The 115,343-nt window shown below is 72.1% G+C and carries 96 protein-coding genes and 1 pseudogene (1 of these 97 running past the window's edge); 56 read left to right on the top strand and 41 right to left on the bottom strand.

Annotated elements, in window-relative coordinates; genetic code table 11:
- Positions 1-73: the end of a D-2-hydroxyacid dehydrogenase family protein gene (locus ACZ4FV_RS16125; RefSeq protein ID WP_402232617.1), read on the top strand. Its footprint begins 875 nt before the window's first position; only the last 73 of its 948 coding nucleotides appear in the window; its start codon lies off the left edge, out of view; the stop codon is at positions 71-73.
- A gap of 158 nt (positions 74-231) precedes the next feature.
- On the opposite strand, the gene ACZ4FV_RS16120 is transcribed toward ACZ4FV_RS16125, so the two are convergent.
- From ACZ4FV_RS16120 to ACZ4FV_RS16105, 4 genes are all read right to left on the bottom strand, one after another.
- Positions 232-1,023 carry a class I SAM-dependent methyltransferase gene (locus tag ACZ4FV_RS16120; protein ID WP_465322801.1) on the bottom strand — a complete coding sequence of 264 codons (792 nt, stop codon included), beginning with the start codon at positions 1,021-1,023 and terminating at the stop codon, positions 232-234.
- A gap of 47 nt (positions 1,024-1,070) precedes the next feature.
- Positions 1,071-2,306 (bottom strand): ABC transporter substrate-binding protein, encoded by a 1,236-nt coding sequence (locus ACZ4FV_RS16115; RefSeq protein WP_395871540.1) that lies wholly within the window; start codon positions 2,304-2,306, stop codon positions 1,071-1,073.
- Between the two features lie 219 nt (positions 2,307-2,525).
- Positions 2,526-3,038: a roadblock/LC7 domain-containing protein gene (locus ACZ4FV_RS16110; RefSeq protein WP_395871538.1), complete on the bottom strand. Its 513-nt coding sequence runs from the start codon at positions 3,036-3,038 to the stop codon at positions 2,526-2,528.
- Complete coding sequence (locus ACZ4FV_RS16105; RefSeq protein WP_402232622.1) at positions 3,035-5,449, bottom strand: nitrate- and nitrite sensing domain-containing protein; 2,415 nt, start codon at positions 5,447-5,449, stop codon at positions 3,035-3,037. Before ACZ4FV_RS16105 ends, ACZ4FV_RS16110 begins: the two co-directional genes overlap by 4 nt.
- Positions 5,450-6,514: 1,065 nt before the next feature.
- On the opposite strand from ACZ4FV_RS16105, the gene ACZ4FV_RS16100 reads away from it, so the two are divergent.
- Complete coding sequence (locus ACZ4FV_RS16100) at positions 6,515-6,982, top strand: DoxX family protein (RefSeq protein ID WP_395871534.1); 468 nt, start codon at positions 6,515-6,517, stop codon at positions 6,980-6,982.
- A 50-nt stretch (positions 6,983-7,032) separates the two neighbouring features.
- On the opposite strand, the gene ACZ4FV_RS16095 is transcribed toward ACZ4FV_RS16100, so the two are convergent.
- A complete protein-coding gene (locus tag ACZ4FV_RS16095; protein ID WP_402232625.1) occupies positions 7,033-8,655 on the bottom strand; it encodes a PucR family transcriptional regulator in 1,623 nt (540 codons plus the stop codon).
- 162 nt (positions 8,656-8,817) lie between these two features.
- Here ACZ4FV_RS16095 and ACZ4FV_RS16090 point away from each other — a divergent pair, with 162 nt between their 5' ends.
- The 4 genes from ACZ4FV_RS16090 to ACZ4FV_RS16075 all read left to right on the top strand — a co-directional run bounded on the left by ACZ4FV_RS16090 (position 8,818) and on the right by ACZ4FV_RS16075 (position 13,377).
- On the top strand, positions 8,818-10,347 hold the full coding sequence (locus ACZ4FV_RS16090) for a purine-cytosine permease family protein (RefSeq protein ID WP_402232628.1): 1,530 nt from the start codon (positions 8,818-8,820) through the stop codon (positions 10,345-10,347).
- Between the two features lie 2 nt (positions 10,348-10,349).
- Positions 10,350-11,237: a nitrilase-related carbon-nitrogen hydrolase gene (locus ACZ4FV_RS16085; protein ID WP_402232631.1), complete on the top strand. Its 888-nt coding sequence runs from the start codon at positions 10,350-10,352 to the stop codon at positions 11,235-11,237.
- Positions 11,234-12,196: an agmatinase gene (speB, locus tag ACZ4FV_RS16080; RefSeq protein ID WP_402232634.1), complete on the top strand. Its 963-nt coding sequence runs from the start codon at positions 11,234-11,236 to the stop codon at positions 12,194-12,196. Before ACZ4FV_RS16085 ends, speB begins: the two co-directional genes overlap by 4 nt.
- Positions 12,197-12,405: 209 nt before the next feature.
- A complete protein-coding gene (locus tag ACZ4FV_RS16075) occupies positions 12,406-13,377 on the top strand; it encodes an aldo/keto reductase (protein WP_465322800.1) in 972 nt (323 codons plus the stop codon).
- 169 nt (positions 13,378-13,546) lie between these two features.
- On the opposite strand, the gene ACZ4FV_RS16070 is transcribed toward ACZ4FV_RS16075, so the two are convergent.
- Complete coding sequence (locus tag ACZ4FV_RS16070; protein ID WP_465322799.1) at positions 13,547-15,853, bottom strand: glycosyl hydrolase family 18 protein; 2,307 nt, start codon at positions 15,851-15,853, stop codon at positions 13,547-13,549.
- Between the two features lie 358 nt (positions 15,854-16,211).
- On the opposite strand from ACZ4FV_RS16070, the gene ACZ4FV_RS16065 reads away from it, so the two are divergent.
- A complete protein-coding gene (locus ACZ4FV_RS16065) occupies positions 16,212-16,736 on the top strand; it encodes a hypothetical protein (RefSeq protein WP_395871520.1) in 525 nt (174 codons plus the stop codon).
- A gap of 41 nt (positions 16,737-16,777) precedes the next feature.
- Here the strand turns inward: ACZ4FV_RS16065 and ACZ4FV_RS16060 are convergent, their stop codons facing one another.
- Positions 16,778-17,956 (bottom strand): MalY/PatB family protein, encoded by a 1,179-nt coding sequence (locus ACZ4FV_RS16060; protein ID WP_465322798.1) that lies wholly within the window; start codon positions 17,954-17,956, stop codon positions 16,778-16,780.
- A 143-nt stretch (positions 17,957-18,099) separates the two neighbouring features.
- On the opposite strand from ACZ4FV_RS16060, the gene cas3g reads away from it, so the two are divergent.
- From cas3g to ACZ4FV_RS16045, 3 genes are all read left to right on the top strand, one after another.
- Positions 18,100-20,718: a type I-G CRISPR-associated helicase/endonuclease Cas3g gene (gene cas3g, locus ACZ4FV_RS16055; protein ID WP_465322797.1), complete on the top strand. Its 2,619-nt coding sequence runs from the start codon at positions 18,100-18,102 to the stop codon at positions 20,716-20,718.
- 113 nt (positions 20,719-20,831) lie between these two features.
- On the top strand, positions 20,832-21,311 hold the full coding sequence (locus tag ACZ4FV_RS16050; protein ID WP_402232644.1) for a DUF2867 domain-containing protein: 480 nt from the start codon (positions 20,832-20,834) through the stop codon (positions 21,309-21,311).
- A gap of 179 nt (positions 21,312-21,490) precedes the next feature.
- The gene (locus ACZ4FV_RS16045) at positions 21,491-22,723 is read left to right on the top strand and encodes a styrene monooxygenase/indole monooxygenase family protein (RefSeq protein ID WP_395871510.1); all 1,233 of its coding nucleotides are present in this window, start codon (positions 21,491-21,493) and stop codon (positions 22,721-22,723) included.
- Here the strand turns inward: ACZ4FV_RS16045 and ACZ4FV_RS16040 are convergent.
- Positions 22,693-24,300: a flavin-containing monooxygenase gene (locus tag ACZ4FV_RS16040; protein WP_465322796.1), complete on the bottom strand. Its 1,608-nt coding sequence runs from the start codon at positions 24,298-24,300 to the stop codon at positions 22,693-22,695. The two genes, ACZ4FV_RS16045 and ACZ4FV_RS16040, sit on opposite strands and share 31 nt — an antisense overlap.
- Positions 24,301-24,489: 189 nt before the next feature.
- Between ACZ4FV_RS16040 and ACZ4FV_RS16035 the strand changes: the two genes are divergently transcribed.
- From ACZ4FV_RS16035 to ACZ4FV_RS16020, 4 genes are all read left to right on the top strand, one after another.
- A complete protein-coding gene (locus tag ACZ4FV_RS16035; protein ID WP_395871505.1) occupies positions 24,490-25,149 on the top strand; it encodes a TetR/AcrR family transcriptional regulator in 660 nt (219 codons plus the stop codon).
- 260 nt (positions 25,150-25,409) lie between these two features.
- Positions 25,410-26,504 (top strand): chitinase, encoded by a 1,095-nt coding sequence (locus ACZ4FV_RS16030; RefSeq protein WP_395871600.1) that lies wholly within the window; start codon positions 25,410-25,412, stop codon positions 26,502-26,504.
- A 19-nt stretch (positions 26,505-26,523) separates the two neighbouring features.
- Complete coding sequence (locus ACZ4FV_RS16025; protein ID WP_395871502.1) at positions 26,524-26,727, top strand: DUF6196 family protein; 204 nt, start codon at positions 26,524-26,526, stop codon at positions 26,725-26,727.
- Between the two features lie 78 nt (positions 26,728-26,805).
- The gene (locus tag ACZ4FV_RS16020) at positions 26,806-27,264 is read left to right on the top strand and encodes a MarR family winged helix-turn-helix transcriptional regulator (protein ID WP_395871598.1); all 459 of its coding nucleotides are present in this window, start codon (positions 26,806-26,808) and stop codon (positions 27,262-27,264) included.
- 146 nt (positions 27,265-27,410) lie between these two features.
- On the opposite strand, the gene ACZ4FV_RS16015 is transcribed toward ACZ4FV_RS16020, so the two are convergent.
- Together ACZ4FV_RS16015 and ACZ4FV_RS16010 are read right to left on the bottom strand one after the other, a co-directional pair.
- Complete coding sequence (locus ACZ4FV_RS16015; RefSeq protein ID WP_395871499.1) at positions 27,411-28,190, bottom strand: SDR family NAD(P)-dependent oxidoreductase; 780 nt, start codon at positions 28,188-28,190, stop codon at positions 27,411-27,413.
- A 212-nt stretch (positions 28,191-28,402) separates the two neighbouring features.
- Positions 28,403-28,675: a hypothetical protein gene (locus ACZ4FV_RS16010; RefSeq protein ID WP_395871497.1), complete on the bottom strand. Its 273-nt coding sequence runs from the start codon at positions 28,673-28,675 to the stop codon at positions 28,403-28,405.
- 424 nt (positions 28,676-29,099) lie between these two features.
- Between ACZ4FV_RS16010 and ACZ4FV_RS16005 the strand changes: the two genes are divergently transcribed.
- The gene (locus ACZ4FV_RS16005; RefSeq protein ID WP_402232657.1) at positions 29,100-29,909 is read left to right on the top strand and encodes an alpha/beta hydrolase; all 810 of its coding nucleotides are present in this window, start codon (positions 29,100-29,102) and stop codon (positions 29,907-29,909) included.
- Between the two features lie 38 nt (positions 29,910-29,947).
- On the opposite strand, the gene ACZ4FV_RS16000 is transcribed toward ACZ4FV_RS16005, so the two are convergent.
- Positions 29,948-31,153 (bottom strand): methyltransferase domain-containing protein, encoded by a 1,206-nt coding sequence (locus ACZ4FV_RS16000; protein WP_402232659.1) that lies wholly within the window; start codon positions 31,151-31,153, stop codon positions 29,948-29,950.
- 179 nt (positions 31,154-31,332) lie between these two features.
- On the bottom strand, positions 31,333-31,647 hold the full coding sequence (locus ACZ4FV_RS15995) for a hypothetical protein (RefSeq protein WP_402232662.1): 315 nt from the start codon (positions 31,645-31,647) through the stop codon (positions 31,333-31,335).
- An 11-nt stretch (positions 31,648-31,658) separates the two neighbouring features.
- On the opposite strand from ACZ4FV_RS15995, the gene ACZ4FV_RS15990 reads away from it, so the two are divergent.
- Positions 31,659-32,336 carry a LysR substrate-binding domain-containing protein gene (locus ACZ4FV_RS15990; protein ID WP_465322795.1) on the top strand — a complete coding sequence of 226 codons (678 nt, stop codon included), beginning with the start codon at positions 31,659-31,661 and terminating at the stop codon, positions 32,334-32,336.
- Positions 32,337-32,352: 16 nt separating this feature from the next.
- Here ACZ4FV_RS15990 and nhaA read toward each other — a convergent pair whose 3' ends face one another.
- On the bottom strand, positions 32,353-34,239 hold the full coding sequence (nhaA, locus tag ACZ4FV_RS15985) for a Na+/H+ antiporter NhaA (RefSeq protein WP_395871486.1): 1,887 nt from the start codon (positions 34,237-34,239) through the stop codon (positions 32,353-32,355).
- 132 nt (positions 34,240-34,371) lie between these two features.
- Positions 34,372-34,935, bottom strand: a complete 564-nt coding sequence (locus ACZ4FV_RS15980; protein ID WP_465322794.1) for a cysteine hydrolase family protein — start codon at positions 34,933-34,935, stop codon at positions 34,372-34,374.
- A 341-nt stretch (positions 34,936-35,276) separates the two neighbouring features.
- On the opposite strand from ACZ4FV_RS15980, the gene ACZ4FV_RS15975 reads away from it, so the two are divergent.
- The 5 genes from ACZ4FV_RS15975 (at position 35,277) to ACZ4FV_RS15955 (ending at position 43,595) form a co-directional block, all read left to right on the top strand.
- The gene (locus ACZ4FV_RS15975; protein WP_395871482.1) at positions 35,277-35,480 is read left to right on the top strand and encodes a hypothetical protein; all 204 of its coding nucleotides are present in this window, start codon (positions 35,277-35,279) and stop codon (positions 35,478-35,480) included.
- Positions 35,481-35,788: 308 nt separating this feature from the next.
- Positions 35,789-36,319, top strand: a complete 531-nt coding sequence (locus ACZ4FV_RS15970) for a GNAT family N-acetyltransferase (protein ID WP_465322793.1) — start codon at positions 35,789-35,791, stop codon at positions 36,317-36,319.
- 521 nt (positions 36,320-36,840) lie between these two features.
- A complete protein-coding gene (locus tag ACZ4FV_RS15965; protein ID WP_465322792.1) occupies positions 36,841-40,212 on the top strand; it encodes a serine hydrolase in 3,372 nt (1,123 codons plus the stop codon).
- A gap of 401 nt (positions 40,213-40,613) precedes the next feature.
- Positions 40,614-41,963, top strand: coding sequence for a M20/M25/M40 family metallo-hydrolase (locus ACZ4FV_RS15960; protein ID WP_465322791.1), 1,350 nt, complete (start codon positions 40,614-40,616; stop codon positions 41,961-41,963).
- Positions 41,964-42,056: 93 nt separating this feature from the next.
- A complete protein-coding gene (locus ACZ4FV_RS15955; protein ID WP_465322790.1) occupies positions 42,057-43,595 on the top strand; it encodes a YfcC family protein in 1,539 nt (512 codons plus the stop codon).
- A gap of 50 nt (positions 43,596-43,645) precedes the next feature.
- Here the strand turns inward: ACZ4FV_RS15955 and ACZ4FV_RS15950 are convergent, their stop codons facing one another.
- Both ACZ4FV_RS15950 and ACZ4FV_RS15945 read right to left on the bottom strand, forming a co-directional pair.
- A complete protein-coding gene (locus ACZ4FV_RS15950; RefSeq protein ID WP_395871472.1) occupies positions 43,646-43,837 on the bottom strand; it encodes a DUF397 domain-containing protein in 192 nt (63 codons plus the stop codon).
- A complete protein-coding gene (locus ACZ4FV_RS15945; RefSeq protein ID WP_395871470.1) occupies positions 43,834-44,652 on the bottom strand; it encodes a helix-turn-helix domain-containing protein in 819 nt (272 codons plus the stop codon). Before ACZ4FV_RS15945 ends, ACZ4FV_RS15950 begins: the two co-directional genes overlap by 4 nt.
- A 114-nt stretch (positions 44,653-44,766) precedes the next feature.
- Here ACZ4FV_RS15945 and ACZ4FV_RS15940 point away from each other — a divergent pair, with 114 nt between their 5' ends.
- The 3 genes from ACZ4FV_RS15940 (at position 44,767) to ACZ4FV_RS15930 (ending at position 47,863) form a co-directional block, all read left to right on the top strand.
- A complete protein-coding gene (locus ACZ4FV_RS15940; RefSeq protein ID WP_395871468.1) occupies positions 44,767-45,009 on the top strand; it encodes a hypothetical protein in 243 nt (80 codons plus the stop codon).
- Positions 45,010-45,274: 265 nt separating this feature from the next.
- Entirely contained in the window at positions 45,275-45,568 is a 294-nt protein-coding gene (locus ACZ4FV_RS15935; RefSeq protein ID WP_395871466.1) for a hypothetical protein, read from the top strand.
- Between the two features lie 375 nt (positions 45,569-45,943).
- On the top strand, positions 45,944-47,863 hold the full coding sequence (locus tag ACZ4FV_RS15930) for a glycosyl hydrolase (protein WP_465322788.1): 1,920 nt from the start codon (positions 45,944-45,946) through the stop codon (positions 47,861-47,863).
- A gap of 126 nt (positions 47,864-47,989) precedes the next feature.
- Here the strand turns inward: ACZ4FV_RS15930 and ACZ4FV_RS15925 are convergent, their stop codons facing one another.
- Together ACZ4FV_RS15925 and ACZ4FV_RS15920 are read right to left on the bottom strand one after the other, a co-directional pair.
- Positions 47,990-50,482: a family 1 glycosylhydrolase gene (locus ACZ4FV_RS15925; protein ID WP_402232682.1), complete on the bottom strand. Its 2,493-nt coding sequence runs from the start codon at positions 50,480-50,482 to the stop codon at positions 47,990-47,992.
- Positions 50,479-51,171: a TetR/AcrR family transcriptional regulator gene (locus ACZ4FV_RS15920; RefSeq protein WP_395871460.1), complete on the bottom strand. Its 693-nt coding sequence runs from the start codon at positions 51,169-51,171 to the stop codon at positions 50,479-50,481. The genes ACZ4FV_RS15925 and ACZ4FV_RS15920 overlap by 4 nt, the downstream gene beginning before the upstream one ends.
- 84 nt (positions 51,172-51,255) lie before the next feature.
- Between ACZ4FV_RS15920 and ACZ4FV_RS15915 the strand changes: the two genes are divergently transcribed.
- The 5 genes from ACZ4FV_RS15915 (at position 51,256) to ACZ4FV_RS15895 (ending at position 58,206) form a co-directional block, all read left to right on the top strand.
- Positions 51,256-52,596: a DUF3089 domain-containing protein gene (locus ACZ4FV_RS15915; protein ID WP_402232685.1), complete on the top strand. Its 1,341-nt coding sequence runs from the start codon at positions 51,256-51,258 to the stop codon at positions 52,594-52,596.
- Between the two features lie 207 nt (positions 52,597-52,803).
- Complete coding sequence (locus ACZ4FV_RS15910) at positions 52,804-54,330, top strand: ABC transporter substrate-binding protein (RefSeq protein WP_402232688.1); 1,527 nt, start codon at positions 52,804-52,806, stop codon at positions 54,328-54,330.
- A gap of 8 nt (positions 54,331-54,338) precedes the next feature.
- Positions 54,339-55,277 (top strand): ABC transporter permease, encoded by a 939-nt coding sequence (locus tag ACZ4FV_RS15905; RefSeq protein WP_465322787.1) that lies wholly within the window; start codon positions 54,339-54,341, stop codon positions 55,275-55,277.
- Positions 55,274-57,322, top strand: a complete 2,049-nt coding sequence (locus ACZ4FV_RS15900; protein WP_465322786.1) for a dipeptide/oligopeptide/nickel ABC transporter permease/ATP-binding protein — start codon at positions 55,274-55,276, stop codon at positions 57,320-57,322. Before ACZ4FV_RS15905 ends, ACZ4FV_RS15900 begins: the two co-directional genes overlap by 4 nt.
- A complete protein-coding gene (locus tag ACZ4FV_RS15895) occupies positions 57,310-58,206 on the top strand; it encodes an ATP-binding cassette domain-containing protein (protein WP_465322785.1) in 897 nt (298 codons plus the stop codon). Before ACZ4FV_RS15900 ends, ACZ4FV_RS15895 begins: the two co-directional genes overlap by 13 nt.
- Positions 58,207-58,285: 79 nt before the next feature.
- Here the strand turns inward: ACZ4FV_RS15895 and ACZ4FV_RS15890 are convergent, their stop codons facing one another.
- Both ACZ4FV_RS15890 and corA read right to left on the bottom strand, forming a co-directional pair.
- Positions 58,286-58,729 (bottom strand): MarR family winged helix-turn-helix transcriptional regulator, encoded by a 444-nt coding sequence (locus tag ACZ4FV_RS15890; RefSeq protein WP_395871449.1) that lies wholly within the window; start codon positions 58,727-58,729, stop codon positions 58,286-58,288.
- A 106-nt stretch (positions 58,730-58,835) separates the two neighbouring features.
- Positions 58,836-59,912 (bottom strand): magnesium/cobalt transporter CorA, encoded by a 1,077-nt coding sequence (corA, locus tag ACZ4FV_RS15885; RefSeq protein WP_395871446.1) that lies wholly within the window; start codon positions 59,910-59,912, stop codon positions 58,836-58,838.
- A gap of 427 nt (positions 59,913-60,339) precedes the next feature.
- Between corA and ACZ4FV_RS15880 the strand changes: the two genes are divergently transcribed.
- From ACZ4FV_RS15880 to ACZ4FV_RS15870, 3 genes are all read left to right on the top strand, one after another.
- Complete coding sequence (locus ACZ4FV_RS15880; RefSeq protein WP_465322784.1) at positions 60,340-61,593, top strand: aspartate aminotransferase type Ic; 1,254 nt, start codon at positions 60,340-60,342, stop codon at positions 61,591-61,593.
- Positions 61,594-62,775: 1,182 nt separating this feature from the next.
- Positions 62,776-63,099, top strand: a complete 324-nt coding sequence (locus tag ACZ4FV_RS15875; RefSeq protein ID WP_395871442.1) for a hypothetical protein — start codon at positions 62,776-62,778, stop codon at positions 63,097-63,099.
- 138 nt (positions 63,100-63,237) lie between these two features.
- A complete protein-coding gene (locus ACZ4FV_RS15870) occupies positions 63,238-64,074 on the top strand; it encodes an alpha/beta fold hydrolase (RefSeq protein WP_395871440.1) in 837 nt (278 codons plus the stop codon).
- A 162-nt stretch (positions 64,075-64,236) separates the two neighbouring features.
- Here ACZ4FV_RS15870 and ACZ4FV_RS15865 read toward each other — a convergent pair whose 3' ends face one another.
- Together ACZ4FV_RS15865 and ACZ4FV_RS15860 are read right to left on the bottom strand one after the other, a co-directional pair.
- Positions 64,237-65,343: a glycosyl hydrolase family 18 protein gene (locus ACZ4FV_RS15865; protein WP_465322783.1), complete on the bottom strand. Its 1,107-nt coding sequence runs from the start codon at positions 65,341-65,343 to the stop codon at positions 64,237-64,239.
- Between the two features lie 224 nt (positions 65,344-65,567).
- Complete coding sequence (locus tag ACZ4FV_RS15860) at positions 65,568-67,031, bottom strand: FAD/NAD(P)-binding protein (protein WP_465322782.1); 1,464 nt, start codon at positions 67,029-67,031, stop codon at positions 65,568-65,570.
- 156 nt (positions 67,032-67,187) lie between these two features.
- On the opposite strand from ACZ4FV_RS15860, the gene ACZ4FV_RS15855 reads away from it, so the two are divergent.
- Together ACZ4FV_RS15855 and ACZ4FV_RS15850 are read left to right on the top strand one after the other, a co-directional pair.
- Positions 67,188-68,276, top strand: a complete 1,089-nt coding sequence (locus ACZ4FV_RS15855) for a LuxR C-terminal-related transcriptional regulator (RefSeq protein ID WP_395871433.1) — start codon at positions 67,188-67,190, stop codon at positions 68,274-68,276.
- A 157-nt stretch (positions 68,277-68,433) separates the two neighbouring features.
- Positions 68,434-69,745 (top strand): annotated as a pseudogene (locus ACZ4FV_RS15850) (ROK family protein).
- Here ACZ4FV_RS15850 and ACZ4FV_RS15845 read toward each other — a convergent pair.
- The 11 genes from ACZ4FV_RS15845 to ACZ4FV_RS15795 form a co-directional block, all read right to left on the bottom strand.
- The gene (locus ACZ4FV_RS15845) at positions 69,700-70,353 is read right to left on the bottom strand and encodes an RraA family protein (protein WP_395871427.1); all 654 of its coding nucleotides are present in this window, start codon (positions 70,351-70,353) and stop codon (positions 69,700-69,702) included. The pseudogene ACZ4FV_RS15850 and the gene ACZ4FV_RS15845 overlap by 46 nt on opposite strands.
- Complete coding sequence (locus ACZ4FV_RS15840) at positions 70,350-71,879, bottom strand: class I adenylate-forming enzyme family protein (RefSeq protein WP_465322781.1); 1,530 nt, start codon at positions 71,877-71,879, stop codon at positions 70,350-70,352. Before ACZ4FV_RS15840 ends, ACZ4FV_RS15845 begins: the two co-directional genes overlap by 4 nt.
- Positions 71,880-72,104: 225 nt before the next feature.
- On the bottom strand, positions 72,105-73,724 hold the full coding sequence (locus ACZ4FV_RS15835; RefSeq protein WP_465322780.1) for a hydantoinase B/oxoprolinase family protein: 1,620 nt from the start codon (positions 73,722-73,724) through the stop codon (positions 72,105-72,107).
- Positions 73,721-75,862: a hydantoinase/oxoprolinase family protein gene (locus tag ACZ4FV_RS15830; RefSeq protein WP_402232709.1), complete on the bottom strand. Its 2,142-nt coding sequence runs from the start codon at positions 75,860-75,862 to the stop codon at positions 73,721-73,723. The genes ACZ4FV_RS15835 and ACZ4FV_RS15830 overlap by 4 nt, the downstream gene beginning before the upstream one ends.
- Positions 75,863-75,982: 120 nt before the next feature.
- Positions 75,983-76,288, bottom strand: a complete 306-nt coding sequence (gene fdxA / locus ACZ4FV_RS15825) for a ferredoxin (RefSeq protein ID WP_395871419.1) — start codon at positions 76,286-76,288, stop codon at positions 75,983-75,985.
- On the bottom strand, positions 76,285-77,349 hold the full coding sequence (locus tag ACZ4FV_RS15820; RefSeq protein WP_465322779.1) for a 2-oxoacid:ferredoxin oxidoreductase subunit beta: 1,065 nt from the start codon (positions 77,347-77,349) through the stop codon (positions 76,285-76,287). Before ACZ4FV_RS15820 ends, fdxA begins: the two co-directional genes overlap by 4 nt.
- Complete coding sequence (locus ACZ4FV_RS15815) at positions 77,342-79,210, bottom strand: 2-oxoacid:acceptor oxidoreductase subunit alpha (protein ID WP_402232715.1); 1,869 nt, start codon at positions 79,208-79,210, stop codon at positions 77,342-77,344. The genes ACZ4FV_RS15820 and ACZ4FV_RS15815 overlap by 8 nt, the downstream gene beginning before the upstream one ends.
- Before the next feature lie 656 nt (positions 79,211-79,866).
- Complete coding sequence (locus tag ACZ4FV_RS15810) at positions 79,867-80,625, bottom strand: class I fructose-bisphosphate aldolase (RefSeq protein WP_465322778.1); 759 nt, start codon at positions 80,623-80,625, stop codon at positions 79,867-79,869.
- Positions 80,626-80,712: 87 nt separating this feature from the next.
- Positions 80,713-81,123: a nuclear transport factor 2 family protein gene (locus ACZ4FV_RS15805; protein WP_395871411.1), complete on the bottom strand. Its 411-nt coding sequence runs from the start codon at positions 81,121-81,123 to the stop codon at positions 80,713-80,715.
- Entirely contained in the window at positions 81,120-81,617 is a 498-nt protein-coding gene (locus ACZ4FV_RS15800) for a VOC family protein (protein WP_395871409.1), read from the bottom strand. Before ACZ4FV_RS15800 ends, ACZ4FV_RS15805 begins: the two co-directional genes overlap by 4 nt.
- A 212-nt stretch (positions 81,618-81,829) precedes the next feature.
- Complete coding sequence (locus ACZ4FV_RS15795; RefSeq protein WP_402232721.1) at positions 81,830-83,029, bottom strand: aromatic ring-hydroxylating oxygenase subunit alpha; 1,200 nt, start codon at positions 83,027-83,029, stop codon at positions 81,830-81,832.
- Between the two features lie 185 nt (positions 83,030-83,214).
- Here ACZ4FV_RS15795 and ACZ4FV_RS15790 point away from each other — a divergent pair, with 185 nt between their 5' ends.
- Entirely contained in the window at positions 83,215-84,228 is a 1,014-nt protein-coding gene (locus tag ACZ4FV_RS15790; RefSeq protein ID WP_395871405.1) for an aldo/keto reductase, read from the top strand.
- A gap of 75 nt (positions 84,229-84,303) precedes the next feature.
- Here ACZ4FV_RS15790 and ACZ4FV_RS15785 read toward each other — a convergent pair whose 3' ends face one another.
- From ACZ4FV_RS15785 to ACZ4FV_RS15760, 6 genes are all read right to left on the bottom strand, one after another.
- Positions 84,304-85,311, bottom strand: a complete 1,008-nt coding sequence (locus ACZ4FV_RS15785; protein ID WP_402232810.1) for a hypothetical protein — start codon at positions 85,309-85,311, stop codon at positions 84,304-84,306.
- A gap of 135 nt (positions 85,312-85,446) precedes the next feature.
- Positions 85,447-85,833, bottom strand: a complete 387-nt coding sequence (locus ACZ4FV_RS15780) for a VOC family protein (RefSeq protein WP_331771502.1) — start codon at positions 85,831-85,833, stop codon at positions 85,447-85,449.
- A 78-nt stretch (positions 85,834-85,911) separates the two neighbouring features.
- Positions 85,912-86,301, bottom strand: a complete 390-nt coding sequence (locus tag ACZ4FV_RS15775) for a VOC family protein (RefSeq protein ID WP_395871400.1) — start codon at positions 86,299-86,301, stop codon at positions 85,912-85,914.
- A complete protein-coding gene (locus tag ACZ4FV_RS15770; RefSeq protein WP_402232726.1) occupies positions 86,286-87,677 on the bottom strand; it encodes an FGGY-family carbohydrate kinase in 1,392 nt (463 codons plus the stop codon). The genes ACZ4FV_RS15775 and ACZ4FV_RS15770 overlap by 16 nt, the downstream gene beginning before the upstream one ends.
- A 2-nt stretch (positions 87,678-87,679) precedes the next feature.
- Positions 87,680-88,696, bottom strand: a complete 1,017-nt coding sequence (locus ACZ4FV_RS15765; protein WP_395871396.1) for a zinc-dependent alcohol dehydrogenase — start codon at positions 88,694-88,696, stop codon at positions 87,680-87,682.
- 146 nt (positions 88,697-88,842) lie between these two features.
- The gene (locus ACZ4FV_RS15760; RefSeq protein ID WP_395871394.1) at positions 88,843-90,240 is read right to left on the bottom strand and encodes an amidohydrolase family protein; all 1,398 of its coding nucleotides are present in this window, start codon (positions 90,238-90,240) and stop codon (positions 88,843-88,845) included.
- 279 nt (positions 90,241-90,519) lie between these two features.
- On the opposite strand from ACZ4FV_RS15760, the gene ACZ4FV_RS15755 reads away from it, so the two are divergent.
- The 11 genes from ACZ4FV_RS15755 (at position 90,520) to aroC (ending at position 102,551) form a co-directional block, all read left to right on the top strand.
- Positions 90,520-92,034, top strand: a complete 1,515-nt coding sequence (locus ACZ4FV_RS15755) for an aldehyde dehydrogenase family protein (RefSeq protein ID WP_395871392.1) — start codon at positions 90,520-90,522, stop codon at positions 92,032-92,034.
- A 103-nt stretch (positions 92,035-92,137) separates the two neighbouring features.
- On the top strand, positions 92,138-92,623 hold the full coding sequence (locus tag ACZ4FV_RS15750) for a VOC family protein (protein WP_331771508.1): 486 nt from the start codon (positions 92,138-92,140) through the stop codon (positions 92,621-92,623).
- A 5-nt stretch (positions 92,624-92,628) separates the two neighbouring features.
- Positions 92,629-93,354 carry a FadR/GntR family transcriptional regulator gene (locus ACZ4FV_RS15745; protein WP_331771509.1) on the top strand — a complete coding sequence of 242 codons (726 nt, stop codon included), beginning with the start codon at positions 92,629-92,631 and terminating at the stop codon, positions 93,352-93,354.
- An 83-nt stretch (positions 93,355-93,437) separates the two neighbouring features.
- Positions 93,438-93,803 carry a cupin domain-containing protein gene (locus ACZ4FV_RS15740; protein WP_331771510.1) on the top strand — a complete coding sequence of 122 codons (366 nt, stop codon included), beginning with the start codon at positions 93,438-93,440 and terminating at the stop codon, positions 93,801-93,803.
- 300 nt (positions 93,804-94,103) lie between these two features.
- Entirely contained in the window at positions 94,104-95,192 is a 1,089-nt protein-coding gene (locus tag ACZ4FV_RS15735) for a BMP family ABC transporter substrate-binding protein (protein ID WP_465322777.1), read from the top strand.
- A complete protein-coding gene (locus ACZ4FV_RS15730) occupies positions 95,167-96,864 on the top strand; it encodes an ABC transporter ATP-binding protein (protein WP_395871384.1) in 1,698 nt (565 codons plus the stop codon). The genes ACZ4FV_RS15735 and ACZ4FV_RS15730 overlap by 26 nt, the downstream gene beginning before the upstream one ends.
- Entirely contained in the window at positions 96,861-97,988 is a 1,128-nt protein-coding gene (locus ACZ4FV_RS15725; RefSeq protein WP_395871382.1) for an ABC transporter permease, read from the top strand. The genes ACZ4FV_RS15730 and ACZ4FV_RS15725 overlap by 4 nt, the downstream gene beginning before the upstream one ends.
- A 15-nt stretch (positions 97,989-98,003) precedes the next feature.
- Positions 98,004-98,912 (top strand): ABC transporter permease, encoded by a 909-nt coding sequence (locus ACZ4FV_RS15720; RefSeq protein WP_395871380.1) that lies wholly within the window; start codon positions 98,004-98,006, stop codon positions 98,910-98,912.
- Complete coding sequence (locus ACZ4FV_RS15715; RefSeq protein WP_395871378.1) at positions 98,909-99,952, top strand: zinc-binding dehydrogenase; 1,044 nt, start codon at positions 98,909-98,911, stop codon at positions 99,950-99,952. The genes ACZ4FV_RS15720 and ACZ4FV_RS15715 overlap by 4 nt, the downstream gene beginning before the upstream one ends.
- Positions 99,949-100,731 (top strand): sulfite exporter TauE/SafE family protein, encoded by a 783-nt coding sequence (locus tag ACZ4FV_RS15710; RefSeq protein WP_395871376.1) that lies wholly within the window; start codon positions 99,949-99,951, stop codon positions 100,729-100,731. Before ACZ4FV_RS15715 ends, ACZ4FV_RS15710 begins: the two co-directional genes overlap by 4 nt.
- A 587-nt stretch (positions 100,732-101,318) precedes the next feature.
- The gene (gene aroC, locus ACZ4FV_RS15705; RefSeq protein ID WP_395871374.1) at positions 101,319-102,551 is read left to right on the top strand and encodes a chorismate synthase; all 1,233 of its coding nucleotides are present in this window, start codon (positions 101,319-101,321) and stop codon (positions 102,549-102,551) included.
- Between the two features lie 66 nt (positions 102,552-102,617).
- On the opposite strand, the gene ACZ4FV_RS15700 is transcribed toward aroC, so the two are convergent.
- Positions 102,618-103,808, bottom strand: a complete 1,191-nt coding sequence (locus ACZ4FV_RS15700; protein WP_395871372.1) for a M20 family metallopeptidase — start codon at positions 103,806-103,808, stop codon at positions 102,618-102,620.
- 92 nt (positions 103,809-103,900) lie between these two features.
- Between ACZ4FV_RS15700 and ACZ4FV_RS15695 the strand changes: the two genes are divergently transcribed.
- The 4 genes from ACZ4FV_RS15695 to ACZ4FV_RS15680 all read left to right on the top strand — a co-directional run bounded on the left by ACZ4FV_RS15695 (position 103,901) and on the right by ACZ4FV_RS15680 (position 107,948).
- Positions 103,901-105,061, top strand: a complete 1,161-nt coding sequence (locus ACZ4FV_RS15695; RefSeq protein ID WP_331771519.1) for a PucR family transcriptional regulator — start codon at positions 103,901-103,903, stop codon at positions 105,059-105,061.
- Positions 105,062-105,380: 319 nt separating this feature from the next.
- The gene (locus tag ACZ4FV_RS15690; RefSeq protein ID WP_465322776.1) at positions 105,381-106,415 is read left to right on the top strand and encodes a methyltransferase; all 1,035 of its coding nucleotides are present in this window, start codon (positions 105,381-105,383) and stop codon (positions 106,413-106,415) included.
- A gap of 280 nt (positions 106,416-106,695) precedes the next feature.
- On the top strand, positions 106,696-107,121 hold the full coding sequence (locus ACZ4FV_RS15685; protein WP_395871368.1) for a hypothetical protein: 426 nt from the start codon (positions 106,696-106,698) through the stop codon (positions 107,119-107,121).
- A 143-nt stretch (positions 107,122-107,264) separates the two neighbouring features.
- Entirely contained in the window at positions 107,265-107,948 is a 684-nt protein-coding gene (locus ACZ4FV_RS15680; RefSeq protein WP_465322775.1) for a class F sortase, read from the top strand.
- Between the two features lie 204 nt (positions 107,949-108,152).
- On the opposite strand, the gene ACZ4FV_RS15675 is transcribed toward ACZ4FV_RS15680, so the two are convergent.
- Complete coding sequence (locus ACZ4FV_RS15675) at positions 108,153-109,841, bottom strand: FAD-dependent oxidoreductase (RefSeq protein ID WP_395871364.1); 1,689 nt, start codon at positions 109,839-109,841, stop codon at positions 108,153-108,155.
- A gap of 363 nt (positions 109,842-110,204) precedes the next feature.
- Between ACZ4FV_RS15675 and ACZ4FV_RS15670 the strand changes: the two genes are divergently transcribed.
- The 6 genes from ACZ4FV_RS15670 to ACZ4FV_RS15645 are packed head-to-tail and all read left to right on the top strand — an operon-like array spanning position 110,205 to position 115,195.
- The gene (locus ACZ4FV_RS15670) at positions 110,205-111,443 is read left to right on the top strand and encodes a SchA/CurD-like domain-containing protein (protein WP_395871362.1); all 1,239 of its coding nucleotides are present in this window, start codon (positions 110,205-110,207) and stop codon (positions 111,441-111,443) included.
- Positions 111,444-111,493: 50 nt separating this feature from the next.
- Positions 111,494-111,910, top strand: a complete 417-nt coding sequence (locus ACZ4FV_RS15665) for a cupin domain-containing protein (RefSeq protein WP_395871360.1) — start codon at positions 111,494-111,496, stop codon at positions 111,908-111,910.
- Entirely contained in the window at positions 111,907-113,175 is a 1,269-nt protein-coding gene (locus ACZ4FV_RS15660) for a beta-ketoacyl-[acyl-carrier-protein] synthase family protein (protein WP_395871358.1), read from the top strand. Before ACZ4FV_RS15665 ends, ACZ4FV_RS15660 begins: the two co-directional genes overlap by 4 nt.
- Entirely contained in the window at positions 113,172-114,428 is a 1,257-nt protein-coding gene (locus ACZ4FV_RS15655) for a beta-ketoacyl synthase N-terminal-like domain-containing protein (protein ID WP_465322774.1), read from the top strand. Before ACZ4FV_RS15660 ends, ACZ4FV_RS15655 begins: the two co-directional genes overlap by 4 nt.
- Before the next feature lie 25 nt (positions 114,429-114,453).
- A complete protein-coding gene (locus tag ACZ4FV_RS15650; RefSeq protein ID WP_331771528.1) occupies positions 114,454-114,708 on the top strand; it encodes an acyl carrier protein in 255 nt (84 codons plus the stop codon).
- Between the two features lies 1 nt (position 114,709).
- Positions 114,710-115,195, top strand: coding sequence for an SRPBCC family protein (locus ACZ4FV_RS15645; protein ID WP_395871354.1), 486 nt, complete (start codon positions 114,710-114,712; stop codon positions 115,193-115,195).
- The last annotated feature ends 148 nt before the right edge of the window (positions 115,196-115,343 follow it).

Below are 115,343 nucleotides of genomic sequence, written 5' to 3'. Positions count from 1 at the left end.
CACGCTGGCGTACACCGACGCGGTCGAGGACATCGCCGCGTTCCTGGCCGGCCGACCGGTGCGCGAGTTGTAGTCCCGGTCCCGGCGGAGCGCACGATCACCGTTCACCGATTGTCCTGTCGGCCGTACAGAGCGTCACCTCGGCTCGTTCGAGGGCAGGTGCCCGGGCGCAGACGACTTCGCCCCCTGTCGGAGCGTCGACAGGGGGCGAGGTCGGTGCGCCGTCCCGGGTCAGCCGGCCGCCGGTTTGGTGCCGATCGTGGAATACAGCCGCCAGCCGGTGGTGACCAGGCCCGGCCGGCCGGCGACCTCCTGGAAGCGGTCCAGGATGTCGTCGTCCAGGCCCGACTCGGCGAGCCGAGACCGGAGTTGCCGGGCGTTGCAGGCGTACAGGCGGTGCGCGAGGCCGGGTCCGGCGCAGTCCGCGTCGGAACGGGTCACCCGTACGTCGGTCAGCCCCGCCTCGACGAACGCGTCCTTGGTCGCCGCCGCCCATTCCAGGTCGGCGCCCCGGCTGCGCAGTTCGGCCAGGATGCCCGCCACGACCTCGGTGAACACCTTCTCGTCGGCGGGGTCGGCGCAGGCCAGGACGCGTGGTGGCTCGGGGCAGTACCAGTCCTCGACGACCAGGACACCGCCGGGTTCCAGCGCGTCGACCAGGCGCGACAGGATGGCCCGGCGCTCGGGTATGTGCAGCAGGACCAGTCGCCCGTGGATGCCCTGGTAGGGCCGGCGCGGCAGTTCGTCGGTGCGCAGGTCCAGCGGGAAGGTGCGGATCGGCGCGCCGTCGACGGGAGTGGCGAGCGGGCGCGCGTCCAGGTCGGTGGCGTGCACGACGCCGATCGGACCGATGCGGCGGGACAACTCCCGGGCGATGCTGCCCAGTCCGTAGCCGATCTCCAGCCATTCCTGGCCGGTCGGGTCGTTGAGGGAGTCCAGCACCATCCGGGTGCTGGGGTCGAGCAGGCTCTGCAAAGTCTCCAACTGGAAGGTGATGTCGTCGGCTTCGGCGAACGCGTACAAGAGCCCTCCTGGGGTGGGTGGAGCGGTGGGGAAGGGGACCGGCGGGATCAGCCGCCGAGGACGGCGAGCTGCTCGACCGCCACGTTGGCCCGCTTGGGGCCGTCGTTGCGCACCTCGAAGCGGTACCACTGCTGCACCGGCGAGTGCGTGGCCGGGTTGAGCTGCATCACGCCGCGGGGGCTGTCGATCTGCCCGACGTTGCCCAGCGCGGTGTTCACCGCCTCGGGGGTGAGCGTCTTCTTCTCGGCGCGGACGGCGGCGATGGCGGTGTCCAGCGACCGGGCGATGTCCCACGCGGCGACCGCGTAGATGGTCGGGCTGCGGTCCGGGTGGCGCTGCTGCCACGCGGCGACGAACGCCCGGTTCGCCGGGTTGTCCAGGTCCGCGCCGTAGGTGGCGAAGGTGGTGATCCCGGCGGCGGCGTCGGCCTGCGCGTCGAGTTGGCGGCCCTCGGTCAGCGGTCCGCTGCCGTACAGCGGGAGCTTGGCCGCCTCGGAGGCCTTGTACTGCTTGACGAAGTCGACCGCCGCGGTGCCCGCGTAGAACGCGTAGACGGCCTTGGCGCCGCTCTGCGCGATCTTGTTCAGGTAGGGCAGGAAGTTCTGGGTGGCCGGGAAGGGGGTGAAGGTGGTCTTCCCGTCCGGGTTGGCCAGCGTGCCGCCGGCTTTGGTGAACGACTCGGTGAAGCCCTTGAGTTGGTCCCAACCGCCCTGGTAGTCCGGGCCGATCGCGTAGACCGGGCCGTTGACGTGTTCCTTGACCCAGGGACCGGCGGCGGCGCCGGCCTCGTAGGACTGGGTGTTGAACGACCAGACGTGCGCGGTCAGTTTGGGATCGGGGAACTCGGGTCGGCCCGCGACGCCCATCAGTGCCGTGTTGTTGGCCGCCGCGATCGGCAGCACACCGGCCACGCTGCCGCCGCTGACGATGCCGGTGATCGCCAACACGTTCTGCTGCTTGACCAGTTCGGTCGCGGCCGGGACGGCGGTCGGCGGGCCCGCGCCCTCGTCGCGCACCACGATCTCCGCCTTGAGCCCGCCGAGCTTGCCGCCGTGCGTGTCGCGGTACAGCTCCAGCCCCGCCCGGGTGTCCTCGCCGACGGCGGCGTAGGGACCGCTCGCGGGGGTGAGCAGGCCGATCTTGGCGACGGCGTCGGATGCCTTGCCCTTGTCGTCACCGGCCGCACTGCCCGAGCACGCCGACAACACCAGGAGTAAACCGGTGGAGGCGATGGCCAGCGGGACGCGGGTGCTGCGGAACCGTCTACTGGTGCTGCTGCGCATGTCGGTCTCTCTCTCGGCAGGTTCGCGATACGGGGGTTCGAACTCTCCGGGTGTGGCTGCCGGTTCACTCACGCGACGAGGTGGAAGGCGGTCTCGGGGCGCGCGGGTGCCGGGCGGGGCGGACGCGCCGGATCGGCCGGTGGGCCGGGGCGCGCGAATACTCCGGACGACCCGGGCGGATGGCCGGGGCGCCCGGCGAGGGCAGCCGGGATCGTGGGGTCAGAAGACCCGGCTGGGAGCCGGCATGCGGGCGGGTTGCGGCTGGAGGCCGCGACCGCGCGCGAGCGGGGTCAGGGACGGGCCGACACGCTCCATCAGCGCGTGCATCGCCCGGATCAGGTTGCCGACGTCGGCGTTCCAGGTGGTCGCCACGATCAGCGCGGAGGGGTGCACCTGCCCGTCCGGTCCCGGACTGGTGTTGCCCATGGTGAGCAGCAGCCCGTGCTCGGCCTGCGACATCAGCACACTGACCGGGCCCAGCCCCATCAAGTCGGCGCTGTAGTCCTGCATGAGCAGGGCACCGGGCGCACTCGACGCGATCTTCTCCGCGTTCGCGATCCACGCCGCCTGCGCGGCGGCGTCGGTACGGATGCGACCGGGCAGCGCGGCCTGGGCCACCAGCAGCGAGTCGCCGCTGGCGGCGACCGCGTGCAGCACGTCGGGAGCGTGGTCGTGCACGAACTGGCGCATGAAGTCGTCGAGCACGCTCTGGTCGACGGCGGGCTCGGTCATGGGGATTCCTTGGGGGTCCGGGTGAAGGGCAGGTCGCGGGCGCCGCGCCCGAACGAGGCGGCGGCGGCGCTGGCCTGCGCGATGTCACGGGTGGGTGGGGCGGTACGACGGAACTGGGTCGCCTGTCCGGTGCGGCGTTCGCGGCGGGGCAGGCCCTGCGCGGTCAACTCGGGCGCGTAGTTCGCGGGGAGCGGGCCGCCGACGACCGGGGCGGACGCACTCGGATCCGCTCCGTGCGGGTGGCTGCCGTTGGCGGCGCCGCCGTTCGCGGCGTTGCCGTTCGGGCCGTGGCCGTTCACGCCGGCGCCGATGGCGATCGGGCGCGCGGGGCCGATCTGCGGGGTGCCCGGTCGGGTGACGTGCTCCACCCGGCGTCGATGGCGGCCCACCGAGGCGATGATCGCGTGCGGCAGCACGATCTCGACCACCGTGCCGCCGTCCGCGCCCGGTTGCAGCTCCACCGCGATCTCCAGCGGGCGGGCCTGGAGCGCGACCACGGTCAGGCCGGTCTGGCGCAGCGAGGGCAGTGCGTCCACGTCGGCGCGCAGCCGCCGGTTGAGCAGTTCCGGGTCGCGGTGGCCCACGCCCTGGTCCCGCACGCGCACCAGGACGCCCGCCTCGGTGCGCTCCGCGGTGACCTCTACCTCGTGCCGACCGGAGAAGCGGGCCGCGTTGTCGACGATCTCGCCGACGATCTGGGTCACCGCGCCGACCGTGTCGCCGGCGAGCGTGACGGACGTGGGGATGCCCTTGAACGCGATGTCCGGCAGGCGTTCGTAGTTGGTCACCCGCTGGGCGCCGGCCCGGACCACCTCGTACAGCGGGGTGTCGGGCCACAGCCGGTTCGGCGGTTGCCCACTGAGCACCGCGATCGAGTCGGCGAGCCGCTTGGTGCCCTCGTTGCCGTGGTCCACCTCGAAGACCGTGCCCAGTTGATCCACCGTCAGATTGGATTCCTGGAGCCGGTCCAGGGCGCTGCTGACCCGGCTGGTCTGCACCCGGATGCGTCGGGCGACGTCGCCGAGTGCGTCGTTGTACTCGCGCTGGGCCAGCACCAGCGACGCGCTGTGTTCGACCGTGCTGTAGGCGAGCCGGGTCAGCGCGCGGGCCAGGTCGGCGATCTCGTCGGCGCCGCGCTCGCGGTCCGGCTGCGGGCCGAGCATCTTGACCGCGTACGCCGCACCGCTCTCGTGCGGGCCCAACGCGTCGCGGCGGCGCAGGTCGGCCTCGACGGCGGGCAGCGTCTTCTGGGTCATCTCGGTGACCCGCTCGGCCAGGGTCCGCAGGCGCCGGTGCAGCAGGCGGCCGAGCCAGGCCGCGGCCGCGGCGGCGGCGAGTACCGCACCGATCAGCACCGCGCCCTGGACGCCGGCCAGCCACCACCGGTCGCCGGTGACGTCGGCCACCTCGCGCGCGATGTCGGCGTCGGCCCGCTGCTCCACCGACCACAGGCGGTCCGCGCGTTCGGCCAACGCGGCGCGCCAGACGTCCGGTTCGAGCGATTCGCGGCCGAGCGCGTCCTCGGTCTGCGCGACCCGGATCATCTCGAAACCGGCCAGTGCCCGGGCGAGGCGGTCGCGCCAGCCGGTCGGGGCGGTGACCGCGAACGCCTCCAGCGCCTGGTCGTGCGCGGCGCGTGCGGTGGAGGCCGCCTCGAGTACCGGCCCGCCCAGTGGTCCGGCGCCGAGCGAGCGCAGCACGGTGACCTGTTGCTGGCCCAGCGCGGCCCGGGCCTGGGTCAGCGAGGTGATCGCGCGCAGTCGGGCGGCGATGTCGGTGGATACGCCCGGGTCCAGCGCGACCCGGGCGCGCAGGTCCACGGTGGTGCCGATCCAGGCCCAGTAGCGCACGGCCGCCGCCGAGGTGGCCACGCCCCGCCGGTCGATCTGGGTGCGCAGGCCCGGCAGGCCGCGCAGCGCGGTGTCCACCGCGGTCAGTGCGGCGCGTTCGCCGGCGGAGGCGGGTTCGAGGTCGCGGCGCCGGTTCTCGTAGCGGCGGATGGCGGTCTCGCTCGCGTCGATCGCGGTCCGGTAGTCGGCGCTGGTGATCGGCCCGGGGCCGCGGGAGAGCAGGGTCACCGCCGCGGCGCTCTCCGCCTGGAGTCGGCGCCCCACCTCGCCGGCGTCGGCGGAGACCCGGACCAGGTCGTGCGCGTGGTCGGCGGCCTGGGCCTGTTCGACCATGGTCAGGATCGCGGATCCGGCGAAGAAGACCATGCCCGCCGAGGGCACGACGACCATGAGCGTGATCAGGCCGCGCACCCGGGGGCGAATCCGGGCGGCGATTCGGATCCGCAACGGGGGCCGCGCCGAGTCGACCGAAGGCCGCGCCGAGTCGACCGGGGGCCGCGCGGAGTCGGCGGGCTGCGCGGGCGAGTCGGCGGTCGCCGGGCGGGAGCGACGTATCTTCATCCGAGTTCGCCCCTTCGGCCGGGCCGGCCGGATCGTGCGTACCCGGACGGGCGCGGGTTCGCCGGGTGTGCGGGGGTGCTCGCCCGTCGGGCGGCGCGGGCCGGGGCGGGTCGTTGGGGTCGACCGGGCCGGGTCGCGTCGGCGACGTGAGGGGGACGGCGGAGTAATCGCAACACGGGCAGTGATCCCTGAAGGATGGTCGGTGGGAGGGAGTTCGCGACGATGGTGCTCGCGAGGGGCGGGCCGTCGGGGGCGGGCGCGACCGACCTGGCACGGTGCGGGTGATCGGAACGGGCCCCGATGCCCGGGCCCTTCGCGGTCGGGCGCGCCGGCGTCGGCGGGCTCGTGGGGTGCCGGTGCGATCGGGGCAGGCGGTACCGGCGCCTCCGCTTCCGGTTCGAACGCGGTTGGATCGCCGTACGGTGAACGCCGATTCGATCCGGCCCCGGCTTGCGATCAGCGGGCGTCCGCGCGCGTCATGGGCGGCCGGGGGACGCGCGCACGCGCTAGCCGGCGCGGCGCGGCCGGTTCACCCGAGCCGAACTCGCGGTCGGCAAACCGGCGTTCGGGTCCCGGAGCGGCGTCCTCGAACAGCTCGCCGACCGTTCCGGGATCGTTCGGTCGCGAGCATTCGACGCAAAAACGCCCATGAACGGATCACTCCTCGCAAGGGGGTGCGGGGTCGACCAGGAAGCGCCCGATTGCGGCTGGGGCAACTGTTCGCATCGGTGCGCACACACACTGTCCCTGCGAATCCACCGGACGTCAAACGAAACTTGGGTGTCGGCCCGCCTCTGTTGTCACTGTCACGGTCGGGATCGACGCCCTTTGCCCCGGCGGCAGTTCGCCGCCGAGGGCGGTTCGGCGCGCCGAGTGGGGGCGGATCGCGGCGGTCGACGGGGGAGGACGCGCGCGGTGCAGGGTCACCGGTTGGTGGGGTGCTGTCCACCCGGGCCACTTGCCATTTTGTGCCGATCGAGAAGCTCGGCATTGTCGCTGTCGGGACGGCCCGTCAAGACTGGTCTGGACCAATCTCCCGCACTCCGTCCCCCCAGGAGCCGTCCGATGTCACCCATTCCGCACGCCTTCGTCGAGTCCGCCAAACCCCATGTACTGGGCCTGTTCCGGATCGTCGTCGGGCTGCTGTTCACCTGCCACGGCACCGCCTCGCTGTTCGGCTTCCCGGACGGCGGGCGCGGCACCGTGCCCTCCGGCGAGTGGCCGGGCTGGTACGCGGCCGTGATTCAACTCGTGGGCGGCGGGCTGGTGTTGCTCGGGCTGGGCACCCGGGCCGCCGCGTTCGTCTCGTCCGGATCGATGGCGTACGCCTACTTCACCGAGCACCAGAAGCTGGATCTGTGGCCGATCCAAAACGGTGGCGAGGCGTCGGCGATGTTCTGCTGGGCCCTGTTGCTGATCGTGGTGTTCGGGTCGGGCAGCTTCGCGCTCGAGCGGCTGTTGGCGCGTGGCGGCGCCGACACCTCGAACGCGCCGGCCCCGTCGAAGGAGTCCGCACCGGCGGCGCTGCGATGAGCACGGCCCCCCGGTAGCGGCGGCCGGCGCCCCGGGGCGGTGCGCGAGGTTCAGCCCAGACTGTCGCGGCGGATGCGGGCCGCCAGCCACAGATCGAAGCGATCGTCACCGTCCTGCGGGCGCCGGCCCGTCAACCGCATCGCCTTGTCCACCCGATTGCGCACGGTGTGCCGATGCACGTCCAGGCGCCGACTCGTCTCGTCCCAGGAGCCGCCGGTCTCCAACCACACGGCCAGCGTCGCGGCCAGTTCGCCGCCGGGGTCGGCGGCGTCGATCGGCCCCAGCACCGCGTCCGCGTAGCCGGCCAGCGTGCGCGCGTCGGCCAGACCGAGCAGCAGCCTGCTCGCGGTGCCGTGCCGAGCCTCCACCGGATGCCCGGCGGCCCGGCTCACCGCGAGCAGGCTGCGCGCCTGCCGAATCGAGGACCCGGCCGCGTCCGGAGCGGCGGCCGGGCCGATGCCCGCCGCCCGACCCGGGGCGAAGCGGCCGAGGATGGCCCGTACGTCCAGCTCGGCGCCCAGCACCGCCTCCACCGCGCCGCCCGCCACCCGGACCAGGCCGCCGGGCAGGGCCAGCGCGAGGTCGGCCGCGAGCTCGGCCGCGTCGAGGTGCCCGGTGTCCGCGTCCGCCGGATCCGGATCCAGGCCCACCACCACACCGCGCACCTCCCGCGCCGCCAACCCGGCTGCGGCGAGCACGTCGCGCGCCTGCTCGGCGGTGGTGCCCGGGGCCAGCAACCGACCGAGCAGCGCGGCCCGACGCCGACGCACCGGTTCGTCGGCCAGGTGCCGGCGCTCCAGCTCCAGGGACAGCAGCGACACCAGGCCGGACACCAGCAGTCGGGCCGCCGACTCGACCGGACCGGCCAGCACCAGCAGCCCGCGCAGCCGCCGGGCGCCCAACGGCTGCACCTCCACCCGTACACCCTGTGCGTCGCTGCTGCTGCCGCTGCCGTGCAGGCCCCGCGCGGCCACCTTCCGGATCAGGTCGGTGCTCGCCGCCAGCAGCGCCACCGCGTCCGCCGAGCCGTCGGCGCCCGGCGCCTCGGGCGGACCGGCCAGGCTGTCCGCGACCAACCGGCCCACCGGGTCGGCGACGATCGCGTCCACACCGGTCGCGGCCCGCCAGGCGCGCAGCGTGGCCAGCACACCGTTGCCGGAGGCCGCCGCGATGGTCAGCCGGCGCTGCGCCTCGAACGCGTGCTCCAGGGCCAGCCGCTGACGGGCGGCGCGGGCCTCGAACACGGCCTTGGTGACCGCGATGAAGGGCACCTCGTCCGGGACCGTGAGCAGCGGCAGGCCGGCCGAGTGGGCGGCCCGGATCAACGGCTCGGGCGCGCTTTGGTGCGGCAGCTCCCGACCCAGGCCCAGCACCAGGGCGCACGCGCCCGCGCCCGCGACGTCGCGCACGTACGCGGCGCAGGCCGCGTCGGTCATCGGCAGCAGCAGGCCGATCGTCATCAGCAGCTCGCCGCCCTGGAGCCAGTGGCCGGGAGTGAGCAGCTCGGACACGTGCGCTGCCTCCACCCGCCGGTCCAGGTGCTCGGCGCCGGCGGCGACCGCCAGGCGCAGGTCGGGCAGGGCCACCAGATCAAAGATGCGCAGGGCGCCGGAGAAATCGGGCATGGCGGACCGGCCGGTGGGTGCGGAGGGCGGGATCGTCGACGAGGGCATGGACATAGTGTCCACCCGTCTCCATCAGATTCGACATGATATCGATCGTTTACGGTTGTTAACCGGGCGTACCTTCAAGCGTCATCCCATCGATCACGCTTCGTCCCCCGACCGTCGTCCCCGACGCGTCGACCGAACGGGACCAGGACCGCAGGAGAGCCCATGGACGCCACCAGGCCACCGCGCGCGGCCCCCGCCACCGCCCGCCACGCCGCCGTCCCGGCGGCCGGGCCGGTCGCGACCGGCCCCGGGGCGGACACCGCGCCGCGTCCCGGGGGTGTGGCCATCGAGACCCGCTCGATCGACTACGTCCCGGCCCGCGAGCGGCACGGCAAGGTGTGGCACCAGGGCCCGTTCTGGTTCACCGGCAACTTCGTGCTCACCACGATGGTCACCGGCTTCATCGGTCCGGCCCTGGGCCTGGGACTGGGCTGGTCGGTGCTGGCCGTGGTGCTCGGCGCGTGCTTCGGCACCTTCTTCATGGCCTTCCACGCCAATCAGGGTCCGCGGATGGGCCTGCCGCAGATGATCCAGTCCCGCGCCCAGTTCGGCATCCGCGGCGCGATCGTCCCGTTCGTCGCGGTCGTGTTCGTCTACGTCGGCTTCAACGTGTTCAACGTGGTGCTGGCCACCGAGGGTCTGCAGACCGTGCTGCCGGGCGGCTCGACACTGTGGTACGCGGTACTGATCTCGATCGCGATCGTGCTCGCCGTGGTCGGCCACGACCTGCTGCACCTGGTCCAGCGCTGGCTGACCTACGCGCTGATCGCGGTCTTCGGGGTGCTCAGCGTCGGCGCGATGGTCAACCTCGACGTGTCCACACCGGCCGGCGGCGGCGGGATGTCCTGGACCGCGTTCCTGGTGGTCTTCTCCGGCGCGGCCGGATACCAGATCAGCTACGCCGTCTATGTCTCGGACTACTCCCGCTACCTGCCCGCCGATGTGCCCGCGCGCAAGGTGATCTGGTGGACCTACGCGGGCGCGGCCGGCTCGGCGGCGTGGCTGATGTCGCTGGGCGCGCTGCTCGCCTCCGCGCTGCCGGACCCGGACGCGATCGGCGCGGTGCGCCGGGTGGGCAACGACATCGTGCCCGGCTTCGGTACGTTCGCCGTGCTGGTCTCCTCGCTCGCGCTGATCAGCATCATGGCGGTGAACGCCTACGGCGCGATGCTCACCACCACCAGCGCGATCGACGCCTTCCGGCCGGTGCGGCCGACGGTGCGGGTCCGGGTGGCCGGGATCGTGGCGATCGAGGCGATCGTCTTCGTGGTTGCGATCGTGCTCCCGGACGACTACCTGGGCAGCTTCAACGACTTCGTGCTGATGATGCTCTACTTCCTGATCCCCTGGACGGCCGTCAACCTGGTGGACTTCTACCTCGTCCGGCGCGGCCACTACGCGGTCACCGCGATCTTCGACCCGCGTGGCATCTACGGCCGGTGGTCCTGGCGCGGTCTGACCGCCTACACCGTCGGCTTCGCGGCGATGATCCCGTTCTTCAAGACCAGCTTCTTCACCGGACCGGTGGCGGACGCGCTCGACGGCGCGGACCTGTCCTTCGCGGTCGGCCTGCTGGTCGGCGGCGCGCTGTACGCGTGGCTGTGTCGCGATCTGGACCTGACCGCCGAACGGGCCGCCGAGCGCGCGAGCGAGGCCGAGCTCGAAGGCGCCGACGCGCCGCGGGGGGTGTGAACGTGACCGAGACCGTGGTGGCCTGCGCGCAACTCGCGCTGTCCGTCGGCGACGTGGCCGGCAATCGCCGCGCGGCGCTGGCCGCGATCGAGCGGGCCGCCGAGGCCGGCGCCGAGGTGTTGGTCCTGCCCGAACTGGTGAACAGCGGCTATGTGTTGCGCGACGCGGCCGAGGCCGCGGCGCTCGCCGAGCCGGTGGACGGGCCGACCGTGACCGGCTGGCGGGACGCGGCCCGGCGACACGACCTGATCGTGGTGGGCGGCTTCGCCGAGCGCGACGCCGACGGGGCGATCCGCAACTCGGCGGTCCTGGTCGACCCGAGCGGCGTACGGGCCCGCTACCGCAAGGCGCACCTGTGGGGTCGCGAGAGCGAACTGTTCGTCCCCGGAAGCGAGTTGCCGCCGGTGGTGGACACCAGGGTGGGGCGGATCGGGGTCCTGGTCTGCTACGACGTGGAGTTCCCCGAATGGGTGCGCACCGCGACACTGCGCGGCGCGGACCTGCTGTGCGCGCCGGTGAACTGGCCGTTCGCGCCCCGACCGGCCGGCGAGCGGCCGGCGGAGGACATCCGGGTGCAGGCGAACGCCGCGGTGAACCGGGTGTTCGTCGCCGCGTGCGACCGGGCCGGCCCCGAACGCGGCACCTCGTGGGTCGGCGGCTCGATCATCGTCGACCCGGACGGCTTCCCGCTCGCCGGTCCACCGGCCGAGGACGCCGAACACCTGCTGCTCGCCCGCTGTCGGCTCGCCGACGCCCGGGACAAGCGGATCGGCGCGCACAACGACGTGTTCGCCGACCGCCGACCGGAGTTGTACGCACCGATCGTGAACCCCGCCCCCGGCCCCTCCGCCTCCCTCGACGAGCACACCGATGAAAGGACCGAGCGATGACCGGCGCCCCCCGAGGACCCATCGACGCCACGCGTGTACCCCGCTTCGCCGGACCGGCCACGTTCGCGCGGCTGCCGCGAGCCGACGAGGTCGAGCACGTGGACGTCGCGGTGGTGGGCGTGCCGTTCGACAGCGGCGTCAGCTACCGCCCCGGCGCGCGGTTCGGCCCCGCGCACGTACGCGCCTCGTCCAAGCTGCTGCGGCCCTACAACCCGGCCCTGGACGTGTCGCCGTTCGCCGAGCAGCAGGTCGCCGACGCGGGCGACATCGCGGTCAACCCGTTCGACATCGGCGCCGCGATCGCCGACCTGGAGCAGGCCGCCCGCGCCTTCTCCGCGCGCGGCACCCGGCTGCTGACCATCGGCGGCGACCACACCATCGCGCTGCCCCTGCTGCGTGCGGTGGCCGCCGAGCACGGCCCGATCGCGGTGGTGCACTTCGACGCGCACCTGGATACGTGGGACACCTACTTCGGCGAGCCGTACACGCACGGCACGCCGTTCCGCCGCGCGTCGGAGGAGGGCCTGCTGGATCCGACCCGCTGCCTGCACGTGGGCATCCGCGGGCCGCTGTACGGGCCCGACGACCTGCGTGAGGACGGCGTGCTGGGCTTCCAGGTCGTGCACAGCGACGACTACCAGGACGCCACCGTCGCCTCGGTGGTGGAGCGCATGCGCCGCCGCCTGGGCACCGGTCCGGTCTACGTCTCGGTCGACATCGACGTGCTCGACCCCGCGCACGCGCCCGGCACCGGCACGCCCGAGGCGGGTGGGCTGACCAGCCGCGAACTGCTCAACACGCTGCGCGGTCTGGTCGGCCTGAATGTGGTCGGCGCCGACATCGTCGAGGTCGCGCCCGCCTACGACCACGCGGAACTGACCGGCATCGCCGCCGCGCACGTGGGCTACGAACTGCTCTCCGTCCTGGCCCGCAACCGCCGCGACGGCCTGTCCGGCTGACCGCGCGGACGCCCGCGTCGAGCCGACGCCGACGAACTCGACGCGCGGGCGCGGCGACCGCTCACGGGGGCGGTCGCCGCGCGGGATATCTTCGTGTTCGTCGCGGCCGGTGGGCGGGGTCTCGCCGGTGCCACGCGGCAGGCGCGCACGGCGCGTGGGCTGCGGCCCGCGGGGGGCGTACGAGAGCACGAGGAAGAGGACGGCACGGGATGAAGTACGTGAAGCTCGGCAGCACGGGGTTGGACGTCTCGCGGATCTGTCTCGGCTGCATGAGCTATGGCGTGCCGGAGCGGGGCACGCACCCCTGGACGCTGCCCGAGGAGGCCGCCCGCCCGCTGATCCGACAGGCCGTCGAGGCCGGGATCAACTTCTTCGACACCGCGAACGTCTACTCGGACGGTACCAGCGAGGAGATCGTCGGCCGGGCGCTGGGCGAGTTCGCCCGCCGCGACGAGATCGTGATCGCCACCAAGCTCAACGGCCGGATGCGGCCCGGACCCAACGCGGCGGGGTTGTCCCGCAAGGCCGTACTGACCGAGATCGACAACTCGTTGCGCCGGCTGGGCACGGGCTACGTGGACCTGTACCAGATCCACCGCTGGGACACCGCGACGCCGATCGAGGAGACCATGGAGGCGCTGCACGACGTGGTCAAGGCGGGCAAGGCCCGCTACATCGGCGCCTCGTCGATGTACGCGTGGCAGTTCGCCAAGGCCCAGTACACCGCCGAGCGACACGGTTGGACCAGGTTCGTGTCGATGCAGAACCACCTCAACCTGCTCTATCGCGAGGAGGAGCGGGAGATGTTGCCGCTGTGCGCCGACCAGGGCGTGGGGGTGATCCCGTGGAGCCCGCTGGCCCGGGGCCGGCTCACCCGCGACTGGGGCGCGGACAGCGCACGCAGCGAGACCGACGAGTTCGGCAAGACGCTGTACGGCGAGGCGGACCGGCCGATCGTCGAGGCGGTCGCCACGATCGCGGCCGAGCGCGGCGTCTCGCGTGCGCAAGTGGCGCTGGCCTGGATCGCGAGCCGGCCCGGGGTGACCGCGCCGATCGTCGGCGCGGGCAAGCCCGGCCACATCGAGGACGCGGTGGCGGCGCTGTCGCTGTCGCTGACCGAGGACGAGATCGACCGCCTGGAACGGCCGTACACACCGCGACCGGTCGCGGGTTTCGCCTGATCCGGACCCCCGGGCGGGCGGCTCGTTGCGCTCGTACCTCGCGTGCTTCGGGCGCGGGGCCGAACAGAGCCGTACCGCCGTCCGGAGGGGACCGGACGGCGGTACGGGGATCGGACGTCGAGACGACTGTCCCGGCGCCGGCCTTGCCTGTCGTGCCGACTGCCGCGCGCTACTTGAGTCCGTTGTCGAGCGCGGTGATCAGGGCTCCGTTCGCGGTGTCGCCGGACATCTCCCAGATCATCGCGCCGAGTAGGTTCTTGGATTTGAGGTAGGCCGTTTTTTTGGCGATCGACCACGCGTCGTCGAACGTCCACCACTGGCCGCCGGCCCCGGTATAGCCGTAGGTCGAGACGGATTGTTCGTCGTGGTAGACGGTCAGATTGGGCACACTGGCAAGGAGGTTCGAGTAGCCCCTGGTCCCGGCCTCCTCGGCGAACTGGCCGGGTGCCGCCCCGCCGGCCGCCTGCCATTCGCCGTGCGCGCCGCCGTCGGCGACGGCCTGCCAACCTCGGCCGTAGAACGGGAATCCGATGGTCAACTTGCGTGGGTTGACGCCGGCGTCGGTGTAGATCTTCACCGCGTCGTCGATGCTGAAGTGGGTCGGATACGGGTCCTGCGCGTCGGTGTACAGGTTGGCCTGGTCACCGGTGCGGTTGGGCTCCCAGGAGTTGTCGCTGCCCGCGCCGTGGAAGTCGTAGCCCTGGACGTTGGCGACGTCCAGGTAGTCGAAGATCTTCGAGACGTCCCAGCCCTGGTTCACCTTGACCGGATCGGCCGGGGTGAACGCGGTCAGCAGCTTGCGCGGACCGGCCGTCGCGTCGAGTTGCTTGCGGAACTCGGCGAGCAGCAGGGTCAGGTTCTGCTTGTCGTTGACGTTGTAGTGGTTGCCGGCGTGGCCGTCGGGCGAACCGGGCCACTCCCAGTCCACGTCGATGCCGTCGAAGACCCCGGCGCCGGTGCCCGGGCCGCCCGCGCCGTTGTAGACCGGCAGGTCGCCCTTGATCCAGATGTCGATGCAGGACTTGACCAGCTTCTGCCGGGACGCCTCGGTGGCCGCCGCGTCCGAGAAGAACTTGGAGTACGTCCAGCCGCCGAGCGAGACGACCACCTTCAAGTGCGGGTACTTCGCCTTGAGTTGCTTGAGCTGGTTGAAGTTGCCGCGCAACTTGGCCCAGCCGTCGTCGGCCACCCCGTTGACCGATTGCGCGGCCGACATCGGCCGGGCGTAGTCGGCGTCCGCGTCGCCCGCGCCGGTGCCCTGGTCGGGGTCCTGCGGGTTGGCGGTGGTGCCCTTGGTGACGCCGGCCATGCAGGTCAGGTTGACCGGATCGATGTTCTCGAACGCGTAGTTGATCACGTCGAGCTTGGCCGCCGAGCCGGAGGTGTCCAGGTTCTTCACGAAGTACTGGCGCCCGTAGATGCCCCACTGCACGAAGTAACCGACCCGCAGGTTCTTGCCCGCGCCGGCGATGTCGTCGGTGGTGACGTCGAGCGCGTTGGACGCGGGCGAGGCGTTGTCCGCCGCGTCCCGGGCCTTGACCGTGAAGGTGTACTTGGTCACCGGGGACAGCGCCTCGATCGTGGCCGCGGTGGTGCCGGCCGGGACGGTCTTGGCCAGGGTGCCGTCACGATAGACGTCGTACGCGGCCACGCCGACGTTGTCGGTCGACGCGGTCCAGGCCAGCGCGACGGTGGAGGAGGTCTTGCCGGTGCTGCGCAGGGTGCCCGGCGCGGTCGGCGGGGTCGGATCGCTCGCCGGGTCCACGGTGGTCACCGTCGTGGGCGGACCGAGCGGGCCGAGGTTGCCCCGGGTGTCCTTGGCCCGGACCGCGTAGGTGTACGCGGTGGCCGGCGTCAGGCCGGTGAGGGTGGCCGAGTTGGTCGGCACGGTCGCGACCGTCGTGCCGCCCGAGACCACCTCGTAGCCCGCCACCTGGTAGTCGCCGCCGGTCGCGGCGCTCCAGTCGAGCGCGATCGAGCGCGCGGTGACGGTGGTGGCCCGCGGGGCGCCCGGCGCGGAGGGCGGGACGTCGGGCGTTCCGTCGCACTTGTCGCCGTTGACGGTGCAGTGCAGGGGCGGCCCGGCCGGGCCGTTGCCGATGAACCAGTAGCTGAACGGGTCGGTGCTGCCGCCCGCCGCGATGGTCCCGTTGTAGTAGGCGTTCTTGACCGAGACGTGGCTGCCGGTGACCGTGGCGTCGCCGTAGTAGTTGCCGGTCACGGTGACGCCGGCGGGCAGGTCGAACTCCAACTGCCAGCCGGTCACGGCAGCGGTGCCACCGTTGTGTACGACGTAGGTGCCCTTCCACCACGAGCCGTTGTCCTGGATGGAGAACGTCGCGGTGAGTTTGCCGGCGGCCTGGGCGGAACCGGCGGACAGCCCGGCGAGCACGGCCAAGGGCAGGACGAGGACGGCGAGCAGGGCCAGGGCCCGGCTGCGGAATCGGCTGCGGAATCTGCGCTTGTGAGGGGACATGGCTCTCTCCCTGTGTGCGTGGTACAGGGCGGTACGGAACCGTGCACGCGCGCGCCTCACCGGGGTGATCACGATCGGCGATGTGGGACATCCACCGTGATCCGAAGCAGTCGCATGGCGGATTGGTCTGGACCAAAACGCCTCTTGGAAGGTAATTGGTCTGGACCAGGACGTCAACAGCCGAAGTCCGTTGCAAATGGCAGCCGTTGGGGGCCGCTGGACGCGCACGGGCCGGATGCGGGCAAGGAGGCGAGCCGCCGACGCAGGCGGGTGCGGTCGTGAGCCGGGTGGTTGGACTACCGTGGCGGTGTCGGGGCCGAACGTGTCGCGACAAACGCGCGAGAACGGGATCGGATCGTTGAGCGAGGAAGAGCCGAATCGACCGCGGGACGCCGACGAGACGTTCGCGCGGGTCCGGGCCGGACACGTGTTGCGTACCGAGCCGCACCCCGACGCGGCCGGGCCCTCGGGCGCCGACGCCGATCCGGACGTCGCCGAGGTGCTCGCTTGGTGTACGTGCCTGCTGTGGCGCTCGCGCCTGCCGTGGCCGGCGCACGAGCACCGGCGTGCGTTCGACGAGCACCTGGCCCAGGTCCGCCGGGCCGTCCGGGCCCTGCCCGCCGACCTCGTCGACGGCCGGTTCGCCTACCTGCCCTGCGTGGACGAAGGCGCCGCGCTCGCGGTCGCCGCGACCTGGATCGACCTGGGCAGCGCCCGCAGCCGCCTGTTCCTGGACGGCACGGGCGTGGTGATCGCGTTCGCCGACGTACAGTTCCCCACCGAGGTCGCGCTGTGGGCGCTGCGCAACGACCACGCCGACCCGTCCGCCGCCTACCTCCTGCACGCCTTGGAGTACGCCGCCCGGCAGCGCCCACCGCAGTAGTGAGCGTGCCGGTCCGGCGCCCCAGGGACCGAAGACACTCCCTAGGCTCGGATCGACGCCGCCATCCGGGCGACCGCCTCGGTGAGGATGTCGGGGTGGGTGGCCAGGTTGAATCGGGCATGCCCCGCGCCGCCGGTGCCGAAGTACGTGCCGCAGCTCAGGGCGACCCGACCGCGTTCCAGGAAGCGTGTCGCCGGGCTGTCGCCGAGGCCGAGTTCGCGGCAGTCCAGCCAGGCCAGGTAGGTGCCCTCGGCCGGGGTGTAGCGCACGCTCGGCAACCGGTCGGCGAGCAGTTCGGCCAACAGGCGCCGGTTCTCGTCGAGCCCGACCAGGAGTGCGTCCAGCCACCCGACGCCGTCGCGCAGCGCCGCGGTGTGCGCGATCACGCCGAGGTGGCTGCAACCGTCGGCCGCCTCCGCGGGCATCCGGGCCAGGTCCTCGGCGGCGGCCGGACCGGCCACCGCCAGCGCGGCCTTGAGCCCGGCCAGGTTCCAGCCCTTGGAGGCGGACATCAGCGACAGGCCGTTCTCCGCGCCGGGCACGCTCAGGTACGGCACGAAAACGTCCGGCGAGGCCAGCGGCGCGTGGATCTCGTCCACCACGACCCGCACCCCGTACTCGGCGGCCAGCGCCGCCACCGCGGTCAGCTCCGCCTCGGTGTGCACGGTGCCGGTCGGGTTGTGCGGGTTGCACAGCAGATAGGCGACCCGCTCGCCGGTCGCGCCGGCCGCGCGGAAGGCGGCTTCCAGGACATCGAGGTCGATCCGGTGATCCGCGCCGAGCGGGGCCTCGACGACCTGCCGGTCCATATGCGTGACAAACGCGTAGAACGGCGGGTACGCTGGCGAGTTGACGATCACCCGACCACCGGGGTCGGTGACCAGCCTGAGCATTTCGACCACACCGAGCATCACGTCCGGCACGATCGCGGTGCGTTCCACCGCGAGGGTGCGCCAGTCCCAGCGCTTGGCGGCGAAGTCGGACAAGGCCCGGGCGTACGCGGTACCCGTGGCATAGCCGGTGTCGCCGAGGCGGACCGCGTCGATGATCGCCTGCGCGACCGGCTCGGCCGGCAGGACGTCCATCTCGGCGACCCACACCGGCAACACGTCCTGCGGGTACACCCGCCACTTCTCGCTGGTGCGCTGCCGCAGCTCGGCGAGCGAAAGCGCGCGCAACGGGTTGGCGTGCTCGGGTATGTACCGCGGCAGGCTCTCCATGGATCCCACCATAGGCGAGGCGTCCGGCGGGGCCGCAGCCTGTGGCCGGGGCGCGTCGGGCGTGCGCCGGCCCAGCCGGTGCGTCGCCCGGCGCCGTCGGGGGATTCGCCCACCGAAGTCGGCACCGGCCGGCAGGATGCTCGGTGTCCGGCCTCAAGCCGGACGACGGGGCGGTGATGTACCGGATGACGGAATGCTCTTTCGTCGAGTTCGTGCGCACGGCGACGGGATCGGTGCCGTACGCGTATCAGGAGACCCTCGCGCGGGACGATCTGCCGCAGGTGTTGTGCGTGCCGACCGGGTGCGGGAAGACGGTCGCGGCCGTATTGCCGTGGTTGTGGCGGAGGTTGGCGCATCCCAGGTCCGCGGTGCGCCGGGCGACACCCGGCCGGCTGGTCTACGTGTTGCCGCTGCGCTCCTCGGTCGAGCAGACCCATCGGCTGATCGGCGCATGGATCGAGCGGCTCGGCCGCGCCGGGGACGTCGACGTGCACGTGTTGTCCGTCGGGGCCGAACCCGAGGCCGACGACTGGCAGGTGCGGCCGGCCCGGCCCACCGTCCTGATCGGGACCCAGGACCTGGTGTTGTCCCGCCTGTTGATGCGCGGCCAGGGCGAAGGGCGGGCGTCCTGGCCGCTGTCGTTCGGACTGCTGCACGCCGGCACCCGGTTCGTCTTCGACGAGCCCTACCTGATGGGGCCGGGGTTGGAGACGTCGGCGCAACTTCAGGGTTTGCGCGACGAGTTGGGCACGGTGGGCGGCTCGTCGACGATGTGGATGACGGCGATGCCCGATCCGTCCCGGCTGGGCACCCCGGACCACCCCACGGTGGCCCGCGTGGTGAACGCGCTGGACCTGCCCGTCGAGGCCGAGTTGGCCCGACGTCTGGAGGCGGTACGCACGATCGAGTTCGCCGCCATGCCCGCGATTCCCGAGTCCTACCCGACGGCCGTGGCCGAGGAACTGCTCCGCCGGCATCGGCCCGGGACACGAACGATGGCGGTCCTGAACACGGACGAACGGGCCGACGCGGTACGGGCGGCGCTGGACGTCCTGGCGACCGGACGGGCGCTCGCACCCGAGATGCTCGGCCTGCACGCGCGCTTCCGCCCACCCGAACGCGCTGCGCTGATCCAGCGGTTGGCCGAGGAGCCGGGGACGGCCGGGCAGATCGTGGTGACCACCCAGGTCGTCGAGGCCGGCGTGGATGTCACCGCGCGGGTGCTGCTGACCGAGGTGGCCCCGTGGCCGTCGATCGTGCAGCGGGCCGGGCGGTGCAATCGCGACGGCCGAGAGTCGGATGCGCGCCTGGTGTGGACGTGGCCGCCGATGGACCGGGCCGGCGGGGCCGGACACGTGCCCTACGCCGGTGCGGATCTGCGGTGCGCGGCACGGGCGTTGACCGATCTGGAGGGGCACGCGGTGACCACCGTCCGGTGGCCGCGGATCGCGGTGGCGACGGGCGCTCCGGTACGGCACGTGTTGCGACGCGCGGACCTGATGCGGCTGTTCGACACGCTGCCGGCGCCGGACGCCGACGAGGCGGGGGCCGACGAGGTGGCTCGCTGGATCCGGGACGACGCCGATCCGCATGTCGCGGTGGTGTGGCGGCACTGGCCGAACGGCCGTCCCGACGGGCGCGAGCCGTACCCCCGCCGGGTGGAGATGTGCCCGGTGCCGGTCGCCGAGGTGGCCGACGCGCTGGCCCGCCGGCCGAGCGGGTGGTGGGCCTTCGATCGGGCCGGCGGTTGCCGGCCGTTGACGGCGGCCGACCTGCGACCGGGCGCGGTGGTGTTGGCCGCCGCCGAAGTCGGCTGCTACCACGCGGCATCGGGCTGGGGGAGCCGGCACCCGGGGCCGGTCCCGGTCGTTCGCCTCGACAACGGCCTCCGCGACAACGGTCTCCGCGACAACGGTCTCCGCGACAACGGTCTCCGCGACAACGGTCTCCGCGACGACCGCCTCCGCGACGACGTCGCCCCGGCCGACGTCGAGCGGCCCGAGGAGCCGTGCGCGCAGCGCTGGGTGGACCTGCCGCAACATCTGGCCGACGTCGAGCGCGACGTGCGTACGGTGGCCGGCGAGCTGGCCGAGACGGGGTTCGTGATCCCCGGACACCTGGTCACGTCCGCGGCGCTCGCCGGGCGGTACCACGACCTGGGCAAGGCGCATGCCGCGTTCCAGGCGATGTTGTGCGACGACTGCCCGCCCGGAGCCGAACCACCGGGCCCGGGCCCATGGGCGAAGTCCGGCCACGACCGGGGCACGCACTCGCGCGCGCACTTCCGGCACGAACTGGTCTCCGTGCTGGCCCTGTTGCACCCCGAGGTCCACCTGCTCACCGGCGTGCCCGACGCGGACCTGATCACCTACCTGGTCGCCGCGCACCACGGGCAGGTCCGGGTGGCGATCCGGCCGATGCCGGACGAGGTGGAACGCGCGGTGCCGCGCGTGCTCGGCGTCGAGACCGGCGACCGGTTCGGCCCGGTCGAGGTGCCCGGCGACCGCCGGGTGCCCGCGATCGTGCTGGACCCGACCGTGCTCCTCGCGGGCGGCACGCACGTCGATCCCCGCGCGGGCGCCTGGGGAGCCCCGGACGCCTCGCGGGCCCCGGGCACGTCCGCGGCCTGGACCGCGCGCGTGCTCCGGCTGTGCGACGCCCCGGGACTGGGCCCCTTCCGCCTCGCCTTCCTGGAGGCCCTGGTCCGGGTGGCCGACCGTCGGGTCAGCCGCTCCTACTGCCGGCCCGCGCCGCCGCCCTGACCGCTCCCATCGCCCCCACCGGCCCCTCGCCGTCGACGGTGTGCCGATGGATTCCGCCCCGGATGCCCCGGCTGGGATCGAGGCCGCCGGATCGTCGTCGCAGGGAGGGCCGCGTGAGCACCGACCGCGCACGACGCGTCGAAGTACCGTCGGACCTCCCGTCCGACCCGGACCCGGCGGGTGCCCACTACACCTCGGCGTTCGAGCTGCCCACCTCGACGGCACGCTCGTGGACGCCCGAACAATGGGCCCGCGCCGTGTTCGAGGGTGCCCCGCTCGCCCTGCGTGGCGTGCTGCTCACCGGATGGACCGCGGTGCCGCGCCTGCGGTTGGGCCCGAGACCCTCGCCGAAGCACATCCTGGGCTGGCCGATCGCGGCGGCCGACGCCGACTCGATCACCGTGACCGCCCGCTCGCGCCTGATCACCGCGCACAACATCGTGCTCGTGCGCGACGCGAGCGTCGTGTGGACCACGGTGGTGCGCTTCGAGCGGCCCATCATGCGACCGATCCGGGGCGCCGCCGCGCCGATTCACCACCTGACGATCCCCTGGCTGCTCCACCGCGCCCGCCGCGACGCCCCGCCCGCCTAGGCCCTGCCCGGCGGATCCTGGTGGATCAGGCCGCGTTCGACCAAGCAGCGTCGGCATCAGCCGTGTTCGCCTCCCCCGCCGCAGGCGCGATCAGGTCCGGGATACCGAGGGCGCCCGTCCGGGCACAGGATGCGTGGTCATAACATGCATTCGACCGTGAACCGGAAGGAGCGTCATCCGTGCGCAGGATCCTCGTCGTCGGTGCCGGCCACTCCGGGCTTCAGCTCGCGTTGGGGCTCCAGGACCATGGCTACGACGTCACCGTGATGACCGAGCGCACCCCGGAGGAGATTCGGGCCGGCCGGGTCAGCTCGACGCAGATGATGTTCCCGTCGCAACTCGCCCTGGAGGCGGCGCAGAACCTGGACCTGTGGGACGACCAGGTGCCCAAGCTGCCGCACACCGGGTTCACCATCCCCGGCCCGGATGGTGTGCCGTTCGTCGACTGGCTCGGCGACATGGGCGGGTCCGAGTCGGTCGACCAGCGGTTGAAGATGTCCACCTGGCTGGAGCTGTTCGCCCAGCGAGGCGGCCACGTGGTGCTGCATCCGGTCTCGGTCGGCGACATCGATTGGTACAGCCGGAACTACGACCTGGTGATCGTCGCGGCGGGCAAGGGCGAACTGGTCACCATGTTCGACCGCGACCACGAGCGCTCGGTGCACACCGTTCCGCAGCGCCGGCTGGCCGTCTCCTACCTGCACGGCGTCACGCCGCGCCCGGAGGTCGGCCGCCAGGCGGTGCACCTGAACGTGATCCCGGGACTGGGCGAGTTGTACTACCTGCCCGGCCTCACGCTGACCGGGCCGTGCGAGATCGTGCTCGTCGAGGCGATCCCGGGCGGTCCGTTCGACCTGTTCACCGGCGTTCGCGACGCGCAGGAACACTGGGCGCTGACACTGGAGTTGATCCGCACGTACGCGCCGTGGGACTACGAGCGCACGCGCGCGGCCGAGTTGACCGACGCACTCGGCGTGCTCAGCGGCTCCTTCACCCCGGTGGTGCGCCGCCCGGTTGCGGAACTCCCCTCGGGCGGGCTCGCGTTGGGCATCGCGGACGTGGTGGTGGCGAACGACCCGATCAGCGGTCAGGGCGCGAACAGCGCGGCCCGCGCGGCGGCGGTGTACCTGGCCGCGATCGTCGAGCACGGCGACAAGCCGTTCGACCGGGACTGGATGCTGGACACCTTCGAGCGGTTCTGGGCGTACGCCCGCCACTCGGTGAAGTTCACCACCGCGCTGCTCGCGCCGCCGCCCGAGCATGTGGTGCGGCTGCTCGCGGCGGGCAACGACAACCGGCACGTGGCGGATCGGGTGGCTCGCGCCATCGACACCCCGGCCGACTTCGAGAACTTCCTGTACGAGCCGGACCGGACGGACGCCTATCTGCGCGAGGTCGGCGCGCCGGCCTGATCGACCGCCGGGCGCGGACGGGTGGCCGTACGGGCGAAGCGCATGCCGCGATCCCGGAGCGAGCCGTGCTTGAGCATCAGCACGTCGCGTGGGTAGTTCTGGTGCAGCCGCCACGGCGTGGTCGGCCCCTGCTTGGGCAACTTCGCGGTGGCGCGCAGCACATAGCCGGACTTCAGGTCGATCAGCGGCTCCAGCGGTGCGTCGGCCGAGGGGGCCTGTGGCAGGCAGACCCGATAGCCGTGCGCGTCCATGTGGTTCAGCAGCCGGCAGACGTACTGGCTGACCAGGTCGCATTTGAGCGTCCAGGAGGCGTTGGTGTAGCCCAGCGCGAGCGCGAAGTTGGGCACGCCGGAGAGCATCATGCCCTTGTAGGCCACCGTTTCGGACAACTCGACCGGGGTCCCGTCCACCCGCAGCGTCATCCCGCCGATGGCGAGCAGGTTCAGACCGGTCGCGGTCACCACGACGTCGGCGGCCAGTTCGGCGCCGGAGTTCAGGCGCAGGCCGGTCTCGGTGAAGCCGGCTATGGTGTCGGTGACGATCGAGGCGCGTTCGCCGTGCAGGGCGGTGAACAGGTCGCCGTCGGGGACGAAGCACATCCGCTGGTCCCACGGGTTGTAGCGCGGGGCGAAGTGGGTGTCCACGTCGTAGCCCTCGGGCAGTCGGCGGATCGCGTCCTTGCGCAGCAACGACCTCATCAACGCCGGTGCCCGGCGCGAGACGTGGAACGCGAGCATGGCCATGCCGACGTTCTTGGCCCGGATCAGCGGATAGGCGAACCGATCCGGCAGCGCCCGGCGCAACCGGGCGCCCAGTACGTCGCGCGAGGGCAGCGCCATCACGTAGCCGGGCGAGCGCTGGAGCATGGTCACGTGTGCGGCCGTGCGGGCCAGCGACGGGACCAGGGTGACGGCGGTCGCGCCGCTGCCGATCACCACCACCCGTTTGTCGGCGCAGTCCAGGTCCTCGGGCCACGCCTGCGGGTGCACGACCCGACCGGCGAAGTCGGCCAGGCCGGGGAAGTCCGGGGTGTAGCCCTGGTCGTAGCGGTAGTAGCCGGTGCATACGAACAGGAACGAGCAGGTCAACTCGACGCTTTCGGTCGCGGTCCCACCCGGCTCCCGGGTCGTGTTCGCACTCGCGTTCCGGGCCGCGGTCCCGTCCCGGTCGTGCTGCCGGTCCACGCCGGATTCGCCGCCGGTGGGCGTACGTTCGGCCCGGACCGTCCAGCGGGCCGTCTCGCCGGACCACTCGGCGTCGAGCACCCGGTGGCCGAAGCGCACCAGTTCGTCCACGCGGTGCTCGCGCGCGGTGTCGCGTATGTAGTCCCGGATCGCCGCGCCGCCGGCGATCGACTCGGCGGCGGTCCACGGGCGGAAGGAGTACCCGAGCGTGTGCATGTCCGAGTCGGAGCGGATCCCGGGGTAGCGGAACAAATCCCAGGTTCCGCCGATCGCGTCGCGACCCTCCAGGATCAGCACGGACTTGCCCGGCGAACGCTCACGCAGGTGGCACGCGGCCCCTATCCCGGAGAGACCGGCACCGACGATCAGGACGTCGACGTGTTCCGTGGCCATGCCAGTCCCCATTTCGCGACCGGGCGCCGCCGAGGGCACCCGGACCGGGCGGTGCGTACGACACCCCGGAACACACGCCACGAACGACACACGCGCCTGCCGGGTGATGGTGGCCCACCCACGTTATCGACGTGTTGTCGATCCGGTCAACACAGTGTCGAGTCCGTGGGTCGGCGGTAGGGTTCGGGGGTGAGCGACGCGTCCGCGCAGGACACCACCCGTCCGCGCCGGGGCCGGCGCGAGTCCCGCCCCTCGGGCGCCGACCGGGAGCAGGCGATCCTGGCCACCGCCGAGCGACTGCTCGGCGAGCGCGACCTGAGCGGCATCTCCGTCGACGACCTGGCTCGTGGGGCGGGCATCTCCCGACCCACCTTCTACTTCTACTTCGCCTCCAAGGAGGCGGTCCTGCTCGCGTTGATCGACCGGGTCGTCGCCGAGGCCGACGCGGCCTCGACGGCCGCGCCGGACGGGCCGCCCCGGGACCGGACCGCCCACTGGCGCACGGCGATCGACGCCTTCTTCGCCACCTTCCGGGCACATCGCGCGGTGACCCTCGCGGCCGGTCGGGCCTGCGGGACCAACGTCGAGGTGCGTGAGCTGTGGGCTCGGGTGATGGAGACGTGGGTCCGCCAGGCGACCCGCGCGATCGACGCCGAACGCGAGCGCGGCCTGGCCCCCGAGGGGCTGCCCGCGCGCGACCTGGCCATCGCGCTCACCTCGATGAACGAACGGGTGCTGCACGCGACGTTCGCCGCCGAACAACCCGCCCTGGCCGAGGCCGACGCGGTCGACACGCTGCTCGCGATCTGGATCGCCACCATCTACCGGGCCCCCGCCCCACCGCGCTGATCCCGAGGCGGGCCGCGTCCTGGTTCCGCGACGGCGGCGCCCCGCCGAGGTGCGGTCGAACGATCGGGCGCGCGGGGGCATTTGCCGGACTTTGCCAGTGGTCCAGACCTATTGACCGTAAGGTCTGGACCACTTTACCGTCGTGGCAACCGCACCACGTGAGTCTCCGGGCCCGTCCCCGCCCGGGAGGTAGGCGTGCCACGCAGGACGTTCCTTCCGTGCCCGGCCGCGCTCGAAGTGCCGAAAGGGAATCGAGCATGATGGGTCGGACGTCACGCCTGCTGGGAGCCGCCCTGGCGGTCGCCTTCACCGTCGCCGGATCGGTCGCCGCCGCACCGAACGAGGGTGACGCCAAGAACACTTCGCACCGGACGAGCACCGCGAGCGCATCGCTGGGCAGCGTCTGCGCGGTCAAGCCGAAGCCCGCGGGCAAGGTGCTCCAGGGCTACTGGGAGAACTGGGACGGCGCCGTGAACGGTGTGCATCCGCCGTTCGGATGGACCCCGATCACCAATCCGCAGATCGCCGCGCACGGCTACAACGTGCTCAACGCGGCGTTCCCGGTCATCCTCAACGACGGCACCGCTCTGTGGCAGGACGGGATGGACTCGACCGTCAAGGTCGCCACACCGACCGAGATGTGTCAGGCCAAGGACGCGGGCGCCACCATCCTGATGTCGATCGGCGGCGCGGCGGCCGGCATCGACCTCAACTCCCGTGCCGTCGCAGACCGATTCGTCGCGACCATCGTGCCGATCCTGAAGACCTACAACTTCGACGGCATCGACATCGACATCGAGACCGGCCTGGTCGGCGGCGGCAACATCAACACGCTGTCCACCTCGCAGGCCAACCTGGTGCGCATCATCGACGGCATCCTGGCCCAGATGCCGGCCGGCTTCGGCCTGACCATGGCACCCGAGACCGCCTACGTCACCGGCGGCAGCGTGACCTACGGCTCCATCTGGGGCGCGTACCTGCCGATCGTGAAGAAGTACGTGGACAACGGTCGACTGTGGTGGCTGAACATGCAGTATTACAACGGCAACATGTACGGCTGCTCCGGCGACTCGTACTCGGCCGGTACGGTCGCCGGCTTCACCGCGCAGACGGACTGCCTGAACCGGGGCCTGGTCATCCAGGGCACCACGATCAAGGTGCCGTTCGACAAGCAGGTTCCCGGCCTTCCCGCGCAACCGGGCGCCGGCGGCGGCTACATGACGCCCAGTCAGGTGGCCCAGGCGTGGAACCGCTACAGCGGCGGCCTCAAGGGTCTGATGACCTGGTCGCTGAACTGGGACGGATCCAGGAGCTGGAGCTTCGGCAACAACGTCAAGGCCCTCCAGGGCCGCTGACCCGGCACCGACCTGTGCCGTGACACACCGTCCGCCCCGGTCGATCCGGGGCGGACGGTGTGTCACGGCGTACTGCCGCGACCGCGAACCGGCAAAGGTTTTCGTGGTCTGCGGCAACAACCGCCGGCACGGCGGCATTCACGGCCATGGGGGCTGTCCGATGCGGTTGCTCCCGGACGCCGTTGCCGTGATCGAGTCGCTGTGCGCGACGTGTTGGCCATAACGCGCGGCCCGGCGTCGGCTCGGACCATGCCTTCCGAGGGTGCCGTATTCTGGACGAATGGGAAAGACCGTGGGTGAGATGGGGGTCGTCACCGCCTTGGTGCGTTCCGCATTCCTGGTGAATGCGGTGTATGCCGAATCGGGCCGGGAACACGGACTGACCCCACAGCAGGGACAACTGCTCTGCGTGCTGATGCCGCAGCCGTACGGCATGGGCGAACTGGGCGAGATGCTCGGGCTGGCGAAGTCGAGCCTGACCGGGTTGGTGGATCGCACGGTGCAGCGCGGGTTGGTGCGGCGCGAGTCCGACCCGCAGGACCGACGCGCGGTGCGCATCGGGCTCACCGAGGAAGGCGCCCACCTCGCCGAGGAGTTCTACGCCGAGACGTGCCGCCGGGTGGACACGCTGCCGGCCGGCCTCGCCGCCGCCGATCGGGCCAGGCTCGCCGAACTGCTGAGCCGACTGGTGCTGGACAACCAGGTGCCGGCGGTGTTCATGGAGTTGGACGAGGGCCGCTCCGTCGCGATCGGGCGCTGAGACGACGGCGCCCGCGCCGGTCTCGGGAGGTGCCGAACACGGTGAATCGGCCGATGGACAGATCCGCGCCCCTGTGTTCGGCGACCATCCGAGCCGGCAGCACGATGGGTCGTGGTGCGAATGGATAATGTAGGAGGCTCGACCGGTCAGGTCCGCAGGTGCGAGGCGCCGTTGAGGTCGAGGATGGTGCCGGAGGCCCACTCGGCGTCCGGGGAGGCCAACCACACGACGGATGCCGCGATTTCGGCGGGGTCGGCGACGCGACCGAATGGGCTCTGCGCGCGGATGGCGGCGCCTTCGGCCCCGGACAGGCGGTTCGCGACCCGGTCGGTGTCGATGAAGCCGGGGGCGATCGAGGCGACCGCGATGCGATGCGGGGCCAGTGCCACCGCCAGGGATTGGCCGAGCGCGTGCAGGCCGGCTTTGGTGGCGCCGTAGGCCGGATGGTCCGGCTCGCCGCGGAACGCGCCGCGCGAGCCGACGTTGACGATCCGCCCGCCGCTGCCGCGCCTGATCATCCCGCGGGCGGCGAGGTGGCTCAGCCCGGCGGCGCCGACCAGGTTCACCGCGACGTGCCGCTGCCAGGCCGCGACCCACTCGGCGTACCCGGTGTCGGCCGGCGGATGCGGGGTGTTCACGGCCGCGTTGTTGACCAGGACGTCGATCCCGCCCAGCGCGTCCTCCACCTCGGCCACCAGTCGCTCGACCTCGTCCGGCACCGCCAGATCCGCGCCGACCAGTACGTGACCTCCACCCGGCAGGTCCGCCAGGGTGGCCTCGGCCTCCTCCCGCCGCGACCCGTAGTGCACGGCCACCCGGTCGCCCTGGGCCGCGAACGCGTGCGCGATCGCCCGCCCCAGACCCCGTGCGGCACCACTGACCAACACCCGCCTGCCGGTTGCCGGAAAACCCTGTTCGTCGGACACGACGCCCTCCTCGGTTGTCTCGAAGGCAACCGAGCCTAAAGGGTGCCCGCAACCGAGCCGTTGTCCGGCCGGGCAATCGCGGCATACCCGCTCACACGAGGGTGTCGAGGCGATCCGCCATGATCGGGTCTCGTTGGTGATCGGTCCGGGACGGCGGCCCGGTCCCGGCGACTCGTGACGATGCTCCGGTTCCGTCGATCGGGTCCCGCCGCTCAGGTCCCGTCGATCTGCAATTCGACGAACACGTCCGGATCGAAGGGGACCCAGCGGGCCGGGCGGTCGCTGCCCACGATCCGCAGTCGGCACCAGTCCTCGCCGCGGCCGCCGTGCCATCGGGCGTTGATCCGCCCGAGTGCCCAACTGCCGTCGCGATTACGGATCTCCACCGGCTCGTACACCCGACGGATCTCCGCGTCCGGCGGAGTCTGTACCCACTCGGCCCCGGGGCCGTCGGCAGCGGGCCGCTCTCGATGATCATTCGGCACAGTTCCACCCCTGATCCGCAGGCGAAGGAGCGGCCCCGTTCGCGTCGAGGCCACCGAAACCAGGCTTCTACACATCTGTAGAAACCATACATGAAGCCCGCCCGGCTTTCGCCGTCCCCTCGCCCCGACCGGCGGCCCGGGTGCGCGGTCGCCACGGCCGCCGCAACGGGCCGCCACCACAAGCAGGTTCACTGTACGTCCATCCAACGAGTACGCGACGTGTCCGGTGTCGGCGCGCGCCGGCACCGCGTGAGTGCCACAGTGGCGGTAAAGGATCTTCGTGTGGCCCGGTCGCAGGCACGACCGGCGAAACGAGCGGCCTCGGATCCCGAGATCGCCCGCCATCGCGGGTCGTCCGGCACGCACTACGCAGCGCGCCGCCGCGACGGTGCACGGATCGAACCGTTCGCGAGCGAGGCGACGCATGGCAACCAAGCGCACACCCGTCGTGTTCATCCATGGCCTATGGCTGCATTCGACCAGTTGGCGAGGCTGGGCCGAGCGGTTCCGCGAGGCGGGCTACGAGCCGCTCACGCCGGAGTGGCCCGGGGTCCCCGAGACCGTGCTCGCGGCCCGCAGACAGCCCGAGGCGCAGGCCGGCGTCGGCCTCGCCGAGATCTCCGAGGCGCACGTGCGAATCATTAGGGAGTTGGAGACCCCGCCCATAGTGGTCGGCCACTCCGTCGGCGGATTCATCGCCCAGCACCTGCTCGGGCAGGGGTGGGCCGCTGCGGCGGTGGCGATCTGTCCCGGCCAGATCAAGGGCGTGAAGGCGATCGCACCCGCGCAGGCGAGATCGGCCTTCGCGTTCCTGCGCAACCCCGCCAACACCAAGCGCGCGGTGTCGCTGAATCAGGCGCAATTCCGGTACGGCTTCGCGAACGCCGTCTCCCTCAAGGAGTCCGACGACCTGTTCGCGGCGTGGACGATTCCCAGCCCGGCCCGACCGTTGTTCCAACTCGCGCTGGGCAATTTCACGCCGCACTCCGCCGCCAAGGTGGCCACCGACAACGAGACCCGCGGACCGCTCCTGCTCCTGTCCGGAAAACTGGACCACACCGTCCCCGACGCGCTGACCCGCTCGACGCTCAAGCAGTACCGCAAATCCGGTGCGAGCACCGACTATCAACGCTTCGACGACCGGGGCCACTCGCTGATCGTCGACCACGGCTGGCCCGAACTCGCCGAGACCTCCCTCACCTGGCTCACCAAGTCCGGTTTCCCGGAGACCTGACGCTCGGGCCCCGGGAGTCCGGGACGGGGGGAGCGGCGTCACCGCGACGCGGTCGGCGGCCAGTCGGTGGCCGGAGGGATCAGCGGGCGGGTGGGAGTCAGGTGCCAGGGCTGCTGGTCGACGGTGCGGTCGTCGGCCAGCGACACGGTCAGACCGAAGTCGTGGATGGTGGGGCGGCCTTGGGCATGCCACCAGTACCAGGTCGCCTCGACCTCGTCCCACAGTCGGCGCGGACCGGATTGCCGCACGGTGGGCGGATCGCCGATGGCGAAGTCGGCGGCGGCGATCGAGTGGCCGCGGCCGGTGTTCGCGCCGTAGAGCCACAACGTGCCGCCGAGCGCGCCGTGCAGGATCGGTCGGGCCAGGCAGTCGGGCACGCACAGGCCGAGCACCAGGGCCACCGGGTCGAACGGGCCGCCCACCACGTCGTCATAGCCGAGCGAGGTGGTGGTCGGCCGCGCGTAGGCGGCCCAGTCCTCGGGCAGCGCCGCGCCGCCGTAGCGTCCCCAGTGCGGACGGTGTGCGCGCAGCTTCATGAAGGCGGTCGCCAGCGTGAACGGCCCACTCGCGGCTTGCCGTTCCGCGTCCACGACCAGGCGCAGCGCGCAGTCGCCGCTGCCGTAGTCGGTACCCCACGGCAGCACGATCACCGCGCCTGGCGCGGCCTGTTCGATCCACGCGGGTGGCACGCGCCGGACACCGGCGGTGACCTGGATCCGCTCGTACGGGCCGCCCTCCGCGTAGCCGTGGGTGCCGTCGCCGGTGATCACCTCGACGAGGTCGCCGAATCCGGCCGCGTTCAGGTTCTCCCGTGCCCGGTAGGCGAGTTGCGGGTCCACCTCGATCGAGGTCACCCGGCAGCCGCGGGCCGCCAACAGGCCGGCGCTGTAGCCGGTCCCGGTGCCGACCTCCAATACCCGCATCCCGGGCGCCGCGTCCAGGTCGTACAACATCTCCGCGAGCGTGGACGGTGTCGAGGACGACGATGTGGCCAGCCGCCCGGCGGTGGCCCCGGTATGTCGGCCGTCGTCCCACTGGGTCACCAACGCCCGGTCGGAGTACACCGCTCGGCGCCACGCCTCCGGATCGCGGTCGCGGTCCAGCGGGGCGTCGCTGTCGTCGGGCCAGATCCGGGCCGGGACGAAATCCTCGCGGGCCACCATGCCGAACACCGACTCCCAGCCCGCCGGAAGTACGTCCTTGCCCTTCAGTAACGCCGTGAGCGTGTCGGGCCCCACCGTCATGACGCGGGCCGTCGATCGGATAAGACGGACTGACCAGCCATCGAAAGCCAACCTTTCCGGGAGCGATTACGCAACGTACCCTAGAAACCCCGAAGCGTAATCGTCAAGGCAATCAAGGAACTTGCCGTCCCAACGAGGCAGCCCCCGCCCGAGTGCCCGGAGTGGCGATTCCCGGCGGTTCAGATGCTGTCGGCAACACGGCGGTTGCCGCCGTTGAGTTCCTGCCACCGGCGGTAGACGTCGACGGCGGCGGCTTGCGGGTCGTGTCGCATCGGCAGTCGGCGCCGCTCCCAGGGCTTGGCGAACTCTCCGTAGAAGGTGTCGAGTTCGAAGTACTTGCGGTCGTCGACGTAGTGCGGCTCGTAGGCGTCGCGGGTGGTCAGGTACGCCGTCAAGGTCGGCGTCACCGCCAGCCGCAGGCTGCCGCGCGCGAGGTCGGCCACGTCGTGCACGGCACGCTCGGCGGCGGCCAGGTCGCGCAGCGCTCGGCCCACTGACCGAGGAGATGTACGCCCGGCATCCGGGCATCGCCCTGGACGTCGTGGAGACCACCCAGGACCGGATCGAAGCCGGGCTGCCCGCCGACGAGTTCGACCTGGGCATCGCATTCGCCGGCGCGCACCCACCCGGCGTCGGCGCGACTCCGCTGTGCGTCGAGCGACTGAGCCTGGTCGTCGGTACGGGAACCGGCGCGGATCCGGACACCACGACCGGTCGTCCCGCCGCTCCGCTCCGGGTGCGTGACCTGGCCGGGTACGAACTGGCGCTGCTCAGCCACGACTTCGTCACCCGAGGGCACGTGGACGCCTACCTCGCGCGGCACCGGGTGCGACCTCGGATCGCCGTGCAGGCGAACTCGATCCAGGCCCTGATCGAGATCGTCCGGCGCACCCCGTTGGCCACCGTGCTTCCCGACGCGATCACCCACGACCATCCCCACCTGCGCCCGGTCGCCGTCGACCCGCCGCTGCCGGTGCGCACGGTCACCGTGCTGCACCGCGAGGGCGCCTACCGCAGCGCCGCCGCGCGCGCCTTCGCGCGGGTGACCCGGGACGTGGTCCGGGCCCGGAAGTACACGCTTCCTGAGACCGAGACCGGGACCGGGACCGGGACCGGGACCGGGACCGGGACCGGGAGCAAGACCGAGACCGAGACCGGGAGCGAGACCCGGACCGGCGACTGAGCGGGGACCGCAGAACTCAGCGGTCCATGAAGGCGCGCTCCTTGGCCGCGTGGACCGCCGCCGTGAGCCCGGCGATGTCGTACGGGCCGTGGTGTCGACGGCCGTTGACGAAGAAGGTCGGCGTGCCGGAGACCCCGCTCAGGTCCGCCGATTCCTCGTCCTCCGCGATCCGGTCGGCGCCGCGATGGGTGCGCAGCGCGATCCGGAACTCCTCCACATTCAGGCCCAACGCCTCCGCGTGGGCGACCAGATCGCCGGGCCGGAGCGCGTCCTGGCTCTGGAGCAGGCGGTCGAGCATTTCCCAGAACGCACCCTGCTCGGCGGCGGCCTCGGCGGCGATCGCGGCCGGCCGGGCCCTGGGGTGCACGTCGGGCAGCGGGAGGTGGCGCCAGACGTAGCGCACGTCGCCGAAGTCGGCGAGCAATTCGCGGACCACCGGTTCGGCCAGGCCGCAGAACGGGCATTCGAAGTCGCCGTACTCCAGCAGCGTCACCGGGGCGTCGATCGGACCGCGGATGTGGTCGCGCTCGGGATCCACCGGTACGGCCAGGTCGACCAGGCTCTGCGCGGTGCCCAGCAGCGCCCGCGTGCGGGCCGGACGCGGCAGCGCGGCGATCACCAGCGAGACCAGCCAGGTCACCACGAACGAGCACACCACGGCGCTGAGTACGCCCACCTTGGCCTCTTCGAGCCGCTCGCCCTCGAAGGCCAGTGTCGCGATCAGCAGCGACACGGTGAAGCCGACCCCGGCGATCGCGCCGCCGCCCACCACGGCTCCCCAGCCGACCGGCGGGCGCAGCCGGCCGCCGCTGAGTCGGGTGGTCAGCGCGGACATACCGATGATGCCCACCGGTTTGCCCACCACGTAGCCGATCAGGATGCCCAGCGTCACCGGCGAGGTGAAGGCCCGCGAGATCAGCCCGGCGTCCAGCGTGATGCCGGCGTTGGCCAGCGCGAACAACGGGACGATCACATAGCTGGTCCACGGGTGGTACATGCGCTGGAGACGCTCGTTCGGCGACAGGGCCGCCGCCATGCCCAGCCGGGCGGTACGTTCCAGTTCCGGCGTGGGCTGTTCGCGGAACGAGCGGAACAGACCGGTGGCCCGCTCCAGTTCGGCCCGAGACGCCGGGTAGGCGAAGGTCAGCAGGCCCATCACCAGGCCGACCACCACCGGGTCCACGCCCGACTTGAGCACCGCCACCCAGGTGATCACGCCGAGCACGCCATACGCGCTGCCGCGCCGCACCTTCGCGGCGCGCACCAGCACGATCAGCACCAGCATGGCCAGCGCGATCATCAGCGCGGACATGTCGATGTCGTCGCTGTAGGCGACCGCGATCACCACGAGGGCGACGAAGTCGTCGACCACGGCGACGGTCAGGATGAAGGTGTGCAGACGCCGAGGGAAGCGGCTGCCGAGCAGTGCGAGCATGCCCAGCGCGAAGGCCGTGTCGGTGGACATCGCGGCGCCCCACCCGTGGGCCGAGGACTCGCCCGCGTTGATCGCCAGGTAGATCAGCACCGGTACCGCCATGCCGCTGAGGCCTGCCAGCAGCGGCAGGGTCAATCGGCGGCGTTCGCGCAGTTCGCCCATGTCGAACTCGCGCCGGGCCTCCAGGCCGACCACGAAGAAGAACAGGGTCATCAGGCCGCTGTTGACCCACTCGCGCAGATCCAGCGACACGCCGGAGTCGCCGAGTCGCACGGACAGGTGGGTGTGCCAGAGCGAGGCGTAGGAGTCGGCGTCGATGTTGGCCCAGGCCAGCGCGGCCAGGGTGGCGGCGAGCAGCACGGTGGCGCTGCCGCTCTCGGTCCGAATGAACGCCCAGCGCGCGGTGCGCGCTCCGCCCTCGTCGAGCGACTGGCCGGACAGGCCCTCGTCGCTGGTCGGCTGCGTCATCCGTGTGCCCCCTGTGTCCCTGTCGCGCTCCCCGGCTGAACCGGGTCAGAGGATATCGGCAGCGACGCACCAAATGATCTTTCCGCCGCGCCCCGCCGGTGTCCTGCCGCCGCCGCTTCCGGGGAGGAGCAGTCAGGGCCGGGCGATGGCCTTGACCCAGTCGTCTACGGTGACGGCGTTCACCCATTGGGGGAAGAGCGTTTCGGTGAGGAATCGGTGGACCTCGGGGTCGGTGTCGAGGCAGGCGTCGACCAGGACGGTGAGGCGGAAGTCCAGGTCGTTGGCCCGGCACACGGTGTGCAGCACCACGCCGCTGGTGGCGATGCCGGTGAGCACGAGGCTGTCGATGTCGCGGGCCCTGAGCACCAGGTCGAGATCGCTGCCGGAGAACGCGCTGCCACGCCTCTTGGCGACCACGACGTCGCCTGGTCGGGGTGCGATGTCCGGGTGGATCTCGGTGCCGGGGGCGCCCTCGGTGAACAGCCCGGCCTGCACGGCCGCGGACACCATCTTGTTGCGGGGGCTGACTTCCCCGGGGACCGGCCGTAGAGCGATGACCACGTAGATCACCGGGATGCCCTGCGTACGGGCACCGTCGATGGCCTTGCGCAGGCGGGACAGATATCCGGAGCCGTCGTCGGCGATGTCCACGATCTGCTGTTGTACGTCCATCACCAGGAGCGCACTGTTCGCCACGCTTGCCGTCCCTTCGTCGCCGGGAAAGAACCGCCAGTTTGAGGCATCGTCCGTATTGCGGCGGGGACTTCGCAGACTCCGCCGGTGTCGACGGGGGATCGCCAGGTCCCGAGGGCCGGCGACGGCGACGTGACGGCGACGGCGACCGCGTCGAGTCGCGTTGGGCCGGGCCGGGTCGGCGAAGTAGGCGCCTTGCACCAGTTTGGGAGAGTCGATCACCGGAACGTGCTGCACCGGAGCGCTTGTCTGGGGGACTGGGCGCTACCAATGTTATGGATATGTCGCATATTTGTGATCATTCAGCGGCCGTGCCCGGGGGTGTGGGCGGGCAGCCGCTCGGCATGACGCAGCACGATTCATCCCGGGAGTCAGGCGCCGACGAACTGGCCGCGCTGGTGCGGCAGGCTCGTCGGTGGAGCGAGTCGGCGCCGGATCCGGCATCCGGACAGCAGTCGCCCGACGCGTCCGGGGACTCGCTCCGGGCGCGGGTACGACGCCTGGTGGCCAACCGCCCCGACGCTGAACCACCCCGCACCGGTTCGTGACGACTCGGTCGAACCAGGGCGTACGTACGGACGTACGGACGGCCACCGTGCCACGGCCGCCGCCCCGACGACCGCTCATCGCGTACGAACGCCCCGCCGGCATGGTCGACCGGCGACGCGGCGGCCTGTTCGCCCGCGAAGCGCCACGCCCGGCGCTTCGCGGGCGACGGGTGCACGGCGGCTCGTCGGGCGCGCGCGTCGACTATGCTGCCCCGTTCGGCCCAGTCGGCGCCCGCGTCGACTCGGTCGGGCGCGGCGGGCCAGGGCCCGACGCTCGGACGGCGGCGATCGAAACGGGGTTCGGGATCATGGCCGGCGATCAGGTGACCTTGCGGCTGGTGGCCGAAGCGGACATATCCCTCCTGGAGCGGTTCTCGACCGACCCCGAGGCGGTCGGGTCGTTCGCCTGGTACGGCTGGTCGGACCCGGGACGGTGGCGGCGCAACTGGACGCAGAACGGCCTACTCGGCGACGAGGGTGGGCAGTTGCTGGTGGTCCTGGGCGACGAGGTGCTGGGCTTCGTGGCCTGGCGCAGCATCCTCACGTCGCGCGGCTCGCACTGCTGGAACGTCGGGATCAACCTGTTCCCCGAGGCGCGCGGCCACGGATACGGCACCCGCGCCCAACTCCTGCTGGTGCGCTACCTGTTCGCGCACACCCAGGTGGCCCGGATCGAGGCCGGCACCGAGGTGGGCAACCTCGCCGAGCAGCGCGCCCTGGAGAAGGTGGGCTTCACCCGCGAGGGAGTGGCCCGTTCCTACACCTACCGCGACGGCGAATGGCGCGACGTGGTCTTCTACAGCCTGCTGCGCGAGGAACTTCCGCCGCCGACGAGCTAGGCGCCTCAGCGCACGGCGCCTCCCGCCGACGGCCGCAACCCGCCGAAGGATACTTCCCGCCCGAAGCCGCTGCCCTCTGACGCCTGAGAGCGCGCCGTCGAGGCCGCAGCCGGCCCGGCGTCGACGACCGTCCGCATGCCTCGCCTCCCCGGGAAGCCCGCCGACCCGCCCGCGATACCCGGGAAGCCCGCCACTCCCGGAAGCCCCGTCCCGCTTCCATGTACCGGCTGCGCCCCACCCGCGCCTGGTGGTGTGGCACCGAAACGCGGCCCGACCTTGGTCCGAAGCCACGAAGTCCGTGACCTTCCGATCGCTCTAGCCTCGGGGAAGCGCCGCCGAGAGGCTCCGACGCGACCGTTGAGCTCCAGCCCCGAACCGGCACCCGCCTCACCTCAGGCGGGGGCCGGTTTCGGTGAGTCGACCGGATACCCGTTGCCCGGGTCCGCGACCCGGCGCTCGCGGAACCGGGTCGACCCAGGATCGGGGGCCGCCCGGACGGGCCGACCAGGATGGAGAAAGCCATGGCACGACGTCTGCGTCTGGACGACCTGACCGCGATCACGGTGCCGGCCGAGCCGGCCGTGTCGCCCGACGGCACCCGGGTGGTCTACACCCTGGTCGGCGTCGACGCGGCGAAGGACCGCAACGTGCGCTCGCTGTGGTGGGTCCCGACCTCGGGCGGCGAGCCCCAGCGGCTCACCGAAGGCCCCTCGGACAGCACCGCGGTGTGGTCGCCGGACGGGACCCGGGTGGCGTTCCTGCGCGCCGTCGACGGCCCGCCGCAATTGTGGGTGCTGCCGATCGAGGGTGGCGACGCGCGTCAGGTGACCCGCCTGCCGATGGGCGCCGGCCGCGCGCTGTGGAGCCCCGACGGCACCCGCGTGGCGTTCGGTGCCGTGATCGACACCTACGCGACGGCGGACGAGGACGAGTCCGCCCGGGCCGCCCGGGCGAAGGCGCCGCTGGTCATCGACCGCGTGGACTACCAGGTGGACGGCGCGGGCATGCTGGGCAGCCTGCGCCGGCACGTGCACGTGGTGGACGTGGCCACCGGCGAGGTCACCCGGGTGACCGAGGGCGCCTGGAACGCGAGCGACCCGGCCTGGTCGCCGGACGGCACGCGGCTGGCCTACGCCGCCGGCCCGGACGCGAACGCGGACCTGACCATGCGTTCGGCGGCGTACGTCGTCGACCTCGCCACCCCCGCCGCGCCCGCCGAACGGGTCGGGTCGGCGGAAGGCATGGTGGGTTGGGTCGACTTCACCCCGGACGGCGAGTCACTGCTCGTGCTGGGCGCCGAGCAGACCCGCACCGGGCACACCCGGATACTGCGGGTGCCGCTCGCCGGCGGCCCCACCGTCGACCTGACCGGAGCCCTGGACCGCAATGTGATGCCGGGCGGCTCCGGCTACCCGGGCGGCCTGCCGCAGCCGACGCCCGACGGCCGCGAACTCCTGTTCTGCCTCCGCGAGGCCGGCAACACCCACCTGTACGCGCTCGACCTCGAAAGCGGCGACGCGCGCCTGGTGGTCGGCGACACCGGAAGCTCCGTCTCGGGCCTGTCCGTGTCCCGCAGCCCCGGTGGCGTCGCGTTCGTGCTGTCCACCACCACCTCGTACGGCGAGATCGCCATGGTCGATCCGGCCGGCGGCACCGAGCGGGTGCTCACCGCGCACGGCACGCAGGCCCTGCCGGACGTGGAGCTGTTCACCCCGATCGACCGCCGGTTCACCACCTCCGACGGAACCGTGGTGCACGGCCGCCTGCTGCGCGACCCGCAGGTGACCGGCCCCACCCCGCTGCTGCTGGACATCCACGGCGGACCGCACAACGCGTGGACCGGTACGGCCGACTCGGTGCACCTCTACCACCAGGAACTGGTCGCCCGCGGCTGGACGATCCTGACCCTCAACCCCCGGGCCAGCGACGGTTACGGCGAGGACTTCTACGCCGCCACCGTCGGCAACTGGGGCACGATGGACGCCCCGGACTTCCTGGAGCCGCTGGACGAACTGGTCGCCGAGGGCATCGCCGACGCGCAGCGGCTGGCCGTCACCGGCTACAGCTACGGCGGCTACATGACCTGCTATCTCACCAGCCGCGACCAGCGCTTCGCGGCGGCCGTCGCGGGCGGCGTGGTCAGCGACCTGAACAGCATGGCCGGCACCTCCGACCTGGGCTCCTACATGGGCTGGGCCGAGTTCGGCGGCACCCCGTGGGACGACGTCGACCTGTACACGCGGTCGAACCCGTTCACCAAGGTCGGCGACGTGCGCACGCCCACGCTGATCCTGCAGGGCGCCGCCGACGTGCGGTGTCCGCTCGGCCAGGCCCAGCAGTGGTTCGGCGCGCTGCGCGAACGCGACGTGCCCGCCCGGATGGTGCTCTACCCCGACGGCTCGCACCTGTTCATCCTCGACGGTCCGCCCTCGCACCGGCTGGACTGGAACCGCCGGATCGTCGACTGGGTCGAGCGCTACGCCGGATCCGCCGGCCGCACCCGGCCCGCCCCGCTGGACGCCGCGCACTGGCAGCGCCGCCTGTCCACGCTGGCCGAGCGGCACCGGATTCCCGGCGCGACCCTGGGCATCCTGCGCTTGGACGAGCACGCGCCGGACGACCTGGTCGAGGCCGCCTACGGCGTGCTCAACCGGAACACCGGGGTCCCGGTGACCGCGGACAGCGTGTTCCAGATCGGCTCGATCACCAAGCTGTGGACCACGACACTGGCCATGCAACTGGTCGAGGACGGCCTGCTCGACCTGGACCAGCCGCTGATCGAGGTACTGCCCGAACTACGGCTGTCCCGAACTGAGTTGGCCAAGCAGATCACCATGCGGCACCTGCTCACGCACACCAGCGGCATCGAGGGCGACCGGTTCATCGACAGCGGGCGCGGCGACGACTGCCTGGCCCGGTACGTGGCCGGCCTAGAGGACGCGGCGCAGGTGTTCCCGCCCGGCGGCGCGTGGTCGTACTGCAACACCGGCTTCAATCTGGCCGGACGGGTGATCGAACACCTCACCGGAAAGACCTGGGACCAAGTGCTGCGCGAGCGGCTGAGCGGGCCGCTGGGCCTGGAGCGCACGATCACACTGCCCGAGGAGGCCCTGCTGCTGCGCGCGGCGGTCGGCCACGTCTCGCAGGACGGCGGCGACCCGCAGGTCGCGCCGGTGTGGATGTTGCCTCGCTCGGCCGGACCCGCCGGTCTGATCGGTTCCACCTCGGCGGAGCTGTTGCGGTTCGCCCGCCTGCACCTGGCCGACGGCGTCACCGCCGACGGCAAGCGACTCCTGGGCGCGGAGCATGTCGTCGCGATGCGCGAGAAGCACGTCGACATGCCCGACCTCGCGGCCATGGACGCGTCGTGGGGCCTGGGCTGGCACCGCTACGCGTGGGACGGCCACGAGGTGGTCGGCCACGACGGCGGCACCATCGGGCAGTACGCGTTCCTCCGGGTCCTGCCCGAACAGGGCCTGGCGGTGGCGCTGTTGACCAACGGCGGAGACGCGCCGGAGTTGTACGAGGACCTGTTCCGGGAGATCTTCGCCGAGGTCGCGCAGGTCGCGTTGCCCGCGCCGTTCGCCCCGCCCGCACAACCTCCGGCCGTCGACCCGGAACGCTACGTCGGCGTGTACGAACGCGCCATGCAGCGCTTCGAGGTGCGGGCCGGCGCCGAGGGCGAGGGCTTGGTGCTGCGGATCGAACTGACCGGGGAAATAGCGGAAAGCCTGCCGGACGCGGTGCGGGAATTGCCGCTGGTCGCGGTCGCCGAGGACCTGTTCGCGATGCGCGAGCCCGGATCGGTGATCTGGCGCCCGGTGACCTTCGGAACCTTCGAGGGGGGCGGGCGCTACCTGTTCAGCGGTCAGGTCACCCCGCGTCGGGACTGAGCCTCCGGCTCCGCGCGAGCCCACCCTCGGCGGGCCGCGATCGCTCCGCTCCGCTACCGCTCCACCCCGAGACCGCTCCACCCGATACCGCGTCTACCCCGGACGCGGTCCCGATCACCGCGTTCCCCCCGTGACGCGGTGTCGACCGGCCCGTCGCCCCGGCTCCCTGTGCCGAGGCGGCGGGCCGGTTCGCGTGCGGCCCGGGTCGCGGGTGACGGGGGCGGTCGGGAACGCACTCGCGGGAACGGGGACCACCCGATCGGCTCTCGGCCGGATGCGGCCGGCCGGGTGAGCCATGCGGGTACCGCGTGCCGGATCGGTCCGGATCGTCCGGTTCGGGCCAGCATGGGCCGGGAGACGCGATCAGTGGACCGTACCCGGCGCGGCCAAGGAGCACGACGATGGACGAGTTGACCACACGGGTCGACGGCATGCTCGACAACCTGTGCGACGACCTGCGGCGACTCACCCGGATTCCGTCGATCGCCTTCCCGGGGTATCCCTCGGAGCCGGTGACCGAGGCCCACGACCTACTGGTCGAGCTGCTGCGCGAGGCCGGCGTGCGGGATGTCGGCGCGTTGCGGCTGCCGGACACCGCGCCGGTGATCACCGGCCACATCCCGCCGCCGCACCCGGACGCGCCGACCGTGCTGCTGTACGGGCACTACGACGTACAGCCCGCCGGCGACGAGACGTTGTGGACGACGCGGCCGTTCGAGCCGACCGACGTCGACGGCGCGATCCACGGGCGCGGCGCGGCCGACGACAAGTCGAACCTGATCGTGCACCTGGGCGCGCTGCGCGCCTTCGACGGGCGTCCGCCGGTGGGCATCCGGATCGTGTTCGAGGGACAGGAGGAGTACGGCAGCGAGTTCGACGACTACCCGCAGGCCCACCCGGACGAGTTCGCCTGCGACGCGATGGTGATCGCCGACATGGGCAACATCCGCCCGGGCACCGGCACGCTGACCGTCGCGCTGCGCGGGGTGGTCGAGGTGATCGTCGAGGTGCGCACCCTCGAAGAGGCCAAGCACAGCGGCAACTTCGGCGGCGCGGCCCCCGACGCGCTGCTGGTGCTGCTGCACGCGCTGTCCGCGTTGCACGACGCGAAGGGCGACGTCACGGTGCCCGGTCTGCGCCGCGAGCAGTGGTCGGGCGGCGGCTGGAACGAGGACGAGTTCCGCCGGCTTGCCGGCATCCGCGACGGCATGCCGCTGATCGGCACCGGGAACCTCGGCTCGCGCCTGTGGTCGGGACCGGCGATCACGGTGACCGGCCTCGACGCGCCCTCGGTTGCGAAGGCCGCGTCCGCCGTGGTGCCGGCCGCCCGGGCGAAGCTCAACATGCGCTGCCACCCGGCCCAGGATCCGGCCCAGGCACAGCGTCTGCTGATCGAGTTCCTGGAGGGCCTGCGGCCGTTCGGGGTACCGCTGACGGTGACCCAGGCCGGGGCGCCCGGGTCCGGGTTCGCCGCGGCCACCGACGGGGTGGCCTACCAGGCGGCGCACGAGGCGCTGCGCACCGCGTGGGGCGCGGAGCCCGTACACGCGGCGGCGGGCGGGTCGATTCCGCTGGTCAACAGCCTGGCGGCGGCCCAACCCGGCGCGGAGATCCTGCTGTTCGGGGCGCAGGACAGCATGTGCAACCTGCACGGGCCCAACGAACGGGTGTTGGTGAGTGAACTGCGCGACGCGGTGGTGGCGGAGGCCGCGTTCTTCACCGCGTACGCCAAACGGTTCCGGCGCGGCTGAGCCGCGGAGCACGACTGCGGTTGTCGTTCGGGCCGTTCGTGCGGTGCCCGTTGACCCACCCCCGTAGCCACCAGCACTCGCAAGGAGCAGCGTGTGAGTACCGATCAAGCCCCGGCCGAGGCCGAGGACGAGGCACCCCCGCCCAAGGGCGGGTTCCGCTTTCCCAGCGCGCTGACGGTGCTGGCGATCGTGACGCTCGCGGTGTGGGCGCTGACGTTCGCGATCCCGGCCGGCGAGTACGAGCGCGGCGAGGACGGCAAGCCGGTCGCGGGCAGCTACCACCACATCAAGTCGCCGGAGGACTTCGTCCAGCGGCTCAACGACCTGTTCCTGTCGCCGGTCAACGGCTTGTACGGGATCAAGGACCCGCAGAGCGGTCAGGTCACGCCGGACAACTCGGGCGATCTGTACGGCAGTGCGGCGGTGTTCCTGTTCGTGCTGGCGATCGGCGCGTTCATCACCGTGGTGTTCGCGACCGGCGCGCTGGATCGAGGCATTGCCCGGCTGGCGCACCGACTGCGCACGCGCGGTGCGGTGTTGATCGCGGCAATCATGACGGTGTTCGCGATCCTCGGCTCGGTCGAGGGCTTCGCCGAGGAGACGCTCGGGTTCTACGGCCTGATCGTGCCGTTGATGCTGGCGCTGGGCTACGACCGGATGGTGGCTACCGGCACGATCATCCTGGGTGCGGGCGTGGGCGTGTTGTGCTCGACGGTCAATCCGTTCGCGACCGGCGTCGCGTCGTCGGCGGCGGGGATCTCGCTGGGCGACGGGATCGTGTTGCGGCTGGCGATGCTGATCGTGCTGACCGCGGTGACCATCCTGTACGTGGTGCGGTACGCCCATCGGGTCAAGGCCGATCCGTCCCGTTCGCTGGTCGGATTCCTGCCGGGGGACCGCGAGGCGGCGGAATCGGCGGCCACCGGCAGCGAGCCGCCGCCGCTGACCCGTACGCATCAGCTGGTCCTGGTCGCGGTGACCATCACCTTCGTGTTCATGATCTTCTCGATCATTCCGTGGGCGCAGGTGCTCACCGGCGAAGCGGACGCCACCCCGTACGGCTGGGAACTGGACTGGTCCTTTGCCCAGTTGGCCGCGCTGTTCATCGTGGCGGCGGTGATCGTCGGGGTGTTGGCCCGGCTCGGCGAGAAGAAGCTGGCGGAGACGATCATCCAGGGCGCGGCCGACTTCATCTCACCGGCGCTGATCATCATGTTGGCGCGCGGGGTCACCGTCATCATGAACAACGCGCAGGTCACCGACACGGTGCTGCACTCGATGGAGGGCGCGGTCTCGGACGCCTCCTCGGCGCTGTTCGGCGTCCTGATCTTCTTGGTGAACCTGCCGATGGCGTTCCTGATCCCGTCCACGTCGGGGCACGCGACCTTGGCGATGCCGATCCTGGCGCCGCTGGCCGACTTCGCGGATGTGCCGAGGGCGTTGGTGGTGACGGCGTGGCAGTCCGCGTCGGGGTGGATGAACCTGTGGGTGCCCACCACTGCGGTGATCATGGGCGGCGTGTCGCTGGCCAAGGTCGGCTATAACCAGTACCTACGGTTCGCGGCACCGTTGCTCGGGATCTTGTTCGTACTGATCTGCGGGTTCCTGGCGTTGGGTTCGGGGTTGTCCTGACCGGGAGGCGACGGGCCCGGCACGCACGGGCCCGTCGGCGACCGGTGACGTCAGGCACGCAGCGACGCGGTGAGGGCGGTCCACGAGGCTGCGCCGATTATGAGGTGGCCGATGCCCGGGGCTTTGCTGTCCCGGACGGGGACGAGCGTGGCGGCGACGCCGACCTCCACGCAGTTTCCGCCTGCTTGGTTGCTGTAGGAGGACCTGCGCCAGTCGACGGATTGGTATGCGGGCCTGGTCATATGTCCCCTGCCATATATTCGAGCATTTCCAGCGAGAGTACCGGCGGCAGGGCAAGCTGTTGAACGCGTCCGAAGGATGTTTCGTACCGTCGGACATCGGCCGGATCCTCGTACAGGCGACCGTAATCTGCGCCTTCCGTGTAGGCCGCCTCGGAGCCGTTGGGAAGCGTCAACATCGAGAGCGAGCCGCCCATCGAAGGATGCTCTCCCTCCGCGAAGCACAGTACGTGCACCGTGATCTCGGGCAGGTTTGCCATGGCCCGCAGGTGCCGAAGTTGGGTCACCATGATTTCGCGACTGCCGACCGGCCGCTGTAGGACCGACTCATCAAGGATCACCGACAGGCTCGGAGCGTCGGTGCTCTTCAGGCGCTTCTGCCTCGCCAATCTCAGGCGGACCTGCCTTTCAGTTTGCTCCGGATCCAACACGGTCCGCAGAAGGGCGCGCGCGTAGTCCTCCGTCTGGAGCAGTCCTGGCACGGCATGCGCTGCGTACTCCCTGATTTGGGTCGCCTTCTCCGCCAGTTCCATGAACCGCGCCACCCAGTTCGGGAAGCTCTCGCGATCCAGGTAGCCCCAGAGGTCGATCAACAACCCCTCCGCTCCCAGGACTTTGTCCAGGTCTGCCGCCTGTTTCTCCGTCGGAGGATGGCCCAAGGCGCGTTCGATCTGCCCGATGCGTGAGTAGTGCATTCGGTCGGCAGCGTGGCCCAGCTCTGTCTGTGTCATCCCCCGGGCCGTGCGCAGCAGGGCGACGCGTCGTCCGAACAGAGCAGCGAACGACGAGCCGGGGTTCATCTCGGCGACCAAGATCATCCGTTCTTAAGTCTCGAACCTTAAAAACTTGGGGCCTTTGCACCATAGTTCCGCGTGCCGATGCTTGTTCACAGAGTGGCCGAATCAGTACTGGCGGCAACCGAGAGGACAGGTATGCCCACTCCCCAGAGCTATCCCGAAGACCCCCGTGAGTGGACCACGGACGACGTGGCCCGTTTCTGGAAAGCCAACGCCAAGCGCGCCGTCCGTTGCGAACTCTCCGGCCGAATCGGCACGTTCGCCGCCGTCATCAGCCTCCAGGCGTTCGTGCGCCTGCCCGGCGGCACCGAGTTCCGCACCCATTGCGGCAACCTGCGGGTGCTGGAGGAGGCGGGGCGCGATGTATCGCGAGGGTGACTGGGTGGAACCGGCCAACGAGGCGGTGTGCCGGGTGCGTCACCCCGGACAGATCCTGATGGCGCAACCCCTCCCCGACGGGCACCAAAGGCTCACGGTCCAACCCCCGGGTGGCCGGATCGCCTGGGCGATGCCCTCAGACAGCGTGCGCCCGGTCCAACCCCCGGCCCGGCCCGCCCCCTGAACCGCCGCACCGCAGTCACTGGCCTGGCTGCGGTGCGGCCCCGCCTCCCACGCGCGGGAAGACCGAATCGGAGGTACGCCGATGAATGCGCACGACGCACTCGGCCGCATCGGCCACAAGGTCAAACACAAGGACGAGAGCCTGCGAACAACCCACCCGCCCGGCGAAATCGAGCACATCGACCCGCACACCGCCCAGGCTCACATCCAACCCTTCGACCCGACCCGCCCCCTATGGATCGCCCCCCTCGCCCACCTCGTCCCGGACGACGCCATCTGGTACCCGAGCGACGGCGCACCCCCCGCCAGATCCAAGCCCTTCCCCATTCCCCCCGGCACCCGAGCCCCACGCAGCTACGGCTGCTACCGCCTTTGACGCCCCCGCGACCATCAGCTCGCATCACGAGGAGCCGGCGGTATGCGCATCCCAGTCATTCGGCGATTGCACCTTCGTTCGCCCCTCGGAACAAGGTCCGGCCGCATCGGCGGTTGTGGTCGCCGGGGCCGGATCGGCTCCAGGTTCCTCGGTGCGGGAGCCGGCCATGCGGCGAAGCAGGGCGGTGACCGGCGCCGTCCGCCGACGCCGACGGCACCGGTGGACGGCCTGGCGCCCACTCCCACGCCGCCCACCGGGCTGCTCCCGTGGCAGGCGCGAGAGAGGGCTACTCTTCGTGCGATCGTGAAGATCACGAACCACGGGGGTGGCGAACGCATGGGATCACGATGGCGTGGCTGGACGGCCGTACTGGCCATGACATTCACCGCAGGCTTCGCGGGGGTGCCCGCCGCGCGCGCTCATTCGACGGATCCCAGTGATCCGCAGGCGAGTACGGCGACGCGCGACGTGCGGGACTGGTTGGCCCATCTGCCCAACCGGGCGCAGAACCGGGTGGTGTCCGGGCAGTTCGCCGGGTACAGCGGGAAGACCTTCTCGTTGGCCCAGGTGAATGAGCTGAAGGCGCAGACCGGCGCGAATCCGGGGCTGTTGGGCTGCGACTACGGGCACGACGGAAACACCATCGACCACACCTGCAACGCGACCTTGAAGGACTGGTCGGCCGCCGGCGGACTGGTCACGGTCAGCGCCCACTTGCCCAATCCCGATCAGCCGGACTGGAACGGGCTGTTCACCAAGTTGCCGACCTTCGACCGGCTCACCGACCGCGGCACCGGCACGGGACAGCGTTGGCACGCGGAGCTGGATCGGGTCGCCGAGGGTCTGCGCGAACTCGCCGCCGCGAACGTGCCGGTGCTGTTCCGGCCGCTGCACGAGATGAACGGCGACTCGTTCTGGTGGAGCGCGCAGGACCCGCAGACCTTCGCCGAGGTGTGGCGGGACATGTACACCTACCTGACCGACGTCAAGGGCCTGCACAACCTGCTGTGGGTGTACGCGCCGGACTGCAACTACGGCAAGCGCTCGTCCTACTACGCGGGCGGCGCGTACACCGACGTGGTCGGCCTCGACTGCTACGTCCGCGAGCCCGCGGCGGTCCAGGGATACGACGAACTGGTCTCGCTGGGCAAGCCGTTCGCGTTCGCCGAGATCGGTCCGCGCAGCGGTGCCGGTGGTTCGATCGACGCGCCGCTCGACTACGGGAAGTGGATCCAAGCGATCCGCACCCGATTCCCGGCCACCGCCTACTTCATGGCGTGGAACGACCAGTGGCGTCCGACCGCCAACACCGGCGCGGGCCGACTGATGACCGACCCGTGGACGATCGTGCGCGGCGAGATCGCGACCGCGGCGCGCACCGAGGGCGCACCCGCCCCGGTCGGCACACCTGTTCCGCTCGCCGACTTCGAAACCGACACCCAGGGCTGGGGCGGTTATCGCGTGCTCGCCGGACCGTGGTCGGTGGCCGAATGGGCCGCGCAGGGCAGCCGATCCCTCAAGGCGGACATCGACCTCGCCGCACCGGAGGCTTACCTGAACCGGGTCGCGCCACGCGACCTGTCCGCCTACCGGGCGCTGACCGCTACCGTGCGCACCGCCGAGTGGGGCGACCATGCAGCCGGTACCACCGCCAAGCTCTACGTGCGCACCGGCGCCGGGATGACCTGGTACGACGGGGGAGCGGTCCGGATCGGCCCGGACGGCGCCGTGTTGCGCCTGGACCTCGGTCGGGTCACCGACCTGCGGGACGTACGCGAGATCGGCGTGCTGTTCACCTCCGCACCGGGCGCGAGCGGACGAACAGCGGTGTACGTGGACGATGTTGCCGCGATCGCACCGCCGACCGTGGTGTCCGGCTTCGAGTCCGGGACGGACGGCTGGACCGGATACCTGACCGGCACCGCGCCGGCGAGCAGCGCCGAATGGGCGAGCGAGGGCACCCGCTCGCTGCGCGCCGAGATCGACCTGGCGGCACCCGAGTCCTACCTGAACCGCCGGGCCGTCCTGGACCTGACGGGACGTCGGGTACTCGCCGTCACGGTCCGTTCCGGCGCCTCGGGCGGCACCGCCAAGCTCTACGTGAAGACCAGCGCCTCGAACACCTGGTACGACGCGGGTGCCGTCCCGCTAAGTCCCGAACCCCGCACACTCACCCTCAACCTGGCCGCCGTGGGCTCCCTCCACGACGTCCGGGAGATCGGCGTGCAATTCGAGCGCCGGAACGGCGGGTCCGGCACGGCTCCGATCTTCGTCGACGAGGTCACGGTGCGCTGATCGGGCGCTGAACGGGCGGCGATCGGGGGTTGATCGGGCGCCGATCGGCCGCTTGCGGGCCGAACCCGGGACCGGCGCGCCGGTGCGTCGGTCCCGGGGGTGCGGGGGTGTGCCGACGGGGCGCGGTCAGGCGGGTTCGGTGGCGCGCTCCGGCTCCGGTGCCCCCGATGCCTCGGCCTCGCCCGTCGCCTCGGCGGCCTGCTTCGCCTCGACCGCCCGTTCCACCTCGGCCAACCGGTCGAGCAGGGCCGGCGGCAGCGGGCCGACCAGGGTGCCGGCGAAGGCGTGCCGCAGGGCGGCGGCGCGCATCTCGGCGACCAGGGTCTGGGTGACGGTGCCCGGGACGACCCAGCCGCCGTGCAGGTGGCCGAGTACCCGCATGCCGGCGGCGGGCACATCTGCCGCGCGCAGCCGGGCCAGGTACTCCTCGGCCTGGTCGCGCAGCGGGTCGTGTTCGGCAACGAAGATCAACGCCGGGGCCAGCCCCGACAGATCGGTGCCGTGCAGCGGCGAGACCAGCGGGTCGGTGGCGTCGGCGGAGTCGGCCAGGTAGTGCCGGGCGAATATGTTGAACTCGGTGGGCGTCAGGCCCGGTTTGCGCCGTGCGCCGGGCACGACCGGCTCCTCCGCCATCGGAGTCAGGTCGACGGCGGCGGCGTCGAGCACCTGGAGGCTGGGCTGCGGCAGACCCCGATCGCGCAGCGCCAGGCACATCGCGGCGGCGAGGTTGCCGCCCGCACTGGCGCCCCCGATGGCCACCTTGGTCGCGTCGATGCCCAATGCGGCGGCGTTCTCCAACAGCCACGCGTAGGCGGCGAGGCAGTCCTCCAGCGGGGTGGGGAAGGGATGTTCGGGGGCGAGCCGGTAGTCGACGTTGACCACGGCACACGGGACGAGCGAGGCGACCGGTCCGCACTCGGCCTCGGCGGTGTCCAGATTGCCCAGCACCCAGCCGCCGCCGTGCAGGAAGAAGTAGGCAGGCACCGGGGTTTCCGGCTGCTTGGGTCGCAACACCCTTACGGCGATGGTGCCGTCGGTGACCGGCACCCGGTGCTCGGTGACCTCGAGGTCGGGTCCGTACGGGAACTTGACCAGGGTCATCACGGCGGCCGACTGCGCGCGCCGCACGTTCAGGTCGGCGCTCTCGGGCTGGGCCCCGGCGGCGACACGCTCCAAGAGCCGGCGCACGGGCGGGTCGATGATCATGGGCTTCTCCTTCGCTGAACCGGCCGTCGAGCCGGGGTCGGTGGGGACACGGGCGGTGCTCTCGGTGCCGCGATCGATGCCGGTCGCGGCACCGCGCCCGGCGCCGTTCTCGACCTCGGGCGGCCCATCGGTCTGGGCATCCCGCTCGTGCAGGGCGTCGATCCGCCCGGTGGTGATCACCCGCCGATAGGCGCGTGCGCTGGGGCGGACGATCCGGCGCAGGTCGTCGTCGCGGTCGATGCCGACCAGCCCGAAGCGGGGCCGATAGCCGTGCGTCCACTCGAAGTTGTCGAACGCGGACCAGTGCAGATAGCCGCGTACGTCCACGCCGTCGGCGAGCGCGGCCCGTACCGCCCGCAGGTGGCTGTCCAGATAGGCGACGCGCTCGGTGTCGTCGGTCGTGGCGATGCCGTTCTCGGTGATGTAGATCGGCAGACCGGTGACCTTGCCGGCCTGGCGGAGCATCTCGGTCAGGCCCCCGGGGTAGACCTCCCAGCCCATCTGTGTCGTGGGCGCGCCCGGCGGCGCGTTGCCGAGGTCGGAGTGCTCGGCGGCGGCGTCCGCCCGGGCCCGCGTGTAGTACTGGACGCCGACCCAGTCGCCGGGGTCGGCGGTGTCGCGCAGGTGCTCCAGGTGCCGCTGGACCAGCACGTCCCGGAACCAGTCGGCGAGTTCGGCGTCCCGGGGGCTGTCCGGGTCGGCCGGTTGGATGAACGGGAGTTGCAGGCACACGCCGGACCGGGTGTCCGGCGAGGTCGCCCGCAGTGCGGCCACCGCGGCGTCGTGCGCACGCATCAGCGTGTGGTTGACCGCGACGGTCTCGCCCCGATCGCGGTGCCCGGGTGGGTGGTTGCCCTTGAGATAGCCGTTGAACGCGACGATCTGCGGCTCGTTGATCGTGCACGCGAACGGGATTCGATCGCCCAGGCGTCGCCCGACCTCCTCGGCGAAGGCGCCGAAGACCTCGGCGGCGTCGTCGGCGAGCCAGCCGCCGCGCGCGGCGAACCAGCGCGGCAGGGTGAAGTGGTGCAGCGTGACGAACGCGGTGATGTCGTGCCCGCGCAGCCCGTCCAGCACCCGGGCGTAGTGGTCGAAGGCGGCGAGGTCCCACACCCCGGGCCCGAGGGCCAGCCGGGACCACTCGATCGACAGGCGGTGCGCGTTGTGCCCGAGTTCGGCCAGCAGCGCGATGTCGGTGGGCCAGCGCTCCCACTGGGCGATCCCGGGACCGCTGACCTCGGCGGTATGTCCGGCGTTCTCCCAGTCGACCCAGTCGTTGGCGCCCTGACCGCCCTCGACCTGATGGGCCGCGGTGGACGCGCCCCACAGGAAGTCGGCCGGGAAGTCCCGAACCGGGAAGTCCGCTACCGGGCAGCCGTGTTCCGCGAGGTCCCGTGCGCCGGGTGTACTCATCCTTGTACCTCCTCCTCGGGTGTGCCGGCGGTGACCGGCTCGGTGTCGGCGGCCAGGTCCCGGATCAGGGTTCGCGAGTACTCCTCGATGCAGACGACGAGGTCGACCATCTCGGGGTCGAGCAGCCACTGCGAGGCGATGCCGTCCAACGTCGCGAGGATCTCGATCGCCTTGAGCTGCGGGTCGACGTCGGGGCGCATCTCCCCGCCGTGCTGGCCGTCGCGGATCATCCCGGCGACGACGGTGCGCATGTCGCGGTAGCGGCGTACGAAGAAGTCGTGTTCGGGGTCGCCCGGGTCCAGGTTCTCCGCGAGCAGCACCGCGAAAAGCTTGGCCAGGCCCGGCTGGTCACGGTTGCGGTGAGCGAACGCGGGCATCTCGCGCAACGCCTGGAGCCCGCCCACTTCGGCGATGTCCCGGGCGAACGCCTGGCTTTGCAGGTCCCGGTGCTCCACCACGGCACGGAGCAGGCCCTGCTTGCTGCCGAAGTGGTAGAGCAGGCCGGGTTCGGTGATGCCGACGCGTTGGGCCACTTCCGTCATGCCGGTGCCGCGGAAGCCGGCGCGGGCGAACAGCTCGGACGCGGCGGCGACGATCTCCCGCCGCCGTTCGGCGCCCTTCGCGGTGGCCGCCTTGGCCGCCCGGGCGCGGCCGACGGTGGGTTTACGTGCATCCGAATTCTCAGTCACATCGCCACTCTAGATTATTTACTTAGTTGTTAGTAAGTTCCTTGGAGTCGAAAGTCCACGACATCCTGGATCGGAGCTCACGCCATGAGCAGATCGAGACTCGTCCTCGCGTTGGCCGCGCTGACCCTGACCCTGACCGTCGCACCGACCGCCTCCGCCGGGGGTGGGCAATCGGACAAGAGCCTGACCAGCCCCCTGGCCGAGACGGTCTGGCTGTGTCGACCCGGCCTGCCCACCAACCCCTGCAACCAGGACCTCGCCGGCAATCCGCAGACCCCCGGACCCGGCGGCGCCTTCACAGCGCGTTACTTCAACGGGGCGACCACCACCCTCGACGCGACCGCCGTGCACCCCGACGGCTCGCGCACCCCCGAGCCCTTCGCCGGCCCCACCGACCCCCAGGTCGACTGCTTCTACGCGTACCCCACCATCGATCTGCTGCCCAACCCGCTGCTGCGCCTGGGTTCGCTGCCGCCCATCCCCTCGAACAGCGAACTCGCCGGCACCCTGATGCAACTCGGCCGATTCACCGACACGTGCCGCGTGTTCGCCCCCGTGTACCGACAGGCGTCGCTGACCGAACTCCTGGTCGGCGGCTTGGGCATCCCACCGGACGCCGAGACCGGGTCGATGGACGTACGCGACGCCTGGCGCGACTACTGGGCCAACCACAACACCGACCCGGTCACCCACAAGCGGCGTGGCGTGGTCATCCTCGGCCACTCGCAGGGCACCGGCGTGCTGACCCGGATGATGCAGCAGGAAATCGACGGCAACCCGGCCGTGCAGGACCGGTTGGTGTCGGCAGTGCTGCTCGGCGGCTACATCCAGGTGCCGATCGGCGGCACCCAGGGAGGCGGCAACGATTCCGCGTCCACCTTCCAACGCATCCCCACCTGCGTCCGGTCCGGACCCCAGGCGCCGATCCCGACGGGGTGCGTGGTCGCCTACAACGGCTACGCACTGCCCGACGGCGGACCGTTGCCCGCCGGATCCGCCTTCGGGCGCTCCACGGTGCCCGGTCACCGGATCGCCTGCGTCAACCCGGCCGCACTGCTGCGCGGCGCACCCGCCGACGGCGTGACGCCAGTGGACATGTACATGCCGACCAGACGGCTCGTGAGCGGCAACTGGCTCAACCCGCGCGGCCACCTGGGTCACCTGCTCAGCTCGTACGACCTGGCCGACGACCCGTCCGGCTACACCCGATATCCGAACAAGGTGAGCGCGCGCTGCGCCTTCACCCAGGACTCGACCGGCACCGCGAGCTGGCTCGATGTCACGGGTGGTGACGGCCTGTTCCCTCAGGCCGGCCTGTCCGCCGTGCTGGGCACCCACACGGTCGACTACAACCTCGCCATGGGCGACCTGTCCGCCCTGATCAGCGCGCAGGCGAGCACCTGGCGCGCGGCCCACCCCGGCTAGCCGCACCCGAGAAGAACACGCGGTCGACCGCCGAGCGCACCCGTACCCGGGAGCCGCTCGGACGGTGATTCGAGCATGCCGCAAAAGTCGGCCGAAATGCCCGGCAGCCATGGGGTCGGACCCGCAGCGGCCACCATTTCGGCCGACCCATCGGATCGAAGAATTCGATTTCCGAATTCGTCCCGCGAATTCGACTAAGGACCAGTCATGACCATCCTGGGACGCCGCCGCGTAGCGGCCCTCGCCACCGCCGCCCTCGTGGTGACCGCCGCCGCCGGTTGCGGTGGCTCGAACACCTCGAAGTCCACCCGCGGCAAGACCCTGACGCTGGCCGCTGCGGCCGACGCGACCAGCCTGGACCCGGCCAAGGGCGCCGGCGGCAACGGACTCGCCTACCTGCAACCGCTGTACGACTCGCTCACGACGGTCAATCCGGACCAGAGCGTGGGCCCCGGACTGGCCTCCTCGTGGGCCTACACCGACCCGGAGCGCCGACACCTGCGGATGACCCTGCGCGAGGGCGTCACCTTCTCCGACGGCACACCCTTCGACGCGACCGTGGTCAAGCAGAACCTGGAACGCACCGCCGCCGCCAACGGCCCGTCCTCGTTCGCCGTCGCCGCGATCGCCGGCATCACCGTGACCGGGCCCACCGTGGTCGAACTGGCCCTGAAGACCCCGGACCCGTCGCTGCTGTACAACTTCGGCCTGGTCGCCGGGATGATGCTCAGCCCGACGGCCTTCGGCGACGCGAACGCGCAACCGGTGGGCAGCGGCCCGTACATCCTGGACACCGCGCACACCACTCGCGGCGACCGCTACACCTATACCCGCAACCCGCGCCGCCAGGACCACGCCGCGTACCCGTTCGAGAAGATCGTGATCAAGGCGATCCCGGACACCAACGCCCGCACCACCGCGCTGCTCACCGGCCAGGCCGACGCCGGACTCGGTGCGCCCGCCCGGATGGACGCCGCCAAGCACGCCGGGCTCACCGTCACCCGCCAGCCCGGCCAGGTCACCGGCATGTGGCTGGTCGACCGCGAGGGCAAGGTCGCCCCGCAGCTCAAGGACGCCCGGGTGCGCCGGGCGATCAACCACGCGATCGACGGCCCCGGCATCCTCAAGGCGATCATGGCCGGCGTCGGCAGCCCCACCACGCAGATGTTCGCCGCCGGATCCCCGGCCTACGATCCGGAATTGGACCGCGCCTACCCTTACGATCCGGCCCGGGCCAAGCAGTTGCTCGCCGAGGCGGGTCTCGCCGACGGCTTCAAGCTCACCCTGCCCAGCGAGAACGCGTTCGTGCCCGCGCTGTACCCCGTGCTGGCCGAGCAGTTGAACCAGGTCGGGATCAAGGTCGAATACACGCCGGTCAGCACCAACCAGCTCTCCCAGCAGTACTTCAGCGGCCGTTTTCCGGCGTTCATGTACGTCTGGGGCACGTCACAGAACTGGATCGACGCGTTCGCGCTGTTGTCCCCGGCGATGCCCACCAACCCGTTCAAGGTGGCCGACCCGGTGATCACCGACCTGCTCGCGCGCATCGCGACCTCCCCCGACGACGCGCAGGGCCCGCTGTACCGGCAACTCAACACCCACGTCGTCGAACAGGCTTGGTTCGCACCGCTGTTCCGCGGTGACAACGTGCTCTTCTCGGCCAAGTCGGTCAGCCTGAGCAACCGACCCGGGCAGACGTTCATGTCCTTGACCGACTACAAGCCCGCCTCCTGAGCCGCGCGATGATCGGCTTCCTCGCCCGACGTGTGCTGTCGGCCGTCGTCCTCCTGCTGGTGGTCTCCGCGCTGACCTTCTTCCTGATGGACCTGCTGCCCGACCCCGGGCAGGGCATCCTCGGTGTCTCCGCGACGACCGAACAACTCGACGCCAAGAAAGCCGAGTTGGGCCTGGATCGGCCGGTCGTGGTGCGCTGGCTGGACTGGCTCGGCGCCGCCGTGCAGGGCGATCTGGGCACCTCGTGGACCACCGGCCTGGACGTGAGCGACTCGATCGGCACCAAGTTGCCGGTGACCCTGTCGCTCACCCTCACCGCGACGCTCGTGTGTGCGCTGCTGGGCATCGGCCTCGGGCTGTTCGCGGCGATCCGGCGCGGCGCCGTGGACCGTTCGGTGCACATCCTGGCGGTGGCCGGCTTCGCGGTGCCCGGCCTGTGGGTGGGCATCCTGCTGGTCACGCTGTTCGCGGTCCGCCTGGAGGTACTGCCCGCGACCGGCTACGTGCCGTTCGCCGATTCCCCCGGCGACTGGGCACGTTCGCTCGTACTCCCGGTGGCCACGATCGCGGTCGCGGGCGTCGCGGCGATCGCCCAACAGACCCGCAACGCGGTCGCCGAGGTACTCGAACGCGACTACATACGCACCCTGCGCAGCCGCGGACTGCCCGCCCGGCGGGTGCTGTTCGTGCACGTGCTGCGCAACGCCACCCCACCCGCGTTGACCGTGGTCGGCCTGCAGTTCATCGGGCTGCTCGGCGGCGCTCTCGTCATCGAACAGATCTTCGCGCTGCCCGGCCTGGGCTCGTTGGCGATCGGCGCGACCTCGCAATCGGATGTACCCACCGTGCAGGGGGTGGTCCTGGTCAGTGTCTGCGTCGTGGTCACCGTCAACCTGGTCGTCGACCTGGCGACCGGCGCGCTCGATCCGAAAGTCGGCATGCGATGAACGACAACCAGACCCCCTCGGTCGCCCCGACGACCGCCGTGCTCCCGGCGCCGGCCCCGGCGGCCGGCGTCGAACCGGCCCCCGGCGCACCCGCACCGCCCGCACCGCCCGCCGCGCCCCGCCGGCGCGGCCCCGCCGGGCGCTTCGTCCGGGACCCGGTCGCGGTCACCGCCGCGGCCGTCCTGCTGCTCGTCGTCGTCACCGGCGCGGGTGCCGGCCTGATCGCCGAACACGGTCCGAACAGCGCGGCGTTGGACGCGGTGTTGGCCGACCCGTCCGGGAAGCACCCGCTGGGCGGCGACGGTTCCGGGCGCGACGTGCTCAGCCGGCTGCTGTACGGCAGCCGGACCAGCCTGCTGGCCGGCTCGATCACCACGTGCGTCGCGCTGCTGATCGGCGTCCCCACCGGACTCGTCGCAGGCTACGTCGGCGGCTGGTGGGACGCGGTGTCGAGCTGGGTCGCCAACGTGTTCCTCGCGCTGCCCGGCATCGTGGTCCTGCTCGCCCTGGTCGCGGTGCACGGCCCCGGCCTGGCCGTGTCGATGATCGTGCTCGGCGTGCTCACCGCCGCGCCGGTCTTCCGCCTGGTCCGCGGCGAGGTGCGGCGCGTGCGCGGCGAACCGTACGTGGACGCCGCGCGTGTCGCGGGCCTGTCCGATCTGCGGATCATGCGGCGACACATCCTGCGCGTGGTGCGAGTCCCGATCATCACCCAGGCGTCGCTGATCTTCGGCCTGGCCATGATCATCGAATCCGGCATCGCCTTCCTCGGCCTCGGCGAGGCCGACCGGGCGAGTTGGGGTGCGATGCTGGGCGACGCCTCCACACACGTCTACGACACCGCCCTGCTGTCGGTGTGGCCCGGCGCGGCGATCACGCTGACCGTACTCGCGGTCACCCTGTCGGGCGCGGGCCTGCGCGACGCCTTCGGCGAGGTGCCCCGGCCGGTCCGGGCGCCGCGCCGGCGGGCGATCCGAGGGGCGGCGCGCGGACCGGGCCGCGCCGCCGGGGCGGCGTCGGCCGGGGTGGCGGCGCCGGCGGGCACGACGACGGTCGGCACCGACGTACTGCTCGCGGTCGAAGGACTGCGGGTGGCCTACCCCACCCCCGACGGCGAGGCCGCCGTCGTCGACACGGTCACGCTCACCGTGCACCGGGGCGAAATCCTGGGCGTGGTCGGTGAATCGGGATGCGGCAAGACCCAGACCGCGCTGGCCGTGCTGCGCCTGCTGCCCGCGGGCGGCGCGATCCGCGCCGGCCGGGTCGAGTTCGACGGGCAGGATCTCGCCACGCTGTCCGAACGCGGCGTCAACGCGCTGCGTGGGCGCCGGATCGGCTACATCCCGCAGGACCCGATGTCCAACCTCGACCCGAGCTTTCGGATCGGCAGCCAACTCACCGAGCCGCTGCGTGCCCACCTCGGCCTCTCCCGCGACGCCGCCCGCCGACGCGCGCTGGAACTGCTGGACCGGGTGGGCATCACCGACCCACCCCGGGTGTTCGACGCCTATCCGCACCAGATCTCCGGCGGCATGGCCCAGCGCGTGCTGATCGCGTGCGCCGTCGCGTGCGAGCCCGACCTGCTGATCGCCGACGAGCCCACCACCGCGCTCGACGTCACCGTCCAGGCCGAGATCCTCGACCTGCTGCGATCGCTCCAGCGCGAGCACGACATGGGCGTCGTACTGGTCACCCACGACCTCGGCGTGGTCGCCGACCTGTGCGATCGGGTCGCGGTGATGTACGCGGGCGAGATCGTCGAGACGGCGACCTCGGCGGATCTGTTCGCCCGACCGGCCCACCCGTACACGGCCGCGCTGTTGGCCGCGATCCCGCCCGCCGAGGGCGGCGCCGACCGGGGCCCGCTGCGCACCATCCCGGACCGGGTGCCCTCGGTCCGGGACCGGCCCACCGGTTGCCGATTCGCGCCGCGTTGCGCGTACGCCGCACCCGAGTGCGCCGTCCACCCGCAACCGAGCAACCACGGAACCGGCGCGGTGCGCTGCGCCCGGGTGCAGAACGAGGTGATCGCATGGACACGTTGAGGCGGGAATCCGATGCGGCGGCGTCGAACGGCACGAAGTCCGTCCCCGATCCGCTCCTGCGCATCGCGAACCTGGTGGTCGAATACCGCACCGCCGGCCGGCGCAAGCCGCCGCTGCGGGTGCTGCACGAGGTGAGCCTGGACGTGCGTCCGCACGAAACCGTGGGTCTCGTCGGCGAGTCCGGCTCGGGCAAGACCACCCTGGGCCGTGCGGTGCTCGGCCTGGTCCCGGTCGCGGCCGGCACGATCGCCTTCGACGGGAGCCGGATCGACGGCCTGACCCGGCGCGCCCGACGCGCGCTGAGCCGGGACATCCAGGTGATCTTCCAGGATCCGTACGGTTCGCTGAACCCGTCGATGACCATCGGCGACATCCTCACCGAACCGCTCACCGCCGGGCGCACGCACACCCGAGCCGCCGCCCGGGCCCGGATCGGTGAACTCCTGGACGCGGTGGGCCTGCCGACGGACACGGCGGACCGGCTCGCCCGCGAGTTGTCCGGCGGGCAGCGCCAACGGGTCGCCATCGCCCGCGCCCTCGCGCCCGGGCCGCGCCTGATCATCTGCGACGAGCCGGTCAGCGCGCTGGACCTGTCCACCCGGGCCCAGGTGCTCAACCTGCTCGTCGAACTCCAGCAACGCACGGGCGTGGCCTACCTGTTCATCGCGCACGACCTGTCGGTGGTGGGCCACGTCAGCGACCGCGTCGCGGTGATGTCGAAGGGCGCGATCGTCGAATGCGACGACGCGCGGCGGATCACCACCGAGCCCGCGCACCCCTACACCCGCAATCTGCTGCTCGCCGCACCGGTGCCCGATCCGGTCCGGCAGGCCGACCGCCGGGCCGCGCGACATCGGCTCGCACGGGAGGGCGCGGCGCGGTGATCCGCCGGGTGCGATCGAGGCGGCCGGCGCCCGGGTCGGCGCACGCGGGCATGCGGATCGCGCCCGGTGGTCGGCGGCGTCAGGCTCCTTGTTGGTGGTGCGTGAACAGTTGGGTGAGCAGGCGGGTCAAGGTCTGTCTGTCCTCGGCCGAGAGCGGTTGCAGCAGGTCGTCCTGCACCCGGTCGAGCGTGCGATTCATGCGCCGCAGTTGCCGGTGACCCGCGGTGGTGAGGGTGACCCGGTTGCGCCTTCGGTCGTCGGGGTCCGGTGTGCGCTCGACGTATCCCGCCTCGGCCAGTTCGTTGATCGCCGCCACGACGTCGCTGCGGTCCATGTTGCACCGGCGTCCGAGTTCGACCTGACTGGCCGTGCCGAACTCGTCCAGCGCGGCCAGGATCCGGTAGTGGTACCCGCGCGCGCCCACCTCCGCGAAGCCCTCGGACGCCAAGCGGTGGGCGTGCACCGCCACCTGGGTGAGCAGCCAACTCGGCTTCGCGACCATCTGCGCGGGAATCTGTTCCACGCCGGCCACGATACATCGTTGGCATAGCCAATGTTGGCCGCGCCAACGTAAGGGTCGCCATGTCCACGGCCGACGCCATGCGCGCGGGCGGGCGGCGGCGCCGGGCTCACAGCCAGTCGTTGCGGCGGAATGCCCGGAACATCACCGAACACGCGGTGACCATGACCGCCAGCACGGCGGGGTAGCCGTACGTCCACTTCAACTCGGGCATGTGCTCGAAGTTCATCCCGTAGATCCCGACGATCAGCGTCGGGACGGCCAGGATGGCCGCGATGGCCGCGATCTTGCGCATGTCGGTGTTCTGCCGGACGGTCACGCCGGCCAGGCTGGCCGAGAGTATGCCGTCCAGCAGTTCGTCGAACGCGGCCAGCCGCTCGCGGACCTGGGCCAGGTGGTCGGCGACGTCGCGCAGATAGGCGTCGAAGCCGGTGCCGACACCGGGCAGCGTGCCGCCGGAGAGCCGCTCCAGCGGCCGTGCCAGCGGCAACACCGCGCGCTTGAACTCGATCAGTTCGCGCTTGAGCTGGTAGATGCGCTCCGCGTCGTTGCTCGGCCGGGGCGCGAACACGTCGACCTCCAGCCGCTCGAAGTCGTCCTCGACCTTGTCCGCGACGCGCAGGTAGTCGTCGACGACCCGGTCGGTGATGGCGTGTACGACCGCGGCCGGTCCGTGCGCGAGCATCGCCGGGTCGGCCTCCAGCGACTGGCGCAGCTCGACCAGCGGCGGCGCGCTGCCGTGTCGGACCACGACGACGAACTTCTCGCCCGCGAAGACCATGATCTCGCCGGTGTCGACCACCTCGCTGGTCGCGGTGAGCGCGTCGTGCTCGACGTACACGATGGTCTTCAGGACCAGGAACAACGTGTCGTCGTAGTACTCCAGCTTGGGTCGCTGGTGGGCCTCGACCGCGTCCTCGACGGCCAGCGGGTGCAGGTCGAACGCGTCGGCGATGCCGGCCAGGTCCTCGGCGAGCGGGGCGTACAGCCCGATCCACACGAACGTGTCCTCGCCGGCCTCGGCCGCGTCCAGCGCGTCGCGCAGCGCCACCTTGCCCGGACGCCGCACACCCTTGTCGTAGAGCGCGCAGTCCACCACGACGGGCGCGCGCGAGGCCCCGGCGTCGGGCGCGGGGACCGCGCCGCCGCCTTGCCGGAATCGCCTGGGCGTGCGCCACGAGCTCATGGGTTCCTGCTCCCGGATCGAAAGTGTCCCCGCCGATGGTAGGCGCCGCCGACGCCTGCGGTGCGGGGAGCGGCGAATCGGTGCGGACGGATCGGTGCGAGCGAATCCTGCGGGTCCGGTGCGGGTGGGGCTTCCGGTGCGAGTGAGGTGTCCGGTGCGGACAAACACTGGCCGGAGGAACGCCCGGAGGACTGTCCGGAGCACTGGTCCCAGGAATGACCGGAGGAGCGCACAGCGGCGCCGACCGCGAAGCGGGCCGGCGGAGTGGGCAGCCGAGTCGACCTCGCGGTGAACGTGGAGTGAACGGCAAGCCCGGCCGGCAAAGGCCGCCGGCTCCGGTGCACCCCGGCGTGTTGCTAGATTGGCCCCGCCGCAAGTGACTGCGGCTTCCGCCTATTTTGGGGATCCCGTGCCGCACAGCACCACCGTGTCCATTCCGGAAATCGACCTCGCGGCCGCTCGGGCGGTGTACGCCGCCCTGGCGGCCGAGGGACTGCGCCTCGACCTCACCCGAGGCAAGCCCTCGCCGCAGCAGTTGGACCTGGTCAACGACCTGCTCACGCTGCCCGGCGGAGAGGACTTCAAGGCCGCCGACGGTACCGACTGCCGCAACTACGGCGGGCTCAACGGGCTGCCCGAGCTGCGCGCGATCTTCGCCGACCTGCTCCAGGTACCGGCCAAGCAACTGCTGGCCCTGGGCAACGCGAGCCTGACGCTGATGCACGACGTGATCGCCAACGCGCTGCTGTCCCGGGTGCCCGGGGCGGAGCGCCGCTGGGTGGACGAGCCCGAGGTGCTGTTCCTGTGCCCGGTGCCCGGCTACGACCGGCACTTCGGGGTGCTGGAGCGGTTCGGCATCGGCATGGTGCCGGTTCCGCTCACCGGCGCGGGTCCGGACATGGACCAGGTGGAGGCGCTGGTCGCCGCCGATCCGAGGATCAAGGGCATGTGGTGCGTGCCCAAGTACAGCAACCCCACCGGGGAGAGCTACAGCGACGAGACGGTGCGTCGGCTGGCCGCGATGCCGACGGCGGCCCCGGACTTCCGGCTCTTCTGGGACAACGCGTACGCCGTGCACCACCTGACCGACACCCCGGTCGAGCTGCTGTCGATCCTGGACGCGTGCGCCGAGGCCGGGAACCCGGACCGGGCGTTCGTCTTCGGCTCGACGTCGAAGATCAGCTACGCGGGCGCCGGCGTCGCGTTCGTCGGTGCGTCCGAGGCCAACGTCGCCTGGCTGACCGGGCTGCTGGCCAAGCAGACGATCGGCCCGGACAAGATCAACCAGCTCCGGCACGTGCGCTTCTTCGGCGACACCGAGGGCGTGGTGGCGCACATGCGGCTGCACCGCGACCTGCTCGCGCCGCGGTTCGAGGCGGTCTACGAGGAGCTGGAGCGCGAGCTCGGCCCGCTGGGCATCGCCACCTGGACGCGCCCCGAGGGCGGCTACTTCGTCAGCCTGGAGGTGCCGGACGGCTGCGCCGCCGAGGTGGTGCGGCTGGCCAAGGAGGTCGGCGTAGCGCTGACCCCGGCGGGTGCTGCCTTCCCCGGCGGGAACGACCCGCGCGACCACCAGATCCGGCTGGCGCCGAGCTACCCCACGGTCGACGAGGTCCGCCGCGCGATGCGAGCCGTCGCGATCTGCGTCAAGCTGGCCGCCGCCGAGGCCGCCGCAGCCTGACCCCACCCGCCCCGTCGCGCCACCCCACCGGAGTGGACCGGCGCGACGGGGCGGATGGTGCCGGTGCCTTCGGCCGGACCTGGGCTTGGGGATCGTGCTGTCGGAGCGCACCCGACCGACGGCCATCCTGATCTCGTGTCGGCGCGGCGGGAGCGCGGCCGACGCGTGCCCTCCGCTGCGACCGGGTGCCCGGCAACCTCTGCGCCGGATCGACCTCCGCCGATGGCGAGCACGACCTCGCGTCGGCACGGCAGACATACGGCCGCCGCGAGTCTCACCTGTTGCCTTCGGGAGGGCCGGGGGCTTGGTGATCGTGGCGTCGGTCGACTCCGTCGACGACGCGCGGATCTCGCGTTGACGCGGGCGTACGGCCGACGCGAACGCTGCCTTCGGCCTTCGGCTGAACCGCGCCTCGCGATCTCCGCCCCGCGTGCTCGCCTCGATGGACGCGGTAGCAGTCCCGCTGCCGGCACCACGATTTCGAACGCCGCGGTCCTGGTCGCCGCGGAGCGCGACCGGACGCCCCGAGTGAGCTTCGCCGGCCCGAGCGTCGGCTCCACCGGACCGCCGCCGCCCGGCACCGGCCTCGCTGCGACCGAGCCCGCGCCGCCGGTGTCGTCGGGTCCGGATACCCGATTTTGCTGGGCCCGGATACCCGAGCCGCATGCCCGCGCCCCGGCCGGCGAAGCCCGTTCGACCTCCCGGAGCGCGGCTGCCCGGGACCCGGCCCGACCGGGGCTGCCCGGGACCCGGCCCGACCGCGGCTGCCCGGGACCCGACCCGACCGGGGCTGCCCGGAGCCGGCCCGACCGCGGCCGAGCCCGCGCCGCCGGCGGTGTCCTTGGCCCGGGGTCGGACCGGAACGCTCGCGCCAGCGACGCCCATTCGGCTTGCGGGTCGTGGTTGGGCGGGATCCGCCCCGGCTGAGGTGCCGTTGAGGGTGCGTCGTGTCGGATGGCCCGGTTTCCGAGGGGGCGCCGATGGCGGCGATCGCAGGTCGGGTGCGAGATGGGCCGCTGAATGGGTGAACTTTTGTTGCCCGGCCGACCAGTTGGGGAGGGACCCATCGGAACGAGGTTCCACCGCGCCCCGGTTGTGTCGCCGACCGATCGGGGGCGGGGGTCCACTGATCTCGAACTCGCCTGCGCGGAGAGTTCGTTGCCCGGGAATCGGAGAGCATCGATGCGCTTACTCGAACACTTCGGCCGAATCACCCTGACCGTCGGTGTCGCCCTCGCGCTGGGCGTCACCTGCGTCACGAGTGCCCAGGCCGCCACCGGGACGCTGACCTATGTGTCGGTGACCGGGGACGACTTCACCCTGTCCGATCCGGAGAACGGGGAGTGCTACCTGCTGTTGCACGGGGCCACGTGGGTGGACAACGGCACGGACACCCACGCGCAGTTGTACGGCGATCGGGGTTGTGAGGAACCCATGGCATCGCTCCCGCCGGGCACGGCGGGGGGCTTCGATCCGACGGTGCCGCACAGCGTGCGGTTCGGGTGATCCGACCGGGTGTCGGGGAGGAGGTGTGCACGGACGCGTCCTTCCCGACACCTGGCGGGTGGTTGCTTGACAGAGCACTGGCTAACGGTGTTAGCTCTGCGGCGGAAGGCATCACCACACGGACGCATGGGGGAAGACATGACGGAGTTCCTGGAGGTCGACGGCGGCCGGCTCGCCTACGACGTGAGCGGGCAGGGTCGATTGATCGTGCTCGCACCCGGCATGGGCGACACCAGATCGGCCTACCGTGAGGTCGCCGAGCGACTGAAGGCGTCCGGATACCGGGTCGCCTGCGCGGACCTGCGCGGCCACGGCGAATCCACCGTCGGATGGGCCTCCTACACGCGTACCGACACCGCCGGCGACCTGCTCGCGCTGATCCGGCACCTGGGCGGCCCCGCCGTGATCGTCGGCCACTCCTTCTCCGGCGGCTCGGCCACCATCGCCGCCGCGCGGGAGCCGGAACTGGTCGACGCGATCGTGGAGATCGCCCCCTTCACCCGCGCCCAGAAGGTCGACGCCAAGGCCCTGCTGCGCAACGGCCGCTACCGCAAGGGCATGACCCTGCTCATGGGCGCCGCCGTACTGCGCAATGTCGGCCTGTGGAAGCGCTACCTCGACCACGCCTACCCGGATCCCAAGCCCGCCGGCTACGCCGCACACGTCGCCACCTTGGACACCGAACTGCGCCGGCCCGGCCGGATGGCCGTGGTTACCAAGATGGGCCAGTCCGCGCCCACCGATGCCGGCGCCGTGCTGGGCGACATCCGCTGCCCGGCCCTGGTGATCGAGGGCACGCTCGACCCCGACTGGCCCTCCGCCGAGGCCGAGGGCGCGGGCATCGTCGCGGCCATGCCCGAGGGCCTGGGCCGCCTCGAACTGGTCGAAGGCGCGGGCCACTACGCCCACGTGCACTTCCCCGACCGCGTCGCGGAAGCCATCCGAACCTTCCTCGCCGCCGAGGTCCACAGCTGACCGACCCCCCGACCGCGCGTGGTGACCAGGCGTCCCGATTCGGCGTCCGCGCCCGACCGCACCTCGAACCCGGCATCGCGGGGCCCCGCACCCGGACTCCGCGTCCCGCCCCCGAGCCCGTCCGCCCGTCCTGCTCTCCGCTTCCGCTCCCCGTCTCCCGAATCAGCGCTCCCAGCCTTCGGCGAGTACGCCCCACAGCGCGGGATCCTCGAAGCCCAGGGCCCACAGGCCGCTGCCCCGCACACCGTGTGTGCGCATGATCGCCAGATGGGCGGCGACACCCTTCGCGTCCTGGTACCAGACCTCGTGGGTGTGTCCCTGGTCGACGTAGGTGAAGTGCGGGGTGCCGGATTCGGGGTCGAGGCGGTAGGTCGCCTTCTTGTCCAGGCGCAGCGCCTCCGCCTCCAGGGTGGTCAGGTGTTTGGCGCGGTCGGTGGAACCGACGGTCCAGTCCCAGCCGTACGCCGGCAACGCGACCTCGATCCGGTCGACCGGGACGGCGTTCGTGGCGTGGCGGAGGAACTCGTCGTACCACGCGAGGGAGGACAGCGGTCCGGGTGCGCCCTCGGCGTGGTGCAGGTTGTAGCCCATGATCCGCAGGCGGTCGACGACGCCGCCCAGGTGCGCGTAGTCGTAGGCGTGCCCGGAATCGCGGGTGTAGGGCAGCACGGTGACCACGCACTGTTTGCCGATGGTGTGGAGGCGTCGACACAGCTCGCTGGCGAGGGTGTTGTAGCCGAGGCGGACTTGCCCGCGCAGGTCCTCGTCGTCGGTTTCGGCCATGCGTTCGTAGTCCAGGTCGACGCCGTCGTAGCCGGGGCTCTCGGCGAGGCGGACGAGGGTGTCCACGTGTGCCGTGCGGCGGGTCGGATCGTTCAGGAGGTCGGCCATGGCCCGGGCGTCGAGGGTTTCGGTCACGGTGGGCACGACCTTGATGCCCCGGCTGTGGAAGCCCTCGACGATGCGCTGGTCGCCCGCTCCGGGATGGGGAGCGATGGTGGTCTCGGACGTGGCCTGGTACCAGAACGGACTGACGGTGTGCAGTTGGGCGGCATGCGCGAGCGCGTCCTGGTAGGCGGCTTCGCCGCCCCAGTGGGGCAGCCAGGCCGAGGTGACGCGTGCGGGTGCCGGCGCCGGTGCGGTGGATGGCGCGGGTCGAGAGCCCGGTGCGGCGGCGTCGGTCCCGGCGCCCGCGATGCCGGTCGTCAGTACGAGGGTGGCGGCAAGGACGCCCGCGAAGCGCGTGCGGTTGGCCGAGGCTGTGCTCATGCCCCGACCCTGTTGCACACCGGCGGTGTCCGACACCCGGCCCGCCGACGAAGGCCGGAATCGGACCGATCGGCCCAACCGATCGGCCCGACCACCCGCCCGCCGCGCCGCGCGGCCGGGTGGTCCCGTACGGGACGAGTCGTGGATGCTCACCGGCCGCGTCTTCCCAGGCGGCCCGAGTCCCCACGACCGCGCCTCGGATGGCCGGCGACACGTCCGCGGCTTCAGGACCGCGCGGCCTCGCGGCCCTGTCCCCGCAGTGCCCGGGCGGTCCCGGACGCCTGGGCGGCGATCGCGGGGATGCTCGAGGTGATGAACGACCCACCGCCCGCCAAGTCCCCGACCACATGCAGGTGCGGGTCGACGGGGACCAGCCCGCCGGCCGGATGGCGCGTGGCCAGTCCGCTGTCCACCAGGGAGCGCACCAGTTGCCGGGCCGCGGCGGGGACGGAATGCGGTGCCGGGTTCACGGCGTTGACGACGGTCGTCGTGGTCCGCTCGCCGCTGCCGGTGCGCACCCGGAACCGCCCGCCTGCCGGCTCGATCGCGTCGACGCCGCGTGTGACGGCGAGTTGGCCGGAATCCAGCAGCCCCATCAGGATGGACGCGTTCACCGGAACCATGGGCGACACCACGCTGTTGACCGTGCGCACGTGGCGGCGCAGCCACGTGCGGTCGGCCTCGGGCAACAGCCGCCAGGCGTAGGGGCCGACGCTGTGCGCCGCCTCCTGTAGGACACGGCGGCCGACTCGCGGATCGTCGATGGACGCGATCTGGCGCCGGAGCCGCCGGACCGGATCCTCGGTTGCGGCGCTGCCCAACACGGCGGCGAACCCATCGAAGTCCTCGCCCACTTCCGCGAGTTCCTCGCGCATGAGGCCGATGAGGTCGTCGAGCGAAACGTGCCCCCGCGCCCGGCGCAGCTCGGTCACCCGGTCGGCGGTCACGTGCCGCGGGCGCCTGTCGGTCGGACGCTGCCAGACGTGCGGCAGCACTCCGCCGCGCGAGAGCATGGTGATCCGGCCCGTGTGGCCGCGTGCGGCCAGCGCCACGACGACGTCCACGGCGGTCAGGCCGCTCCCGATGACCGCCACTTCGTCCTCGGCCCGAACGCGGCCGAGTGTGTCGGCGAGCGGGTAGGGGTCGGCGGTGAAGCCGGGATTGCCGGCGAGACCGTAGAGGTCCGCGGGTGTTCCACCACCCACACACAGCGCCACGTCGGTGACTTCGTGTTCCTGCGCGTCGTGTGTACGCAGTACCAGGCGGGCGGCGGAACGCACAGCCCCGGTCACCCGGGCACGCACGAGGCGTACCTCCCAGCCGTGTTCGCCCAGGGCCGCCATGGCCTTCTCCGCGGTGTGCTCGAGGTACTCGCCGTAGAGCGCCCGGGGGACCAGCGGCCGGCCCAGGAGCTTGTCGTCGTAGTCCGCGCCGCGTTCGCCCAACCAGGCCGCGTAGTGGCCGAAATCGCCGTTGCGGATGGACATGATGGCCGGTGGAGCGTTCACCAGGACCGCGTCCAGGTCCGGGCCGTAGGGCCGTCCCCGCCACGGATGGGGTGACGGGTCGAAGACGGTGACCGTTCCCCTCGTGCCCGCGGCGGCGCCGCTTCGGGCGGCGGTCGGGGCTGCCAGGGCGTCCAGGAGGCCGACCGCTGCCGCGCCGCCTCCGATGATCGCGATGTCCATGTTCTCCCTCTCCGGTGGTCGTGTCATCGACCTTGGCGGGAGCGGTCCGCCGGTCCCATCCCGCACGGACGGGTGATCGGCCCGGAACAACCCCCTCGAACGGGGGGTTTACGCCGGGGAGGGCCGGCGGGCAGGCTGACCCGCGGAGGGATACCCATGAGCGAGCCACGCCGACCGGTGCCGTCGTTCGGCGAACGGGCGGTCGACGCTGTCGAGTTGTTCCGGATGACCTCGGCCGGGCTGCGGCGGCGGGTGCCGTTCGACTGTGCCGTGTGGACCGCCGCCGACCCCGAGACCGGTCTGATCACCGCGCCGATGCTGGTGGAAGACCTCGGTTCGGGTGAGGGCTGCGCCGCGTACTGGGAGAGCGAGCTCCTGGAGGAGAACGTCCTGCCGTTCCGCGACCTTGCCCGCGCGTCGGTACCGGCCGCCGCGTTGCGCGCGGCCACCGGAGACCTGCCCGGCCGTAGCACCCGTTTCCGACGGCTGTTGGCCAAGGGCGGTGTACACGACGAACTGCGCGCCGTACTGCGGATCGGGGATCGGCCGTGGGGCCTGGTGAGCCTGTTCCGCACCGCCGACGCCTTCCGCCCCGACGAGACGGCGGTGCTCGCCGAGTTGTCCCGCCCGATGGCCGAGCGGCTGCGCGGGTTCGCCAGGCCGGCCGCGTCCGTACGCGCCACCGACGCCCCCGGGCCCGGCCTGATCCTGTTCGACGAGTCGGGGGAGGCCACGTCGATCAACGACGCGGCCCGGCAGCACCTGGCCCTGCTGCCGGAGGGGCCGTCCTTCCCGTCACCGCTGGGTCTGCGGCTGCCCATCTGGGTGATCGGTACGGCCCTCCAGGCGCGGGCCGTCGCCGACGGCCGCGAGCACGGCGACGCGCGCATCCGCATCCGGACCGCGGAAGGCCGCTGGCTGACCTGCCATGCCTCGTGCCTGACCGGCGTCGGGGGCCGCCCCGGTCCGGTGGCGCTTGTCATCGAGACCGCCACGCTCGCCGACCTGTCGGTCCTGATCGCCGAGGCCTACGGCATGACCTCACGTGAACTCCAGATCACCCAGCTCGTCGCACGCGGGCTGACCACCGCCGAGATCGCCGCGACGCTGTTCATCTCCCCGCACACGGTTCGCGACCACCTCAAGACCGTCTTCACCAAGGCGGCCGTCTCCAGCCGAGGCGCGCTGGTGGCGCGCCTGTTCACCGAGCACTACTGGCCCGCCCTGCCGAAGCGAGGCGCCTGACGGGGCGACCCGACCCGTGCGACGCCCGGTCGTGGGCGGGCAAGAATGCCCCTGTGCCGCTTGTATCGTGACGGCGGGTCGCCGCGCGCCGGCGGCGACGGCCAGCGCCTGCGAGTGAGGGGTCGCGCAGATACGCGCATTCGACGGCAGTGATGTCGTGGTCGGGCTCGATTTCGGAGGCACCACCTTCAAGTCCGCGCTCATCGAGCGGGACGACACCCACGAGTTCGTCGGCCGACACCGGCCCGAGCGCGCGGGGGGCCGAAGAGGTCGTGGCCGGCATCCTCGACCACGCGGCGGAGTCCGTGGCCGAGGATGCCGGTGGGGCGCGGTGGTGCGTGCGGTCGGGGTCGCCTCGTGTGGAGTGGTGGACGAGGCGGCGGGGGTCGCGGCCTTCTCGGCGGCCTACAAGTGGCGCGACGTGCCGCTGCGCGAGCGGCTCGCGGAGCGGCTGGGGCTGCCGGTGGCGCTCGGGCACGACGTACGGGCCGGCGGCGTCGCGGAGGCGCGGTTGGGCGCGGGCGTCGGGCACGACGTGTTCCTGTCCGTGCGATCGGCACCGGTGTGGGGGCGGCCGTGATGATCGGCGGTCGCCCGTTCGTCGGAGCGAACTGGCAGGCGGGCGAGATGGGGCACATGGTCCTGCGCCCGGGCGGCAGGCGGTGCGGGTGCGGGCAGCGCGGGTGTGTCGGCACCGTGGCGGCGGGCCCGCCATGGAGCGGCGATACGGCGAGCTCACCGTCGACCCCACGCGCGGCGTCGACGCCGACGGCGTGGCCCGCCTCGCCGCCGCCGACGACCCGATCGCGGGTCGGGCATGGGCCGAGATGGTCGACGGGCTCGCGGAGACCTTGGCCGCGTCCGTGTCGATGCTCGATCCCTCCGCCGTGGTCCTCGGTGGCGGGATCGCCCGCTCGGGCGAGTTGTCGTCGCGCCCGCGGCGCGCGGAACTCGAACGGCGCCTGACGTTCCGGGTGATGCCGCTGCTGCCGGCGCGCTTCGCGAACGAGTCGGGTTCGCTGGGCGCGGGGTCGCTCGCCTGGGACCTGTCGGCCGCCCCGCCCGCGCCCGCCCCGCCGCGTCGGCCCCGAGGGCGAGCAGGCGCGAGTCGCGGTTGGCGGGGGCGCGTTCGGGGTGGGTGTGCACCGACAGCCGACGAGCGACGGCCATCGGAAACGGCCTCGCGCGGCGATGGCGGCTTGCCATTGGCCGCGTGGGCGCGCGGATCGGGGTCGCGGACACAGGGGGAGCGGGCGCGCGGATCGGGGTCGCGGACAAAGGGCGCGCGAGCGCGCGTGGATCGGGGTCGCCGGACAAAGGGCGAGCCGATTCGTCGTGTTCGAGAATTCACCCTCGGCACGAGCGCCCGGCCCGTGCCCGGCCCGAGTCGACCGTGCTGCCGGGTCGGGGAGCACCGCCCGGGTCAGCGGCTCCGGAGGCGGGTGATCGCCTCGGCCTTCGGGGTGTAGGCGCGGGGCAGGCGCAGGCCGGCCGTCAGGGCCGCCAGCACCTCCTCCTCCGCCCGGTGGTAGGCGAGCGCGTCGGCGAGCAACGTGTCCGCGTCGGCGGCCGGCAGCGCCACCGCGCCGCCGTCGTCCAGCAGGATCGGATCGCCGTCCGCGAGCGCGGTGTCGCCGATCTCGATCGGACCGCCGATCTCCGCGACGTGCACCGCGCCCCCCGGGCCGGCCGTCGCCTCCGCCAGCGCCCACAGCCGCAACCCCAGCCGGGCCACCGCCGGTATGTCCCGGACGCTGCCCTCGACCAGCGCGCCGACCGCCCCTCGGCCCAGCGCGGCGGCGGAGAGGATCTCGCCCCACACCGCACCGGGAGCCGCGTCCGCGCCCGCGATCACCACGACCCGCCCGGTCAGGTCCTCCGCGAGCAGCGCGTGCAGCGGTTTGAGGCCGTGCGCGCCGGCGCCGGCCGCGATCCGGACCGTGCGGGCCACACCCAGAACCGCCGCGTCGCCGCGATGGAACGGCCGCAGCGGCGGGGTCAACCAGCCCGTGCGGCCCCGGAGTTGGAGCAGGTCGGCGAGTGCTGCGGTGGCAGGCGGCGACGATGTGCCGGTCACGGTGTGGTCCTCTCGGTCAGCAGGAACTTGCGGATCTTGCCGACGGAGGTCCTCGGCAACTCGGCCACCCGCTCGAAGCGCACCGGGCGCTTTGCCTTGGCGAGCCGCTCGGCGCACCAGTCGGGGAGATCGTCGAGCGCGGCCGGGCCGGCCTCGGGCACCGCAACCACGAACGCGACCGGCACCTCGTCGCGCACCTCGTCCGGCGCGCCCACCACGGCCGCCTCCAACACCGCCGGATGCTCGGCGAGTACCGCCTCGATCTCCACGACCGAGACGTTCTCCCCGGCGACCTTGAGCACATCGCCGCGCCGCCCGGCGAAGTGGAAGTAGCCCTCCCGGTCCACCCGGGCGCGGTCGCCGGTGACGAACCAGCCGTCCCGGAAGGCGGCGGCCGTTGCGGCCGGGTCGTCGAGGTAGCCCGCGAACAGGTTCACCCCGGGCTCGCCGCCGACCACGATCTCGCCGTCCGCCACCGATGCCCCGGTGGCCGCGTCGTGCACGGCCACCACGCAGCCGGGGGTGGGCCGACCCATCGAGCCCGGGACCGGCGCGCCGGCGGGGTTGCTCAGCACCGCCGGGATCGTCTCGGTCATCCCGTACAACTGGCGCGGTCGACAGCCGCCGAGCAGCGCCGCGAACCGCTCGTACTGGTCGTCGGTGACGTTCTGCGCGTACCAGCAGTTCCGCACCCGCAGCCCGGGCGGCGCGTTCCGGGCGCCGGTGCGGGCCAGGATCATCCGGATCGGCGCGGCGAACAGGCTCACGTGGGTCACCTCGTGCCGCGCGGCCTGCGCCACGAACCGGCTCGCGGAGAACGCGGGCAGCAGTACGACGCTCGCGCCGACGGTGATCGCGGCGGCGAACGAGTAGTACTGCGCGTTCGCGTGGAACATCGGCAGTACGACGAACTGGCGGTCTGTGGGCTCGAGTTCGGCGGCCTCGGCCATCACGGTGCCGGTGAAGGCATAGTTGGCCTGGGTGACCATCACGCACTTGGGCTCGGCCGTGGTGCCGGAGGTGAACATCAACCCGGCCAGGTCGTACGGGCCGGGTGCGGGCGTACCCGCGCTCGGGGGCCGGCCCAGCAGGAGCGTCAGGTCGGTGTCGTCCTCCGTCACCTCGACCACCGTCGTGCCGGTCTCGGCAGCGGCCGCCCGGTAGTCGGCGGCCCGTTCGGGCGCGCAGAAGCCGAGCCGGGCCTCGGTCCGGCGCAGGTGCGCGGCCAGTTCCGGGGTTCGCGCGGAGGGGTCGGAGCACACCATCGCCGCGCCCAGGCGGACCAGCGCGAGCCACAGCGCGACGTACGCCGGGCAGTTGCGCAGCGCGATGCCGACCCGGTCGCCGGGCCGGACACCCCGGGCGATCAGCCCGCCGGCCACGCGCGCGACGAGGGCGTCGAACTCGGCGTAATCCCAGCGCGTCACCGCCCCGTCGGGCGCTTCCCAGATCAAAAAGGGCGCGTACGGGTGGGCCGCCACCGTGTCGGACCAACGCGCCGCGAAGGTGGGCGGAACGGACGCCATGGCGACCTCCAGAACATCGACCAAGCAAGCGAAAAACCGAAAACCAACACCAGCCAAGCCTCGCAGTCCACCCCCATACCCGCCCCGCCCACACTCACCCGGATCCACACCCGCCTGCCCCAACCAACGCCCGTCCCACGGACCCACACCCGACAACCACAGGCCGACCGGTCACCACGCGGCGCGCGACCCGAGCCGCGCGCCGCGATCACCCCGAGCCGGCGCCTACACCGCGCTCACACCCGCATTCGCACCCACACCCACACCCGCAGCACCCGTCTCCCCGACCGGGGTCCCGTAGCCGCCGCCGCCCGGCAGCTCCAGTCGCACCACGTCTCCCGGCTGGAGGGTGATCCGAGCCTGGGTGCGTACCGGTTCGCCGTTGACCAGGAACCGACCGGTGGCGCCCTCGCCGCCGCCGAAGATTCCGCGCGGGCCGCGGGCGAGTCGGCTGGCCACCGCGTTGAGGACCCACGGCGAGGGCGAGTCGACGGTGAACTCGATGGTCTGGCCCATCCCGCCCTCCTGCGCGCCCGCGCCGCCCGAGCCGCGGCGAAGCTCCTTGCGCAGGAAGCGGATCGGGGCGGACGCCTCGACCACCTCCAGCGGTACCGCGGAAACCCCGGTCGGATACGACGTGGTGGACAGGCCCGGCTTGCCCGTCCGCGCGCCGACGCCGCCCGCGTAGGTGAACATCGCGGTGATGAACGGCTTGCCCTCCGCGTCGTGCCCGCTCACCTGCATCGTCCACACGGCCGCCGAGCCCTCGGCCATCACCGCCTCGGGCAGCGCCTGCGACATCGCGTTGAGCAGCGGCATCGGCAGGAACATGCCGACCACGTGCCGCGCGGTGCACGGCGACGGGGACACCGCGTTGACGATGCTGCCCAGCGGCGCCTCCACCTTGATCGGCGCGAGCGACCCGGCGTTGTTGGGCACGTCCGGGTTGAGCAGGCTGCGCAGGGTGAACGTGGTGTAGGCGTGCGTGTAGTTCTTGACCACGTTGATCCCGAACGGGCTCGCGCCGGACGAACCCGCGTAGTCGACCAGGATCTCGCCGGCGTCGGGGTCGATGGTGACCGCGACCTTGATGGTGATCTCCGAACCGTCCGCGAGGTCCAGGATCGACGCGGCCTCGTACGTGCCGCCGGGCAGCGCTCGGATCGCCCGCCGGGTGGCCTCCTCGGAGCGGCGGATGACCTCGTCTCCCAGGTCCTCGATGTCATCCAGCGCGTACGCGTCCAGCAGCGTCTTCAGCCGTGCCGCGCCCACCTCGCCGGAGGCCATCTGGGCGTGCAGGTCACCGGCCATGTGAGTGGGCTGCCGGACGTTGGCGAGTACGAAGTCCCAGACCGGCTCGTTGCGTTCGCCGCCGACCATGAGCTTGCTGATCGGGATCCACAGGCCCTCCTCGAACACGTCCCGGGCACCCGCGCCGATGCCGTAGCCGCCGACGTCGGTGTGGTGGATGGTCGAGCCGAAGAACGCGATCACCCGCCCGCCGCGCCAGACCGGCACCAGGACGGTGACGTCGAGGAGTTGACCGGCGGTCTGGTACGGGTCGTTGGTCACCAGCACGTCGCCGCGGGTCAGCGAGTCGACCGGATGCCGGTCCAGGATGTTGCGACACGCGATCGCGAGCGAGTTGATGTGGCCCGGTGTACCGGTGACGGCCTGGGCGACCATCCGGCCGCGCCGGTCGAACAGCGCGTTCGCCAGGTCGCCGGCCTCACGCACGATCGGGCTGAACGCGGCCCGCTGGAGGGCCTTGGCCTGCTCGTTGACGGTGGCGACGAGGGAGCCCCACAGGACCTCCAGCTCGATCGCGTCGAAGGTACGGGTCACGCGGATCCCTCCTCGGTCGTGGCGGTCGTGGTGGCAGCGGATGTGGTGGCAGCGGATGTGATGGCGGTGGCGATGATCGAACCGTCCGGCGCGACCTCGCAGGACCAGCCGTCCGGGATGACCGATGTGGTCTCGCGTTCCTCGACCAGCGCCGGTCCGACGAAACGATCGCCCGCCCCCAGTTCGGCGCGCCGGTAGACCGGTACGTCCACAGCGGGCGTACCGAGCCGGAAGCGGGCCGCGCGACGCCGGTTCGGCGTGGGGCTGCCCGTCCCGACCGGCACCGTGGGCACCTCGAAGCCGGGTGCGTCCGACCACGCGGCGACCCGCCAGGTGACCACCTCGACCCCGACGTCGGGGATCCGCAGGCCGTAGATCTTCTGGTACTCGGTGTGGAACTGCTCGACGGTGTCCGCGAGCGAGGTGGGCCACGCGTCGCCCTCGCCGACCCACAGGGTGATCTCGTTGCCCTGGCCCTCGTAGCGGGCGTCCAGGCCGTAGCGGAAGCTCACGTCGCCCGCCTGCGCACCGGCGGCGGCGAGCACCCGGCGCGCCTCCTGCCGCATGTCCGCGAGCAGCGTGTCCCGGTCGGCGGACACGCTCTCGTCCAGGGTGCGGACCATGCTCCGGGCCAGGTCGATGCGGACCGGGCTGACCAGGGTGCCGAACGCGGACAACACGCTCGCGTTGACCGGGAAGATCACCCGAGGTGCCTCCAGGAGCGTGGCCACCCCGCACGCGTGCACCGGTCCGGCGCCGCCGAACGCGATCAGCGCGATGCCCCGCAGGTCGATGCCGCGCTCCACCGCGTGCATCCGCGCGGACGCGGCCATGTTCTGGTTGATCACCTCGTACACCCCGACCGCGACGTGATCCGCGTCCGAGCCCGCGCCGAGCCGCTCGGCCAACGGCGCGAACGCGGTACGGGCGGCGGGGAGATCGAGCGGCATCTCGCCGCCGAGGAAGTACTGCGGATCGAGCAGGCCGAGCACCAGGTCCGCGTCGGTGGTCGCCGGGATGGTGCCGCCCCGGGCGTAGCCGACCGGGCCCGGGTCGGCGCCGGCGGAGTCCGGGCCGACCTTGAGCAGACCCAGTTCGTCCACCCGGGCCAGGCTTCCGCCGCCCGCGCCGATCTCGACCAGGTCGACCGAGGGGATCGAGCAGGGGTAGCCCGAGCCCTTCTTGAACCGGTAGACCCGGGCCACCTCGAACGCGTTGGTCAACTCCGGCCGGTAGTCCTCGATCAGACAGGACTTGGCGGTGGTGCCGCCCATGTCGAAGCAGAACAGCCGCTCCTCGCCCAGCCGTCGGGCGTACCAGACGCCGGCCAGGGCACCTGCGGCCGGACCGGACTCGACCAGTCGGATCGGTACCCGGCGGGCGTCGTCGGCGGAGACCACGCCGCCGTTGGAGAGCATCATCAGCACCGACGCGCCGAAGCCCTCGGCGGTCAGCCACTCCTGAAGTTCGGCCAGGTAGGGGCCGATCACCGGCATGGTGGCCGCGTTGCACGCGGTGGTGACCATGCGCGGGTATTCGCGGATCTGCGGGGTCACCTCGTGCGACGCGCACACCGGCACCGACAGCCGCTTGGCCAATCCCTCGGCCACCGCGCGTTCGTTGGCCGCGTTGGCATACGAGTTGAGCAGGCACACCGCGACGGCCTCGACGTCGTCGGCGGCCAACCGCGCTGCCAACGCGTCGAGTTCGGCCTCGGCGGGTGCGGTACGGACCTCGCCGGTCGCGGTGGTGCGCTCGTCGATCTCGAAGACCAGTTCGCGCGGGATGGGCGGGGCCGGGAACTCGATCTGGAGGTCGTACATGTCGTAGCGGTGCTCGTTGCGGATCTCCAGCGTGTCGCCGAAGCCCGAGGTGGTCACCAGCGCGGCCCGGCCGGTCTTGCCCTCGATCAGGGCGTTGGTGATCAGCGTGGTCGCGTGCACGATGGGCCGGGTGATGTCGGCCGGGGTGATGCCGGCCTTGGTCAGTGCGGAGGTCACGCCCACGCGGACCCCGCCGAGCGGGGCGGACGGGGTGGTCAGCGTCTTCTCGACCACCACGCGGCCGGTGTCGGCATCCAGCAGGACCACGTCGGTGAAGGTGCCACCGATGTCTACGGCAAGGCGCCAGTCGGTCACGTCAGGCCTCCTCTTCTTCTCGGTGTGTCCGGAGTGTTGTTTCGGTGTGTCGGGGCGCGTCCACGCGTTCGGCGCCCGTGCGGCCGCCGCGCACGCGATCGGCGCCCGAGCCGGTGGCGTTCATCCGCTCGGCGCCCGGGCCGGCAGCGCGGTCACGGCCGGCGGGTCGGACACCGGTTCGGCGTCCTCGCGGCCCGCCGTGGCCTCCCCGGCGGCGTCCAGGTGCCACAACCAGTCGGCGGGCAGGTCGTCCACGTGGTAGATCGCCTCGACCGGGCAGACCGGCTCGCACGCGCCGCAGTCCACGCACTGCTCGGGATGGATGTAGAGCATGCGGTCGCCCTCGTAGATGCAGTCGACCGGGCATTCCGCCACGCACGTAAGGTCCTTGACGTCCACGCAGTTCGCGCCGATGACGTACGTCACGCGGGATCACCTCCGGCCGATCTCGGTTCGGGCACCGTCCAGGTGTCGCCGCCGCCGAGCAGGTCGGCGACACTGCCCGGCCCGCGCTCGGCGAGCGCGCGCCGGCCCTGTTCGAGCACCTGGCGGTCGTACGCGGGCCGCCGCACGCTGCGGAACACCCCGATCGGGGTGGGTCCACCCGCCTCCGGCAACCGGGACAGCGCGAACGCGGGCACCGGGTCGGCGGTGTGCGCGTCGTGCGTCACGGCGGTGTCCTCGGGACCGCCCGGCCGCAACCCGCCGCCCGGGTCGCGCACCACCGTGCGGGCGCCGTCCGGCCCGTAGCGCATCGGCTCGCCGTGTTCGAGCCGCAGCAGGAAGTCGTCCCGAATGCCGGGCGTTTTGAGCTGCTCGAACGCGCCGTCGTTGAAGATGTTGCAGTTCTGGTAGATCTCCACCAGTGCGGTGCCCTCGTGCGCCGCCGCCGCGCGCAGCACCGAGGTCAGGTGCTTGCGATCGGAGTCGATGGTGCGGGCGACGAAGCCCGCCTCGGCGCCGAGCGCGAGCGAGACCGGGTTGAAGGGGTGGTCGAGCGAGCCGGCGGGGGTGGACTTGGTGATCTTCCCGGCTTCCGAGGTCGGCGAGTACTGACCCTTGGTCAGGCCGTAGATCCGGTTGTTGAACAGCAGGATCTTCAGGTTGACGTTGCGCCGCAGCGCGTGGATCAGGTGATTGCCGCCGATCGAGAGCGCGTCGCCGTCACCGGTGACCACCCAGACACTCAAATCCGTTCGGGAGACGGCCAGTCCGGTGGCGATCGCCGGGGCACGGCCGTGGATCGAGTGCATGCCGTACGTGTCCAGGTAGTACGGGAAGCGGCTGGAGCAGCCGATACCCGAGACGAAGACGATGTTCTCCCGGCGCAACCCGAGTTCGGGGAGGAAGCCCTGTACGGCGGCCAGGATCGCGTAGTCCCCGCAGCCGGGACACCAGCGCACCTCCTGGTCGCTGCGGAAGTCGCGGGCGGACAACGGTTGTTCAGCCGTCGGCCCGGCGATGGTCAGGAGTGGTGACTCAGACATCGGCGGCGACCTTCTCGATCGCGGTGCGCAGTTCGGCCACCTTGAACGGCATGCCGCGCACCTGGGTGAGGGATTCGACGTCGACCGGGTACCGGGCACGCAGCAGGTGCGCGAGCTGACCCAGATTCATCTCCGGGACCAACACCCGCCGATACCGGGCGAGCAGGTCGCCGAGGTCGGCCGGCAGCGGGTCGAGATGGCGCAGGTGGGTCCGGGCCACCGAGCCGCCCGCCGCGCGAACCTCGGCGCACGCGGCGGCGATCGGCCCGGCCGTGGAGCCCCACCCGAGCACCAGTACCTCGGCGGTCCCGTCCGGGTCCTCCACGGTGAGCGGCGGCAGATCGCGGGTGATCCCGTCCACCTTGGCCCGCCGGGTGCGCACCATGTACTCGTGGTTGGCCGCGTCGTAGGAGATCTCGCCGGTGCGGTCAGCCTTCTCCAGGCCGCCGACCCGGTGCTCCAGACCGGGCGTCCCGGGTACCGCCCACGGCCGTGCCAGGGTGTGCGGATCGCGCAGATAGGGCTGGAAACACGGCCGGCCGGCCGCGTCGACCGCGTTCGGCCCGGTGGCGAACGCCGGGTCGATCGTCGGCAGTTCCTCCAAGTCCGGGACTGGCCACGGCTCGGATCCGTTGGCCAGGTAGCCGTCCGAGAGCAGCACGACCGGCGTACGGTAGGTGACCGCGATCCGGACCGCCTCGACCGCCGCGTGGAAGCAGTCGCCGGGCGAGGAGGCGGCCAGCACCGGGACCGGCGACTCGCCGTTGCGCCCGTACAACGCCTGGAACAGGTCGGCCTGTTCGGTCTTGGTGGGCAGCCCGGTCGAGGGGCCGCCGCGCTGGACGTCGACGATCACCAGCGGCAGTTCGAGCGAGACGGCCAGTCCGATCGTCTCCGCCTTGAGCGCGAGCCCGGGGCCGGACGTGGTGGTCACTCCCAGGGCGCCGCCGAAGGCCGCGCCGAGCGCCGCCCCGACACCGGCGATCTCGTCCTCGGCCTGGAACGTGGTCACCCCGAAGTGCCGGTGCCGACTCAGCTCGTGCAGGATGTCGGAGGCCGGAGTGATCGGGTACGAGCCCAGGAACAACGGAAGTTCGGCCCGGTCGGCGGCGGCGATCAGCCCGTAGGCGAGGGCGCGGTTGCCGGTGATCGTACGATGCCGACCGGGAGTTCGCGGAGCGGCCGAGACCTGATATCCGCCCGCGAACGACTCGGTGGTCTCACCGAAGTTCCAACCCGCCGTGAATGCCGCGACGTTGGCGTCGGCCAGTTTCGGTCGGGCGGCGAACTTCTGCCGCAGGAATGCCACCGTGGCCTCGGTCGGGCGGTGGTACAACCACGACACCAGGCCCAGAGCGAACATGTTCTTCGCCCGCTCGGCGTCCTTGCGTGGCAGTTCGAACGCGCGCAGCGCCTCGACGGTCAGGCCGGTCAACGGCACCGCGTGCAGCCGGTATCCGGCCAACGAGTCGTCGATGAGCGGGTTCGTGCCCGCCGGGTAACCCGCCTTGACCAGATTGCGCGGGGTGAACTCGTCGGCATCCGCGATGATCTGCGCACCACGCGGGAGATCGGGCAGGTTCACCCGCAGCGCGGCCGGATTCATCGCGACCAGCACGTCGGCCGCGTCGCCGGGGGTGGTGACCCGATGGTCGGCGAACTGCACCTGGAAGGCGGAGACGCCGTGCAAGGTGCCCGCCGGGGCACGGATCTCGGCCGGGAAGTCGGGAAAGGTGGACACGGCGTTGCCGAACAGCGCGGTCTGCGCGGTGAACCGATCCCCGGCAAGCTGCATGCCGTCGCCGGAGTCACCGGCGAACCGAACGACCACCCGGGATACGGATATGACCTGTTGAGACATGATCGCGACTCCTGATCACAGGCATGGCGAAGACAACACCTGGCACAAAAGAAAGAAAAAACCCGGGACGACCAACCAACCCAACCCGCCCCCCACCACCCAACAACCAAGCCGCCCTGCACCCATCAACCCGGTCCCGCACCATCCACCCGGTCCGGCACCTTCTCAGCCCGTCCGACATTTGAGGACAAGCAGGCCGCAGGCCGGCCATGCACGCGGCCCGGCCCGTTCACCGGGTCCGGCACCATCAACCTGGTCCGGCACCATCAACCCGGTCCGGCACCATCCACCCGGTCCGGTACCTTCTCAGCCCGTCCGGCGTTTGAGGACAAGCGGGCCGCAGGCCGGCCATGCATGCGGCCCGGCCCGTTCACCGGGTCCGGCACCATCCACCTGGTCCGGCACCATCCACCCGGTCCGGCACCTTCTCAGCCCGTCCGGCGTTTGAGGACAAGCGGGCCGCAGGCCGGCCATGCACGCGGCCCGGCCCGTTCACCGGGTCCGGCACCATCCACCCGGTCCGGCACCTTCTCAGCCCGTCCGACGTTTGAGGACAAGCAGGCCGCAGGCCGGCCATGCACCCGGCCCGGCATCCATCCAGCCCCCCGGCGCGTGAGGACACGCGTTCGAGGATCAAACCGGCCCGCAGCCCGAAATCAACCCCCCACCGCTTCGCGGTGAACGGCTTCGCGGTGAACCGCATCGCGCAACCGCTCCACCAGCAATTGCGGCTTGGCCGACCCCCACACGTTCCGGCCGAAGGCCACCCCCGCACCACCCGCCTCGACCACCCCGCGAGCCAGCGCGACGACCTCGTCCTCGCTGTCCGACTTCGGCCCGCCCAGTGCAACGACCGGCACCGGACACGCCGCGACCACGGCGGCGAACTCCTCGGGCCGGCCAGGGCACACCGTCTTGACGATGTCCGCGCCCAGTTCCGCGCCGATCCGCGCCGCGCGGGCCACGTTTTCCGTGGTCCACGGCACCGCCTTGCCCCACCCACCGGGGATCATCTCGGCCATCACCGGCAGGCCGAGCTGTTCGCACTCCGAGGTGAGCCGGGCCAGCCGTTGCAGCGACAGGTGTTCGTCGGGCGCACCGGGAAACGCCAGCACGACCACACAGTCCGCGCCCAGCTTCAGCGCCTGCTCGGGCAGGTGCATGATGTCGGTGACGTCACCGGGCGCGAAGTCGCCCAACTCCGAGGCGCCGCCGTCGATCCGCAACACCAGCCCGGAATCGGCGAACGTGTCCGCGTAGGCCCGGGCCAGATGCCAGGTCGCCAGCACCGCGTCCGGCCCGCCGGCCGCGATCTGCGCCATCGGCTCGCCCAGCGGCGGCCCCTCGCCCATGTAGGCGGCGTGGTCTATCGCGACGAACACGGCGCGGCCGTCCGCGCCGAACATCCGGCGCATCCGGCGGAGCTTGCCTGCCCCAGTGGCGGAAAAGGTGTGCACAATCGTTCCCTTCGATGGTCGATGGTCGATGGTTGGCGGCAGTGATCAGCGGTTCTCGGTGCCGGCGACCTGCCGCTCGAACTCGGCGCCGTCCCAGTAGTCCACGCGATGCGCGATCAGGTCGGCCACCACACGCAGTCGGAAAACCCCACGGATCCGCACCGGTTCACCGGTCGTCGAACCGCGCGGGCGAAAGGTCATGGTGTACGCGAGGGCGGCCCGATCACCGTCCACGAGCAGGTCCTCGACGGCGTACCGCAGACCCTCGAACTCGGCCAGGAACACCGGCAGTCGCTCGCGGTACGCGGCCCGCCCCCGCAGGCTCCGGCCCAGCGCCGAGGTGTGCTCGTTGTGGAAGTCCTCGCTCACACACGCCGCGATCTGCTCCGGATCACCGGAGTTGAGCGCCGCGACATACGCCTCGACGGCCTCCCGGGTCCGCGCCGGGTCGCTCACGCGTCGGCCCGGTCGCCCCGGCCCACCCGATCGTCCCGGTCCGCCCGGTCGCCCCACAACTCGCGGACCTCCGCGAACACCCGCTGGTTGTGCGAGATCTCGACGACATTGCCGTCCGGGTCCTTGAGCGCGCAGATATAGCCCACCGGCGGCGGCACGTCCATCGGCTCCCAGTGCAGGCATCCGGCCGCGCGGGCCCGGTCCGCGATGGCGTCCACGTCCTCGCGGGCGGCCACCTCCATGCCCAGGTGCGCGAACGGCGTCAGTTGCGGCTGCGGGTTGCCCCGGTCCTTGTCGAAGGCGACCAGGACCAGCACGAACGGGGTCTGGACCTGGTTGGGGTTGGACAACCACGCGTTCGAGCCGGCGGCATCGCTGTGCCGTGAGACCACCACCAGCGGGGTGAAGGAGGTGTAGAACTCGATCGCCGCCTCCAGGTCGGACGACGGCAGCGCGATATGGGTCCAGCGGGCCTCGGTCAGCGTCGGTTCCATCGCGGTGGCTCCTCTCACGTTCCGGTGTGTCGGGGTTGGTGCACTCTGCGGCGAGACGCACGCGAAGGGTCGGTCGATGTCATCGACCTCGGTCGATGGGCCAATCGTCCGTCGGCCGATCGGTCAAACCGACCGCGGCCGATCGGTCAAACCCACCGCGGTCGATCGGTGAACCGACCGTCGGCCGATCGGCCGGGCAGACCGTCGACCGCTCACTTGATCGGCCCGTCGAACTCGTCCGCCGCCAGCGGCGTGGCCACGTCCTGCCGGATCTGCCGCATCATGTGCTGGGCACGGCCCTCCCACGCGCTGGGCGGACCGACCCGATAGAACGGCGAACGCAGGTTCTCCATGAGCACGGTCACCATGTCCGTGTCCTCCTTGTTCGTCAGCTCCAGGTTGACCAGCTCGCGCTCCTGGAGCTCGATGTCGTCGGTCAGCCCGTAGATCCGGGAGAACAGCCGGGTCCGGTCCGGCGCGAGCGGGTCCGCGCGGACCATGATGAGCTGGGACGCGTAGGGCAGCGGCGTCAGATTGGGATAGACGAACTCCGCGTAGCTCCCGCGCAGGTCCTCCTCGCCCAGGTCGGTGCGCCCGAGCGACATGTCGTACGCGTCGCTGTGCGGCTTGTACCCGCTGGTGGTCCGGCCCTCGAAGCGCACGATGGTGTCCATCTGCTTGCGCACCTTGTTGAGCCGCCGGTGCACGAACCGCACGTGGTAGTCGTCGTTGGAGTTCTCCACGAACGCCTTCCAGTTGAACGGGTACTCCTCGTCCAACTCGCGGTGGTAGCGGTGGTACTCGCCGATCTTGTACGCCGTGTAGCGCGGCAGCAGCGGCGCGATCCACTCCTCGAACGTCGGCGCCTTGTGCGACAGGCACGCGAACACCAGCTTGTCGAAGGCCACGTGCACCCGGATCGGCACCAGGCCGTACTGCTGCACGGGGAAGTCCGGACCGTACATCCGGTTCATGTCCGGAATCGACAGCAGCTTGCCGTCGAGACCGTAGGTCCAGGCGTGGTACGGGCAAGCGAACGCCTTGCCGCAGTTGCCCGCCGCGCCGAACGCGACGCCCGAGGCACGGTGCCGGCAGTTGTTCAGGAAGCCCTTGATCGAGCCGTCCCGCTGCTTGACCACCAGGACCGACTGGCTGCCGATCCGTCCGGTGATGAAGTCGCCGGGCCGGCGCAGGTCCTCCGTGTCGCCCAGCCACACCCACGAGCGGGCGAACACCCGGATCATCTCCAGGTCGAACAGGTCCCGGTCCCAGACCTCCCACGGCTGCAACATCTCGCTCGGCAGGGGAGCGACCACGAGCCCGTCGCCCTCTCGCGCCGCCGCGGTCCGGCGAAGTTCCGCCACCCGCTCGTCCAGGGCAAGTTCCGCAGCCCCAAGCTGGTCAGTCGGCACAGCTTCCTCCCCGTCACCTGGGATGTTTGCGATACGACCGAAGGTAGGCGCCGGGAAACGGCCCCGATATGTGCTTGAGGCACGAACAAACGGCCCGTGCGCTGCGCCGGGACCACATCGGTGCACACGCGCCGCCGTGCCAGCCTCGGGGGAGGACGTCCGATGATCACCTTTGGAGGGCACCCGTGGAGTACACCTCGCTCGGTCGCACCGGCATGCGGGTCAGCCGACTGTGCCTGGGCACGATGATGTTCGGCGCGTGGGGCAACCCGGACCACGACGCGTGCGTCCGGATGGTGCATCGCGCGCTCGACGCCGGGATCAACCTGGTGGACACCGCCGACGTGTACGCGTTCGGCGAGAGCGAGGCGATCCTGGCCAAGGCGCTCAAGGGGCGGCGTGACGACGTCGTGTTGGCGACCAAGTTCGGCGAGGCGATGGACCCGGACGCGCCGCTGCACCGGGGCGCCTCCCGACGCTGGATCATCCGCGCGGTCGAGGACAGCCTGCGCCGCCTGGACACCGACTACCTCGACCTGTATCAAATGCACCGCCCCGACCCGAGCGCCGACCCGGACGAGACGCTCGGCGCGCTGAGCGACCTGATCCGCCAGGGCAAGGTGCGCGCGATCGGCTCCTCCGCACTGCCCGCGGAGGCCATCGTCGAGGCGCAGTGGGTGGCCGAGCGGCGCGGGCACGAGCGCTTCACGGTGGAGCAACTCGCGTACTCGGCGTTCGCCCGGCATGCGGAGACGGCCGCACTGCCCACGTGTGGGCGGTACGGCCTGGGCGTGCTGGTGTTCAGTCCGCTCAATGGCGGCTGGCTGACCGGCAAGTACCGTGCGGGGCAAGCCGTTTCGGCCGATTCGCGGGCCGTGCGCAACGCCGAGCACTTCGACCACGCGGACGCCGCGGTGCGGGCCGCGAAGACCGCGCTGGTCGAGGAGTTCGCCGCGATCGCCGAGGACGCCGGCTGCTCGCTGCCGGAACTGGCCCTCGCCTTCGCGTTGGCCCACCCGAACGTCACGTCGGCGATCATCGGCCCGCGCACCGAGGAGCAACTGGAGTCCCAACTCGGCGCCTGCGACGTGCGGTTGACCCCTCAGACGCTGACCCGCCTGGACGCCCTGGTGCCCCCCGGCACGGACGTCAACCCGGCGGATTCCCCCTACCCGCGCCCGATCCTGCACCGGGGCTGAGCTCCGGCCCGCCCGGGTGGGGGAACGCCTCCGCCGGTCCGGCGGCCTCCCACCGCCGACCGAACTGCCGACCGTCTACCGCCGGCCGCCCAGGCGGGCGCGCAGCAGGTTGGGGTCGGCGGCCGTGAAGAAGGCAGCGCTGAGCACATACACCTCGCGCCCGCGCATCGCGACGGACGTGGGGTTCTGCAGCCCGTCGCCGGCGACCAGGACGGTGCTCACGGCGCCGTCCGATCGCACCCGCACGACCCGGTTCGGGGCGTTGACCGCGGCGAGCAGCTCGTCGCCGGTCCCGGTGAACGCGATGTCGTCGATGCCGGCCAGGCCGGATGCCTTGACCTGCGGCGTTCCGGCGCGGTTGTCGGCGCGAATCGGAATGCGCAGCAGGGTGCCCCGGTCCAGATTGGTCACCCACAACGCGCCGTCGTGGACCTTCGCGCCGTTGGCCCCGAGGAATCCGGTCGAGGCGAGTTCGGGGGCGGTGGACCACGCGGTCGGCGTGCCGCCCGCGACCGGGACGGTCCAGATTGTGCCGAGCACCGAGTCGGCGATGTAGAGGCGCTTGGCCTGCGGATCCAGGGCCAGACCGTTGGGCACGCCGTCGGCGGGCAACGCGGCGATGCGCCGGGGGGCGCCGCCGGGGCGTATGCGCCACAACCCGGTCAGGTCGGCGGTGCCGGCCGCGTACAACACGTACACCGTGCCGTCGGAGGTGCGCACGATGCCGGTGGCCATCGGCGCGTCGAGAGCCGGCGGGTGCGCGCCGCCGTCGGCGGGCGCGGGCAGGGTCGCCAGGATGCGGGTCGTGCCGCGTGCGTCGACCCGGGCCACCTGGCGGCTGCGGGCGAAGGTGATGTACGCCGAGCCGTCGGGCGACAGGCTGATGTTCTCCGCCTGCTGCCCTGCGGCCAGGTCGAAGTGCGCGGCGATCCGGACATCGGTAAGCGGCCTGCCGGTCACCGGCGCCGCGCCGGCCGGAGCGGCCGTGACGAAGCGTAGGTCCGCAGCCCGACGTCCTCGGGTCGCAGGCCACCGCGGCGGGCGCGGAGGAAGTCGGCGAGATGCCCGTTGGTGTTCATGCAGTCGAGTATGCGAACCGTCGACGCCCGGCGCCGCACCCTGCGGGGGTACGGGTCCGCAGGGCGTGGATACGCCCGTACCCGCGATCAGGTGCGGATCGTGGGTACGGGCGTACGGCCGTCCGGGTGCGGCGTTACCTCACTTCTCCCACATCACGATCTGGTTCCCCCACGGGTCCAGGAACGAGGCGTGGTGCCCGCCGAACTCCTCCCAGAAGCACTGCTCCCACAGCGCGGTCGCGCCCAGCAGCACGGCCTTGTTCAGGTATTCGCTGGGTGCCGCGTCGACCAGGATGTAGACGCGGGCGTGCAGACCGGCGCGCGCCTGCTGGGGCAGCGGCGCCGGGTCGGGCACCTGGGCGACCTCGTCGTACAGGCCCAGGTGCAATCCCTCTCCGGGGACTATCTGGTGGAAGACGCCCTGCGGGCGCGGGTTGATGGTCCAGCCGAACAACTCGCGGTAGAACTCGGTGGTGGCGTCGACGTCGGGCGTGGGCATGTCGACGAAGACCAGGGTGTTGGTCATGCGGGGGTCCTTTCCGGGGGAACTCGGGTGTACCGAACGGGATGTGACGCGGCATCGGACTCGGGATCCGACGCGGGCTCAGACCTGGTGGGCGTGCCCGTGGGTGAAGTAGGTGCCCTTGTCGCGCCACAGCACGACCTCGTTGCCCCACGGGTCGCGGAACGCCGCGTAGCGGGCCTCGAACTCGGCCCACGGCTTCTCCTCCCACAACACGCTCGCACCGGCCGCGACCGCCTTGTCGAGGTAGACGGGCGGCTCGTCGACCATCACGTAGATGCGCGGCACCGGCCCCACCGCCGGGCGCGACTCGCGGCGGATCCCGAGGTTGGGCTTGACCCCCGGGAGCACCTCGCTGAACTCGCCGGCGGGTCGCCGCTTGAAGTCCCAGTCGAACAGCTCCGCGTAGAACGCCGAGGTGGCCTCCACGTCGGGGGTCGGCAGGTCCATGAAGATCACCGGATTGGGCACGTCGGCTCCTCGGAGGGGGTCGGAACGGGGGTGTCGGACGATGTGGGTGATGCGGCCAGGCGCGCCTGTGCGGCGTCGCCCAGTTCGAGGAAGCGGCGCAGACCGGCCGCGTACTCGGGGTGTGGGTGGGGATCGAGCACGGTCATCGCCGGTCGCGGCCAGTCGCCCGCCGACCCGGCACCGGGCGCGGGCCACCAGTGCGCCCCGGCGCCGGCCGCGAGCGCCGCGCCGTAGGCGGCGAGGTCGGTCTCCGCGGGCACCTCGACCGGCACACCCAGTACGGCGGCCTTGATCGAGCACCACAGCGGACTGCGCGCGGGCGAACCGGCGCAGACCAGCGTGTCCAGGCGGGCGCCCCGCGCGCCGAGTCCCGTCGCGATGTGCGCCAGGCCGTACGCGGTGCCCTCCAGCACGGCGCGGGCCAGCTCGCCGGGGCCCGCGCCCGCGCTCAGCCCGAAGACCTCGCCGCGCAGTTCGCGGTTCCATCGGGGCGCGCGTTCGCCCTCCAGATAGGGCAGTACCAGCACGCCGCGCGCGCCGGGCGGTACCGCGGCGGCCAGCGTGAGCAGGTCGCGCACGTCGCGCCCGGTCAGGTCGCGCAGCCACTCCAGGATCAGGCCGTGCGCGGCGACCGGGCCACCGACGATGTCGACGCCGGGCACCGCCGAGGGCAGCGCGTAGGCGTCCGCGGCGGGTGAGCCGGCGGCCACCGCGACGGCCAGGCCGCCGGTGCGCCCGCCGGGGTCCATCGCCCGGCCGGGCCGATCCAGGCCGCCCGCCCAGAACGCCAGGTACGCGTCCTGCGCGCCGGCCACCAGCGGGGTGCCCGCCGCGACGTCGTGCCCGGTGCCGACCGTGCCCACCACCGATCCGGTGGCCGCGATCGGTCCGTAGTCGGTCAGCGGCGGATCGCCGGGCCAGCGGGCCTGCGCGCGCTCCGCGCCGAACCGCGCGGCCAGCCAGTCGTAGAGCTGCCAGGCCCGCACGTCGGGTCCGTGCGCGGCGCGCAGCGCGGCGTGCTGCGCGTGGTGCTGTTCGACTGGTGAGCCGGTCGCGCCCGCCGGGTGCCGGCAGGTCAGCGCGGCATCGGAACCGGTGTGCGGCACGCCGTCGGGAACGGTGGTCGGACTCTGCCCGCCCAGGCACAGCGCGGCGGGACGGGCCGCGCCGGGCACGAGCGCGCGCAACTTCGCGAGCGCCTGCGCGGTGGCCGCGAACCACGCGTACGGATCGGCGTGTCCGGGCCGCCAGGTCGCCGCGCCGGGGTAGCCGGCGGTGGTCGCGCCCAGGACTGCGCCGGCCGGGTCGAGCGCGAGGGCGCGTACCGAATTGCTCCCGACGTCGACGCCGACGACGACCCCGGGGGTGCCGGCCACGCTCAGCCGCCCACGAGGACGCGATAGACCGGCGACTCGGCGGCCAGTCGGAAGGCCGCGTCGACGTCGGTGAGCGCGTACGTCGCGGTGACCAGCGCGTCCAGTTCGGCGGCGAGCCGGCCCGAGGCGATGATCGCGGCGGCCTCGGTCCAGTCCTGCGGCTCCTGGCTGTACACGCCGACGATGCTCAGTTCGTGGTGGTGCACGTGGTCCGGGCCGACCCCGGCCAGGACGTCCTTCGGGAAGGCGCCGAACAGCACCACGGTGCCGCCGTCGTCGCACAGGGACAGCGCGGTCTCCAGCGCGCCCGGGGCACCGGCGGTGACGAAGACGACGTCCTGCTTCCCGCCGGCGGCGGCCTCCTCCGGGGTGCTCGTCCAATCGGCGCCGGCCTCGCGGGCCTGGGTCAGGCGCTCCGGGCTGATGTCGATCAGCCCGACCGACGCGGCGCCCTTGAACCGGGCCAGGGCCAAGTGCAGGCGACCCATGTACCCGGCGCCGATCACCGCCACCCGGTCGCCCGCGCGCAGTCCGCCCAATCGGGCCGAGTGCGCGACGCACGCCAGCGGTTCGCCCATCGCGGCGTGCGCGATCGGCGCGTCGCCGGTACGGAACGCCTGGAGCGCCTTGACCTTGACGAACTCGGCGAAGCCGGCACCCATCGATATGGTGCCGTCGGCCAGCGCACCGCCCTGCGGTCGTTTGCACAGCGCGCTGCGCCCGCGCCGACACGACGTGCAGGTACCGCACCGGGTGAGCAGGTCGACGGTGACCGTGTCGCCGACGGCCGCGACTCCGGGCAGCCCGGCGACGGCGTCGCCGACCGCGACCACCTCGCCGGCGACCTCGTGGCCGGGGGCGACCGGGTAGATCGGCTTGGTGCCCAGGTAGAGCCGGCGCTCCATGGTGCACAGTCCGGTGCGCCCGACCCGCACGAGCACGTCCTCGGGCCCGACCTCGGGGACCGGCTCCTCGCGCAGATCGACCTGCTCGGGGGCGGTGACTACGGCAACTCGCATGTGGGGCTCCTCGGTTGGGGATTGGGTGGCGATCAACGGCGGGTGCGGAAATCGGGACGCGGGCGGCGGGCGAACTCGGTACGCGGGCGGCGTCGGAACCCGGGTCGCGGGCGGCTTCGGCACCCGGTACGCGGCCGCGTCGGCACTCAGGACGCGGGCAGCGTGGGCCACCGCGACCGCAGCGGTACGCCCGCCCGGGCGAGCAACGCTCGGGACGCGCGCGCCGCCTCGGTGCGCAGCGCGCCTTCGTCGACGGTGACGCACACGTGGTCGCGGACCACGGCCCGTCCGCCGATCAGCACGTCGCGGACCGAGCGGCCGTCGCCGGACCACACCAACTGCTGGGCGATGTCGCCACGCGGGGTCCACTGGGGACCGGTGGCGTCGTGCACGACCAGGTCGGCGTACTTGCCGGGTTCCAGCGAGCCGACCCGATCGGCCATGCCGACCGCCTCGGCGCCGCCGATGGTGGCCCATTCCAGGGCCTCGGCGGCGCCGGGGCCGGTGGGGTCGACGGCCATGTCCTTGGCCAGGCCGACCGCGAGCGCGGCGGTGCGCAGCAGGTCGGCCGAGTCGGCGGCGTTGCCCGCGTCCGTGCCCAGCGCGAGCCGGCCGCCGCGGCGCAGCAACTCGGCATGCCGCCCGGCCCGGGTGACGCCCTGGCCCAGCCGCAGGTACGCCCACGGGCAGTAGGCGACCGCGCTACGGCTCGCCAACAGCGCCTCGATCTCGGCGTCGTCGAGCCACACCGCGTGCGCGAGCAGCAGGTGCGGGCCCAGTACACCCAGGTCGGCCAGGTGCAGTACGGGCCGGCGCCCGGTGCGCCGCAGGTAGTCGTCGGGGTCGGCGCCGGACGGCGACAGGTGCATCGTCATCCGCGCGCCGGTGCCCCGGGCCAGGTCGGCCGCGCCGGCCAGCAGTTCGTCCGAGGCCAGGCCGTGCCCGACCAGGGTGACCCAGGCCTCGACTGGGCCGCCCGCCGGGTAGGCGTCGACCAGCGCGGCGAGCCGGTCCAGCACCTCGGCGGCGGGCGCGGCGAACGGGGCGCCGGGCACGTCCCAGCCCCACGCGCCGATCCCGCCGCGCACACCGACCTCGGTCATCGCGGCGGCCACCCGGTGGGGGTGGGCCACGGTGCCCGCCTCGATGATCGTGGTGACGCCGTTGCGCACGCTCTCCACGCCGGCCAGCAGCGCGGACAGCGTGTCGTCGGCGGGTCGGTGCGCCGCGTGCAGCGGCACCGCCCAGGTGTCGACGGAGGCGCCCGGCGGCAGGTCGTCCGGGATCCGGGCGCGCGCCAGCGGGTCGCCGGTCTGGTGCAGGTGCGCGTTGACCATGCCGGGCGTGACCACGCAGTCGCTCGCGTCCAGTTCGGGGGTGCCCGGCCAGCGCGCCCGCAGCTCGCCGGTGGCGCCGACGGCCAGGATGCGCTCGCCCGCGACGGCGACGGTGCCGCCCAGCAACACCTCGCGGCGCGCGTTCATGGTGACCACGTCACCGCCCACGACCAACAGGTCGGGCCGCGTCGGCCCGGCGCCGTTCACGTTGCTCTCACCTGCGAACTCACCATGTCTGGGGACACTAGGCCCGGTGCCGTCCGCAGGCATCGTGGCCGGGAGCACAATCAAGTGGGCCCAGTACATGCCGGGGACACAATGCGAGCACAGGGCGACGAGGGCAAACCTGGCCTGGTGCCGCGCCCGGCGCCGGGCGACCCTCGCCGGCGCGGCACCGGTGCCGTGTCGGGCGAGGCATACCAGGTTGCGGCGCCCGGAACGGCGTACGGCTCGAAGGTTCGTCCGCCGCGTCCAGGGAGTTGCCGCATGTCCGACACCACCACCAGCGAGCCGCGCATCCGCGCCGACTGGCTGCGCCCGGACCCGTATCCGCAGTTGATCGGCGGACACGAGTCGTTCGACGGTGCGGCGCGGCCGGTGTTCGACCCCTCGACCGGCGGGCAGGTCGCCTCCTGGCTGGCGGCGAGCGACGCCGAGGTCGAGGGCGCGATCGCCGCGGCCCGGGCCAGTTTCGACGCGAAGGTGTGGCAGCGCATGCCGGGCCCGCGCAAGGCCGAGGTATTGGAGGCGGCGGCCGCGGCGATCCGCGCGGACGCGCCTCGGCTGGCCGCGCTGGAGGCGATGGACACCGGGAAGGCGGTCTCGGGGGCGCTGACCAACGACGTGTACGAGGCGGCCAACGCGTTCTCGTACGCGGCGGCGATCTGTCGCACCACGCACGGTGACGTGCGCCGCTCGTCCTTCCCGCCGGACCTGCTGCCCGGCGGCGGCCCGGACCTGTTGACGTTGCGGCTGCGCGAGCCGGCCGGCGTGGTGGCCGAGTTGTTGCCGTGGAACGGGCCGCTGATGACGGGCAGCCAGCGGATCGCCTCGGCGCTCGCGGCCGGGTGCTCGATCGTGGCCAAGCCGCCGGTGGACGCGGTGGTGACGCTGGTCGAGCTGGGCCGGATCCTGACCGCCGCCGGGCTGCCGGCGGGGGTGTTGAACATCGTGCTGGGCCCGGGCTCGACGGTCGGCGAGCGGTTGATCACCGACCGGCGGATCGACCTGATCAGCCTGACCGGCGGCACCGAGACCGGCCGACACGTGCTGGCCGCCGCCGCGCGCAACCTCACCCCCGTACATCTGGAACTGGGCGGCAAGTCGCCGGTGGTGGTGTTCGCCGACGCCGACTTGGACCAGGCGGTGGGCTGGGCGATGATGGCCGCGTTCGTGAACATGGGCGAGGTGTGCGTCGCGGGCAGCCGGCTGCTGGTCGAGGAATCGGTCTACGACCAGGTGGTGGAGGCGGTCGCGGCGGCGGCGGCCACCCTGCCGGTGGGCGACGCGCTGCATCCGGACACCTTCATCGGACCCTTGATCAACGAGCGCCACGCGGACCGGGTGCGCGGTTTCGTGAGCCGGGCCCTGGACGCGGGCGACGCCTCGGTGGTGGGCAAACCCGCCCTTCCGGACGGCCTCCTGCCGACCTATGTCGCGCCGACCGTGCTGGGCCGAGTGCGCCATGGGTGCGAGGTGGAGCAGGAGGAGGTGTTCGGGCCGGTGCTGGCCGCGATGCCGTTCCGCGACGAGGCCGAGGCGATCGCGCTGGCGAACGGCACCCGGTACGGCCTCAACGGCACGGTGTTCACCCGCGACATCGAGCGCGCGTTCCGCTTCTCGGACGCGCTGGACTGCGGCGAGGTCAACGTGAACTGCCATTTCGCGCCGGACATGAACGGCGGACGCGGCGAGCCGCGCCGGGCCAGCGGGTTCGCCCGGACCGGCGTGGACGCGTACACCCGTACCAAGGCGGTGAACGTCCAGGTGCACAGCGGGTGAAGCGTGGGGTTGTGCTGGGAGACCAATGACCACACCTGACCGAGCTTCATACCTTCTGATTGTCAGACCAACAGCCTGACCCACACCCTGAGGAGGCCCGATCGTGGCCGTTACCGGGATGAACCACGCGGTGCTGTACGTGCGCGACGCACACCGGACCGCCCGGTTCTACAACGAGGTGCTGGACTTCATCACCGTCATCGACGGCCCGCCCGGCAGTTACGTCTTCATGCGGGCTCCCGCCTCCGAGAACCACCACGACATCGCGTTCTTCACGATCGGTGCCGAGGCGGGCGACTCGCAGGCGGGCCGGCGCACCGTGGGGATGTACCACGTGGCGTGGGAGGTGCCCTCGCTCGACGCGCTGGCCGAGGCCCGCGAACGCCTGGTGGCGGCGGGCGCGTTGATCGGCGCGAGCGACCACGGCGCGAACAAGAGCCTGTACGCCAAGGACCCCGACGGCCTCGAGTTCGAGGTCATGTGGCTGGTCCCGCCCGCGTATTGGGGCGACGAGGAGCACGAGGCGATCATCCGGCCGCTGGACCTGGACGCCGAGCGCGAGCGCTTCGCGGCCCTGGCGGGCGCGTAGTGCCCTTGCGGGCACCGGGGGACCGGATCCCGTTCGCCAAGGTCGCGCGCCGCACGATCTCCGAGGAGGTCCGTGACGCGCTCCTGGCGAGCGTGCGCGAGGGCGACCTGCGCCCCGGCGCCCAACTGCCCCCGGAACGAACCCTGTGCGAGCAGTTCGGGGTGGCCCGCACCTCGGTGCGGGAAGCGATCCAAGGACTCGTCTCGCTGGGTTGCCTGGTCAAGCGAGGCAACCGGTTCTACGTTGCCGAGCGACTGCCCGGGGTGTCCTTCGACGAGGACGACGGCCGCAAGCTGCGCGTGTCCGAACTGTTCGAGGTACGGCAGGTGACCGAGGTGGCCATCGCCCGCCTCGCCGCCATCCGGGCCGCACCCGACGAACGGGCCGAGATCAGCGAACTCGCGGCCGGCTTCGACGCACAGATGACCCTGGAGGCGTTCCGCCGCCAGGACCGCCGCTTCCACGCGGCGCTGGCCCGCGCGTGTGGCAACACCACACTGCGTGAGCTGTACGCGAAGGTGCTCGACGCGGTATTCGCGTCCGGCGACTTCGCCTCGCTCCTCGACGCCGAGGGCAACGCCGAGGCGGTGCGCCAGGTGATCGCCGAGTCCTGCCGCTCACACCGCGGCATCGCCGAGGCGGTCGCGGCCCGCGCCCCCGACGCCGCCGCACGCGCCGCCGCCGACCACCTCGGCGAGGTCGAGCGGCAGATGACCGCCCGGATGTTCTAGGACACGCCCTGGCGCGGTCGGCACGACGGCCGGCCCGTCCGAGGGAGCAATTGCGCGCATCTACCGGAGAGGACGGTCCTGACATGAGCGAGGTACAACGCGTCTGGGCCTTCGACGACAGCGAGTTCGTCGAGGTCAAGCCGGGATTCCGGCGCCGGGTCTACACCGGCGACGAGATGATGCTGACCCTGTGGCGGATCCGCGAGGGCTGCGGTCCCACCCCCTACGACGACCATCCCGAGCACGAGCAGTACGGCATGGTGCTCAAGGGCAAGCTGGACTTCCGGATCGACTCGGACGAGCGGCAGGTGCTCGGCCCGGGCGACGTCTACTGGGCGCCCAAGGGCTGCGATCACGGGGACAGCCTGTTCATCGGCGACCCCGAGCACGGCGAGACCTGGATCCTGGACATCTTCACCCCGCCGCGCGACGAATACCGCAACGGCTGATCCACGGCAGCGATCGCGGCACCGCACCCTCGCGGGATCGCGAACAGGCAACTCGGCACCACCACACCACTGTCGGACGGTAGCGGTCGCCCCAGGCGCCGCGCACCGACCCCCACCCGCTTCCGGGCCGCAATCCCCCGCGCAACCGGAACGGGCCCCTCCGCCGGACCGACATTCCACAACCCCGGCCCGCGGCACCGAACACCCGAGCCCGGCACGCCCACCGTGCCCGCCCGGGTCGCCGCGCACCCGTCGGTCCGTGTCGAACCAACGCGCCCTGATTCGTCTGGAGACCTTCCGATGAAGAACATGGTTCGAGTCATCGCGGCCTCGGTCATCATACCGGGACTGCTCGTCACCGCCTGTGGCGGTGGCTCCTCTTCCTCCTCCACCTCCGCCGGGGCGCCCGCCTCGGCCGGTGCGCCCGGCGCCGGCACCCTTCCCGCCAACGAACCCGACGTCAACAAGGACAAGAAGGTCGTCATCGGGGTGATGAGCCCCGGCGACACCAAGGACAAGGGCTACTACCAGAGCTTCGTCGACGAGGCGAACGGCTATGCCGACGCCAACGGGTGGAAGCTCGTCGTGGTCGACAAGATCAACCCGGCCAACGCGGTCCAGCAGGCCCGCAACCTGTGTCGGCAGAAGGTCGACATGATCGCGATCGGCGCCAGCGAGCTCAAGGACGCGCTCAGCGCGGCCAAGGAACCGCAGTGCAAGGGCATCGCCTGGTACATCAGCGGCGGCCAGGGTGTGACCCAGACCCCCGAGTTCACCCAGTCCCTCGACTACATCAACGAATCGCTCTACGTGGCCGGTTACGCGGCCGGCCTGATCCTCAAGGAGAACGGCGGCAAGAAAGCCGGCTACATCACCGGCCCCGACCTCCAGTTCGCCCGGGACGTGGCCAAGGCCTTCGAGGCGGGCATCAAGAAGGTCGTCCCGGACGCCGAGATGGTGCAGACCTACACCGGCGACTTCAACGACTCCGGCAAGGCCAAGGAGGCCGCCCAGGCGCAGATCAGCCAGGGCGTCAAGGTGATCTACCCCTACCTCGGCGGCGCCACCGACGTGGTCACCCAACTCGCCAACGAGAAGGGCGTCCCGGCGCTCACCCCCGGCACCGACCGCTGCTCGACGCCGGGCGCGCAGTACGCGGTGTCGGTGATCTTCAGCCCTGGCGCCTACTTCGCCGGCGCGCTGGAGGACTTCAAGAAGGGCACCCTGCGGATGGGCGTGGCCCGCGAATGGCACCTGGGCAAGGACCCGGTGCCCACGGTCAAGCTCTGCAAGCCCACCGGCGACCAGGAGCAGCAGCTCAAGACCCTGATCCAGGACATCGGCAGCGGGAAGGTGAAGGTCGATGAGGCCGTCGCCGCAGGCAAGTGACACCGCCGTGACCACCCCCGACCCACGACCCCGGGCCGCCCCCGAGCACCCGGCCGCGCCGTCCGTTCTCACCGTCCCCGTCGTGCAACTGCTCGGCATCGGCAAGCGGTTCGGCGCGGTGCGCGCGTGCGAGGACGTCTCGCTGCGGGTGCAGGCCGGCGAAATCCACGGCCTGCTCGGCGAGAACGGCGCGGGCAAGAGCACCCTGATGAAGATCCTGCTCGGCCTGGTCGTGCCGGACACCGGCCGCATCCTGCTGCGCGGCGAACCCGCCACGATCACCGACCCCTCGGCCGCCGCGGCACACGGAATCTCCATGGTGCACCAGCACTTCAGCCTGGTGGACCGGCTCAGCGTCTGGGAGAACGTGGTGCTCGGCGACCGGGGCCGGGTGGACCGGGACCGGGCCCGTGCGCTGGTGCGTGACGTGGGCGGGCGCTACGGCCTGGAGGTGGACCCCGACGCGTGTGTCGAGGACCTGTCCACCGGCCAGCGCCAACGCGTCGAGATCGTCAAGTGCCTGCGCCGCGACCCCGGCGTGCTGATCCTGGACGAGCCGACCTCGGTGCTGACCCTGGAGGAGTCGCGCGAACTGTTCACCGTGCTGCGCCGGGTGGTCGCCGACGAGGGCAAGGCGGTGATCCTGATCAGCCACAAGCTGGACGAGATCGTGCACGCCACCGACCGGGTCACCATCATGCGCCAGGGGCGCGTGGTGGCCCGGCGGGCCACCGCCGACACCGATGTGCGCTCACTGGCCCGGGAGATGGTCGGGCGCGAACTGTCCAAGTGGACCGCCGCGTCGGCGGTCGGCGCGCTGGACGCGCTGATCGAGCCCGGCACCGGCACCCCGACCGGCGGGGAAGCGCTGCTGGACGTACGCGAACCGGCCGCCGAGCCCGTCCCGGAGCCCAGGCCGCCGGCCGGCGAGGTACGGCTGCGGATCAGCGACGCGCACGCGAGCACCACCGACCGACGCCCGCTGCTGCGCGGGCTGACCCTGGAGGTGCGCGCCGGCGAGATCCTGGGCATCGCCGGCGTCGAGGGCAACGGCCAAGCGGCGCTGGGCGATCTGCTCTCCAGCCTGCTTCCGCTCAGCGCCGGCCGGGTGGAGGTGTGCGGCGCGCCGGTGGCCGCCGGCCGGCCCGGCGCGATGCACGCCGCCGGGGTCGGCATCGTGCCCGAGGACCGACACGTGTCCGGTTGTGTGCTGGACATGAGCGTCGCGGAGAACCTGGTCCTGGCCGACCTGGCCTCGGTCACTCGCAAGGGACTGCTGAGTCGGCGCCGGATGGCGGCGCGGGCCCGGCAGTTGATCGAGGAATTCGAGATCGCCACCCCCTCTCCGGACACCCCGATGCGACAACTGTCCGGCGGCAACCAGCAAAAGGTGGTGCTGGCCCGCGAACTTGCTGCCCAACCAGCGGTGTTGGTTGCCGCACAACCGACCCGCGGTCTGGACATCGGCGCGATCGAGTACATGACCGAACGGCTGCACGCCGCGGCGCGTTCCGGCATCGCGGTGCTGCTGCTGTCCACCGAACTGGGCGAGATCCTCACACTCTCGCACCGCGTCGCGGTCATCCACCGAGGCGCCGTCGTCGGCGAGATGGACCGCGCCGACGTCGACACCGAGCGATTGGGCCTGCTGATGGGAGGCCAGGCGGCATGACCTCGACCCTGACATCCGAACGCGCCCCGGCCGTCGCCGCCCCGTCGGCCGGCCCTCGTCGCCGACCCCGGATCGCCGATCTGGGCACCCCGCTGCTGTACGCGGCGTCGTTGTCCACCGCACTCGTCCTGGCCGGCCTGCTCATCGCACTGGTCGGCCAGTCCCCGTGGGACGCGGCGAGCGCGATGTACGACGGCAGCCTGGCCGACGGCGCGGCCATCGGGCAGAGCATCGACCAGGCCGCACCGCTGCTCCTGGTCGCGATCGGCTCGGTGATCGCCGCCCGCGCGGGCATCTTCAACATCGGCCAGGAGGGCCAACTCCTGGTCGGCGCGAGCGTCGGCGCCGCGATCGCCCTGTTCACCCCCGGCCCCGGCGCGCTCGTGCTGATCCTGGCCCTGCTCGGCGCGGCGGTCGGCGGCGCCCTGTGGGCGGCCATCGCGGCCCTGCTCTTCTACTGGCGCGGCGTCGCCGTGGTGATCAGCACCCTGCTGCTGATCTTCGTGGCGAACCAGGCCGTTTCGTACGCGGTCAACTCGCCGTCGCTGCTACGCGAGAAGGCGGTGCCCGGCCAGGTCACCACGTCGCAGTCGGACATGCTGGCGGAGTCGGTCTGGCTGCCCCGGATCGGCGAGTACCCGAACTTCAACATCGGCGCGGGCATCTTCATCGCGCTCGTGCTCGCGGTCGGCACCTCGGTGGTCCTGGTGCGCAGCCGGCTCGGCTTCCGGGTGCGGATGCTCGGGCTCAACCCCAAGGCCGCGCATCGGGCCGGTGTCGGCGCGGTGCTGATCGGCGGCGGCGCGCTGCTCGCCTCGGGCGCGTTCGCCGGCCTGGCCGGCGGCGTGATGCTCACCGGCAGCGGCCACCGCATGCAGGACGGCTTCGCCGACAACGTCGGCTTCGACGGGCTGCTGGTCGCGCTGGTGGCCCGGGACAAGCCGATGCTCGCCGTGCCCGTCGCGCTGTTCTTCGGGGCACTGCGCGCCGGCGGCGGCTTCCTGTCCGCGACCGGCGTACCGCGCTACATCGTCGCCGTGGTCACCGCGCTCCTGGTGCTGGCCACGGTCTTTCCCGCCGCCTACGCCGAGGTGCGCCGCCGGCGCGCCGTCGGTGCGGCCTGAGACCGGGAGGTTGACATGATCGACGACCTTGCCATGGTCCTTGCCAGCTCGGTCCGCCTCACCGTGCCACTGGCCTTCGCCGCGTGCGGCGAGTACATCGCCGAACGGGCCGGCACGATCAACATCTCGGTCGAGGCGATGATGCTCGGCGGCGCGTTCAACGCCGTATGGGGCGCCTCGTTGACCGGATCCGCGTCCTTCGGACTGGCGTTCGGCATGGTCGCCGGACTGGTCATCGGGTTTGTGCACGCCGAGTTCAGCCACCGCCTGTCGGTCAACACCTACGTGGTCGGGCTCGCCCTGAACGCGCTCGTGCTCGGCCTGACCAGCTTCCTGCTCGACTCGGTCGACCTGACCGGGCATCAGGTGGACGCGGTGAACATCCCGATCCTGTCCGACCTGCCGCTGCTGGGACCGGTGTTGTTCGCCCACCGCTGGCCCGCCTACCTGCTGGTGGGGGTGATCCCGCTGGTGTGGTGGCTGGTCCAGCGCAGCCGATTCGGTCTGGAACTGCGCGCCGCCGGGGAGAACCCCCAATCGGCCGACGTGACCGGGATCGACGTGCGTCGCCGGCGCCGGCAGAGCGTGCTCCTGTGCGGCGTGCTCGCCGGACTCGGCGGCGCCTACCTCGCGGTCGGCGAAGTGGGCGCGTTCAACCAGAACATGACCGCGGGTCGCGGCTTCGTGGTGATCGCCGCGGTGATCTTCGGCGGCTGGACGCTGCGCGGCACGATGGCCGGCTGCCTCGTGTTCGGTGCCGCCGACGCGATGCGGCTGGCGCTGCCCGCGCTGGGCGTGCACCTCAACTCGCAACTGCTGATCGCCGCGCCCTATCTGTTGGCGTTGCTCGCGATGATGTTCCTGGCCAAGACGCACCGTCAACCGGCCGCACTCGGGGCCCCGTTCGTGCGGGGGATCGTGTGAGGGCCGTTCTACACCGGGGACACGGCGGCCCCGAGATCCTCGAAGCGGCAGCACTGCCCGATCCCGAACCGGGCCCGGGCGAAGTGCTGATCGCCGTCCGCGCCGCCGCGGTGAACCGGCTCGACCTGTTGCAACGCCGCGGTCCCGGCCTGCTGCCCGGCTTCACCCTTCCGCACGTGCCCGGGATGGACGTCTCCGGCGACGTGCTCGCCATCGGCGAGGGGGTGCGCGAACGCCGGGTCGGCGACCGGGTGTTGGTCAACCCGGCGCTGCACTGCGGTGGATGCGCCGCGTGCCGGGCGGGGGAGGACGCCTGGTGCGCGGCACTGCGTGTGGTGGGCGGCAACCGGCCCGGCGGCTACGCCGAGTTGATGGTGGTGCCCGCCGGCCGCACCCACCCGATCCCGGCGCGTTGGGAACACGAGGCCGCGGCGAGCCTGCCGACCGCGTACGGCATGGCCTGGCAGGGCCTGGTCGTGCGCGGCGGCCTGCGCGCGGGCGAGACGCTGATGGTGCACGGCGCGGGCAGCGGGGTCAGCATCGCCGCGGTGCAGCTGGCCCGGGCCCTGGGCGCCCGCGTCGTGGTCACCTCCGGCTCCCGGGCCAAACTGGACCGGATGGCGGCGCTGGGTGCCGACGTGCTGATCGATACCCGCAGTTCGGATCCGGTTGCCCAGGCCCGGGCGGCGACCGGCGGGGCCGGTGTGGACCTGGTGCTCGACCATGTCGGCCCGGCGCTGTTCCAGGCGTCGCTGCACGCGCTGCGCCCGCGCGGCCGGTTGGTGTTCTGCGGGGACACCACCGGCACCGAGGCGACGTTCGACCTGCCGCACGCCTTCCACACCGGGGTCACGCTGCTGGGCGCGGGCTCGTGCGGCGCGGCGGACTTCGAGACCATGATCGGGTTCTGTCTGGAGCGGGGGCTGTTCCCGGTCCCGGACACCACCTACCCGCTCGCTGACGCCGCCGAGGCGCATCGCCGGCTGGCGGGCGGCGCCGCGTTCGGCAAGATCACCCTGCTGCCCGGCAGTTCGGCATGAGCCCCGCCGAGGCCCTGCTCGTGCTCGTGGCGGGCCTCGGCGCGGGCACGGTCAACACCGTGGTGGGCTCCGGCTCGCTGCTCACCTTTCCCGTCCTGCTCGCGCTCGGCTACCCGCCGGTGGTGGCCAACGTGTCCAACACGGTCGGGCTCACCCCCGGCTCGATCAGCGGCGCGCTCGGATATCGGCGCGAACTGGCCGCGCAGTCGGCGCGGTTGCTGCCGCTGTCGATCGCCGCGGTGCTCGGCGGGGCCAGTGGCGGCCTGCTCCTGCTCGGCCTGCCACCGGGCGCGTTCCGCGCGGTGGTACCGGCCCTGATACTGCTCGCCGCGCTGTTGATGGCCGTCCAGCCGTGGTTGTCCCGGCGCCTGCGCGCCCGTCGCGAACGACACGCGGACCCGGAGCACGACACGGGCACGGGTACCGGCGTCGGCCCGGCCCTCTCCGCCGCGGTGTTCACGGTCAGCGTGTACGGCGGCTACTTCGGCGCCGCGCAGGGCGTGTTGCTCCTGGCACTGCTGGCCACGGTGCTCGACGAGGACCTGAACCTGCTCAACGGCCTGAAGAACCTGCTCCAAGCCCTGGTCAACCTGGTGGCCGCGCTCCTGTTCACCCTCACCGCCGACGTGGCCTGGATCCCGGTCCTCCTGCTCGCCCTGGGTTCGGTGGCCGGCGGCCGCCTCGGCGCACTCCTCGGCCGCCGAGTCCCGGCCCCGGTCCTCCGCACCCTGGTGGTCGTAGTCGGCACAACGGTAGGCATCGCCCTGCTGCTCACCTGACCCCCAAACCCTTCCCCTCCACCCACCCCCAGCCACATCCACCCGCCCGACCCGGCCCCCACAAGGCTCCCGCCGCCCACGACACGCCCTCGCCCATAACCCGACCCGCCCGCCCGACCTCTCGCCCTCGCGAGCCGATCCGCCCCGCGCGCCCGACCCGGCCCCCACAGGGCTCCCGCCGCCCACGGCACGCCCTCGCCCATAACCCGACCCACCCCGCCGCCCGACCTCCAGACGCACCCGCGAGCCCATTCGCCCGTCCACTCCCCTTCCGACCCCATCCCACTCACCCGAGCCACCTCGCCTGCTCGAGCCGCCCACCCACCACGCGCCCCACCCACCACGCGCCCCACCCACCACGCGCCCCACCCACCACGCGCCCCACCATTCACGATGCACCCCGCGACGACGCGCCGCGCCCACAACGCGCCCCGCCACCCGTAACGCTCACACCCCCCGCCCGCCCGACCTCTCGCCGACAAGGCTCCCCCCGCCGACGACACGCCCTCGCCCGCAACCCGCTCCGCTCCGCGTGACGCGCACCCCCTGCCGTCCGACCGATCCGTCTCCCTGAAAGAAGGACTCCCATGCTCCGCTGGCTCACCGCAGGTGAATCGCATGGACCCGCGCTCACCGCCGTCCTGGAGGGACTGCCCGCCGGGGTGGAGATCTCCTCCGCCGATCTGGCCCGGGCGCTGGCCCGGCGCCGCCTGGGCAATGGTCGGGGTGCGCGGATGCGGTTCGAACGCGACGAGGTCGAGTTCAACGGCGGCGTCCGGCACGGGGTGACCCAGGGCGGCCCGGTCGCGCTGCGTGTGGCCAACACCGAATGGGCCAAGTGGGCCGAGGTGATGGCCCCCGACCCCACCGACGCCGACGGCCGGCGCTACGACGAACCGGGTCGGCTCCCGGACCGCGGTCGCGGCGCCGCGCTGACCCGGCCCAGGCCCGGGCACGCCGACCTCGCCGGCATGCAGAAGTACGGCTTCGACGACATCCGCCCGGTACTGGAGCGGGCCAGCGCGCGCGAGACGGCTGCCCGGGTGGCCATCGGTGAGGTGGCGCGCGCGTTCCTGGCCCAGACGCTGGGCGTGGAGATCCTCAGCCACGTGGTGCGGATCGGCGCGGTTGCGCTGCCCGGGGCGCTGGTGCCCGAACCCGGCAGCGGGGGCGCGATCGACGCCGACCCTGTGCGCTGCGTGGACCCCGACACCGCCGCCGCGATGAACGCCGAGATCGAGGCCGCGCACAAGGACGCCGACACGCTCGGCGGCGTGGTCGAGGTGGTGGTGTACGGCCTGCCGCCGGGCCTGGGCAGCCACGTGCACTGGGACCGGCGCCTGGACGCCCGGCTCGCCGCCGCGCTGATGGGCATTCAGGCGATCAAGGGGGTCGAGGTCGGCGACGGCTTCACGACCGCGACCCGGCGCGGCTCGGTCGCGCACGACGAGATCACCCCGGTCGCCCCCGGCCGACCCGGACCCGCCCGGGTGCGCCGCGAGACCGGACGCGCGGGCGGCATCGAGGGCGGCATGACCTCCGGCGAACTCCTGCGGGTACGCGCGGCGATGAAGCCGATCTCCACCCTGTCCCGGGCGCTGGCCACCTTCGACGTGCGCACCGGCGACCCGGCCAAGGCGATCGCCCAGCGCAGCGACGTGTGTTCGGTGCCCGCCACCGGCGTGGTCGCCGAGGCGATGGTCGCGCTGGTGCTCGCGGACGCGGTGCTGGAGAAGTTCGGCGGGGACAGCGTGGCCGAGACCCGCCGCAACGCCCAGGCGTACCTCGCGGCCCTGCCGGTGACCGTCGCCGACGCGTGAGCGCGGGTGTCGAGCCGCAGGCGACCGATGGGCTCCGGGGCGATCACCCCGGAGCCCATCGGCGGGTCAGCCCTCGGCCGGCGCGCCCGCGAGCAGCCGCTCGCGCAGGCCCGGGTCCAGCGCCGCGTCCACGCACGTCCAGGCCATCGCCAGACCACCGTCCAGCAGCGCCCGATCCGCGGCGGGCCGCACGGCGTACGCGGCGAACTCGGCCTGGTGCAGCCCGACGGTGCCCGAGTCGATCGAGACCAGTGGCTGGATGGCGGGAATCGCCAGCGACACGTTGGCCATGTCGGTGGAGCCCGCCTGCCGGTCGTCGACCGCGGTCACCGGTGGGAACTCGCGTCCCGCGGCCAGTGCGTTGCGCTCGTACGCGGCCAGCAGGTCGCCGTCGTGCCGGAACTCGGAGTACGCGGGCGAGGTCGAGGAGATGGTCAGCCGCGACCGGGTCGCCACCGCGCCCGCCTGGAAGCACTCGCGCACCCGCGCCTCCAGATCGGTCAACCCGGCCAGCGTCGCGGCCCGCACGTAATAGGCGGCCTCGGTGTGCTCGGGGATCACGTTCGGCACCTGACCGCCGGTCGTGGTGATCCCGTGCACCCGCTGATCCGGCGTCATGTGCTGGCGCAGCAGCCCGATCGCCACCTGGGCCACGGTCAGCGCGTCGGCGGCGTTGACGCCGTCCTCGGGACACGCGGAGGCGTGCGCGGCCCGACCGTCGTACTCGACGTGCAGTTGCGCGCGGGCCAGGCAGGTCGGGTCCAGGCGCTCGCGCGGCGAGGGGTGCACCATCATCGCCGCGTGCACCCCGGCGAACGCGCCGCGCTCGAGCATGAGCACCTTGCCGCCGCCGTTCTCCTCGGCGGGGGTGCCCAGCACCCGCACGGTGATGCCCAGGTCGTCGGCCAGCGCGCCGAGCGCGAGCGCGGCGGTGGTCGCGGCGGAGGCGATCACGTTGTGCCCGCACGCGTGCCCGATGCCCGGCAGCGCGTCGTACTCGGCACAGATTCCCAGCACCAGCGGTCCGCTGCCGCGTTCGGCGACGAAGGCGGTCGGCAAATCGCAGACCCCCGGGGTGACGGTGAAGCCGTGCTCGCTCAGTTGCTCGCCCAGCCAGCCGCACGCGCGTTCCTCGGCGAAGCCGAGTTCGGGGTGGCCGTGCAGTCGGTGACTGAGTGCAACCAGATCGGGGGCGGCGGCTTGCACCGCCGCCTGGGCAGCGGCCTTTGCGCCGGCCGCGAGGTCGAAGGCTCGCATGCGCGCATCCTGCCCCAGGAAAGACGTAACGGGAAGTGACCGATCGAAGTATCTGTTCCGCGTAACAACGACCGGATAAGGTGCGGAAATCCATGATCGACAAGGTGGAAGTCACGGAAAACCGGACCCCCGTGCCGGACCGGGCGCAGGCGTTCGAGCGGGAACTGAACGTGCTCGCCCTCTCCGGCGACGGCTGGCTCGCGATCCTGCGAGCCCTGGCGCAACGCACCGGCAGGACCGCCCGGCTGGTGGGCGTGCACGGCGGAGTGCTCGCCGCGACCGACGACGGCACCGAGTCGATGACACCGGTCGCCGTCGCGCACGTGTTCGTCGACGACAAGGTGGTCGAGGTCACCTGCGACGAGGGCTGGCGGGCCTCCGCGCTTGCCGTACGGGTGGCGCAACGCCGGGTCGGGCTGCTGCTGTTGGGCGAGCCGGACGGCGCCGACGACGACGAACCGCTGTTGCGGGCGGCGGTGACGGCGGTGGCGATCGAGGCGATCCGCCGGGACGCGGTGGCCACCGCGACCGCCGAGACGGCCGGCCGCTTGATCGACGAACTGCGCTACGGCGCGCTGCGCAACCTCGGCGACGTGACCCGCACCGCCGCGCGCTTCGGCCTGCATCTGGATCGCCCGCACTCCGCCGTGGTGTTCGCCTACGCCGGACCCAACCAGCGCACCTGGACCACCGCGCTGTCGTGGTTGGAGATGCCGGTGCGCCAGGAGGGCGAGCTGGGCCTCGCGGTGCTCTCGGGCAATATCGAGCGGGAGATCAGCCGGATCCGGATCCGGCTCCAGGGCATGGTCGGCGACGTCCCCGTCCTGGCCGCGGCCGGTCCCACGGTCAGCGACCCGCGCGGGACCGCGCGCTCGTTCCACGACGCGGAGACGGTGCTCGGACTGCTGCGCCGACGCCCGGGCGAGGTGCAGCTGATGTTCTCCTCGCTGGGCCTGGCCCAGTTGTTGTTCGGGGTGCCGCCGGCCCGGCTCCAGGCGTTCGTGGACCAGCACCTGGGACCGATCCTGGAACGCGAGGAGTGGGTGGCCACGCTCAGCGCGTGGCTGGCCACCAACGGCAGCCGCGCCGCGGTCGCCGAACTGCTGCACCTGCACCGCAACTCGGTGGGCTACCGGATCGGCCAGATCCGCGAGCTCCTGGGCGCCAATCCGCTCGACCCGGAGGTCACCCTCCAACTCCAGGCGGCGCTGACCGCCCGCGAACTCCTCCTGGCCCTCAAGGAAGTGCCTTAGGCCCGCTCCTGCGCACCCCGGCGGATCCGCGCCACCCGGCACGACGCGGCCCGCCATCGTGCGATTTGGCCCTGTGCGACCCGGCCCCGCGCTGCCCGGCCCCGCGCCGACGCCCGCCCGCCCCGCGGGTCTGCACCCATCCGGATGACTCCCGGGCGAGTCTTCGCCCGGACCGGCCGCGCCTCGGCGGCGGGTCGGCGAGTGTGGGTCACAGTCGTTGCAGCCCCGGCGCGGACCGCCGGGACGTCGGTGCGCGGGTCGTTGCGGTCGAGTTCCGCCGGCCCGGCCCGGATGGTCCACCGGTTGAGAGGCGATCAGCATGACCGAAACCGACGTCACCCGCTCCCCGCAGGCGGCCACCCGGCTGCGCGAGTTGGCGTTCAGCGCGATGTCCGCCGCCGCGGTGCGCGCCGCGCTGCGCCTGGGCCTGCCGGACGCGCTGGGCGAGAGCCCCGCCACCGTGGAGGAGTTGGCGACCGCGGTGTCCGCCCACCCGGGCGCGCTGCACCGGCTGCTGCGCGCGCTGGCGTGCCAGGGCATCTTCGCCGAGGAGCCGGACGGGCGGTACACGCACACCGAGGCGTCCCGGCTGCTGCGCGTCGACGCCCCGCGCAGCATGCGCGACGTCGCGCTGTGGACCACCGAGCCGTGGACGTGGGAGGTGTGGCCGCGTCTGGACGAGGCGGTCCGTACCGGCAAGAGCGTCTTCCCGGGCCTGCACGGCAAGCACTTCTTCGACTACCTGCACGAGGACGCGCCGGAATCGGCCGCCGCCTTCGACCGGGCGATGACCCAGTCCAGCCGGCAGTCCGCCCGGGACGTCACCGCGGTGCTCGACCTCACCGGCATCGACAGCGTCGCCGACATCGGCGGCGGCCAGGGACTCGTGCTGGCCACCCTGCTGGAGCGCAACCCCACCCTGCGCGGCACCCTGCTCGACCTGCCCGGCGTGGTGGCCGCGGCCGACCGCCGCCTCCGTGACGGCGGCGAACTCGCCTCCAGGGCAACCCTGGTGGGCGGCGACTGTCGGGTGGAGATCCCGGTCCGGGCCGACCTGTACATCATCAAGAACATCCTGGAATGGGACGACGACAGCACGTTGCGCACGCTGCGCAACGTCGTGGCGACGGCCGCCCCCGGCGCCCGGGTCGTGATCATCGAGAACCTGGTCGACGAGACCGCGTCGATGCGGTTCACCGCCGCGATGGACCTGTTGCTGCTGCTCAACGTCGGCGGCCGCAAGCACACCAAGGACAGCCTGCTGACCCTGATCGAGCAGGCGGGCCTGCGTGGTCGGGACGTCCGCGCGGTGAACCCGTCGCTACACATGTTCGAGTGCGCGGTGCCGGCCTAGCGGTCCGCCCGGCGCGGCCTGCCGAACCTCCGCACACGGCCGCGGAACCCCCGAAGAGCTACGTAAAGTGATACTCCATAACCCTGTGCTAAACCTCGGACTGCTCCCGGCGAGTGAAGCCGGCCGCGATATCCGCTCGGGAGGCCCAGGGGCGGCCCTCGAATGCAGTCACGCGGGTCGCGGGGTCACCGGGGTCGTTCGATGGTGATTGAGGCGCCTCGCCGATCCCCGTGTGCCGATGCCCGTCGGCAGTTCGCGAAGCGCCGGAAGGATTATCACGATGCGTCGTGCACGCGCTCTTGTCGCCGGTACCGCCCTCGGCTTCGCAGCCCTGACCCTGGCGGTTCCGTCCGCCTACGCCGACGCTCCGGCGCCGGTGAAGCCGGAGCCCGCCCCGGCGGCCGACTCGGAGAAGTCCTGGTCCGGCGAGGCGAAGTGGACGCCCGAGAAGGGCTCCGAACACAGCACTGAGAAGTCGGGCTCCGAAGAGAAGAGCTACGAGAGCAAGGGCAACGAGGGCTCCTCGCACGAGAAGTCCTGGAAGGACCACAAGAGCCCGCACGGTGGCGTGCACACCGGCATCGGTGGCGCCTTCCTCGACGACGGCGCCGCGCTCGGTACGGGCGCGGCCCTGATCGCGGGCGGCATCGGCATGGGCGTCTACGCCCTGCGTCGTCGTCCGGGTGCGGCGGCGGCCCAGGCCTGACCCGTCCTCGCCCAGGCAACACGCGCCGTGGCCACCACCCTCACCAGGGAGGTGGCCACGGCTGTCGTCGTCGCCGGCCGCCCGACCCGCGGCCCACGAGCGCCCAGGAGAGAGGCAACGTCTTGCGAGATCCGGCACCGTCCATGGACACGTCCGAACCACAACCGGCGCCCCGCCGCACCAGCGCCGGAAAACTGATGCTGATCGCCGCGACGGCCGTCCTGCTGGGCATCCTGATGATCAAGCACGACCTGAGCACCGACTCGGGCCCGCCGCCGCAGCCGATGCCCGCAGCCGCGCAACCGAGCACGCCCGCGCCGATGGTGCCCTCGGCGAACCCGAGCCCCGAGCAGGGGTCGCCGGTGATGAAGCGCTCGCAGCCGATGCGGATCAAGATTCCCAAGATCAAGGTGGACGCGCCGTTCATCGGACTGAGCCTGGACGACTCCGGCGTGTTGCAGGTGCCGCCCCCCGCGGACCGCAACCTGGCCGGCTGGTACCAGGACGGGGTCACCCCCGGCGCCCGGGGCAACGCGATCGTGCTCGGGCACGTCGACACGATGATGGGCCCGGCGGTCTTCTGGGGGCTCGGCAGTCTCAAGCCCGGCGACACCGTGGAGATCGAGCGATTCGACGGCAGCGTCGCGAAGTTCGCGGTGGACTCGGTCGAGGTATTTCCCAAGGACGACTTCCCGGACGAGCGGGTCTACGGCAAGACCACCGACGCCCAACTGCGGCTGATCACCTGCGGCGGGGTGTACGACAAGAAGTCCAAGGACTACAAGGACAACGTGGTCGTGTTCGCCCACCTGCTGCCCCCCACGTAGGCGCCGGCCCGGTGCCGCGCGGGTAGGCACCCCGTCGCCGCACACGGGCCGCACCACGCGCGCAACGCGAACACACCGCGCGAAACGCCACGCCGACACCACGCGCGGCGCAACGAACACGCCGCGGCCGGCCCCGGATTCCTCTCCGGGACCGGCCGTTTCGGACGCCCGCCGGCTGCTGCGGTCGTCCCCGGTCATGGCTGCCTACCGGTCGAGTTCGCCGCCCACTTCGGCGTCGGCCTCGGCCCGACACGCCACCGCGCGCAGCACCGTGACCATGGTTTCCTCGGGGTCCAACTCGACGGCCGGCACCCGCCACGCGACGAATCCGTCCGGTCGGATCAACACGGCCCCCTCGTCGGTGACACCGTGCAGTTGCGCCCAGTCGACGTCGGGCGCGGTGACCAGGTCCACCATCGCGGACTCCGCCTCGGTGCCCACCCGGTGGACCGCCACCGGCACCCCGAGCAGCCCGCTCGCCCGCCGCGCCGCCTGCCGCCACACCTCGCCCGCCGTACCCGCGCCGACCAGCAGCACCAGTGAGGTCTCGTACAGGTCCAGCGTGGATACCCGGGTGTCGCCCCGGCGCAGCCACACGTGCGGCGCCCGGGTGCCGGGGTCGCCGCTGGGCGGGCGGAACCGCTCGGGCAGTACCGGGACTTCGGGATCCGCGCCGAGCACGGCGTCGGAGGCATAGCGGTAGCCGAGCACCACGCCCAGCACACCGGGCTGCTTGCCGCCGCCGGCCACCGGGGGAGCGGCGTATCCCGGGTGGCTGTGTTCGGCCGAACGGGTGGACGCGCGGGCGGCCGTGGCCCTGGCCACCGGCCGGCGCTCGGCCTCGTAGGTGGCCAGCAGGTCGGCGCCCGCGTGCCCGTTCAGCACGGCCGCGAGCTTCCAGGCCAGGTTGTGCGCGTCCTGGATGCCGGTGTTGGAGCCGAACGCGCCGGTGGGGGACATCTCGTGCGCGGAGTCGCCCGCCAGGAACACCCGTCCCACGCGATAGCGCTCGGCCACCCGTTCGGCCGCGTGCCACGGGGCCTTTCCGGTGATTTCCACGTCCAGATCGGGCACGCCGGCGGCGGCGCGGATGTGTTCGACACAGCGCTCGTCGGTGAACGCCTCGATCGGCTCACCCCGCTCGGGGTGCCACGGCAGGTGGAAGACCCAGTGGTCGCGGTTGTCCACCGGGAGCAGTGCGCCCTCGCCGTGATGATTCGTCAGATAGCAGACGATGAACCGCCGTTCGCCGACGAACTCGGCCAACCGACGGGAGGAGAAGGTCACGCTCACGTTGTGGAAGAGGTCGCCGGGTCCGGTCACCTCGATGCCCAGTCGCTCGCGCACCGGACTGCGCGGCCCGTCCGCGGCCACCAGGTAGTCCGCGCGCACCGTCTGCCGCTCGCCGGTCGACCGGGTCTCCACGACCGCGGTGACCCCGTCCTCGTCCGGTTCGCAGGAGACCAGTTCGGTGCCGAAGCGCAACACGCCGCCGAGCTCGCGGGCGTAGTCGGCCAGCACCGGTTCCAGGTCGTTCTGGCTGCACAGGCACCACGAACTGGGGCTGAACTTGGCCAGGCCGCCGCCGGGGTCGATCTCCTTGAACAGCCATTCCTGGTCGTCCCCGGCGATCGTGTCCGCCTGCAGGATGCCGTGGTTGTCGGCCAGCACCGCGGACGCGGCGCGTACCCGGTCCTCGACCCCCGCGGTCCGGAACAGTTCCATCGTGCGCACGTTGTTGCCGCGTCCGCGGGGGTGCCGCGAGGTGTCGGCATGCCGCTCCACCAGCATGTGCGGCACGCCCAGGCGGCCCAGGAACACGGACGTGGACAGCCCGACCAGCGAGCCGCCCACGACCAGGACCGGTACCCGGTGTTCGATCTCGGGGTTCATCAGTTCTCTTCTCCTGCGTTGGCGAGGACGGCGGACGCGCCGACCGCCGCGGTGGACGGCCGATGGTCCGTGGGTGTCCTCCTGTTCCCGCTGATCCCGGGTGGGCCGTTCGCTGTGCCGAATGTCACTCATATGCCATCAAAAGATGCAGAGGGTGATGATTCGCCGCCACGCTCGAAGTCGAGGCCGGGTCCCGACGGAACGGATCGGTTGGTTGTCCGAGTGCTTCGCGCGACCGACGGGAGGCATCCCGGCACCCTCGTATCCCCGTCCCCCGGGCGGCTTCGGCGCGGCCCGGTCCCTCCGGGATTGCCCGCATCGGGCAGCACCACGCAGGCCGAATCCCAAGAGCAAAGGAATGACATGGACACCCTCGTCCACTCCGCGGCGAATCCCACCGTCGACACTTCGTCCAAGCTCCGGGTGCTGCTCATGCTGGAGCTGCACGAAGACTCGGAGCAGCGCTTTCTGGAAGCCTACGAGCGCATCCGGCACCAGGTGGCCGCCGTACCGGGCCACCTGCGCGACCAGCTCTGCCAGTCGATCGAGGACCCGACCCAGTGGCTGATCACCAGCGAGTGGGAGGGCAGTTCCGAATACCTGGCCTGGGTGGACAGCCCCGAGCACCAGATGATGGTGCAGCCGCTGCACGGCTGCGTGCGCGGCACCCGTTCGCTGCGGTTCGCGGTGGCCCGCGAGACCGACCTGCACGCGGACCAGGGCGGCCAGGCGATCACCAAGGGCGCCCGGGGCGCGAAGGCGAAGGCGGGCTCCGGCGCCAAGGCGAAGGCGGGCGCGACCGACAAGGTCAAGGCGGGGAGCGCCAAGGCCAAGGCGGGCGCGAGCGACAAGGCCCGCGCGGCGGCTCCGTCGGTGCCCGGCGTGGTCCGCTGCGCGCTCACCTTCACCGTCAAGCCCGGCAGTGAGGCCGAGGTGGCGAAGATCCTCGCCGGCTACAAGTCGCCCGCGGCCCGGGTGAACGACACCACGTCGCTGCGCCGCACGTCGGTGTTCATGCTCGGGAACCGCGTGGTGCGCGCGATCGAGGTCGAGGGCGACCTGCGGGCCGCACTGCGGCACGTGGCCGAGCAGCCGCAGGTGCGGGCCGCCGAGGAGGCGCTGAACCCGCATCTGGAGGAGGCCCGGGACCTGAACGACTCCGAGGCCGCGCGGGCGTTCTTCATGCGCTCCTCGCTGGCCGAGGTGTACCACCTGACCGCGCCCGCCTCCGGCAAGTCGGCGAAGGCGCGGACCACCCGCCGCGCGCTGCTGTACCCGGTGCGGCACGGCTGCGGCGAATCCGCCGCCACCGTGCTCCAGCGGCACGATGAACGGGTGGTCGCGTCCGGCTCCGGGCCGATCGCGAGCAGCTCGGTCTTCCTGCGCGGAGACACCCTGGTGCGCGTGCTCGACCTGCGCGGCGACTCGAACGACCCGGCGATGGTGCTGGGCATCGACCGCGAGGAGTCCGCGGCCCGGCTGAGCCGGCTGCTCGACCTCGGGGAGGACGGCGCGCTGGAGTCCGACCAGGGCCTGCGGCACCTGCTGGCCTCGGCCGAGACGACCCTCGTCACCGACCGTCGCGCCGACCGCGACGCCTGACCCCCCGGGCGGCGCCTTCGGGCGCCGCCCGCCACTTGGAGGTGGCACACATGACCACGCAGACCGTACGCATCGTCGACGTCGACGAGGTCGAGCCCAATCGGCGCCGGGGCGGTGAGCTCCGGGTCACCCTCGGCCCGGCGACCGTGGGGTGCACCAGCGGCTTCATGGGCCTGGCCATCATCGAGCCCGGCGACATGATCACCGAGCACTACCACCCGTACTCCGAGGAGTTCATCCACGTCGTCACCGGTGCGCTGGAAGTGGACCTGGACGGCGTCACCTACGAACTCCGGCCCGACCAGGGCCTGATGGTGCCCAAGAACATGCGGCACCGGTTCCGCAACGTCGGTCGGACCCAGGCCCGGATGGTCTTCCAAATCGCCCCGTTGGCGCCCCGACCGGAACTGGGGCACGTCGACACGGAGGGGATCGAGCCCGCCGAGACCGTGGGCGCCGACTCTTGAGGCGCCGGGTGGCGGTCACCGGCGTCGGCGTCGTGGCGCCCGGCGGCGTGGGTGTCACCGCGTTCTGGGATCTGCTGATGGACGGCCGTACGGCGACCCGGGGGATCACCTTCTTCGACCCCACCGGGTTCCGCTCCCGGATCGCCGCCGAATGCGACTTCGACCCGGTCGCCTGCGGCGTCGACCGGGATCGGGCGCAACGCGCGGACCGCTACGTGCAGTTCGCGCTCGCGGCGGCGGCGGAGGCGGTCACGGACTGCGGCCTGGACCGGGACGGCGGGGACCCCTGGCGGTTCGGCGTCTCGCTGGGCACCGCGGTGGGTGGCACCACCCGGCTCGAACACGACTACGTCGCGGTCAGTGACTCGGGTCGGAACTGGGCGGTGGAGCCGAAGCGGGCCAACCCGTTCCTGCACCGGGCGTTCTCGCCGAGCACCCTGGCCTCCGAGGTGGCCGAGCAGTTCGGCGCCCGGGGCCCGGTGCAGACGGTGTCCACCGGATGCACCTCGGGACTGGACGCGATCGGCTACGCCGCGCACGCGATCGAGGAGGGCCGGGCCGACGTGTACCTGGCCGGTGCCTCCGATTCGCCGATCTCGCCGATCACGGTCGCCTGCTTCGACGCGATCAAGGCGACCTCGACCCGCAACGACGACCCGGCGCACGCCTCCAGGCCGTTCGACGCGGACCGGGACGGCTTCGTCCTGGGCGAGGGCGCCGCCGTGCTCGTCCTGGAGGAACTCGAACACGCCCGGCGGCGCGGCGCCCGCGTCTACTGCGAGGTCGGCGGCTTCGCCACCCGGGGCAACGCGCACCACATGACCGGGCTGACCCGCGAGGGCCTGGAGATGTCCGAGGCGATCGACCGCGCGCTGGCCGATGCGGAGGTCGACCCCACCGCGATCGACTACGTCAACGCGCACGGCTCGGGCACCAAGCAGAACGACCGCCACGAGACGGCGGCGGTCAAGCGCTCCCTGGGCGAGCACGCGTACAAGACCCCGATGAGTTCGATCAAGTCCATGGTGGGCCACTCGCTCGGCGCGATCGGCGCGATCGAACTGGCCGCGTGTGCCCTGGCGATGGAGCACAAGGCGGTGCCGCCCACGGCGAACTACCAGACCCCGGACCCGGAATGCGACCTCGACTACGTGCCGGGGACGGCCCGGCCGATGGCACTGCAGACGGTGCTGTCGGTCGGCAGCGGGTTCGGCGGCTTCCAGTCCGCCGTGGTGCTGGATCGCCGGGAAAGGAGACCCCGGTGAAGACCTCAGCACCCAGACGCACCGTGGTGACCGGTGTCGGCGTCGTGGCGCCCAACGGCGTCGGCGTCGACGTGTTCTGGAAGGCCACCCGGGAGGGTCGCAGCGTCCTGGACCGGATCACCCGCGAGGGCTGCGGCGATCTGCCGTTGGCCGTCGCCGGCGAGGTGCGCGACTTCGATCCGGCCACCGTGGTCGAGGAGCGCTTCCTGGTCCAGACCGACCGCTTCACGCACTTCGCGATGGTCGCCGCGGATCAGGCACTCGCCGACGCCGCGCTCGGCCCGATGCCGACCTTCGGCGTCGGGGTGACCACCGCGAGCTGCTCCGGCGGCGGCGAGTTCGGCCAGCGCGAACTGCAGAACCTGTGGGGCCAGGGTCCGGGCTTCGTCGGGCCCTACCAGTCCATCGCCTGGTTCTACGCCGCCACCACCGGCCAGGTCTCCATCCGCGGCGGCTTCAAGGGGCCGTGCGCGGTGCTGGCCAACGACGAGGCGGGCGGCCTGGACGCGATCGCGCACGCGACCCGCACCATCCGGCGCGGCACCGACGCGGTCGTGGTCGGCGCGGCGGAGGCCCCGCTCGCGCCGTACTCCATGGTGTGCCAGCTCGGCTACGACGCGCTCAGCCTGGCCCGCGAACCCGCGCAGGCGTACCTCCCGTTCACCTCGGCCGCGTGCGGATTCGCGCCCGCGGAGGGCGGCGCGATGTTCGTCGTCGAGGAGGCGGAGGCGGCCCACCGGCGCGGTGCCCGCGTGCACGCCGAAGTGGCCGGACACGGCGCCACGTTCACCGGCACCTCGGGCTGGGGGCCTTCCCGGCACGGACTCGCCCGGGCGATCCGGGACGCGCTGGCCGAGGCCGAGTGCGCCCCGCAGGACATCGACGTGGTCTTCGCCGACGCGCTCGGCGTGCGCGAGGCCGACCACGCCGAAGTACTGGCCCTGTCCGACGCGTTGGGCCCGTACGCGGCCCGGGTGCCGGTCACCGCCCCCAAGGCCGGCATCGGACGCGCCTACTGCGGCGCACCCGTCCTGGACTGCGCCGCCGCGATCCTGGCGATGGAACACGGCGTACTGCCGCCCACCCCGGGCGTCTTCGACGTCTGCCACGACCTCGACCTGGTCACCGGTCGGGCGCGAACGGCCGAACTGCGCACCGCCCTGGTGCTCAGCCGCGGCCTGATGGGCCACAACGCGGCCCTGGTGCTGCGCCGCGGCGACGGTCGGCCCGGGACGCCCTTCCCGACCCCGTAGCCGTCCCCCCGAAAGGAAGTCTGCGATGAACGGTCCCTTCACCTACGAGGAACTCGCCGCGCTGATGAAGTCCTGCGCCGGCGTCACCGCCGATCCGGACCACATGAGTCGCCCGGACGCGACGTTCGAGGAGTTCGGGCTCGACTCGCTGGGCCTGCTCGGAATCGTCTCCGAAGTGGAGCGGCGCTACAAGTTCCCGCTCGGCGCGGACGCGGACCAGTGCAAGACCCCGCGCGAGTTCCTGGAAACCACCAACTCCCAACTGACCTCTGGAGTGTGACATGGCCGGGCATACCGACAACGACATCGTCATCGCGGCCCCGATCGACCTGATCTGGGACATGACCAACGACGTGGAGCACTGGACGGACCTGTTCAGCGAGTACGCGTCGGTGGAGATCCTCTCCCGCGAGGACGCCAAGGTCACCTTCCGCCTCACCATGCACCCGGACCAGGACGGCAAGGTGTGGAGCTGGGTGTCCGAGCGCGAGGCCGACCGCGATACCCGCACGGTGTGGGCCCGCCGGGTGGAGACCGGGCCGTTCGCGCACATGCACATCCGCTGGGAGTACCACGAGGTCCCCGACGGCGTGCGGATGCGCTGGGTGCAGGACTTCGCGATGAAGGAGACCGCCCCGGTCGACGACGCGTGGATGACGGACAACATCAACCGCAACTCGCGCGTGCAACTGGAACTGATCCGGGACAAGATCCAGCAGCGCGCCCGGGAGATGGGCGGCGAGCCCGCCGCCGCGCGCACCTGGTGACCCGCGCGTCGTCGGCGGCCCGGCCGACGACGACGCGCCCCGGCGGGGGGGGGGGGGATCCCCGCACCCCCCCCACAAACACCAAACACCACCAGCGAGAGAAACGCACGCATCCACGCTAACCGCCGTAGGTATCGGGTGGGAAAAG

It is taken from the genome of Embleya sp. NPDC025285, assembly GCF_055558835.1.
The sequence above is the reverse complement of the archived record's forward strand: the minus strand, read 5'-3'. Positions and strand labels throughout refer to the sequence as shown.

Coding starts and splice junctions, on each gene's coding strand:
- ACZ4FV_RS16115 (WP_395871540.1), bottom strand. CDS start 2,306: ATGCGCAGCAGCACCAGTAGACGGTTCCGCAGCACCCGCGTCCCGCTG.
- ACZ4FV_RS16110 (WP_395871538.1), bottom strand. CDS start 3,038: ATGACCGAGCCCGCCGTCGACCAGAGCGTGCTCGACGACTTCATGCGC.
- ACZ4FV_RS16105 (WP_402232622.1), bottom strand. CDS start 5,449: ATGAAGATACGTCGCTCCCGCCCGGCGACCGCCGACTCGCCCGCGCAG.
- ACZ4FV_RS16100 (WP_395871534.1), top strand. CDS start 6,515: ATGTCACCCATTCCGCACGCCTTCGTCGAGTCCGCCAAACCCCATGTA.
- ACZ4FV_RS16095 (WP_402232625.1), bottom strand. CDS start 8,655: ATGCCCTCGTCGACGATCCCGCCCTCCGCACCCACCGGCCGGTCCGCC.
- ACZ4FV_RS16090 (WP_402232628.1), top strand. CDS start 8,818: ATGGACGCCACCAGGCCACCGCGCGCGGCCCCCGCCACCGCCCGCCAC.
- speB (WP_402232634.1), top strand. CDS start 11,234: ATGACCGGCGCCCCCCGAGGACCCATCGACGCCACGCGTGTACCCCGC.
- ACZ4FV_RS16075 (WP_465322800.1), top strand. CDS start 12,406: ATGAAGTACGTGAAGCTCGGCAGCACGGGGTTGGACGTCTCGCGGATC.
- ACZ4FV_RS16070 (WP_465322799.1), bottom strand. CDS start 15,853: ATGTCCCCTCACAAGCGCAGATTCCGCAGCCGATTCCGCAGCCGGGCC.
- ACZ4FV_RS16060 (WP_465322798.1), bottom strand. CDS start 17,956: ATGGAGAGCCTGCCGCGGTACATACCCGAGCACGCCAACCCGTTGCGC.
- ACZ4FV_RS16040 (WP_465322796.1), bottom strand. CDS start 24,300: ATGGCCACGGAACACGTCGACGTCCTGATCGTCGGTGCCGGTCTCTCC.
- ACZ4FV_RS16030 (WP_395871600.1), top strand. CDS start 25,410: ATGGGTCGGACGTCACGCCTGCTGGGAGCCGCCCTGGCGGTCGCCTTC.
- ACZ4FV_RS16020 (WP_395871598.1), top strand. CDS start 26,806: ATGGGGGTCGTCACCGCCTTGGTGCGTTCCGCATTCCTGGTGAATGCG.
- ACZ4FV_RS16005 (WP_402232657.1), top strand. CDS start 29,100: ATGGCAACCAAGCGCACACCCGTCGTGTTCATCCATGGCCTATGGCTG.
- ACZ4FV_RS16000 (WP_402232659.1), bottom strand. CDS start 31,153: ATGACGGTGGGGCCCGACACGCTCACGGCGTTACTGAAGGGCAAGGAC.
- ACZ4FV_RS15990 (WP_465322795.1), top strand. CDS start 31,659: ATGTACGCCCGGCATCCGGGCATCGCCCTGGACGTCGTGGAGACCACC.
- nhaA (WP_395871486.1), bottom strand. CDS start 34,239: ATGACGCAGCCGACCAGCGACGAGGGCCTGTCCGGCCAGTCGCTCGAC.
- ACZ4FV_RS15975 (WP_395871482.1), top strand. CDS start 35,277: ATGACGCAGCACGATTCATCCCGGGAGTCAGGCGCCGACGAACTGGCC.
- ACZ4FV_RS15970 (WP_465322793.1), top strand. CDS start 35,789: ATGGCCGGCGATCAGGTGACCTTGCGGCTGGTGGCCGAAGCGGACATA.
- ACZ4FV_RS15965 (WP_465322792.1), top strand. CDS start 36,841: ATGGCACGACGTCTGCGTCTGGACGACCTGACCGCGATCACGGTGCCG.
- ACZ4FV_RS15960 (WP_465322791.1), top strand. CDS start 40,614: ATGGACGAGTTGACCACACGGGTCGACGGCATGCTCGACAACCTGTGC.
- ACZ4FV_RS15950 (WP_395871472.1), bottom strand. CDS start 43,837: ATGACCAGGCCCGCATACCAATCCGTCGACTGGCGCAGGTCCTCCTAC.
- ACZ4FV_RS15945 (WP_395871470.1), bottom strand. CDS start 44,652: ATGATCTTGGTCGCCGAGATGAACCCCGGCTCGTCGTTCGCTGCTCTG.
- ACZ4FV_RS15940 (WP_395871468.1), top strand. CDS start 44,767: ATGCCCACTCCCCAGAGCTATCCCGAAGACCCCCGTGAGTGGACCACG.
- ACZ4FV_RS15935 (WP_395871466.1), top strand. CDS start 45,275: ATGAATGCGCACGACGCACTCGGCCGCATCGGCCACAAGGTCAAACAC.
- ACZ4FV_RS15930 (WP_465322788.1), top strand. CDS start 45,944: ATGACATTCACCGCAGGCTTCGCGGGGGTGCCCGCCGCGCGCGCTCAT.
- ACZ4FV_RS15925 (WP_402232682.1), bottom strand. CDS start 50,482: ATGAGTACACCCGGCGCACGGGACCTCGCGGAACACGGCTGCCCGGTA.
- ACZ4FV_RS15915 (WP_402232685.1), top strand. CDS start 51,256: ATGAGCAGATCGAGACTCGTCCTCGCGTTGGCCGCGCTGACCCTGACC.
- ACZ4FV_RS15910 (WP_402232688.1), top strand. CDS start 52,804: ATGACCATCCTGGGACGCCGCCGCGTAGCGGCCCTCGCCACCGCCGCC.
- ACZ4FV_RS15905 (WP_465322787.1), top strand. CDS start 54,339: ATGATCGGCTTCCTCGCCCGACGTGTGCTGTCGGCCGTCGTCCTCCTG.
- ACZ4FV_RS15900 (WP_465322786.1), top strand. CDS start 55,274: ATGAACGACAACCAGACCCCCTCGGTCGCCCCGACGACCGCCGTGCTC.
- ACZ4FV_RS15895 (WP_465322785.1), top strand. CDS start 57,310: ATGGACACGTTGAGGCGGGAATCCGATGCGGCGGCGTCGAACGGCACG.
- corA (WP_395871446.1), bottom strand. CDS start 59,912: ATGAGCTCGTGGCGCACGCCCAGGCGATTCCGGCAAGGCGGCGGCGCG.
- ACZ4FV_RS15875 (WP_395871442.1), top strand. CDS start 62,776: ATGCGCTTACTCGAACACTTCGGCCGAATCACCCTGACCGTCGGTGTC.
- ACZ4FV_RS15870 (WP_395871440.1), top strand. CDS start 63,238: ATGACGGAGTTCCTGGAGGTCGACGGCGGCCGGCTCGCCTACGACGTG.
- ACZ4FV_RS15865 (WP_465322783.1), bottom strand. CDS start 65,343: ATGAGCACAGCCTCGGCCAACCGCACGCGCTTCGCGGGCGTCCTTGCC.
- ACZ4FV_RS15860 (WP_465322782.1), bottom strand. CDS start 67,031: ATGGACATCGCGATCATCGGAGGCGGCGCGGCAGCGGTCGGCCTCCTG.
- ACZ4FV_RS15855 (WP_395871433.1), top strand. CDS start 67,188: ATGAGCGAGCCACGCCGACCGGTGCCGTCGTTCGGCGAACGGGCGGTC.
- ACZ4FV_RS15840 (WP_465322781.1), bottom strand. CDS start 71,879: ATGGCGTCCGTTCCGCCCACCTTCGCGGCGCGTTGGTCCGACACGGTG.
- ACZ4FV_RS15820 (WP_465322779.1), bottom strand. CDS start 77,349: ATGTCTGAGTCACCACTCCTGACCATCGCCGGGCCGACGGCTGAACAA.
- ACZ4FV_RS15815 (WP_402232715.1), bottom strand. CDS start 79,210: ATGTCTCAACAGGTCATATCCGTATCCCGGGTGGTCGTTCGGTTCGCC.
- ACZ4FV_RS15810 (WP_465322778.1), bottom strand. CDS start 80,625: ATGCGCCGGATGTTCGGCGCGGACGGCCGCGCCGTGTTCGTCGCGATA.
- ACZ4FV_RS15800 (WP_395871409.1), bottom strand. CDS start 81,617: ATGGAACCGACGCTGACCGAGGCCCGCTGGACCCATATCGCGCTGCCG.
- ACZ4FV_RS15780 (WP_331771502.1), bottom strand. CDS start 85,833: ATGACCAACACCCTGGTCTTCGTCGACATGCCCACGCCCGACGTCGAC.
- ACZ4FV_RS15765 (WP_395871396.1), bottom strand. CDS start 88,696: ATGCGAGTTGCCGTAGTCACCGCCCCCGAGCAGGTCGATCTGCGCGAG.
- ACZ4FV_RS15755 (WP_395871392.1), top strand. CDS start 90,520: ATGTCCGACACCACCACCAGCGAGCCGCGCATCCGCGCCGACTGGCTG.
- ACZ4FV_RS15740 (WP_331771510.1), top strand. CDS start 93,438: ATGAGCGAGGTACAACGCGTCTGGGCCTTCGACGACAGCGAGTTCGTC.
- ACZ4FV_RS15735 (WP_465322777.1), top strand. CDS start 94,104: ATGAAGAACATGGTTCGAGTCATCGCGGCCTCGGTCATCATACCGGGA.
- ACZ4FV_RS15730 (WP_395871384.1), top strand. CDS start 95,167: ATGAGGCCGTCGCCGCAGGCAAGTGACACCGCCGTGACCACCCCCGAC.
- ACZ4FV_RS15725 (WP_395871382.1), top strand. CDS start 96,861: ATGACCTCGACCCTGACATCCGAACGCGCCCCGGCCGTCGCCGCCCCG.
- ACZ4FV_RS15720 (WP_395871380.1), top strand. CDS start 98,004: ATGATCGACGACCTTGCCATGGTCCTTGCCAGCTCGGTCCGCCTCACC.
- ACZ4FV_RS15710 (WP_395871376.1), top strand. CDS start 99,949: ATGAGCCCCGCCGAGGCCCTGCTCGTGCTCGTGGCGGGCCTCGGCGCG.
- aroC (WP_395871374.1), top strand. CDS start 101,319: ATGCTCCGCTGGCTCACCGCAGGTGAATCGCATGGACCCGCGCTCACC.
- ACZ4FV_RS15700 (WP_395871372.1), bottom strand. CDS start 103,808: ATGCGAGCCTTCGACCTCGCGGCCGGCGCAAAGGCCGCTGCCCAGGCG.
- ACZ4FV_RS15695 (WP_331771519.1), top strand. CDS start 103,901: ATGATCGACAAGGTGGAAGTCACGGAAAACCGGACCCCCGTGCCGGAC.
- ACZ4FV_RS15690 (WP_465322776.1), top strand. CDS start 105,381: ATGACCGAAACCGACGTCACCCGCTCCCCGCAGGCGGCCACCCGGCTG.
- ACZ4FV_RS15685 (WP_395871368.1), top strand. CDS start 106,696: ATGCGTCGTGCACGCGCTCTTGTCGCCGGTACCGCCCTCGGCTTCGCA.
- ACZ4FV_RS15680 (WP_465322775.1), top strand. CDS start 107,265: ATGGACACGTCCGAACCACAACCGGCGCCCCGCCGCACCAGCGCCGGA.
- ACZ4FV_RS15675 (WP_395871364.1), bottom strand. CDS start 109,841: ATGAACCCCGAGATCGAACACCGGGTACCGGTCCTGGTCGTGGGCGGC.
- ACZ4FV_RS15670 (WP_395871362.1), top strand. CDS start 110,205: ATGGACACCCTCGTCCACTCCGCGGCGAATCCCACCGTCGACACTTCG.
- ACZ4FV_RS15665 (WP_395871360.1), top strand. CDS start 111,494: ATGACCACGCAGACCGTACGCATCGTCGACGTCGACGAGGTCGAGCCC.
- ACZ4FV_RS15650 (WP_331771528.1), top strand. CDS start 114,454: ATGAACGGTCCCTTCACCTACGAGGAACTCGCCGCGCTGATGAAGTCC.
- ACZ4FV_RS15645 (WP_395871354.1), top strand. CDS start 114,710: ATGGCCGGGCATACCGACAACGACATCGTCATCGCGGCCCCGATCGAC.